Source organism: Pseudomonas sp. 51_B (assembly GCF_017491595.1).
In the GTDB taxonomy this organism is placed as follows: Bacteria; Pseudomonadota; Gammaproteobacteria; order Pseudomonadales; family Pseudomonadaceae; genus Aquipseudomonas; species Aquipseudomonas promysalinigenes.
In genome coordinates, this window is the sequence record NZ_JAFGYW010000001.1 from 338,655 (window position 1) to 453,997 (window position 115,343).

Below are 115,343 nucleotides of genomic sequence, written 5' to 3' on the forward strand. Positions count from 1 at the left end.
GGTCATCTTGAAGAAGTCTTTGTAAGCAAAGCCCAACTCGACATTCGCCGTCACCAGCTCAGGGCCCGGGCGCTTGGCCTGCAGGTCGAACCACATGCCTTCATTGGGCTGAATCTGGATCTTCAGGTAATTGGGTTTCGGCCGCTCAAGCTCCGACTCTCGGAACTGCGCGTAGGGCGCCGGTTTGAAACAGATGGCGATCTCGGTGTCACGCACGCTCATGCGTTTGCCAGTGCGCAGGTAAAACGGCACCCCTGCCCAGCGCCAGTTGTCGATCATCACCTTCAGCGCTACATAGGTTTCGGTCTGGCTGTCTTCGCTGACATTGCTTTCCTGGCGGTAGCCTGGCAGACGTTTGCGACCCTGCTTACCTTCGGTGTATTGACCACGCACGGAGTGCTTGAGCGCCATCTTGGTCGACCAAGGGCGAATAGCGCCGATCACCTTGGCCTTCTCACTGCGCACCGCATCGGCGCCAAAGGCCGCTGGCGGCTCCATGGCGACCATCGCCAGCAGTTGGAACAGGTGGTTGGGCACCATGTCGCGCAACGCGCCAGTGTTGTCGTAGAAGGCCCCTCGGGTTTCCACCCCGACCGTCTCGGCAGCGGTAATCTGCACATGGTCGATGTAATGGTTGTTCCAGAACGACTCGAACAAGCCATTGGAAAAGCGGCTGACCAGGATGTTCTGTACGGTTTCCTTTCCCAGGAAATGGTCGATGCGGTAAATCTGCCGCTCGCTCATGACCTTCAACAAACGGGCGTTGAGCGCCTCGGCACTGGCCAGATCGGTACCGAAAGGCTTTTCCACCACAAGCCTGCGAAAACCACCGCCGGCCTCGTCGAGCAAGCCGGCCTGGCTCAAATGCTCGGCAACATCGGGGAAGAAACGCGGCGAGGTGGCCAGGTAGAAAATCGCATTGCCATGGCTGGTCTTGTCGATGCGCTTGGCCAGCGCGGTATAAGTGGCAGGGTCGAGAAAGTCGCCCGTCTGGTAGTCCAGGCGTTTGGCAAGCCGCGCCCAAAGCTTTTCATCCAGGCATTTCACACTGCCCTCGCCTTGCTCGCGCGCTCGCATGAAATCATGCAGGCGCTCGGCGAATTCCTCACCGGTAGCAGGGTTGTGGTCGACGCCAACGATCTTCAGGTTACGGTCCAGCAAACCATCGCGGCTGAGGTTGTAAAGCGCCGGCATCAGCAAGCGTTTTACCAAGTCGCCATTGGCGCCAAATAGGAACAATGTGCAAGGTGGAGCGGCGGGGACGTTCTGTTTGCTCATCAGTCTTTTTTCTCGACGTGACCACCAAAGCCCAAACGCATGGCCGACAAGACCTTGTCGCCATAGGTACCCTGTTGCTGACGCGAGCGGAAGCGGGCGAACAGTGCGCTGGACAGCACAGGCACAGGCACCGCCTGCTCTACGGCCGCGTCGATCGTCCAACGGCCTTCGCCACTGTCGGAAACCGAGCCACTGAACTGCGACAGCTGAGGGTCCGCCACCAGGGCATCGGCGGTGAGGTCGAGCAGCCAGGAGGTCACGACACTGCCGCGGCGCCACACTTCAGCGATTTCGGCCAGATTCAGGTCAAAGCGCTGAGTCTCAGGCAATTGATCCCCGCCCTTGCTGCGCAACAGGTCGAAACCTTCGGCATACGCTTGCATAAGGCCGTATTCGATGCCGTTGTGCACCATCTTCACGTAATGCCCGGCGCCCGGAGGGCCGGCGTGAATGTAACCGTATTCGGCACGGGCGTGCTCACCGCTGCGGCCATGGGTGCGCGGGATATCACCAACCCCCGGCGCCAGGGCTTTGAACAAGGGTTCAAGCCGCTCGAACACGTCCTTTTCACCGCCGATCATCATGCAGTAACCACGGTCCAGGCCCCACACGCCACCGGAAGTGCCGACATCCAGGTAGTGCAGGCCGCGCTTGGCGAGCTCTTCGGCGCGGCGCATGTCGTCTTTGTAGAAGGTATTGCCACCATCGATGATCGAGTCCCCTGGTTCAAGCAGCTCGGCCAACTGGGCGATTGTCTGCTCGGTAGGTTCGCCAGCCGGCAACATCACCCAAATCGCACGCGGCGCCTTCAGCTTTTGCACCAGCGCGCCAAGGTCATGGGCACCCTGGGCGCCTTCGCCTTCCAGCCCGACCACGGCGTCACGGTTGCGGTCATGCACCACGGTGCGGTGGCCGGCGCGCATCAGCCGCCTCGCGATGTTGCCGCCCATGCGGCCCAGCCCGATGATTCCCAATTGCATGAGCCGATGCTCCCCTGTCGAAATGATTGATGAACGCAGTTCAACGTTTCAGGTTAGTCCAGCGCCTCGCTTAAGGGTTCAGCGACGAACGGCGCGACAACCATAAACAAAAAAGTTCCCATTGACGGTGAAAGAATTCAGAATGCGCGCCGCGCAAAGCGACTACGCTTTAAATTGTCACCAGCCAAAACCGCGAGGTGTGCTCATGGGTACCTTGATGCCTGCCACTCCAACCCAGACCCTCTATGTCTCCGTGCGCCGTGATGAACTGCGCAAATTGAAGGACGAGCGTGACCAATTGCGTGAGCAGGTCGCTCAGTTGAACAAGTTGCTGGCGCAAACGCACAGTGCCGAGCGCGCCTGATTCTTCTCATTAAGAGTGGGAGCTACAAGGCTCCCACACCGCACTGACGTTCCTGCCGGAAAGATCTCCGCGCAAGGAAACCGTATCCGATGGCTCAGCCTTTGAGCACTCAATAGGGTGCATGGCCTTGCAGCACCATCCCGGTGCCTGCCTGCCATGGGTTGATCATGAAAATCGCACACCTTTACCTGCCCCTGGCCCTCTGCGGCCTGGCTACCCTGCCGCTACACGCCAGCGCTCAAAGCTGCCAATACGCCACCGAGCAACAAGCCCTGAACCTGTTCGAGCAATGGAACGATAGCCTCAAGAGCGCGGACCCACACCAGGTCGCACGGCTGTATCAGGACAATGCCTTGCTACTGCCGACGGTATCGAAAAAGCCTCGCCTAACCGAACAAGAACGCGTGGAGTACTTCAGCCATTTTCTGGCAGACAAGCCTAGCGGCAGGCTCGACACCCATCACTTCGACGCCGCCTGCAACATCGCAACCTTGAACGGCCTTTATACCTTCGACTTCGCAGCTACCGGCAAGCAGGTTGCGGCACGCTACAGCTTCACCTACCGCTGGGATGGCCAACGATGGTTGATTAGCCACCACCACTCCTCCCTACTGCCGTCGAGCTGAGCTTCATATCGAGGCGCTCTCAAAGGCGGCTCGCCTCAAAACAGTGCAGCACCCCCTTCCAGGTGCTGCATCTTGTGGCTCTGAACCGTCCTGCGGTGCGCCCTATTCCCTCCTGGAAACACCCGTTGACACTCGCCAACGTTTGCGTCTAGTACGCGCTATTGCAAAAGTGACCAATGGGTCGGATTTTTATCTCCAGCTCTCCTACACTCAAATTCCGGCCCGTCATTTGCTCATAGGAAGAGCGATGCAAAAAAGTCGAACTTTTGGAATCGGTGGCAGGTCAGCAAATAAGTAGGCCAAACACACAGGCTTTCCCGTGTACGGCCGACCTACCCCTAACAGTCCAATCGCCGTTGGCCGGAATGCCGATCGCGTTGTGCCTGTGCGCACGACTTCGGGGCATGGATAGCGTTACGCAATTACAGAAACAGAGAGAACCAGCACGAGATATCAAAACGGGTGCCAGCACCCGGTCACATAGGGACGGAAAGAAGTATGATCAGTGCCGCTGTCGAGCCTCACGTAGATTCATTCAAGTCGGACAACCGCGATCCGCTCACCCCGGATTTCGCCAAAACAGGCACGACACCAGGCGCCCAGCGCCAGCACAACCCCAACAAGCGCAAGATTCTGTTCGTCACCTCGGAAATTGCCGACCTGGTCAAGACCGGCGGGTTGGGCGATGTCTCCGCAGCATTGCCCCGCGCCCTGGCGCACCTGCACGATGTGCGTGTGCTGATCCCTGGCTACCCGCAGGTCATGGAAAGCGACAACCCAATCCATATCGTGGGCCAACTTGGTGGCCACGCTGCACTTCCGCCCTGCAAGATCGGCCGCATGGACATGGTCGACGGGCTAGTGATCTACGTGCTGATCTGCCCTGAGCTGTACGAACGCGATGGCACCCCCTATGGCGCCAACAATGGCCGTGACTGGCCTGACAACCATATCCGTTTTGCCCGCCTGGGCCTGGCTGCAGCCGAGATCGCCGCTGGCGAAGGCATGATTCACTGGAAGCCCGAGGTGGTGCACGCCCACGACTGGCCTGCTGGCCTGGCACCGGCTTACATGCACTGGCGTGGCTTGAACACGCCGACCCTGTTCACTATTCACAACCTCGCCTACCAGGGCGTCTATAGCCGTGGCTGCAGCCCTGAGCTGGCAATCCCTGAGCATGCGATGCAACAGGAAGGCATGGAGTTCTACGGCAAGCTGTCGTTCCTCAAGGCGGGCCTGGCTTACTCCAGCCATATCACCACTGTCAGCGCCACCTACGCTCAGGAAATCACCACGCCGGAATTTGGTTGCGGCCTGGATGGTTTTCTTGCCAGCAAGGCGCATCAGGGCCTGTTGGGCGGTATTCCCAACGGCATCGACGAAAGCTGGGACTCGGCTACCGACAAACACCTGGAGCACAATTTCAGCCTCAACGACTGGGAAGGTAAGGCGCGCAACAGCGACGCCGTGCGCCGCTTGTTCGGCCTAGACCCTAGCGAGGGGCCACTGTTCGCCGTGGTTTCGCGGCTGGTCTACCAGAAAGGCCTGGACCTCACTTTGGGCGTTGCCGACTACATCGTCGAGCAAGGGGGGCAAATCGCGATCATCGGCCGTGGCGAGCCTGAGGAAGAGCAAGCCATGCGTGAATTGGCTCTGCGCCATCCTGGGCGCATTGGCGTGCGCATCGGCTTCAACGAAACCGATGCCCGGCGCATGTTCGCCGGCAGTGATTTCCTGCTGATGCCATCGCGTTACGAACCTTGCGGCCTGAGCCAGATGTACGCGCAGCGTTTCGGCTCGCTGCCTGTGGCACGCAAGACCGGCGGCCTGGCCGACACCATCGAAAACGGCGTCACTGGCTTTTTGTTCGATAAGTCGACTGTCGATAGCTACCGTGAGGCTCTGAGCCGGGCCTTCTATGTATTCGGCAAGAAAGACTTGCTCAATGCCATGCGCTGCCTGTCGATGACCCAGCCCTTCAACTGGTGTCAGGCTGTGGAGCCCTATGCACGGCTCTATGAGGATCTGGTCAAGCAGGCACAGCTGAGCCACTACTGAGCGGGGTTCGAAGATGCAAAGGCATGGCGCACAAATGTTGGACGCCACGTCGGCGCGCTTCGCCCTATGGGCGCCGGATGCGCGCAACGTGAGCTTGGAAATTGAACAGCAGCCGGCCATTGAGCTGCTGGCTGAAAAAGATGGCTGGTTCACCGCAGTTGCCCCCTGCAAGGCTGGGGACCGCTATCGCTATAGCATTGATGGCCGTTTGCAAGTGGCCGACCCTGCGTCGCGCTATCAGCCTGAGGGCGTACACGGGCCCAGCCAGGTAGTGGACGTGAGTACCTACGACTGGCAGCACCCCTGGCAGGGTCGCCCTTGGCATGAAGCAGTGATCCAGGAGTTGCACGTGGGCGTGCTCGATGGCTTCGCTGGCGTCGCTCTGCAATTGCCGAGGCTGGCTCAGCTGGGTATTACCGCTATCGAGCTGATGCCGCTGGGCCAATTCCCTGGCGAACGTAACTGGGGCTACGACGGCGTACTGCCCTATGCCCCGCAGCACAACTACGGTAGCCCCGAGCAGCTTTGCCGCCTGGTGGACCAGGCCCACGGCCATGGGCTGATGGTCATGGTGGATGTGGTGTACAACCACTTCGGCCCAGATGGCAATTATCTGCACGAATACGCCAGCCCATTCTTCCGCGAGGATCGCCAGACCCCTTGGGGCGCTGCGATTGATTTTCGCCGGCCAGAGGTGCGCGAATACTTTATCCAGAACGCCCTGATGTGGCTATGCGACTACCGCTGTGACGGCTTGCGCTTGGATGCGGTGCACGCAATCGACCAGCCCGACTTCTTGGTCGAACTGGCCCAGCGGGTACGCGCTGCGGTTGCGCCCGGCCGGCATGTCTGGCTGGTGCTGGAGAACGAGCATAATCAGGCATCGCTACTGCAGCAGGGCTTCGACGCTCAATGGAACGACGATGGCCACAATGCCTTGCACGTGCTGCTGACCGGTGAAACCGAAGGCTACTATGCCGACTACCAGGATCAACCCATCGCAAAGCTGGCGCGCTGCCTGTCCGAAGGCTTCGTGTTCCAAGGCCAGGCCAACCGTCACGGCAACCCTCGCGGTGAGCCCAGCGGGCATCTTGAGCCTTCTTCGTTCGTGCTGTTCCTGCAGAACCATGACCAGATAGGCAATCGCGCACTGGGCGAACGCTTGACTCGCCTCTGCCCTCCCGCTGCGCTACGAGCCGCCACCGGCTTGTTACTGCTATGCCCAATGATCCCGTTGCTGTTCATGGGTGATGACGATGGCAGTTGCCGGCCGTTCCTGTTCTTCACCGATTTCCATGATGAGCTGGCTGACGCGGTGCGCGAGGGCCGGCGTGGCGAGTTTGCCCACTTCAAGGCCTTTGCCGACCCTGAGCAGCGCGAACACATTCCAGACCCTAACGCCAAACAGACTTTCGAAGCCTCGCGGCCGCTACCCAAGGAGGTCATCGCTGGTTGGCATGGCCTGTATGAGCAGTTGCTGGGGCTGCGACGGCGCCATGTGGTTCCACACTTGCCTGGCAGTCGGGCGCTGGGCGCCGTGGTGCTGGGCGACCACGCCCTCACCGCCCGCTGGCGGCTGGGAGATGGCAGCACCCTGCGGATCGACCTGAACCTGGCGGCTAGCCCTCAGGCAGTGGAACTACCCGCAAGAGCTTGGCGCCTGTTCGACAGTAGCGACAGTACCCACCCCGACACCGCCATGGCCGCCCACAGTTGTGTGGTGAGCCTGTTACCCCCCGGTCAGGAGCCCTCATGAGCGAAACTGCTTTACACCGATTGGCCGCTCAGGTCGGGCTAGCCCGCGACTGGATCGACGCCAATGACCGGCCGCAGCAGGTCAGCGACGACGTATTGCGCAAAGTCCTCGATGGCTTGGGTCACCCCGCCGGTGACGAAGCGGCCATTGCGGCCAGCCTGCGGGAGGTGCAAGCCGCCGATGATGGCGAGCATCTCCCGCCGCTGCTCACTGTCGAGCAGGGTCAACCACTGCCTTTGCAGCGCTATTTCCCACCAGGCAGCGCTGTGCGCTGCACCCTGGAAAGCAACCGCCTACAAGATTTGACCCTGGATGCCCAAGGCAACCTTCCCGGTGGCCTGCCAGTCGGCTACCACCAGTTGCAGATCGACGACCGGCATTTCACCCTCGCGGTGGCGCCGCCGCGCTGCTACAGCTTGGCCGATGCTGTGGCTGAGCCACCTGCACGCCTCTGGGGCCTGTCCGTGCAGCTTTATAGCCTGCGCCGCCCAGGCGACGGCGGGTTCGGCGATTGCCTGGCGTTGGAGCAATTGGCACGCAGTGCTGCCGAGCGCGGCGCAGACGCCCTGGCCATCAGCCCGATCCATGCGCTGTCGATGATCGATCAGCAGCACTACAGCCCCTATTCACCGTCCAGCCGCCTGCTGCTCAACACGCTGTACGCCAGCCCAGCCGCCTTATTGGGGGAGCGTGCGGTACGCATGGCGATCGAGGCATGTGGTTTGGAGCAAGTGCTCGAAGACTTGGAACAACAGCCTTTGGTCGACTGGCCACGTGCTGCCAGCGCCCGCCTGCGTCTACTCGAAGCCCTGTACCAGGATTTCAGCCAAGGCGACCACCCGCTGCGCCAGGACTTCGACAGCTTCCGTGATACTCGCGGCCAGGCCCTGGAACATCACTGCCGCTTCGAAGTGCTACAGGCACTGGCCGTCGAGCGCGGCCATGGCGCGGACTGGCGAGATTGGCCTAGCACTTGGCAGGACCCGTACCACCCGGAAGTCGAAGCCATCGCCAATGCCTACCCTGCCAAGCTCGAGTTCCAGGCGTTTTGCCAGTGGCTGACCGAACGCAGCTTGCAACGCGCCCAGCACGCTGCACGCAGCAGCGGGATGGCCGTCGGCCTGATAGCTGATCTGGCAGTTGGCGCTGACGGGGCCGGCAGCCAGGCCTGGAGCCGTCAGGACGAATTGCTGGCTAACCTTACGGTCGGCGCGCCGCCCGACATTCTTAACCGCGCAGGGCAAGCCTGGGGTATCTGCGCCTTCTCCCCAGAAGGGTTAAAACGCAACGGCTACCGCGCGTTCATCGAAATGCTGCGAGCCAACCTAGCGCATGCCGGCGGCTTGCGCATCGACCATGTGATGGGCCTGCGTCGGCTGTGGCTGATCCCACAGGGCAGCACACCCGACCAAGGGGCTTATCTCAATTACCCGGTCGAGGACCTACTGCGCCTGCTGGCCCTCGAATCGGTACGCCATCAGGCAATCATCCTAGGCGAAGACCTGGGCACCGTGCCGCCAGGGTTGCCTGAGCAACTGGCAGCCAAAGCGGTGCTGGGCATGCGTGTGCTGCCGTTCGAGCAAACCAAGCCTGGGCATTTCAAACCCATTCTCGACTGGCCGGATGACGCGCTTGCCACCACCGGCACCCATGACTTGGCGCCTTTGGCCGGCTGGCTACAAAGCCGCGACATCGACTGGTACCAACGCCTGCAACTGATCGATGCCGCCACCGAGTTGCAATGGCGGCATGATCGGCGCACGGAATGCGATGGCCTACGCCGCACGCTGCAAGCCAACTACGGTGCCATGGCCGACGATGACGCGCTGATCGATGGCGCCATCCGTTACGTTGGCCATACCCGCGCCCCACTGGTGCTGATCCCGCTCGAAGACCTGCTCGGCAGCGACGAACAACCCAACCTGCCCGGTACCACCAGCGGCCACCCCAACTGGCGTCGGCGCTTCGCCGCCCCAGTGCGTGAGCTGCTGGATAACGAAGACGCCGCACGGCGCCTTGAACTGCTGGCCCAAGCCCGCGAACAAGCCTGGGAACGTGACCGATGAAGCCGTTGACCGCAACTGTACGCCTGCAATTTCACAGCGACTTCACCCTTGATGACGCCGTGCCACTGGTGCCGTATTTTGCCCAACTGGGCATCAGCCACCTTTACGCCTCACCCATCCTCAAAGCCCGCGCAGGGTCGCGCCACGGTTACGACGTGGTCGACCCCACCTGCGTCAACCCTGAGCTCGGTGGCGAGGCGGCACTGCAACGGCTGGTAGCCGCGCTGCGCCAGCACGGCATGGGGCTGATCCTCGACACCGTATCCAACCACATGGCCGTAGGCGGCGCCGACAACCCCTGGTGGCAAAGCTTGCTGGCCTGGGGCAGACGCAGCCCTTATGCGGAATTCTTCGACATCCAGTGGCACTCCAGTGACCCGCTGCTGGCCGGGCAGTTGCTGTTGCCATTCCTTGGCAGCGACTATGGCGCAGCATTGAAGAACGGTGAGATCCCTCTGCAGTACGAGCCGCAGGCAGGCTTGTTGCAGATCGCCCACCACGAGCACCGTTTCCCGATTTGCCCGCAGGACTACGGCTGGATTCTCGCCCAGAGCCCAGCGCCTGAGCTGCAAGCCTTGGCCGAACACTTCACTGCGCTGGGCGAAGCGCCCGACCCGTTGGCAGCGGCCCTACCCCTGCATGCCGAGCTCACCCGCCTGGTGGGTGAAGGCGCTGACCTCGACGCGGCATTGCAGGCCTTCGACAGCCGCACCGAAGAAGGTTTCAAGCGCCTGCACCTGTTGCTTGAGCGCCAGACTTACCGTTTGGCCAGCTGGCGCACGGCCGGCGATGACATCAACTGGCGGCGCTTTTTCGACATCAACGAACTTGGCGGCCTGCGGGTGGAACGCGCCGTGGTGTTCGAGGCTACCCACGCCAAGCTGTTCGAGCTGATCGAGCGAGGGCTGGTCGACGGCCTGCGCATCGATCATATCGACGGCCTGGCCGATCCACGCGGTTACTGCCGCAAACTGCGCCGCCGGGTCGACAGCCTGCTGGCTAAGCGCCCTGTGCAGACAGCGCTTGACCACTTTCCAATCTTCGTGGAGAAAATCCTCTGCGCCGGCGAGCACCTGCATCGGGACTGGCTCACCGATGGCACCACCGGCTACGAGTTCATGAACCAGGTGTCGCTGCTGCAACACGACCCGGCCGGCGAAGCGCCGTTGACCGAGCTGTGGGCAACGGTCAGCGAGCGCCCCGACTTCCCCGAAGAGGTTCGCCTGGCGCGGCACTTGGTGCTCAATGCCAGCCTAGCGGGCGATTGCGAGTCGGTGGTCAATGCGCTGTTGCAGGTTGCCCGTAACGACCTGATGACTCGCGACCTTACACTGGGTGCGATCCGCCGCGCGTTACAGGCACTGGTGGCCCACTATCCGGTTTACCGGACCTACATCAACGCCTGCGGGCGCCCGGCCGAGGATGAACGGTTCTTCCAGCAAGCACTGAGCAACGCCCGCCAGGACTTGGCCGAAGCCGACTGGCCACTGCTCGACCAGCTAGCACAATGGCTAGGTGGCCATCGCTGGCGGGAACTGCCGCCAGGTCGGCCACGTAAGCAGTTGCGCCACGCCTGTGTACGCTTCCAGCAGCTCACCGCCCCCAGCGCTGCCAAAGCCGTGGAAGATACCGCGTTCTACCGTTCGGCGCGGTTGTTGTCACGCAACGATGTGGGCTTCGAGGCCGAGCGTTTCAGCGCAGGCCTTGAGCACTTCCACAATGAAGCCCAACGCCGCCTGCGCGACTTCCCGGACAACCTGCTGGCCACCGCCACCCACGACCACAAGCGCGGCGAAGACACTCGCGCACGCCTGGCGGTGCTGAGTGAGCGCGGCCCATGGTTCGCCAGCCGTATGGAGCACTGGCGCGAGCTGGCAGCACCACTGCGTGAGCAACTGCAAGATGGTGTGGCGCCCAGCCCAGGTGACGAGATGCTGTTGCTGCAGGCGCTCCTAGGTAGCTGGCCACTGGACTTGGACATCGGCAATGACACGGCGCTGCGCCAGTACGCCGACCGCATCCGTCAATGGCAGCAAAAAGCCCTGCGTGAAGCCAAGCTGCGCAGCAGCTGGAGCGCACCGAACGAAGCCTACGAGGCGGTTTGCGCAGCGTATGTCGACGCTATCTTGCTGGATCAGGAAAACCAGCAGCTGCGCAAGTCGCTAGCCGATGCGGCGCAAGCGATCGCCTGCCCCGGCGCCCTCAACAGCCTGGTCCAGACCCTGCTGCGCATGACCGTGCCAGGTGTACCGGACCTGTACCAAGGCAATGAGTACTGGGATTTCAGCCTGGTCGACCCCGACAACCGCCGCCCGGTGGACTACCCCAGCAGGCGCCGCACGCTGGACGATGCCTGCCCAACTGGCGAATTGCTGGCGAACTGGCATGACGGGCGCATCAAGCAGGCACTGATCGCGCGAGTACTCGATTGCCGCAAGGCCCATGCCGAACTGTTTCGTCGGGGTGCTTACCTGCCGCTCACCGTGCAGGGCCGGCATGCCGACAAGGTCATCGCTTTTGCCCGCCTGGGCGAAGGCGAACGCGCAATCATCGTTGCCCCACGTCTGGCCAGCGGCCTGTTAGGGGCGGCCAACTCACCCTTGATCCCTGCACAGAACTGGGAAGATACCCGGGTGATCTTGCCGTTTGACCCGTCATCTGCCAACTCGACTGGACTTTTTGCCACGGCTGCGGTCAGCCCTTCTAGGGAGCTGTTAGTGAGTGCATTACTGGCGGAGTTTCCGATCACTTTGCTGATACAACAATCTTGAGCATCAGGAGCGTCATGATGAGCGTCGATGAAAAACGAATCCGCGAGTTCGCTTACCAGATCTGGGAATCGGAAGGTAAGCCAGCCGGCCAGGAAGACCGCCACTGGGATATGGCTCGCAAGCTGGCCGAAGCCGAGGCGCTCGCGCCCAAGGCGGCGCCGCGCAAGCGCGCCCCTGCCAAGCCCAAGCAAACTCAGGAACCGAAAGCGGCAGCCCTGCCTGGCACTGTAAAACCAGCCCCCGCCAAGAAGCCTAAAGCGCCTAAAAAACCCGCTGCAGGTTAAGGCGGTGCTGCACATCGCCGACTAGCCTGCCCCACCGAGCCGTGCCACGCCTTAGGCGAGCAGTGGTCTTTGGTAGAGCGGGTTGATCGGCGATCACGCCCAAACAGTTCCCCTGAATTTCATCCTACCAAGGCCATTTCGAGGTTAGCCATGAGCCCGCGCACGCCCAAGAAAACCCGCTCCGTTGCCCCGTCGCGCATTCGCGAAGGCCAGCCATTCCCCCTAGGCGCCACCTGGGACGGCCTGGGAGTCAACTTCGCCCTGTTCTCAGCCAATGCCACGAAGGTCGAACTCTGCCTGTTCGACTCAACGGGCGAAAATGAACTCGAGCGCATCGAGCTGCCTGAGTACACCGACGAGATTTACCACGGCTACCTACCCGACGCCCACCCCGGCTTGGTCTACGGCTACCGTGTGTATGGCCCTTATGAACCAGAGAACGGCCATCGCTTCAACCACAACAAACTGTTGATCGACCCTTATGCCAAACAACTGGTGGGCAACCTGGAATGGTCCGAAGCATTGTTCGGCTATACCATCGGCCACCCCGATGGCGACCTGTCCTTCGACGAACGTGACAGCGCCCCCTTTGTGCCCAAGTGTAAAGTCATCGACCCTGCCTTCACCTGGGGCCGCGACCAACGCGTGCAAGTGCCATGGGAACAGACCATCATCTATGAGGCCCACACCCGCGGCATCAGCATGCGCCACCCGGCAGTGCCCGAGGAGCTTCGTGGCACCTTCGCCGGCCTTGCCAACGACGAACTGCTCAAGCACATCAAGGACCTGGGCGTTTCGAGCATCGAATTGCTGCCGATCCACGCCTTCGTCAACGACCAGCATTTGCTGGACAAGGGCCTGAACAACTACTGGGGCTACAACAGCATCGCGTTTTTCGCACCGCATCCGCGCTACCTGGCCAGTGGCAAGATCGCCGAATTCAAGGAAATGGTCGCGCACCTGCATGATGCAGGCCTTGAGGTGATCCTCGACGTGGTCTACAACCACACCGCCGAAGGCAACGAACAAGGCCCTACCCTGTCGATGCGGGGCATCGACAACGCCTCCTACTACCGGCTGATGCCCGACAACAAGCGCTATTACATCAACGATTCGGGTACCGGCAACACCCTGGACCTCAGCCACCCTTGCGTGCTGCAACTGGTGACCGACTCGCTGCGTTACTGGGCGGGGGAAATGCACGTCGATGGCTTCCGCTTCGACCTGGCGACCATCCTGGGCCGCTACCACGACGGTTACAGCGAGCGCCACGGCTTCCTCGTCGCCTGCCGTCAGGACCCCATGCTTAGCCAGGTCAAACTGATCGCCGAGCCCTGGGACTGCGGCCCCGGTGGCTATCAGGTGGGCAACTTCGCACCCGGCTGGGCCGAGTGGAACGACCGCTTCCGCGATACTGTGCGGGCCTTCTGGAAGGGCGATGAGGGCCAACTGGCCGACTTCGCCGGGCGCATGACCGCCTCGGGTGACATGTTCAACAATCGCGGGCGCCGCCCATATTCGTCGGTCAACTTCATCACCGCTCACGATGGCTTCACCTTGCGCGATTTGGTTTCTTACAACAACAAGCACAACGAGGACAACGACGAAAACAACCAGGACGGCACCGACAACAACCTGTCGTGGAACTGCGGCGCCGAGGGCCCGACAGAAGACCCAGCGATCAACGACTTGCGTATGCGCCAGATGCGCAATTTCTTCGCGACCCTGCTGCTGGCCCAGGGCACCCCAATGATCGTTGCCGGTGACGAGTTCAGCCGTACCCAGCACGGCAACAACAATGCCTATTGCCAGGACAGCGAAATCGGCTGGATCAACTGGGACCTGGACGAAGATGGCAAGGCATTGCTGGCCTTCGTCAAGCGCCTGACCCGCCTGCGCCTGACCTACCCGGTGCTGCGACGTTCGCGTTTTCTGGTCGGCGACTACAACGAGGCGATCGGCGTCAAGGACGTTACCTGGCTTGCCCCAGATGGCAACGAAATGAGCGTCGAACAATGGGAAGACCCCCATGGCCGCTGCATGGGCATGCTGATCGATGGGCGTGCGCAGGTCAGTGGCATTGCGCGGCCGGGCTCGGAGGCCACCATGCTTCTGATCGTCAATGCCCATCACGATGTGGTGCCGTTCAAATTGCCTGCGGTCCCTGACGGCGACTACTGGAGCTGCCTGATCGACACTGACCGGCCTGAGCTGCGCAAGCCTGAGCAACTGGCCTTCGACAGCACCTTCGACGTCACGGGGCGCTCGTTCCTGTTGCTGGTGTTGAAGCACCAGGAAGACTGAACCCACCTAGGGCCTGCTCGGTCCCAACCTGTATCCGTTGCATTGAGGAGTGAACATGCACCTCGAAGCCGGCAGCACAGGTTTCATCAACACCCGTCAGGCCGCCGCGGTGCGGCGCCTGCGGGTGCTTACGGTGAACACCCACAAGGGGTTCACCGCTTTCAACCGTCGGTTCATCCTGCCAGAGCTGCGCGAGGCAGTACGCAGTACTGAGGCCGATATCGTCTTCCTCCAGGAAGTGCTTGGCAGTCATGATCGCCATGCCGCGCGCTACCCTGGTTGGCCGCAGACCTCGCAGTACGAATTTCTCGCCGACAGCATGTGGAGCGATTTCGCTTACGGCCGCAATGCGGTTTACCCCGATGGCCACCACGGCAACGCGCTCTTGTCCAAATACCCAATCATCGAACATCGCAACCTCGACGTATCGATTACCGGCCCCGAGCGTCGTGGCTTGCTGCACTGCGTCCTCGATGTGCCGGGGGACCAAGCTGTTCATGCCATTTGCGTGCACTTGTCGTTACTCGAGAGCCACCGCCAGCAACAACTGCAACTGCTACGCCAGCTGCTCGATGAGCTGCCTGCCGATGAGCCGGTCATCATTGCCGGTGACTTCAACGACTGGCAGCAGCGCGGTAATCGTATCCTTTGCCAACATCCAGGTTTACACGAAGCGTTCGAGCGCCATCACGGCCTGTTGGCTCGCACCTACCCAGCTCGCCTGCCACTCTTGCGCCTGGACCGCATCTACCTGCGCAATGCCGATAGCCATGCTCCCCAGATACTGAGCCACAAGCCTTGGACGCACCTCTCCGACCATTTGCCGTTGGTAGTGGAAGTACGGCTCTAACAATGATTCGGCATAGCCATAGGGTGGCAAAATAACGACCGTCGCTATGGCGGAACGATAAACTCCAAGAATCAACGCCTTAACTCGCTTAACAGCGCTTGGACGCCCCCTTCACGTTTTCTTGACGCGAGCATCAGCCTCTCCTTAGCTGAACATTGTCGTCAATCGTCGCGCCGGGCCTCTAGCGCGCACCTTTGTGTGCGCTCGCGTTACTGGTGTGCTGGTTTGGGTCGCCCTCTGTTTTGGTCGTACAGCTCGTGACAACAGGCCAGGTCCTTGAGCTTTACAACGAGAACCAAAGGAGATCCGCCATGAAAAGAACCTCGAACCCCTCGCGTTTCGAACCTATTTTCTACGCGGTTTCCACGTCGATGCTTCTGGCAACCCCGGTGGAAACTTTCGCATTCGATCTGTTGGATGACCCGCTTTCACCCAACTACCTGCAACAAATGACGCAGCCGAAGTTGTCGCTCGACCCGGTCAGCGCCAGCGGCTTGAGCCTGGGTACCCTAAGCGCCTTCAGCGAGCAGATAAGCGACCGTCACAGCCTGCCCGCCCCTGACCTTGCAGCCCGCCAGTGGCAGCAGTTCTTGCCAGGCACCGCGACCCCGCCCGGCGCGCGAGCACCAGAACAGCTGGAAGCGCCCAGTCAGCAACTGATGATTGGCCCAGACCTGTTCGTGCGTGAAACCGCCGCAGGCAACGTGCACCGCGCGGGGATTTTCGTCGGTCACAATAATCTGCAAAGCAGCCTCAGCGGGGTGCGGCCTTTGTTAGGGGATAAACAGCGCAAGGCAGTCAATCTCAGCGGCGAGAGCCTGGGCGTGTACTGGAGCATGAGCCACGCCCAAGGCTGGCATCTGGATGCCGTGGCCATGGGCTCGCGCATCGAAGTCATGGGCCGCGGCGACGGCGGGCAGCGCCTGAATGACAGCGGCCACGCGATGACAGTGTCTCTGCAGGGCGGTTACCCCATCGGGCTAGGCGGCGGCTGGGTGATCGAGCCGCAGGCGCAATTGATCAACCAACGGTTCTTCCCCGGCAATCAGGCGCAAGAGGACTCCCTGCGAACTTTCGACAGCCAACCCAGCTGGCGTGGCCGTGTCGGTGCCAAGCTGTCCGGGCGCTACGAAGTCAACAACATGCCGATCGAGCCCTATGTGCGAACCAACGTCTGGTATGACTTCAGCGACACGGGTGACGTGAAGCTGGACCAGGTAGACAAGATTTCCAGTTCCCGCTACTCGACTACCGTGGAACTGGGCCTGGGCCTGGTGGCACGGGTCACACCTTCGGTCGCACTCTTTGTCAGTGCCGACTACAGCAGTGATGTGGACGACAACGACCTCAATGGGCTGATTGGCAGCCTTGGTGTGAGAATGCGCTGGTAGCGACTGGGGCCGCCAGGCGGCCCCGGCCACTTCAAGCAGGCTTCATCACCAGTACCCCAAGCGGTGGCAGGTTCAGCGTCAAGGACAATGGCTGCCCGTGGCTTGCCACTGCCTCGCTTTGCACAGCGCCGAGGTTGCCGACGTTGGAGCCGGCATAAAGCTCGGCATCGCTGTTGAGCAGCTCTTGCCAACGCTCACCGAACGGCACGCCTATCCGGTAACCTTCGCGCGGCACCGGGGTGAAGTTGGCCACCACCAGCAGCGGCTCGCCTTGGCTGCTCCAGCGCAACCAGGCGTACACGCTGTTTTGCGCATCATCACCGATCAGCCACTGGAAGCCCTGGGGCTGGCAGTCCTGTTCGTGCAGCGCCGGCACTTCACGGTACAGGCGGTTGAGGTCACCCACCAAACGTTGCACACCTTGGTGCTCGGGATACTGCAGCAAGTACCAGTCCAGCTGATGGTCGTGATTCCACTCGCGCCATTGGCCGAACTCGCAGCCCATGAACAGCAGTTTCTTGCCTGGGTGAGTCCACATGAACGTCAAGTAGGCACGCAAGTTGGCAAACTTCTGCCAACGATCGCCGGGCATCTTGTCGATCAACGAATGTTTGCCGTGCACCACTTCATCGTGGGAAATCGGCAGGATGAAGTGCTCGGAGTAGGCGTAGATCAGGCCGAAACTCAACTCACTGTGATGATGGGCACGGTGTATGGGGTCATTCTGGATGTAGTGCAACGTGTCGTGCATCCAGCCCATGTTCCACTTGTAAGTGAACCCCAGGCCACCCTGCTCGGTCGGTTGGCTGACGCCAGGCCAGGCGGTTGATTCCTCAGCGATGATCAGCGCACCTGGCGCCTCGTGGGCGGCAATGCCGTTGAGGTGACGGATGAAGTCGATGGCCTCGAGGTTTTCTCGCCCACCGTAGCGGTTCGGCACCCACTCACCCGCTTTGCGCGAATAATCGCGGTAAAGCATCGACGCCACGGCGTCCACGCGCAGGCCGTCGATATGGAAGTGCTTAAGCCAGTGCAGCGCCGAAGCCACCATGAAACCGCGCACCTCGTTGCGCCCCAGGTTATAGATCAGCGTGTTCCAGTCCTGGTGGTAGCCTTCAAAGGGGTTATCGTATTCGTACAGAGCAGTGCCGTCGAAGCGCGCCAAGCCATGCTCGTCGGTTGGGAAATGCGCCGGCACCCAGTCAAGTATCACGCCAATGCCGCCCTGGTGGCAGGCATCGATGAACGCAGCGAAATCTTCGGCGCTGCCATAGCGCGACGTGGGTGCGAACATCGACAAAGGCTGGTAGCCCCAGGAACCGCCGAAGGGGTGCTCCATGATCGGTAGCAGCTCGATATGGGTGAAGCCTAATTGCTGCACGTAGGGCACCAGCCGGTCGGCCAGTTCACGCCAATTGTAGTAACGCGATACCTCACCCAGCTCGTCCAGCTCGCACTGCCAGGAGCCTGGGTGCAGTTCATAGATAGACAGCGGCGCGCTGTAGGCATGGCGCTGGGCGCGCTGGTGCATCCAGTCTTGGTCACCCCAGGCGTGGCCCAGAGCGCCGGCCACTTTCGAGGCGGTGCTCGGTGGCAGCTCGGTAGCGCGAGCCAGTGGGTCAGCCTTCAGCGGCAAGATTCCGTCTTTGCCCAGCACTTCGAACTTATAGGTTTCACCCACGCCCAGGCGCGGAATGAACAACTCCCATACCCCAGCACCATGACGCAGACGCATGGGGTGCCGGCGCCCGTCCCAATTGTTGAAGTCACCCACCACCGAGACTCGGCGGGCATTGGGCGCCCAGACCGAGAAGCAAACCCCATCGACGCCCTCGACCTGCATCGGTTGAGCGCCGAAGCGCCCAGACAGGTCACGGTGGTTGCCTTCAGCGAACAGGTGAAGATCGATCTCGCCCAATTGCGGGCCGAAGCTGTAAGGGTCTTCGGTGACTTGCTCACCGCCCGCCCAGTTGATCTGCAACAGGTAGGGCTGTGCCTCATCGAGGTGCGCGGTAAACAGGCCAGGCAAACTACCCTGCGCCATTTGCACCAGCACACGCCCATCATGGCGCGCCAGCACGCGCGCATTCAGCGCACCTGGCAGAAAAGCGCGGATCCACAAGCCGCTGTGTCCATCGCCATGGGGGCCTAGCACTGCAAAAGGATCGGCGTGCTCGGCGCGGGCCAGGGCATCCAGGTCCCGTTGCCGAAGGCCGCCGTTTTCACGCGTGGTTGCATTCATCTATGACTCTCCCCAAGTGCTGATCAGTCCATGCAGGCCATGCAAAGGCACGGCCAGCCAGCTTGGACGGTTTTCGGCTTCGTATGTAATTTCGTAGGCAGCTTTTTCCAGGCAGAACAGTTCCAGTGCGGCGCGCTCACCTTCGGCCTGCTGCCAAGCGTGAGGCATTGCGGCGGTAGCCAAGCCATAGGCCTGGATGAATGCATGACGCGACTGGTGCAGATACTGCCGGGCGATACGTTGCCGGGCTTGGCGTGCGGGGCCGCTGAGGTCCACGCTAGACGCGCTGCGCAAGATCATCGCAGCAGCATAGTCGAAAGAGCGCAACACGCCGCTGACATCTTTGTACGGGCTGTGTTTGGCGCGGCGCTCGTCCAATGGACGCGAAGGCTCGCCTTCGAAGTCGATCAGGTAGGCGTCGCCCTGCACCACCAGCACCTGGCCCAGGTGCAGGTCGCCGTGAACGCGCATCAACAGGCCGCCCTGGGCTTGCTCGGCGAGCCTGGCGATATGCTGGCCAAGGCCCTCACGCTGGTGTTGCAAGTCATCGACCAAGGCCTGGCTATCGCTGTCCAGATGGCCACGGTGCTGGGCCAGCAGGTCCAGCGCATGATTGAGCTCGGCAGTGATCTGGCTGGTCCAGCGTTGGGTGTCGTCGGCGTCGCTTGGCCGCGGCGCGAAGGCCTGATCGTTGCTTGGCGCGGCTAGCAGCAGGTGCATTTCGCCAAGGCGCTGACCCAGCAACGCGGCAAAGCCATTGAGCTCGGCCAGGGCGTCGGTATGGGCCTGGGCCTCACCGCGTGTCGGTTCCATCTCATCGCGGATGGCCCGCTCCAGGGTGTTCTGGGTCCAGGCCCAGGCGTCGCCCTGGTTACTCAGATAACCCTGAGCGATCATCAAAAGGTGCGGGGTGTCCTGCTCGTCGACGCGGCTGACCCAGGCCAGCAACGGCGAGATATTGGCAAAGCCTGCGGCGGTTAGGTAAGCACTCATCTCAAGTTCCGGGTGAACGCCTGGGTTCACCCGGCGGATCAGCTTGAGCACCACGCGATCACCAATCACTACCGAGCTGTTGGACTGCTCGGCGCTCAGGTAGCGCACTGCACTCTGCTCATTGAGTTGCAGGCTTGCCAACTGTTCGGTGCAGGCGAAACGCAGCTCGCCCTGGCCGTTGCCGCACGGTAGCTGCACGCCGTCCTGGCAGGCGCGCAGTACGGCGCGAATGAACGGTTCGAGCACGAAGGCATCGGTGATCAGGCCTACCTGGCTGCCTCGGCGCACTCTGGACAATGCCAGCTGTTGCGGCAGCGCGCTGTTGATCTGCTCCTCAGGCAACAAGCCAAAGGGCAACTGGTAATCAGTGGCAACGCCTGCACTGAGCACCTCGATTTCGCTCAGCAGCACGGGCGTGGTCGCGGTGCCGAAACGGACGCCATAACGCAAGCGTACTTGATCGATTGGGCTCTCTTTACCGGCGAACCAGCGGCGCTTGGGCAGGTATTGCGGCAGTATGGTGGTGTGCAGGGTGTCGCTGGCAGGCGACTCCAACAGTTCTTCCATGCGTTTACGCAGCACTAATGTAGTCAATTCCGGTAACCCCTCAGTGGCTTGAACGTGCCAACTGGGCATGCTGTCGTGGGAAGCCAGCAGGAACCAGTAGAAGGCATAGGGCGGTAAAGTCAGCAGGAACGGCAATTGGCCAATCGGCGGGAAGGCGCTGCCACCGAGCATCTCCACGGGGACTTTGTCAGCGTATTGCGACAACTCAAGCTCAGCGGCCTGGGCGGCGCGGGAAACGTTAGCGACGCAGAGAATCACCTCGCTGTTGCCCTCGGCATCGGTGTACTCGCGCAGGTAGGCCAAAATCCGCCGGTTGCTTGGGGTGAGCATGCGCAGGCTGCCGCGGCCGAAAGCCTTCTGCTGCTTGCGCACGGCCAGCAGCCGACGGTTCCAGTTCAGTATCGAGTGCGGGTCATGGGATTGAGCCTCGACGTTGACGGTCTGGTAACCGTACAGTGGGTCCATGATCGGCGGCATCACCAGGCGCTGCGGGTCGGCCCGGGAGAAGCCGCCGTTGCGGTCGGGTGACCACTGCATCGGGGTGCGCACGCCATCACGATCACCCAGATAGATGTTGTCACCCATGCCCAATTCGTCACCGTAGTACAGCGTGGGTGTGCCCGGCATCGACAACAGCAAGCTGGTCAGCAGTTCGATGCGCCGGCGGTCGCGCTGCAGCAACGGCGCCAGTCGCCGGCGGATGCCCAGGTTGATGCGGGCGCGACGGTCTTGGGCGTAGTAGTTCCACAAGTAGTCACGCTCGCGGTCGGTGACCATCTCCAAGGTCAGCTCATCGTGGTTGCGCAGAAAGATCGCCCACTGACACTTGGCGGGAATTTCCGGCGTCTGGCGCAGGATATCGGTGATCGGGAAGCGATCCTCCATGGCCAGAGCCATGTACATACGCGGCATCAGCGGAAAATGGAAAGCCATATGGCATTCATCGCCATCGCCTTCGCCAAAATAGGGTCGGGTATCTTCAGGCCACTGGTTGGCTTCCGCTAACAGCATGCGGTCTGGGTAATTGGCATCGATCTCGGCGCGGATCGCCTTCAGTACCCGGTGGGTTTCCGGGAGGTTTTCGTTGTTGGTGCCATCACGCTCGATCAGATACGGGATCGCATCCAGGCGCAAACCGTCCACGCCGATATCCAGCCAAAAGCGCATCACCCCGATTACCGCTTTGAGCACCTGGGGGTTGTCGAAATTCAGGTCGGGCTGGTGCGAGTAAAAGCGGTGCCAGAAGTACTGCCCGGCGACCGGGTCCCAGGTCCAGTTGGATTTCTCGGTATCAAGGAAGATGATGCGCGTGCCGTCATATTTCTGATCATCATCCGACCACACGTAAAAGTCCCGCGCCTTGCTGCCACGTTTTGCATGCCGGGCGCGCTGGAACCAGGGGTGCTGATCACTGGTGTGATTGATCACCAGCTCGGTGATCACCCGCAGCCCGCGCTTGTGAGCCTCGGCAATGAAGCGCCGGGCGTCGGCCATGCTGCCGTAATCTGGGTGCACGGCCTTGTACTCGGCGATATCGTAACCGTCGTCGCGCCGCGGCGAGGGATAGAACGGCAATAGCCAAAGCGTGTTCACACCCAGCTCGGCGATGTAATCGAGCTTGCTGATCAGGCCGGCGAAGTCACCGATCCCGTCGTTGTTCGAATCGAAGAACGACTTGATATGCAGCTGGTAGATCACCGCGTCCTTGTACCACAGCGGGTCATCGATGAAAGCTGCCGGGCGCGAACGCTTGGCCATGGGTGACTCCTTTCAAAGCTGGGTTGAGCTTGCGCGATCTTAGGTAGCAGCGGGTTCCGCCGCGAAGCGTGGAAGCGGGTGTGCGGCACCGACCTGATTGGGTTTGCAGGCCCACCCGCCTCTGCAAGGCGCGATATGCAATGGTCAACTGGCCTTTTCGATGCGCCAGATACCGAACGGCTGATGCCAAGGCTCGATGCGCATCCATTGGGTTTTGCCATGCCAGGTCCAGCGATGGCCGTTCATCAAGTCCTCACCCAGGGTTTGGGCATCATCGTCCAGCCCCAGTTCCCACAATGGCAGCTCGAAATGCGCCTCTTGTGCGTTGTGCGGATCCAGGCTGATCGCTACGAGAATAAAATTGTCGCGCTCGGGCGTACGCTTGGCGAAGTACAGGATGTTGTCATTCCAGCAGTTGAAGAAGGCCACGCCCAAGTGCGTCTGCAGCGCACGGTTTTGCCGGCGAATGCGGTTGAGCTGGGCGATTTCGGCAACGATGTTGCCGGGCTGGTTGAAATCGCGCGGGCGGATTTGATACTTCTCCGAATCCAGGTACTCCTCCTTGCCCGGCAACGCTGCGCTCTCGCACAGTTCGAAGCCCGAATACATACCCCACAACCCTGAGCCCATGGTTGCCAGCGCAGCGCGAATGAGGAACCCGGCGCGGCCTGAGGTATGAAGGAAATAGGGGTTGATATCTGGCGTATTGACGAAGAAGTTCGGCCGGTAGCAGTGGCACCATGGCGGCTGGTTGAGTTCTTCGAAGTACTCGCGCAACTCCTGCTTGGTATTGCGCCAGGTGAAGTAGGTGTAGCTCTGGGCATAACCGACCTTGCCCAGCCGGGCCATCATGGCAGGCTTGGTGAAGGCTTCGGCCAGGAATATGACCTCCGGATACTGGCTACGCACATTGGCGATCAGCCATTGCCAGAACGGCAAAGGCTTGGTGTGCGGGTTGTCCACGCGGAACGTCTTGACGCCCTCCTCGACCCAACCGACCACCACGTCACGCAGGGCCAGCCACAGCGACGGCACGGCGTCGGCAGCATAGAAGTCGACATTGACGATGTCCTGGTACTTCTTCGGCGGGTTCTCAGCGTAGCGAATGGTGCCATCAGGCCGCCAGCTGAACCAGCCGGGGTGCTGCTTGAGCCAGGGATGGTCTTGAGAGCACTGAATGGCGAAGTCCAGCGCGATTTCCAGGCCGTGTTCAGCGGCGGCGGCGACCAGCCGGCGGAAGTCCTCACGGCTTCCCAGTTGCGGGTGAATCGCCTCGTGGCCACCATCAGGGCTACCGATGGCGTAAGGGCTGCCGGGGTCACCAGGCTCAGCGCGCAAAGCGTTGTTGCGGCCCTTGCGGTGCTGAGTGCCGATCGGGTGAATCGGCGGGAAGTACAGCACATCGAAGCCCATGTCTCGGATCATCGGCAAGCGGGCGTGCACATCGTTGAACGTGCCGTGCCGTTCGGGGCTGTCGGTGATCGACCGAGGGAACAGTTCGTACCAGCTGGCGAACAACGCCGCCGGTCGGTCGACATCCAGCGGGAATTCACGGCTGCAAGTCAGATAGCTGCGGTGCTCGGCCAAGGCCATGAGCCTGGCAGTATCGGGATGCAGCAGCCTGGCGACCTGCCCGTCGGTATCCAGCGAAGCCAACTGCGCTTGCACAGCACCGATTTCTTCGCGCAACGAGCCTTGGCTGAGTTCCACACCCTTGCCCAGCATCAAGCGCCCCTCTTCCAGCTCCAACGAAACCTCGACCCCGGCGTGGTACTTCTTCTCCAGGTCATGGCAGTAGGTGGCGAAGGGGTCGATCCAAGTTTCGATGCTGAACAGATGCGGCCCGATTTGCGTAGGCGTGAACTCAGCCAGCCACAGGTCGTTGCCCTGCGACTGCATAGGCAAACAATGCCAGCGGCGGCTACTGGCTTCACGCCAGTTGAGCATCACCGCCAAGCGGTCATGGCCATCGCTGTAGACCTTGCTGCTGACAGTCACTGGCTGGCCACTGACTGCCTTGGCGGCGAAGGCGCCGCCATCAAGCACCGGTTCAGTACCCTCGATCACGATGCGCGGCGCGAGCAGCGCCTGGGACAGGCTGATGGCCTGGTCCGGGTGATCGTTCGCCATGGGTACGCTTTCAAAGGGCTCGTTGAGTGACATCGACCTTGCTCCCTCAGGCTGTTGGCGGTAAGGGTTCAGAGCCAGGCACAGGCAGGGGGTTCAAAAAAATTGAGCGAACGGCAACTGTCAGCGGTCAGAGCCTGCAGCACCTCTTCACTCACCCATGCGAGGTCAGGCCATGAACATTCCCACGCCACCGGAAACACCAGATCCCAACATCGACGACCCAACCCTGCCCCAGCACGTGCCCGAAGAAGAGCCGGATGAGCAGCCGGTCAAGCCTACGGTGCCGCCAACGGTGGGCGACCCGCCGAATGAAGAACCTGCGGTGAAAGCCTCAGAATAGACAACCTCAGCCTATTTGCATGACTGACCGGCCCCGATTCGGGGGCCGGCATCAGACCATTCGGTTCACAGCATCCACCTAGCATTTTTGCCAGTTGTGAGAGTGGGCGTTACCCTCGAAGAATGTGCTTCATGGTTCTTGCACCTTGGAGCGCTAGACAATGTCCACCAAGCCTTCCGTTGACGCCACGCAATCAGCCAATTTCCCCGTACCCTACCTGATCAGCAACCTACCCGACGGCAGCCTGCCAGACATGCAGGATTTTGGCCTGGAACGGGTGGGCAGTGTCGAGGGTGGCTGGTACAGCCTGTGCCCGATCAAGGCCGGGCGTGCGCTGACCAAAGATGAAATGCTCAGCGCCTGCCTGGTACACCGGCGCACCGGCGAACTGATACGGGTCGACTACAGCGCCAAAGCTGGCAAGTTGGACGCCGCCAAGTGGCTGGGAGACTTCGCCGCGCACGTAGCCGCATCCGGCAAGCCCATCACCGCCGGCGGCTGGACCGACGAAAACGAATTCTCCAGCAGCCACGCTGCGCCGCGCCTGTGGTGCCAGGCTGATTATCGGGCCTTCAGTACCGCCCCTTTTGTTGGCAACTGCGTGCAGGTACTGGCATGCAACGACGCTTTCTCGCTGAGCAAAGGCCAGACCCTGAGCCTGCAAGTGCGCGACCTCAAAACCCAGGCGCTGCACGAACAACACCTGTTCACCGCCGAAGCGGACAGCGGCTGGAGCAAAGCTTTGTGCCAGCAGATCAACCGTGACAGCGCCCTGATACGTGCCGGTGTCTTTGACGCCAAAGCCTGCACGGTGACACCAGGTGCTACCGGCAATGCCTTCTGGGGGCCGCAGCATGCTGAACTGAGCGTTACCCTGACCGAAGTGCACTGGTGGGCCAGCGATCCGCTCGATGCCAGCGCCACGCCCAGCGGCGCGGCACTTCAGGCGTGGGTCTACGATGCATTTTCCCACCGCCTGCTCGGCCAACATATCTGGCTGCCGAGCAAAGCCCAGCGCGCCAGTGGCAAATGGCTCGAACCCTGGGCCAAGGCGCTGGCCGGCTCGGAAGTAGCGCCGTACATGCGCATTGACCCAGTCACCGCGCTGCTTGAACAGCGCGGCGACGGCCTGCGCATCTTCGCCACGCTACCGGGTCAGGAGCATAGGGTTGAAGGCCCACTGCTCAAAGCCGCCTTCAACACACCGGCAGATGCCGTGCTGGTGACCGTGCGCCATCCCGGTAACCAAGCGTTGCTACACCACGCGCTGTTCAGGCCACAGGACTGCGAGGCAGCGCCGAAGAACCAGACTACCTGGGTTGAGGCATTGGCCGGTTTCATTCAAGGGCAAAAATGGCCTGAGTTGGAAGTTAAGGACAACAAGCAGGTATGGGTATTGAAGGATGCGGAGTTGCAGGTCGCATTGGCAAATGTTGGTGATGGCAATGGGTGGAGCGTCGAGGATTATGGAGTGGAGCTGCTCAGCGCTGATGAATGGCCTCGCATCGGTGAACCTGCCATTGAACTAGAAATCGATGAAACACGCGGGCTTGAAGGGTTAATGATTTCCGTACCTACTAGCGTCGAGTTGGCATTCCGTCTAAGCGACAAAGCACGTGATAAAGGTTACCGGGTAATGGCGTGCCTGGCACGGGATGGGTGGTTTGAAAATCTCAAGGGAATGTATGGCTCCACCCTAACTACAGGGGCCGGAGTGCCAGCCTTCAAAGCCGCAGAGTTCTCAAAACTTACAACCCCGCAAGGTCTAGCCAGCGCTGCCCTGGCTGCTGCACGCTACAGTGTTGAAGCTGAACAGATAAGTAACATCAGAAAGTTCATAACATACTGTGAACGCTCCGCTCATGCAGAAAGACTTGCTGAAAGCAGGAAAAATATTGAGTCGGTGCTGAAAAGCTATCTAACCGACCCCGCTGAACGCTCATTACATACACACCTGGAAAACATAAGCCAGAACACTTCCTCGGATTTTTCACATTTCCTTAGGAGCCGCCCACACAAACCATACGACCCTAAGCCCATCTCAAACGCCCTCAAATACTCAATTTCCTCACAACTTCTCCTGAAGCATTCTAAGGTCAAGAATGCGTCTCAAGCAGGCCAAAAAACCGCACATGAGACTCATTTAAAAGTTACGGATAATTGCATTTACGAAACCCTTTACGACGACTTAATCCATTCCATTACGAAATCAGCTGATGACACAGTCACCAAAGATTTGAATCGTGATGGATCCGCAAACCACAACGCAATTTCACCCGCAACTTCTGCTGTAGATCACTCAACTACCGAGCGCTTCCGAGGCATTCTAGAAAAGACTATCAACTCTAACCTTTCGACAGATTTCAGCGCTATCGACAATATCACGAACAACTTACTCAAGGCCCTTTACCAAGCCTCCGAGAAAGCCATCCAAACGCTTAAGCCCGATGTAGACATAATGGGTCTCATGGACAAAACCTTGGAGAGCTTGGAAGCTAATTACTTCGCATCATTGGCCGAGGCTGGTGACGGGCCATACGCTGGATACCTCGAGCTCATCAAGCAAGCGCGTAGGGACCAAGGTAAGCCTCTACTCGAAAGGCGGATATGGCCACTTTCCGTCACCACCGACACTATCGTCTGGCAAGGTCCAATACCTAGGCAGCAATTTGCCATTTATCTGTATTGCCCAGAATCAGAGCGCGGTAAAGAATCCCTGACTGTGGGCCACATCGGTGAAGTGCAACCCACTAAATTATGGCCACGACCCACGCCTGTGAGCTTTACGCCCCCACCCAAACTCAAGGAGTGGACACAAATAACTTACCTATGCGAGGACTATGCCAATACAAACGGCTCCGAAGTATTCGACACTACCGGCCACAGTGAATCAGGCGTCGACCCGCGCACAGGCCTGTTCCATGCCCACTACCCGGTGGCGAGCCTGCAAGGCTTGCAAGGCCAAGGGCCGGTATGTGAACTGACCTTGCACTATTCAGCCATGCGCGCCAACGAGGCCGGACTGGGTGACGGTTGGGCCTGGCGCTTCTCCAGCGTGCAGGTGCGCGACAGGCTGCTGACCCTGGCCGATGGTGTCCAGGTCAAGTTCACCGACGCGCAATGGGCCGAACTGGGCAAGGGTCAAGCGCTCAAGCTGCCCGCATGCGTAGTGCGCAGCAACGCCGATTACAGTGAGTTCATCATCGATCTGCCATCCGGCCGGCAGGAAGTGTTGAAAAAGCCCGCCGCCCAAGGCAGCGACGAGGAAGAACCGAACAAAGCGTTTCAGGACCTCGTGCTGAAAACGCTGAAAGCTATCCGCACCAAGTCCAAGCCTGATTTCCCAGCGAAGCCTGACAGTTGGCAGCAATGGACGTTGATGTGCCTGCCTCATCTGTACTACAGCTCCGCAGCCCTGGACTACGACGAAGCAGTCCAGGCCTGGCAGGGAGACAACAATATCAAGGAGCTCGACCGACGCATCGCCGACTACGAGAAACCCTTCGTTCAGCTACTGCCCACGATCATCGAGTCGCCCTATGGTGAGAAACTCGCACTGGAATGGAAGCGTCAGAAAGGCCAGTTTCTGCTGGTAGCGGTCAACAGTGGCAACGAAGCATTATTCAAAGCGCAATACATCAAACCGCAAGAGAAGACGGGCTCTGAGGTCCGGATGCAGGTCTGGCCCAGCAGCCAGGCTGAGAAGTATGAGGTCAACCTCGAACTCGAAGGCTACTTGCTGCGTAAACTCACACGTAAGCAGAACGACAACGTGCTGCAACAGGTGGACTGCGACTACGACGACGACCCCACTCTGGACCGCGTACTGTGTAGCTTGAGGGAACTGGATGGGTCAATCGAATGCGTGAAATACCAACCCTGGCAAGCAACCAATGGGAACAGAAATCGTCGCCCTGGGCTGCCGCGAGTAATGCTGCATGCTTTGATACCAGGCGATGCCCAGCAGAATCAGGTAGCCACCTACAAGTATGACGGGGACTTCCTGGCGACCGACCACCGCATTGTCAGCGTCGAATACGAGTGCGGCCCGCACAGCGCGCGCGAGCGACACCTGCTGGTGCATGGCCGCGTCAAACATGAAAGACGTGTCGAGCGCTTCGAATTCCTGCGCGCAGTGGCTTCGGAGAAGGATCACTGGCTGTCCTTCACCACCCGCCCTGACCAAAAGAACAACGACAAGCTTCGGCTGACCAAAGGCTACCGTTATACCGGGGCGGGTGATGAATTTGCCGAGCTGCTCTTCGCCTTGAAGGCCGGCGACAAGGATGACGAACCGACGGTTAAAGACGGGGCGGTACTGGTAGAGCGCCAGCACGAGCTGCTTCAGTGGTTCTTCGACAAATCCGATGATGAAGAGCGCCCAAAACTGGCGGCCAGCATCTCTTGGCTACTGGCCAATACCCCACGTGAGGAGCGCGACGGGCTGGGGCGCTCTGTAGAGGTGGCGACCCAGGAAGAGGACCTTGCCGGTAATGTGCTGCGCCTGCATAAAAGCGACGAACACATTCTGTACCGCTGCTACTACAGCCAGGCTGGCGACAATACGATCAAGCTCAACTCGCTCACTGGGCTGGAAGCGCTACCAACCCTCAACTGCCCATTCATCCCGGACTACGCCACGGCGCCGGTCATGGCGGAATACCAGTGCGACCCCTTCGGCAACGCAAAAGGGCTACGCCTATTTGGCTACCGCAAGGTAAAGCGCGGTACCCGCGACCTGCTGGAGCTGGCACAAGTGGTGGTGATCGAAGGGGTCGAAGGCCAAGTCAAAGGCGACAGGCTCGACAGCGACACCAAGTGGGCGCTGACCGATGCCGGGGCTACCCTCGTTTGGCGCCAGCGCACCACCGAAATTAGCGAGGTCAGCCCTAAGACAGCCCAAAGCAAGGTCATGCAGTGGTCGGTCACAGATACCCAAGTCACCCATCACGGCAAAGAGCGCTTCGAGCTTAAAAACCTGCAAGCCTTCGAGGACAATCCGACTACCCCTGGCATTACCGTGCGCGTCAGCAGCACCACCTCGGCAGGTACCGAACTGCTCAGTACCGAGCTACGCTCACGCCATGCCAGGCGCCGCCTGGAACGAATGGAGCAAGGTGAGGAGGTGCACTGGCAGTACGACGCGCTGGGCCGTGTGATTGAAGAATCACGCTACCTGATCAAGGACGGTGCTACAGCCAAAGGCAAAGACCAGCAAGCCGACGAGTCGACCAGCACGCGCTATTCGGCTGACGGCAAAGTCGCCACGCATACCCATAAAAACCAGGACATCAGCCGCAGCTATATCGACGGCCTCCAACGCACCTGGCGACGCGAGTGGTGCAAGCATGGCACCCAGCACTTCATTGCGCTTGAGCACTATGACTTTCACGGTCAGGACTCCGGGGAACTGCTGGCCAGTTGTAGCTGGGACTATCTGCCCGGCGGCCAGGCTGTGGTCGAGATGACCCCAGGAGTGCTGGGTACAGGACCGCGAGCCTGGATCCGCGAACAAGGAGGCCTGGATGGGCCGGGGATGCTCAGTGCACTGCAAGCCCAGAGCAACACCGACATCGCATCAGGCAGCCTTGGGCGCGAATCGCTGGCGACCCAGGATATCAAGACCCAGCACCTGGTCGAACATGGCCTGGACGGGCAATGTCTGTTCCAACGCAGCTCCGAGTTCGCTCATCGCAGGGACGGGACCTTCGAACAAGTGGAGCACCTGACCGATAGTGCTGGCCGTACGCAGCTGCAATTGCTCAGGCACTACGACCGGTCAGGCCATGTCATCCGATACGAACGTAGCCTGGGCACGCAAACTGCTACCTACAGCCTTAAGCGCGACGCAATGGGCAGGGTCACGCAGCTTACCCGCCCCGACAAGTCCACCATCGCCTACAGCTATCACGGCCTGAGCAACCACGCCACCGAACTGAAAGTGGACGGCGTGGTAGTGGCTACGCAGAAAGTCACTGCCATCAGCACGCTCACTTCGCGCACCGTGGGCAAACGCACTTACGGTTTCAGCGATACTAGCGTGACGCTGCCTGATAAAAGCACCCTCATCACCCTTCAGAACGCCGGCGGTTCATGGCTCATGGCGCAGGGCCATACCCTCTCCAGCCTCACCGTCAACGATGACACACTGACCCTCGACTCGGCCGCCAGCGACAGCAATACCGCCAGTGACTGGAAACAGACCTACCGCGACGCCAACCTGCCTGGACGCCAGCATGTCGAGCAGACATCGCCCCGTTCCAAGCGCCAGGGCTGCCGCTGGCAGAGCCTGCGTGGACTGACGCTGGCATCGCTGCGCGCTGACGGCCACTGGCAACGTGTGTTCACCGACCGCCAAGGGCTGTTGCTGCGCACGTGCCAGGACCATGAAGAGGTCATACACCGCTACGACCCACAGGGCCGCCTGCAGTCGCGTAGCGCCCTGGCACTCAAAGCCGGCGGCCGCTGGCAAGTACTGAGTGAATACGATGGCTTTGGCCAGGAAATGACCCGGCGCTTCCTGCGCAATGGTAGCGAATGCTTCAAGCAATGCCTGACTTGGCGCGGCGATGGTCGCTTGGCTAGCAAGACCAGTTACGAGCAAGGCAAGCAGCTGCGTGCGGAGCATTTCGAGTACGACGCGCTTGATCGCCTGCAAAAATACGAATGCAAAACCAGCGCCGCCAAGCATTGCCCGCTCAATGCACGGGGCATGGCGGTCAAAGCCCAGGCGTTCACTTGGGATGCCTTGAACAACCTGACGCAATGCATCACCACCACCTTTGACGGCAAAACCCAAACCGAAAACCTGGCCTACAGCAAAACCGACCCCACCCAGCTTGTGGGAATCAACTGCGACGATGCCCCTCAAAACTTGGCATGGAACGCCAACGGTTTTCTGACCGACGCCGCTGGCCAGCATCACTACAGTTACAACGCCGCCGGCCAGATCCTCAAGGTCAGCGACGAAGCCGGCAAGCTACTAGCGCGCTATGAATACGACGGCAGCCAGCGTCTGGCGGCGCAGTACCTGGAAAGCGACCAGAGCACCCGCGAGCTGCGCTATGAAGGCGACGAGCTTATTGGCCAATTGCGTTACGACAAGGCTGGCGAGGCTTGCCAGCACACAAGCTTGACCTGCGGCCTGGCTCAGTACGATGAAAACGAGGTGCGTTGGTTGATCGATGACCCACAGGTGGGGGTCGCCGGGCAGGTCCGGGACGGTAAGCTGGAGCTGGCGCCCTTGTTGCCCTTCGGCGAGGGCAAGGCGCTCGAGGGTGTCGTCAACGGTTACAACGGTATGCGCCGTGATCCGCTCACCGGTCACTATCACGCCGGCAATGGTTACCGCAGCTACGACCCGACACTGCGCCGCTACGCCCAGCCCGACTGGCTCAGCCCGTTCGGCGAAGGGGGCATCAATGACTATGCCCATTGCCCGGACCCGGTCAACCTGCACGACCCCAGCGGCGCGATCATGATCAGCCGGTGGGACCAGCAGGCGCAGAACGCCAGCTACGAAAGAGCGCTGACCGACACGCAGAAAATGCCGGTCGGCAACCGTTGGCGTGGCCTGGCATTCTCGGCATTGCTGGCGGTGGTGGGCGCAGTGCTGACCGTCGTCACCGGGGGCATGGCGGCGATTGTGCTGGGCTTCGTCACGGTGATGAGCATACTGTCGTTCGCTTTCGAAGTGGCGGCAGTATTCACGGCCGATTCGAACCCTCGGTTGTCACGGGCATTTAGCATCGCTTCGGTCACCACCGGGGTGTTGAGCACCATGGGCTTCTCAGGGTTGTTCAAGCTCGGCCTTAGCGGGCTCAAACTTTTGGCAAAGGGTGCCACGCTGGTGGGCAAAGGCGCCAAAGTGGTGTGGAATGCGGCCAAGACATTTGCCCGAACCGGGCTCAAAGGGCTCAAAGGCGCCTGGCGTGCAGCCCGTGGGGCCGGCCGGCTGAGTGCGTTGGCCGATGATGCGTTGGGCGGCCTGGGTTCCCCTGGCAAGCTGGGCAGCCTTCGCCGACGGCTGATGTATCACCTGACTGAAAGCGTCGTAATAGGTGAAAACACCCCGATCAACTTCGCCCGGTCGGGACTGATCGGGAAAGTTGGCAGTTACATGCAAAGCAAGGGGATGCTCGCACCGATCATGCAAACGCGGATGCACCGCGCGGCCGCCTATACCGCCGATGCTGCTGGCAACCTGCTCGACAGCAATATCTTGCTTGGCACGATCAACTCGAGCATAGACCTAGAAAACCAGCGCCAGGCGCTGGAGGACGCAGAGCAACCCGAGCGGCAGGCGAGTAACGCCGTCAGTGTAAGGCGTTCGGGTAGCACTGCAGCTGGGCAGGTACCTCGCTTGCCATCCCTGCGCACGGTACGGCACAGGCTGCTACCTGCAACCCAGAGTGCAAGTTTCTGGTAGGAGGCCTGACAGCTGAATGCGGTTAACGCACCAACATGCGCTTGCATTGTTGATGGGCAAGCGCGCACCTAAGCGATGACAACGAGGATGCAACCATGAGCGATAAAATAGGCAGGACCGGCAAAGTGCGTGACATGGATGAAGTCGATAAATTCGGCCACATCGACGTGAAATATGAGAAGAAGTTGGTATACCTTCCCCCGGAAGAGGCTGGCGACCTGGAGGACGGTGATGAGGTGGTGTTCGACATCGAGGTGGTTAATGGCAAACCCCACGCCGTCAATGTCAAACGTAAGTAACCTCCGGCGTCAAAGGCCGTGCCCCGCTGCAGAGTGCGGGGCACCGGCCACTCAGCGGCCAACACCAGGCGCCCTGCTCTACGTTCCAGCTACCCATTGCGCAATGCTGATCTCGCGGATACGAAACTTCTGCACCTTGCCGGTCACGGTCATCGGGAACGCGTCGACAAAGCAGAAATGCCGTGGCGTCTTGAAATGCGCTATCCGCCCGTCGCACCACTGCTGCAGCTCATCCGCCGTAGCGCTATGGCCTGGGTGCAGGCGGATCCACGCCACCACTTGCTCACCGTATTTGCTGCAGGGTATACCCACGACCTGGGCCTCGGCCACCGCCGGGTGGGTGTGCAGAAATTCCTCCAACTCCCGTGGATAGATATTCTCGCCTCCACGGATGATCATGTCCTTGTTACGCCCAACGATACGCACATAACCCTGCTCATCCATCGTTGCAAGGTCGCCAGAATGCATCCAGCCCTGCGGGTCAATGGCATCAGCGGTGGCCTGGGGGTTGCCCCAGTAGCCAAGCATCACACTGTAGCCACGGGTACACAATTCGCCCATCTGGCCTCGGGGGACGATGCAACCCTCGCCGTCCACCAGCTTGGTCTCAAGCTTAGGCTGAGTACGCCCCACGGTTGTCACGCGCACTTCCAGCTCGTCATCGGGGCCGGTCTGAAGGGACACTGGGCTGGTTTCGGTCATGCCGTAAGCGATTTGCACTTGCGCCATGTGCAACTGGTCAATCACCCGGCGCATCACCTCGATTGGGCAGGTAGCGCCGGCCATGATGCCGCTGCGTAACGTCGACAGGTCCAGCTGCAGGCGCGACGGGTGGTCGAGCATGGCGATGAACATGGTCGGCACGCCATACAGAATGCTCGCACGCTCCTCGGCCACTGCACGTAATGCCAGCTCAGCGTCGAAGGCGTCGCTTGGGTAGATCATGGTGCTGCCATGGGTGATGCAACCCAGGTTGGCCATGACCATGCCGAAACAGTGGTACAGCGGCACCGGGATTACCATGCGATCAAGCGCGCTCAGTCCCAGGCTTTCGCCGACCATAAAGCCATTGTTGAGGATGTTGTAATGGCTGAGGGTAGCGCCCTTGGGTGCGCCGGTGGTACCGGAGGTGTACTGAATATTCACCGGCTGGTCGAACTTCACACTGTGCTGGCGGGCCGCATAGGCTTGCAGTGAGGTCTGCCCTGCCCGCTCGGCAAGGGTTTGCCAGGGCAAGAAGCCGCTTGGCGGGTTAGCCGCCAGGCTGACCACACCACGCAGCTGCGGCAAGCACTGGCTGGTCAAATTACCCATCCCGGCGCTGGCCAGCTCCGGCACCAACTGCTGCACCATGGCGTGGTAATCGCAGGTCTTGAAGGCATCGGCACATACCAGCCAGCAGCAGCCGGACTGACGGAGCACGTACTCCAGTTCACCCACACGGTACGCCGGGTTGATGTTCACCAGAATCGCACCGACTTTGGCGCTGGCGATTTGCAGGATGCACCACTGAGCGCAGTTGGGTGCCCAGATGCCAACCCGCTCGCCCTCACGCACGCCCAAGGTCATGAGCGCGCGGGCATGCAGGTCGACTTGTTCGGCCAGTTGCCGCCAGCTGTAGCGCAGGTTCTGGTGCCGCACTACCAGTGCTTCACCGTCGCCGCAGCGGGCTACGGTCGCGTCGAAAGCCTGGCCGATGGTCATCGTTAGCAGCGGTTGGTCCTGGCGGCCGCGGGTATAGCTTGGTTGACTCATGGGTGTCCCTTCTTGTGATTGTTTTAGGCACGACGGGCGACAACTACTCTGGCCTAGATTTACGTTTACGTAAAGGTGATGAGTCGATTGACAGCGCACCAATGCAGGCTTACGTTAACGTAAAGGTTATGCACAAGACCGCACGACCCAGCACACCCACTGCGGGAGTGGGCTTACCCAAATGCGTCAGTACGAGCGACCCCACTGCCTGAACGATCGCTCGCGCAGTGCCAACCCACTCCCACTGGGACGAAGTCATGGCCGTGAGCTACGGTGTTACTCCTATTTCAAGAACAAGAAGGTGCCATTGAATGCATTACCCCAGCCTGAACTTCGCCCTTGGCGAAACCATCGACATGCTCCGTGACCAAGTGCGCACCTTCGTCGCCGCCGAATTGGCGCCACGTGCAGCGCAAATCGACCATGACAACCTGTTCCCCGCCGACATGTGGCGCAAGTTCGGCGACATGGGCTTGCTGGGGATTACCGTTAGCGAAGAATACGGCGGCGCAGGCCTGGGCTACCTGGCCCATGTGGTTGCCATGGAGGAGATCAGTCGCGCTTCGGCCTCGGTGGCACTGTCTTACGGCGCCCACTCCAACCTCTGCGTGAACCAGATCAACCGCAACGGCACCCACGAACAGAAACTCAAGTACCTGCCCAAGCTGATCAGCGGCGAGCACATCGGTGCCTTGGCCATGAGCGAGCCCAATGCCGGCTCCGACGTTGTGTCGATGAAACTGCGCGCCGAGCAGCACGGCGATCACTATGTGCTTAACGGCAGCAAGACTTGGATCACCAACGGCCCAGACGCCAACACCTACGTGATTTACGCCAAGACCGATCTGGACAAGGGCGCTCATGGCATCACCGCGTTCATCGTCGAGCGTGATTGGAAAGGCTTTAGCCGCAGCAATAAATTCGACAAGCTGGGCATGCGCGGCTCCAACACCTGCGAGCTGTTTTTCGACGGCGTTGAAGTGCCGGCCGAAAATATCCTTGGGCAACTCAACGGCGGCGTGAAGGTGTTGATGAGCGGCCTGGACTACGAGCGCGTGGTGCTCTCCGGCGGCCCGACCGGCATCATGCAAAGCTGTATGGACCTGGTGGTGCCCTATGTTCACGATCGCAAACAATTCGGCCAGAGCATCGGCGAGTTCCAGTTGATCCAGGGCAAGCTTGCCGACATGTACACCCAACTCAACGCCAGCCGCGCCTACCTGTATGCCGTGGCACAGGCCTGCGACCGTGGCGAAACCACCCGCAAGGACGCCGCCGGGGTGATTCTTTATACCGCCGAGCGCGCCACGCAGATGGCCCTGGAAGCGATCCAGATTCTCGGCGGCAATGGCTACATCAACGAATTCCCAGCTGGCCGCCTGCTGCGCGATGCCAAGCTGTACGAGATCGGCGCCGGCACCAGCGAAATTCGCCGAATGTTGATCGGTCGCGAATTGTTCAACGAAACCCGCTGAGAACAAGGAACGGGCGCATATGGCTATCTTGCATACCCAGATCAATCCGCGTTCGGCAGAGTTCGCCAATAACAGCGCGGCCATGCTCGAACAGGTCAGACACCTTCGCGGCCTGCTCGCCCAAGTGGCCCAGGGAGGTGGGCCGAGCGCTCAGCAGCGGCACACCTCGCGTGGCAAGCTGCTACCACGTGAGCGCATCGACCGGCTGCTGGATGCAGGCTCGCCATTTCTGGAGATCGGCCAGTTGGCCGCCCACCAAGTGTATGGCGAGGACGTACCGGCAGCCGGCTTGATCGCCGGCATCGGGCGCATCGAGGGTGTTGAATGCATGATCGTGGCCAACGATGCCACGGTCAAAGGCGGCTCTTACTACCCGCTGACGGTGAAAAAACACCTGCGCGCACAAACCATCGCCCTGCAGAACCGGCTACCGTGCATCTACCTGGTGGACTCCGGCGGCGCCAACCTGCCACGCCAGGACGAGGTGTTCCCCGACCGCGAGCATTTCGGGCGAATCTTCTTCAACCAGGCCAACATGAGCGCGCTGGGTATCCCGCAGATCGCCGTGGTGATGGGCTCCTGCACCGCGGGCGGTGCCTATGTGCCAGCCATGGCCGATGAAGCGATCATGGTCCGCCAGCAGGCGACCATTTTCCTGGCCGGGCCGCCGCTGGTCAAAGCCGCCACCGGTGAAGTGGTGAGCGCCGAAGAGCTTGGCGGCGCCGACGTGCATTGCCGGACCAGCGGCGTAGCCGACCATTACGCCGACGACGACGAACACGCCCTGGCAATTGCCAGGCGCAGCGTGGACAATCTCAACTGGCACAAGCTTGGCAAGTTGCAGTGCCAGGTGCCGGCTGAACCGCTGTATAGCGCCGAGGAGCTTTACGGCGTGATCCCGGCAGATGCCAAACAGCCCTTCGACGTGCGCGAAGTGATTGCAAGGCTGGTGGACGCGTCGCTGTTCGATGAATTCAAGGCGCTGTTCGGCACCACCCTGGTGTGCGGCTTTGCTCACCTGCAGGGTTACCCAGTAGCCATCCTGGCCAACAACGGCATTCTGTTTGCCGAGGCTGCGCAAAAAGGCGCGCACTTCATCGAGCTGGCCTGCCAGCGCGGGGTACCGCTGCTGTTTCTGCAGAACATCACAGGCTTCATGGTGGGCAAAAAGTACGAGGAAGGCGGCATCGCCAAGCATGGCGCCAAGCTGGTCACCGCCGTGGCCTGCGCTCAGGTGCCGAAATTCACGGTGATCATCGGCGGCAGCTTCGGCGCTGGCAACTACGGGATGTGCGGCCGCGCCTACGACCCGCGCTTGCTGTGGATGTGGCCCAACGCGCGGATCGGCGTGATGGGTGCCGAGCAGGCTGCCGGGGTGCTGGCGCAAGTCAAGCGCGAGCAGAGCGAACGCAGCGGTCAGGCTTTCAGCGCCGAGGATGAAGCCAGGCTCAAGCAGCCGATTCTCGACCAGTACGAACGCCAGGGCCATCCTTACTATTCCAGCGCTCGCCTATGGGATGACGGCGTGATCGACCCCGCACAGACCCGAGACATTCTTGGCCTTGCATTGTCAGCCGCGCTGAACGCCCCGATCGAACAGAGCCGCTTCGGCATTTTCCGGATGTGACCGATGAATGACTTCAGCACCCTCGAAGTGATCCGCGACCCGCGCGGCTTCGCCACCCTGTGGCTGAGCCGCGAGGACAAGAACAATGCCTTCAATGCGCAGATGATCCGTGAGCTGATCGTTGCCCTTGACCAACTGGCGGACGACGCCAGCCTGCGCTTCCTGCTGCTGCGCGGCCGGGGCCGGCACTTCAGCGCTGGCGCCGACCTTGCGTGGATGCAGCAGTCGGCGCAGTTGGACTTCAACACCAACCTGGATGATGCCCGCGAACTGGGCGAGTTGATGTATGCCCTGCACCGCCTCAAGGCACCGACCCTGGCGGTGGTTCACGGCGCAGCCTTTGGTGGCGCAGTGGGGCTTATCAGCTGCTGTGACATGGCCATCGGCGCTGAAGACGCTCAGCTTTGCCTCTCGGAGGTACGTATCGGCCTGGCTCCGGCAGTGATCAGCCCATTCGTGGTCAAAGCCATCGGTGAACGCGCGGCCCGCCGCTACGCATTGACCGCCGACCGTTTCAGCGGCGCGCGCGCGCGCGAACTGGGCTTGCTGGCCGAGGTATACCCCGCCACCGAGCTTGAGGCGCAGGTACAAGCCTGGGTGAACAATCTGCTGCAAAACAGCCCGCAAGCGCTGCGCGCCACCAAGGACTTGCTGTGCAAAGTCGACGACGGTGAACTCAGCCCAGCGCTGCGCCGTTATTGCGAAAACACCATCGCCCGCATCCGCGTCAGCGCCGAAGGCCAGGAAGGCCTGCGCGCCTTCCTGGAAAAACGCCGCCCTGCCTGGCAAACCGATGACAACAAGGAGCCACGCCCATGAGCCGCCCTACGCTGACCACCCTGCTGGTCGCCAACCGCGGCGAAATCGCCTGCCGGGTAATGCGCACCGCCAAAGCCATGGGCTTGACCACTGTCGCAGTGCACAGCGCCACCGACCGTGACGCCCGCCACAGCCGTGAAGCCGACGTGCGAATCGACCTGGGCGGCAGCAAAGCTGCCGACAGTTACTTGGTGATCGACAAGATCATTGCCGCAGCCAAGGCCAGCGGCGCTCAGGCGATCCACCCAGGCTATGGCTTTCTCTCCGAAAACGCAGGTTTCGCCCGCGCCATCGAAGCCGCTGGGCTGATCTTCCTCGGCCCACCGGCCAGCGCCATCGATGCCATGGGTAGCAAATCAGCCGCTAAGGCACTGATGGAAGATGCAGGTGTGCCGTTGGTGCCTGGCTATCACGGCCAGGACCAAGACCTGGAAACCTTCCGCCTCGCCGCCGAGCGCATTGGCTACCCGGTGTTGCTCAAAGCCAGCGCAGGCGGCGGTGGCAAAGGCATGAAAGTGGTCGAGGAGCAAAGCCAGCTGGCTGACGCACTGGCCTCGGCTCAGCGTGAGGCGCAGTCATCATTTGGCGATGCGCGCATGCTGGTGGAAAAGTACGTACTCAAGCCACGCCACGTGGAAATTCAGGTGTTCGCCGACCAGCATGGCAACTGCCTGTACCTGAACGAACGTGACTGCTCGATTCAGCGCCGCCACCAGAAAGTGGTCGAAGAGGCCCCCGCGCCAGGGCTGCCCGCCGAGCTGCGCCGAGCCATGGGCGAAGCCGCGGTGCGTGCGGCCAAGGCCATCGGGTATGTCGGAGCCGGTACCGTCGAGTTTCTGCTCGACGCCCGCGGCGAATTCTTCTTCATGGAAATGAACACCCGGCTGCAGGTCGAACACCCAGTCACCGAAGCCATCACCGGGCTTGACCTGGTGGCCTGGCAGATCCGCGTGGCCTGTGGCGAACCGCTGCCAATCACCCAGGAGCAGGTGGCGCTGAACGGCCATGCCATAGAAGTGCGCTTATATGCCGAAGACCCGGCCAATGAGTTTCTACCAGCCACCGGTAGGCTGACGCTGTACCGCGAATCGGCACCCGGAGACGGCCGTCGGGTCGATAGCGGGGTCAGCGAAGGGGATGAGGTATCACCGTTCTACGACCCCATGCTCGGCAAGCTGATTGCCTGGGGCCAAGACCGAGAGCAGGCACGCCTGCGGCTGCTGGCGATGCTCGACGAATTCGCTATTGGCGGCGTAAAAACCAACATAGCCTTCCTGCGGCGGATTCTCGCGCACCCGGCCTTCGCCGCCGCCGAGCTTGATACTGGGTTTATTCCTCGCCATCAGCAGGTGTTGCTTCCCGCTGCGCAGGCGTTGCCTGCGGCATTCTGGGAGGCAGCGGCACAGGCATGGTTACAAGGCCACGCGCCACACCAGCGAGCGGACGATAGCGGCTCGCCCTGGGCACGGCGCAACGGGCTGCGGCTCGGTTTGCCTGCGCGCAGCAGCCTGCATTTGGTGAGTGGGGGCGATGACCAAGCGGTTGCGCTTGAGCACAGTGCCGCTCCTACATGGCAACTGGACGGCGAACAGCTTTGTCATGACGACAACGGGGTGCGCCGTCGCTACCTGGCGATCCGCCGCGAGGGTACGTTGTTCCTGCGGTGGGATGGCGAAATGCATGCCGTGCAGTCGTTCGACCCGATCGCCGCAGCAGAGGCCAGCCACAGCAACCAAGGCGGCTTGGCTGCGCCCATGAACGGCAGCATCGTGCGAGTACTGGTGGCACTAGGCCAAGCGGTAGAGGCTGGATGCCCACTGGTGGTGCTCGAAGCGATGAAGATGGAACACAGCGTCCGAGCGCCCCATGCCGGGACAGTCAAAACGTTGTTTTGCCAGGAAGGTGAGATGGTCAGCGAAGGCACCGTGCTGGTCGAACTGGCCGAGTGAAATAACCAAAGGGCCGCTGCGCGGCCTTTTGAGTCTAGAATGCCCCGTGTGCCCGCACGACAACGCCGAGGAATTCACAGCCCTCTTCACACACGTGCGTCGGATAGCTGGGGTTGAGCGCTTTCAGATACTGCTGCCCGCCCTCCTCGGCCAGTTCACGTAAAAATGCCTTTCTGCCGGGCTGGCGGGCAATCACCAGCCGCCCGGTCTCCGCCTCCAGCCCAGGATCGACCAGAATCCGCATACCCTGGGGCACGCTGCGGCCAGTGGCCGAACTCATGGCATCGTTTTCCACGGTCAGCCAGAAGGCTTTGCCCTGGGCCAGGTAGTCGGTCTGCTCGAACACGCAAGGGGCGGTACCCTCGGCAGCACCCAGCTCATCCCAGGCCACAACGGGGTAGCGGAAGCACACGATGTATTGCATGAGATCGAGATCAGTATCACTATCGTCAACATCGTACAGGCCACGCTCCTCGCCAACCGCGCCGTGGATACGCAGTTGCAGGCTGACGCTGTAGTGGGGCATGCCGATCTCGACGAAGGTGCGGTTCATCGACTCGATCTTTGGCTGTCGCCGCTTGTTCACCCAATGCCCTACGCTGCCTTGAGATACGCCAACGCGCTCGGCAAGCTGCTCTTGAGTGAGCCCTAGCTCCTCCATCCGGTGACGGACGAGGGCAATCCATTTATCCATATTCATCGCTGGCACGATACGGACTGCCTCCAAGCGCTCAATACACATTCAGTATTATTTACGAAAACCCGCGAAAATACCGTAGGTATTATCATCGACCTGAACCCTTTCCCCATTGGCGCTAGCAGGTATCAGGATGAAACCACCGAAAGACGACGTAACAGATTTGGACAGCGAAGCGGCACGCCGCGCCCTGGATTACTACCTCAACCCGAACCCCACGCGTCCGAGTGCGCAGAACCGCATATGGACCTTGCACGAGGGCGTCACTGCCGAGCAGGCGCAGGACCACGCCATAGAGCTGCTGCGCTGCGCTGCGGCCACTGCCCATGAAACCGCCACCCACCAGGATGGCAGCACCCGCGAACTCACTTTCGCGCTGATGCACATGATTGATATGGCCAGGGCCCTGCTGGAACATCAGCGCGCCCTGCAGAATGGGCTCTAGCAAGGCAACAAGGTGTGAGTGTGATGGCCGCGGCCCGGCGAAAGGCCCCATTCGCCAGGCCAAGGAAGCGCACCGGAAAAATTTTCACCGGATAAACGAAAATTAATTTGACTGGCAAATGATAACGATTATTATTGCACTCAGCTGATCGCGAGATCTGCTGGATAACCAGGAGCTTAGGTCGCTCCAGATTATCTCCTCATCAGGCTAATCACGGTTTTTGACCCGGCTTTTTGCCGGGTCTTTTTTTTGGCTCTTCAGGCTAATGAAGATCTTTGATGCCGGGGATGATAGCAAAAGTGTTTCAGGGCGTGAACGTCCATTACAAATCTTTGCGAAATCAGCACTTGAGAATCAATATCATCCAGCCTACGCTATTTCCGCATCACGGAGGATGCCCCCGCCCGCCTGCACGGAGCTGCCCATGAATCGTTTGCCATTACCGATCGAGCCCCAGGCCTGCGCCCATGATCAGGCTGGCGAATATCAGCGGCTTTACGCCCTCAAACGTCTGCCCAGGCGCGTGCAGCAAGTGTTTCTGCTCAACCGACTTGATCAGTTGGATTACGCCACGATCGCCAAGCGCCTTGACCTGCCTGTGCTCAGTATCGAACGCAACATGCACCTAGCCCTGCAGGCCGTGCAGCCAGGCGCAGATGCCAACGCCCGGGTAGCCGGGCAATGGTACGTGCGGCTGCAGAGCCCTGATGTGACTGCCTGCGAGCGCATCGATTTTCGCCGCTGGCTGGATGCGGCACCCGAGCACCTGCAAGCCTTTCATGAAACCGAATTGCGCTGGCGCAGCCTGCTGGCACCGGCGCGAGCGTTGGGGCTCGATGGCTGGTATCGCCATGGGCGGACGGCGATTTCTTTAGGTGGGTGTTCGTTGGCGATGGGCATCGGTGTGGCGGCGCTGATGCTATTAGGGTTTTGGGCCTGAGCCAGTGTGTCGCCCCGCACAAGCTCTATTCCTCGCGTTCCACAGCCAATAGTGATCACAGTCAACCCCGCAGCACACACCTCTGACCTTCAGGCGGTGTACAGTACCCTCACAACAAGTCTTGAGGAGCCGCACATGACCGTGACGCTGTCCCCCCTGCAAATCGACTGCGATTTCGATTCCGGCAATATCCAGGTGATTGATGCCAGCAACCCGGCCCAAGTACACCTGGCCATCCGCCCTGACACCAACAGCGGGCATTTCCAATGGTTCCACTTCAAGGTCAGCGGCCTGACGCCGGGGCAGGCCCATCGCTTCAGCCTGGACAACGCCGGCCAGTCGTCCTACCAGAACGCCTGGAGCGGCTACAACGCTGTGGCCTCCTACGACCAGCAGCGCTGGTTCCGGGTGCCAAGCCAGTTCGATGGCAAGGCGCTGGCGTTCGAGATCAAGGCTGAGCAGGAGCAGATCTGGTTCGCGTATTTCGAGCCCTACCCCCGCGCCCGCCACAACCAGTTGATCGAACGTGCCCAGCAGATTGCAGGCGTGGAGCTGCTTGCCCATGGGCGCAGCGTGCAAGGCAGGGATATTCCCCTGTTGCGCGCCGGCGATGGCGCACCTGGCAAACGCAAGCTCTGGCTGATCGCTCAACAACATCCGGGCGAACATATGGCCGAGTGGTTCATGGAAGGCGTTATCGACCAGTTGCAGGCCAATGACTCGACGGTTCAGAAGCTACTGGAAAAGGCCGACTTGTACCTGATCCCGAACATGAACCCCGATGGCGCTTTCCTCGGCCACCTGCGCACGAACTTCAAGGGCAAGGACTTGAACCGGGCTTGGCAGGATGCCAGTGTCGAACTCAGCCCAGAGGTATTCTTCGCCCAGGCGCAAATGAAGCAGTACGGAGTGGATGCGTTCATCGATGTGCATGGCGACGAGGAAATCCCCCATGTGTTCGTGGCGGCATGCGAAGGCAACCCGGGCTACTCGCCGCGACTGGCCAAGCTCGAAGAGCAGTTCCGCACGACATTGTGCAGCGTGACCCAGGACTTCCAGACCGCACATGGCTACAGCCGTGACGAGCCCGGCCAGGCGAATACCTCTCTGGCGTGCAATGCCGTAGGCATGGCCCATGACTGTCTGTCACTGACCCTGGAGATGCCTTTCAAGGATCACGATGACGCACCGGACCCGGTGGCCGGTTGGTCGGGTGCACGGTCCAAGCGATTGGCGGGTGCGGTGCTTGAGACATTGGCGAGCATGGTGGACGGACTACGCTGATACGCTCAGAGCCACGCTCAGGTTACGAGGACACCGGGCGTGGCGTAATCGAGAATGCTCACCGCAACTGTAGGATCCGCTGCATGGGTACTTGCAACTCACGCCCTCAAAGGTTGTAGCTGATTTCTTTTTTTAAGCCGCGAGCAAATTCGCCCCTGTTTCAGAAGCAGGTTTTCCCCTATCGGTAAGCAAACCTTCTTTTCGAATAGGAATGTTTGCATGCCGCCTAAGTTGAAATTTCATCAGCCCGCACTTCAATCCCTCAGCGAGCAGGATCGACAACTGTTCGAGCAATATGGCAGCGGCGTTGTAGCCGAAATCCCTTACCAGAACGTTCATCACGGCTTCGCCGACATGGCCAGGTCACAGCCCCACATTTGTGCCGCCCGGCACGGCGGGCAAATGATCACCTACGGGGAGCTCGACGCCAAAGCGAATGCGTTGGCCAGCCACCTGATTGGCCTTGGGGTCCAGCAGGGGGATGCGGTAGGCCTGTTTCTGAGGCGGTCGATCGACATGCTGGTGGGGCTGCTCGGCATCCTCAAATGCGGCGCGGCCTACGTGCCAGTGGACATAGGCACCACGCCGCCGCGGCTTGTCGAACAGGTGATCGAGGCAGCCCAGGTTCGCCTTGTTCTGACCCAGGCTTGCCCCCTCGCGCTGATACCCGAGGGGGTTGAGTGTCAAGTCATCGAGACGGCGTGCCAAACCTCAGCTCCAGCGATACGCGCGCCAATGGTGTCGGGCCAGGCAACCTGCTTCATCCTATTCACCTCCGGCACCACAGGCATCCCAAATGGTGTCAAAGTCAGCCACGCGAATGTCTGCAACTTGCTATTCAGCGCCCCAGGAAACCTCGGGATAGCACCCGGCGACCGCGTTGGCCAGATCCTGCATATCGGCTTTGATATGGCGGCTTGGGAAATCCTCGGCTGCCTCTGTCACGGTGGCACGTTGCTGATTCGCGAAGCGGACATTGCTGCGACGGCGCAGCACTGCAGCATCCTGATCGCCACCCCCTCCATTCTGGCGCGTCTGGATCCGGCCCGTTGCCCCCATATCAAGACCGTCGCCGTAGCGGGCGAGCCTTGCCCGCCTTCACTGGCGGAGCGCTGGGCGGCCTACTGCAGCTTCCACAACAGCTGCGGCCCCACCGAAACCACGATCGTCAACACCATGGTCCGCTACCGCGCTGCAAGCATGTTGACTATTGGCAAGCCAACGCCGAACAACTCGGTCTACATTCTGGACGAGCACGGGGTTCCTTGTGCGATCGGCGACGTCGGCGAGATGTGGGCAGGCGGAGCTGGCGTCAGCCAGGGATACGTCAACAATGCCCTGCTGACGGAACAACGCTATCGTCCTGACCCTTTTTTGGGCGGCACCATGTTCCGCACCCGCGATCTGGGACGCTGGACTGCCACGGGTGAACTCGAACACTTGGGCCGCTGCGATGACCAAGTCAAAGTGCGCGGGTTTCGCGTTGAGCTAGATGCCGTTGCTGCGGCGCTCGAGAGCCTACCTGGCTGCAATCGCGCAGCGGCCTTGAAACTCGATGACCGTCAACTGGTGGCGTTCGCTAGCCCCATGTGTTTGGACATTGAGCAAGCATTGCTGCGTTGCCGCGAGCGCCTGCCCTACTACGCCGTGCCCACGCGCCTGACCTTGCTCGAAGAGCTTCCGCTCACGGGTCGCGGCAAGATCGACCGCGCCGTACTGCGTGAGCTGCTGGCTGCGGCGCAGGTGGCACCATGAATGCGCCCGTATCGAACGATTCATTCTCCAGAGCACCGAGCCGCTGGCGCCAACTGGTTAGTCACCCCGATCTTGCCCACTACCAACGCTTGTTCGCACTGGTGCTTGCCTGCAACTTCGCCGTGTTTTGCGCGCTGCACTGGGCTTGGCCGGTGCCCTCGGCAACGTTGCAGCATCTGCTGGACCTGAGCTTGGCGAATCTGGCGTTGGCGATCGTGATTCGTCAACAGCGGGTCATCAACCTGCTTTTTGGGTTGGTGCTGCGTGCACCATTGCATTGGCCGTTGTGGCTGCGCCGCAACCTGGCAAAGGTCTACCATTTTGGCGGTTTGCATAGCGCTGCGGCAGTGGCAGCCACAGCCTGGTTCACCCTTTATGCCTGGGGGCTGAGCAGCCAAGCCTGGTATGGCGAGCCAGTGTCTCTGGTACTGCTGAGCAGCACCGCTGCCCTGGTGGTGCTGACCGCGTCATTATGCGTCATGGCCCTGCCGCAAATTCGCAGCCGCTGGCATGATCGCTTCGAACAGGTTCACCGGCTTGGTGGCTGGAGCGCGTTGCTTCTGCTGTGGGTTCAAAGCCTGGTCAGTTACCGACAAGGGGTGCCCGACGCGCATTGGAGCCTGTGGCTGCAAACACCGACAGCTTGGTTACTCTGCCTGCTGACTGCTTGCATCATCGCCCCCTGGTTGCAATTGCGCAAAGTACCGGTGAGGTTCGACAAACCGAGTAGCCACGCGCTCGTGGCTCATTTCGATCATGGTGTAACGCCGTTTGCCGGATCCTCTACCAGCATCAGCCATCACCCACTCGGGCAGTGGCATGCCTTCGCCAATATACCCACGCCCGGACGCAGTGGCTTTCGCCTGGTCATTTCACGCGCGGGCGACTGGACAGGGCGGTTGATCGACAGCCCTCCCTCGCACGTGTGGGTAAAAGGGGTGCCCACAGCTGGAGTCGCGCGAGTCGAAAGGCTGTTCAGCTCGGTGCTATATGTGGCAACGGGTAGCGGTATTGGGCCGGTCTTGCCACATTTGCTCGCAGGCCAAGTACCCTGTCGCCTGCTGTGGGTCACGCGCAACCCTGTGGCCACGTATGGACAGGAGCTGGTCGATGAAGTGCTCTGGGCACAACCCCATGCGCAGATCTGGGACAGCGACCAGCACGGCAAACCCGACTTACTGGCCCTGACCCTCGCAACCTTGCACAACCACCCTGCGCAAGCCGTGATATGCATTGCCAACCAGGCCATAACCCGCAATCTGGTACAGCAGTTGGAGCTCAAGGGTATACCTGCCTACGGCGCCATATGGGACTCATGAGCCTAGAACGCAACGTCCAGGATCACGTTGTCCAGGTAGCTGCCCGCAGGCGGTGTGGCCTGGTCGGTGTAGACCCTGGCGTTGTAGTTGAAAACCTGGCTGCCCGTGCCGGTACCGTTTCCAGGGTTGACATCGGCATCGCTGCTTGAACGCCGGGCGGTGCCCAGCGAGCCCCAGCGCACCGCCCCGGCACTTTTGAAGATGTCGTAGGCCAGGAAGTTGCCCGCCGCGGACTTCATCCGCCGTCGCCCGCCCGAGGTATTTTCACCATCGTTCAAACCGACCGTGTAAGCACTGCCCCTGGTGCAGGACAGGCTCAGGCTCTGGCTTACGTTTGCGAACCCGGCGACCACTGGGGCACTGGCGAAGTTGATGGCAGGGGTAGTGATCTGGCAGTCATTGGTAACGGTCAGGCTGACGGTCATCGTTTGGGTACCATTGCCGATATCGCGGCCCAGGCAAACCCCCAGGGCACCGATGCCGGAGCAGTAGTTCCAGCTCCAAGCGACGGTCAGGGTTTCCTGATAGACCCCGGCCGCTACGTTACTGCCGATCTGTGTCTTCATGTACAGCGGCACCGCCTTGGGGGTGGTCCCGTTCAACAACCCAAGCAGGTCGAGGATGCCGTTACGGGCGAAGTCGAACGCCACCCCGCGGGTGATCGGGTAGCTGGTGCTGTTGTCAGCGTACAGCGTGTAGGGAATGACATCGCCGGTCGGGCCGACCAGCCCATTGGTGGCCGAGGTGATGGTGGCATAGAAGTGGTCCCCGGAACTGAGCAAGGTGAGCAAGGAGCCGGTGCACTGCAACCCGGAGTTTGTACTCGAGGCATTCTGTACCGTAGTGCGCACCAGGGTCGAGTTGACGGAGCCGAACGCCGCAGGCGTGGCGGCCACCGAGGCGCACAGCGCCCACGCCGAACCCATGGGAAGCAGCACGAGCAAACTGCACAACAGGCGCTTCATCTGCACACCAGCGGACCAATCAGCGGTATCGACCCGGCCGATTCCGGTAGGTCGAATTCCACCTGGCACGGCCCGCCGCCCTGCACTGTCACCTGCAGGCGGTTATGTGGCGACAAGTTTTCCAGGTACACCAGGCCATCCCAGCCGACTACCGCCTGACTGCCACTTTCCTGATGGCTGACCTTGCTGCCCAGTTTGAGCGGTTGCTGGTTGCCGTCGACCAGTTCGATGCTCGCTGCAAGCACTTGCCTGAGCGGGAACTCCAGCAGGTAGCCGCTGCCACGGCGCACCGCTACCCGCTGCTCGACCTCTGGGGCAAGTACATCGGGAGGCAAGCCCATCGGGTCGATTTCATATTTGCCGCGGTAGTAGCCACTGCTGTAAGGCACCAGTAGATGACCGTTGCGATCCGTGCGGCCTATATCCTGATTTTCGTACCTCACTGGCACATCGGCGTAACCGTTGGTGCTGACCACCACGAAGGCGTCATCGATTCGATTGGCTGCGAAAACCCCAGCGTCCATCCACACCAGCGAGCCGCTGGCATCGGCCCAGCGGGTCATCTCCCCGCTGCTGCCATACACCCCGGCCTGCAGCTGCACCGACTGCAGGCGCCAAGTAACATCGGCTTGGCGATAGGCATCGCGATCACCGCCTGCATAGCCAAGGTTGTAGCCAACGCCCCCACCGACGGGTACTGCGCGGCTATAGTTGACCCTTTGCGTGCGCTGCCCTTGCTTGCTGCGCTCCATGCTAACGGCCAGTGTGCTGCCAAAGTCGAACGGGATCACCAGTTGCGCCTGCACCGCCCACTGGCTGTCAGTCACTTCGCGGTTGGCCGACAGGTAAAGGCTGCTGTTGCCCCACAGTGGCTTGCTCCAACTCAGGTTGATGAGCCGGGTGCGAGTGCCGTCACCGGCACGCACGTCGAAATACCCGGCACCGACGCTGCCAAAGCGATCCAGGTTCACACTCAGGGTTGCTTGCTCGCTGCTCTGGCTCAGCAGCATATAGGGCGTGTCTACCCGGGTCAGGTCGGCATAGTCTCCATGGCGTTGCAAACGCTGGTAGTTGAAGCCCAAGCGCTGGCTGTTGTATTGGTATCCAACGGCGACCTGATGGCCTTTCTCGCCTTCGAACTGGCTTTGCGCCAAAGCCGCGTTAAGCACGCCGAACGTGCCCAGGCGCATGTTGCCGCCCACGCCCCCAAGCACCAGCGAATCGGCGGCCTCTGCATGGGTTTCCAAGGTGAACGTGTCGCTCAGGCCATGGCGCAGGCTGGCCGAAGCCACCCCGCCGCCATAGCCGAAATCCTTCACGCCATAGTCACGCCGCAAGCTACCGGCAGCCAGCGAAAAATCAGAAAGCCCCTTTTGCAGGAGGCTGCTGGTGACGTAAAAAGGCAAGGTGGTGGACACCTGCCGACCCAGGGCATCGGTGGTCACCACCACCGCCTCGCCTGCGCCGTTGATGAATGGCACGTTGGTCAGGGTATAAGGGCCAGGCTGCAATTCGGTGGTGCTGGACTTGTAGCCGTTGATGAACAGATCCAGCGAAGTCGGCACTGCCGCTTCACCGGCAAATGCCGGTAATGGGTAGGTAACCAGGTCGGGACGCGCGCCAAAGTCTCGAGACACCTGCAGGCCACCGACCCGCACCGAGCTGCTCCAAGGCAATGCCCCGGTGACCAAGTCGCCCGCGTCCACGGTGAGCAGGCGCTGCTCGTCGGTGAAGCGCCAGGTGGTGTCGTAACGCAGGTAGCCTTGGCGGCTGTTGGCCCGCTGCGCGCCATCGAACGACTGGCGCCATCGGCCGGTAGTCGACAAAGTGCCCCAGCTATCGAAAAGGCGAAGCTCATTCCACGCCGCCAGGTCGGTGCCACCGTCGTCGGTGTCGTTCAGGTACAGGTCATAGTTGAACAAAGCCCCAAAGCTGCTGCGCGCTTCACTGGCTGGATACAGCCCGCGCTCGCCCACTTGCTGGTCAGGAAGCCAGGCGGGCGGCACCTGTAAAAGCAGCCGTTGGTTCTGGCTATCGTAATCGGTATGCAGCCCCGGCACAGCGTCAAGCGCCACCTCGCCCTGGGGATCACCCGGCAGCGCGACGCCTGCGCTGCGCAGCACTTCGCTTTGCAGGTAAAGGCGCCCGGCACGTTGCTCCACCGCAACCAGCTCAGCCCTGGGCATCTGGTTCACCAACAGGTCCAGGTACAGCGTCGCATCGCTGACCACCGCCGTTTCGCTGGGCGGGGGCGGCAGGTCCTCGGCCGCCGCCAGCCAGGGGCCGAACAAGGCCAACCCCATGCACCAACGGCGCGAAGCCCGCAACAGGCTGCTCACACATGGACTCCGCCCATTGCCAGGTCCTCCATGGCCCTTGCCTTTCATACAGCAGTCGACTCATTGCCCTTGCCGAATCGCTTCGGCCGCTGCCTGGCCGTTCACCCTCCCCTTGATCGCGCCGCCAGGCGTCGCCGCCAACGGCGCAGGCCAACGCATACTGGCGCCTGGCAACACATAGCCGAGCAGGCCTTCGGCTATGGGCTTGGCTTGGCTGCCTTGCTGCAACACCACATCGGTCAAACGCGCATGCACGGGGCCGGTGTTGCGCAGTTCAACGTAAGGCTTGCCTTGAACCGTGACCGGGCGCCAGCTCAGCTGTGGCTTGCCGACGCCGTCAGCGTTGCGCTTGCCGTCTGGGTCGGCCTTGCCCCATAGCCCTTCGCCGTATACGAACAGCGGCACTGAGTACCGCATCTGCAGGCGAATAGCTGCCGTGGTACCTTGGCCGGTAGTGTCAGCCGGCAAGGGCGTGGGGATTTCGTCAATGATGATGCGATAGGACTGCTCTTGGCCCACCGGGGACGTACCCGTGCGGGTTAGGCGAATCAGTTGCTTCTGCCCTGGCGCAATGGTGGCCACTGGTGGGCTGCCGATAATCTCGCGCTGGGCCTGATACTGATCCTGATACTCACCCTGGCGCCAGGCGAACACCCGCACCTGCAAGCTGGCAGGCGCCGAACCACGGTTTTCCAGCCACAATGCCCCGGCTTTCTGGTCAGCTTCCAGTACCGGGTCGATCGGCCAGATCAACACCGATGTAGCGGCCCTGATCGGCAGGCTCGCCAAGAGTGTCAGGCCCAACACACCTTGCGCCCACTTTGCCCACACCCCCATATAGCTCTCCTTGGCTTGTTGTTCCAGGCCCCTGCAGCTTCACCAGGTGACCGTGACTTGCACGACATCGGTGTAGGTCCCAGCCGGTAAATTGCCCGGCAACTGGGTGCGGCCATACACCGGCAACTTGATGGCAGCCGCGTCGGCGTAATTCACCGTCACGCTCTGGCCGATACCCAAAGCCTGGCTGTAGGCCGCGTCCCGATACAACTGATAGGCAAGCACCTGTGTGCCGCCGCTGCGCTTTAGGTTGCGCGTGCCGCTGGCAGTGTTCAGGCCGCCATCGAGGCTCATGCTCATAGCCACCCCCGGCGTGCATTGGAACGTTACGGTGGTCCCGCCCATCGAGGTACTGAGGATGCCGGTGGACAACGCCGATTGCGTGCCATAGTCGAGCACCCCGTAGCTGGTCACTGCGCCCACCACCAAGCAGCCAGCCACGATTTGCGCACTCACCTGAAAGCTACTGGTAGTAGCTGCATCCAGCGGCGCGGTCGACAACAGGCCAGCGCCGATCAGGCACCCGCCGAGCCACCTGCCCATGGTTCAGAACGACAACTCGACAGCAACTGTGTCGGTATAGGTACCGGCCGGCAAACCGGCTTTGCCCCGGGCCTGGCCGTACAGGTTGACGGTTTGCGCAACGCCGGTACTGGTTGGCAGGGCAATGGTGCCGTCAATGGCCAACAGCGTGGTGCGCCCAGCGTCGGTATAGAAGTCATAAGGCACGTAGTTGCCGGCACCGTCGGCCAACGCACGGGTGCCCCCAGTGGACTGACCATCATGTGCTCCGGCGCGGACTTTGATCACCGGCACTGTGCCAGCTGAGCAGAGGATGCTCATCGCTGCGCCGCCGCCACCCAATACCTGGCCGTTGACCGTCGAAAACAGGGCATCGGCAGTGCCGAAATTCAGGGTGCCGAAGTTCAACCCCGTGGTGCCTGTACTGCCGTTGACCTGGCACGCCGCGGTCAGCGTCAGCGTGGAACTGATGGTGCCAGTCACGGTGGCGGCTTGGGCGTGAACTGTCGCAACCAGGCCGAAGCAGGCGAGCATGCAGCGGGTGAAAGTCGTTCGCATCGGAGTCTCCTTGCGTCGTCTACCAGTCCAGGGTCACTCTCAGGGTGTCGCGGTACAGCCCGGCCGGGAGTGCGCGGGGTTGTGCCACCACTACGCCGAAAATCGGTATGGGAATCTGCTCGGTACTGCTGATGGTGAAGGCGCGGGCCTCGCCGATGCCGTAGCGACTATTGCCACCTGGGTCTGTGGCCAGCTGATAGGGAATGGTTTCGCGACCGTTGCTGAGCCGGCGCACGCCATCGTCGCCATTGAGGCCGCCATTGATCCGCACGTTGAATGCCCGCACCTCGGGCGTGCAGCTGATCTGCAGGCTGCCTTCGGCACCCGCTTCGTCAACCCGGCTGCGTAGTGGCGTATCCCAATTCGGGCCGCGTTCACCAAAATCCATCAGGCCAGGGTTACTCAATGTGGCTGGCGGCTGATCGCCGCTATTGACCTGGCAGGCGGCGCTGATTACCAAGCGCGCTTGGATGAACCCAGTGGCGGTGCCATGCGCCACACCGCTAGGTAGCAACAGCGGGCCAAGACCCAAAAGCAGAAGCGAAGTGCGGTTCATGACATGACATCCCTGTACATTGGCCTCGCTACCAAGTGACGGTAACTTTGAGTAGGTCGGTGTACTGCCCGGCGCGGGGTACCCATGCCAGGTTTTCGATCCGCGCGTATAGCGGCAACTCGACGGTACCCGTATCTGGCACCCGTGCTGCATTGGGCTCATCGACGCTCACAGGCTCACGCCAGGCGGCATCGCGAAACAACCGGTAAGGGATCGGCTTGGCCTGCGCGTCTTCGCTGGCGAGAAAGCGCAACTCACCAGCACCACCATGCTGGCCACCGTCGACACGTACCTGATAGAGCGTGTCGGGGTTGCACTCCAGCCGTGGCGGGCGCTGGGTAAGCAATGCACCGCTGAGCGGGGCGTTCTTGCCGTCCAGGCGCGATGCGCCCCCCAAGTCGATCAACCCCAGGGCCTGAGCGCCCGCATCGCGCTGCTGGGCAACCAGCATGCAGCCACGCTGCACCAGTACCCGCACCTCTACTTGGAAATCCGCCGCCATGGCACTACTGCTCAACAGCAGGCCAAACAGCGCGGCTATCAAGCGTTCCGTCACTGGATTGTTCCTGTTTCCATATCGTGTAATTGAGCGTAGCAGCAGGAGACTAAACAGTGGTGGCTAGACGCCACTCTTTGCGACTAAGCCCAAAGCGCTATCCCGCCACCAAGAAATTTTGTGCCCCGCCGAACCCCTGATCTTTCAGTCCATCCAATAAGCATGAAGCGGTAAAGCGCCGCATATTCTGTTACCGTGCTCTGTGGCCAATACTTGGCTGATACCGCATGCGTCATGCATGGAAGAAACATCACAGGAGCGTCCATTGATGACTGCAGACACTGCCCTCGCCGCTGCTGTCGAGCGCTGCGCACAAGAACCGATCCAGGTGCCCGGCAGCATCCAGCCCCACGGCTTTCTTCTGGTGCTGGACGAGCAAGACCTGCGAGTGCTCCAAGCCAGCGAGAACGCCGAACAATGGCTAGGCGTTCCGGCGCAGGAGTTGATCGGTCATCGCTTCGCCGATGTCATCAGTGACAGTTTCGATCTACGCTCCCATCTTCAGCGCTTATCCATCGATGAGCCCTTTCCGTTTCATATCGGTGATGTGTCCCTGCGCCATGGGGCTCCTTGCAATGAAGCGCTACGCCTGCTCGCCCACCGCCATGACCAAGTACTGATCGCCGAGTTCGAACCTTTCCGCCAGCCTGCCGGCCTGGCCGACCAGAGCGACTACTACCCTCTGGTCCGTGGATTCGTCAGCAGCCTGCACAATGCAGACAGCCTCGAGCAATTGCTGCATGAGTGTGTCGTACAGGTCAAACGCATAACCGGCTTTGGTCGGGTCAAGGCCTACCGTTTCGACGCCGAGGGCAATGGCCAGGTACTGGCGGAACTGGCTGACGAGGGTTATCCGCAGTACCTGGGCCTGCACTTCCCTGCTGCCGACATCCCCCGCCAGGCCCGGGAGCTGTATCGGGTAAGCCGCATCCGCGTGATCGAGGATGCCAATTACCAAGCTTCAGCACTGCTACCAGCCCTCAACCCGCGCACTGGCAAGGCCCTGGACATGAGCTTTGCCGCGCTGCGTAGCGTTTCGCCCGTGCACCTGCAGTACATGCGCAACATGGGCACGCTTGCATCAATGTCGCTTTCGATCGTGGTGGATGGCCAGCTCTGGGGACTCATTTCCTGCCATCACGCGCAGCCACGGGCAGTGGAATTTCGCACTCGCACCGCCTGCGAACTGTTGGCCAGCGTGTTATCGCTGCAGATCGAAACACGCGAATCTCACGCCAATACCAGCCGGTTACTGGAGCTGCGTCAGCACATCGTAAGCATGATCTCATCGATGGCCGATCACGACAGTGTCAGTGATGGCTTGCGTGAACTACCCGAGGTACTGCTGGAGTTCGCCGGAGCCAACGGCGCCGCCGTGATCAGCGCCGAACGTTGCGACCTGATCGGCCAAACACCGCCGGCAGCGCAAGTCAACGCCCTGGTGCACTGGCTGGGCCAACGCGACGGCCTAACCGTTTTTCATACCGACAACGTGCGCCGCGACATCGATGAGCTCCCAGAGCTTGCAGCCCACGCCGGGGGCGTACTGGCGGTGGCCATCTCGCAGATCCATTCGCATTACCTTGTCTGGTTCCGCCCCGAGCAGGTGCGCACAGTTCAATGGGCCGGGCGTCCGGACAAGCAAATTGGCCCACAAGGCGCACTGAATCCGCGGCATAGTTTTGAGCGCTGGCAGGAGCAGATCAGTGGTTATTCCCAGCCGTGGTCCCCACAAATACTGGAAGGCGTGCTCGAACTGCGCACCTCGGTTCTGGGCATCGTTCTGCGCAAAGCCGAGGAGATGGCGCAACTGGCCAATGAGCTACGCCGCTCGAACAAGGAACTTGAAGCCTTTTCCTACAGCGTGTCCCACGACCTACGCGCGCCATTACGGCATATCGCCGGCTATACCGAATTGCTTGGCGAAATCGAAGGCCAGCATTTGAGTGAACGTGGCACCCGTTTTCTCAAGCACATCGAAGAGGCTGCGCATTTTGCTGGCAGCCTGGTCGACAACCTGCTCAACTTTTCCCAGATGGGTCGCTCTGCCCTGCGCCTGGCGGATGTCGACCTCAATGCCCTGGTCGACACCATTCGCCAGGAGCTTGCGCCTGATTACGAAGGCCGCGAGATCATCTGGGACATAGCACCGCTGCCCAAGGTAATCGCCGACCCGGCCTTCATCAACCTGGCGTTGCATAACCTGATCGCCAATGCGATCAAATATACCCGCGGCCGTGAGCCTGCACACATCGAGATGCGTGCCTACCAGCACGCTAGCGAAACCGAGATCAGCATCCGAGACAATGGTGTAGGATTCGATATGGCCTACGCCAACAAACTGTTCGGGGTGTTCCAACGTTTGCACCGTATGGAAGACTTCGAAGGCACCGGAATCGGCCTGGCCAGTGTGCGGCGGATCATCGAGCGTCATGATGGGCGAGTCTGGGCCGTAGGCCAGGTCGACCAGGGCGCTAGCTTCCACTTCACACTGCCCCGTCACCCGGCAACTACCTGAGGCACTTTATTAACATGCTCAAGCCCATCCTGCTGGTCGAAGACAACCCCCGGGACCTGGAGCTGACGCTCCTGGCCCTGGAGCGCAGCCAGTTGGCCAACGAGGTCATCGTCCTGCGTGACGGTGCCGATGCCCTCGATTACCTGTTACGCCGCAATGCCTACGTCGACCGCGACGACGGCAACCCCGCAGTGCTGCTGCTGGACCTGAAACTGCCGAAAATCGATGGCCTGGAAGTACTCAAAGCCGTACGCAACACGCCTGAACTACGCAGTATCCCGACGGTAATGCTGACTTCTTCGAGAGAAGAGCCGGACCTGCTGCGTGCCTACGAGCTTGGCGTCAACGCCTACGTGGTCAAACCAGTGGAGTTCAAAGAGTTCGTCGCGGCGATTTCCGACCTGGGCATATTCTGGGCGGTGCTCAATGAGCCGCCACCCGGCTCGCTGCGCCTTAACCGCCGTGGCAGCCACTGAGGCGCGCTTACAGATGTTGTCCAAACCGCTGAAATTGTTGATGGTCGAAGACAGCTCGATGGATGCCGAGTTGACCCTAATGCGCCTGGAGCGCAGCGGACTGCAGGTGCAGTCGCAACTGGTGTTCGACCACATTGGCGTCGAGCAAGCCCTGCATCAGGCCAGCTTCGACCTGATCCTGTGCGACTGCGTGCTGCCCGGCTCCTCCGGCACCGATGTGTTGGCCATAGCCCAACGCTTGGCCCCTGACACCCCGTTCATCTTTCTTTCGGGCATCTACGGGGAAGAACATGCGGTGGAGATGATCCGCCTGGGCGCTACCGATTATGTCTTGAAGAAAAACTTGCCGCTGCTGCCAAAGGCCGTGCGTCGGGCCCTCACCGAAGTGCATGAACGCCAGCGCCGGCGCTACGCCGAAGAAGCCTTGGCCGATGTCGAAGCCCGCGCGCGCATCGCCATCGATGCCGCTGGCATGGGCACGTGGGATTTGCGTCCACAACAAGGGTTGCTGGTCTGGGATAATCGCTGCAAGGCTCTGTTCGGTTTGCCGCCCGAAACCGAAATGGACCTGGATGTGTTCTATGCCGGTATCTACCACGAAGACCTGCCTAAAGTGCGTGAAGCCGTGGAGCAGGCCATGCGCCCGGACAGCGACGGGCTATACCGTGTCGAGTTCCGTACCGCCGAACCCAACGGTATGGAGCCGCGCTGGCTGCTCAGCAGCGGCCAGGCCCAGTTTTACGACGGGCAGTGCACGCGGTTTTCTGGGGTGCTGCAGGACATTCACACTCAGCGCCAGGCAACCCAGGCGCTCAAGCAGCTCAACGAAATGCTGGGCGAACGCGTCGAGCGCCGTACCCGAGAACGGGACCGCGCCTGGGAGTTGTCCCAGGATCTGCTTGCCGTGCTCAACAAAGACCTGACGCCTGTAGCGCTCAACCCAGCCTGGGAAGCCAGCCTGGGCTTTTCTCGCGAGCGCCTGAGCCAGGCCTCGCTGCTGCACCTGCTGCCAGACGCAGACCAGCAAGCATTGCTCAGCGAGCTGGGTGCTCTTGCGCACGGGCGCACCAGTGCGCGGTTCGTTGGTCGCATTCAGCACGCCGGAGGCCAGTTGCGTTGGCTGTCCTGGGTGGTGGTGCCGGAAGACACCTTGCTCTACGTGGTGGCTCGCGATATTACCAGCGAGCGAGAAAGCGCTTTGGGCCTTGCGCAAGCCAACACACGCCTGCGCGAGCAGATCACCGAGCGTGAACGCATCGAGGCGGCGCTGCAGCAGATGCAACGGCTTGAGGCTGTCGGTCAGCTGACCGCAGGTGTGGCCCACGACTTCAACAATCTGCTCACGGTCATTCTCACTGGAGCCAGCTTCCTTGAACGCGATCTGGCCAAGGCGGATGTCGACAAGGCTCGCAGCCGCCTGACGCATATCCGCGAAGCCGGCGAGCGCGGCGCCAAGCTGACGTCGCAACTGCTCGCCTTTTCCCGTCGCCAGCGCCTGGAACCGGTGCCGTTGAACCTCAATCGTACTTTGACCGGCCTGGAAGAACTGTTGAGCCGCACCTTGGGTGGCAACATCCTAGTACGCCTGGACCTTGATCACAGCCTATGGCACGCGCTGACCGACCCCACCCAGACCGAGATGATCATTCTCAACCTGGCGATCAACGCACGTGACGCCATGCCCGAAGGTGGCCAATTGACCCTGTCGACTCGCAACACGCGAGTCAAGGCTCGTCCTCACCGTCCCGAAGACCCGGAACCGGGCGAGTATGTGATGCTGAGCATTCGCGATACAGGCTGTGGCATGAGCGAGGAGGTGTTGGCCAAGGTGTTCGAGCCTTTCTTCACCACCAAGGATATCGGCAAAGGCTCTGGGCTTGGGTTAGCTCAGGTATTTGGCTTTGCCAAGCAATCCGGGGGCGGAGTGCGCATTGATACCGAGCCAGGCCATGGTACCCAAGTTGCTGTTTATCTACCGGCAGTGAAGCACGAAGTCGATGCAGACCCTGCCCCGCAAGCCATCAGCCAACCGATCGATGACAGCGGACGGGACCGCACGGTGTTGCTGGTAGACGACGATCACTTGGTGCGCGACATGCTCGGTGACGTGTTACGCCAGTATGGCTACGAGGTCCGCCAGGCGCACAGTGGGGAACAGGCGTTGGCCCTGTTGGACGACGATATCGACCTGCTGCTGACCGACTTTGCCATGCCCGAATTCAACGGCGGACAATTGGCTCTGGCGGCGCGCCAACGACACCCGCAGTTGCCGGTGGTATTTCTGACTGGGTATGCAGAGCTCGAAGGACTTGAGCTGCCTGGCAGTCTGGTGCTGCAGAAGCCGGTGCAGGCGGATGAGCTTGCCAGGGTACTCAGCGACGTGCTGCGCCTGAACCCGTAGCTTTGCGATAAAAACTGGCTGGCTTGCTGGGGGGCGACTGCGCCCCAGCTGCCAACGGTGCCGAACAGCGCAAACGCAGAAACTCAGCGCCGATAGTCATCTGCACTGAATTGAATAGGGTACTGGATTAGAGAAAATGGCAGGGGCGGCTGGATTCGAACCAACGCATGGCAGGATCAAAACCTGCTGCCTTACCGCTTGGCGACGCCCCTGTATCGGATGCAGCTGATGCTGCTCTGACCATTCCAACTTAATGACAACTGGCTTGTTGCCGTGGAATGCGCGCACTTTAACAACAAAGCGCATGCCTGTGAAGCCCCCGGTTGAAAAAAAATGCTTTAAAACAGCAAGTTAGTGCTTTTACCGATTCCAATGCACATTCAGGCTACCATCCGTCGCTTTTTTTACTGCCCTGCTTCAACACATTCGTTTTGCCTCCTTCCAATCCATTAAGCGAACTGCATTGACCAAGGAGGCCCTCATGCCTGTTTCACACGATCTCTATCAAGACCTGCACTACCCACGAGAAATCGTCCAGCAAAGGCGCCAGGCCGACAAAGACCTGGACCGCTTGCTCGACGAGTATGTGGACATCGATAACCAAGTATTGGCAGCCGAAGCGATCTCCGCTGGCAATTTCGTCGATGAAGATCTACGTCGGTTGAAGGAGCGCCGCCTGGCCTTGAAATACATGATCGAGCGCCAGCTAGAGCGCAAGGCCTGAGCGACTTCTGCGGTAGCGCCAGCGCCGGCCCACGGCGCTGGCCTGTGTTTGCTGCGCCGATTGATCTCCCCCGTCGATCACTGCACGCCATTTTATCTATTGGTCAAAAATGCTGCCCTGGGGCAAGCTGCACGCTGCCCGGTCTTTGCCCAAGGAGCTTCGCTTTTGTCTGCCTGGATCCCTTCCCCGCTGCGCCAGCTCGGCCAGCGTTTGCGCGGTGCGTCGTCCAACCCCGGTGAACTGCTCAGCTGGTTCGAGCAGAAGGCGCGCAGCCGTGGCTACCAGCTCAGTGACGGTCAGCGCATGGTTATCGACAGCATGGCCAGGCAGCTTGCGCAGCTGCAAAACGGCAAGCCGCGCAGCCTTTATCTGTACGGCGCGGTGGGCCGCGGCAAGAGCTGGCTGCTCGATGGTTTTTTCGAGGCAGTGCCGGTGACAAACAAGCGTCGTCTGCATTTCCACGACTTCTTCGCTCGCCTGCACCAAGGCATGCACCAGCACCGCCAACTGGGCGATGCGCTGGGCGCAACCTTGGACCAATTGCTGGGCGACTGCCAGGTGCTGTGCTTCGACGAATTCCATGTGCATGACATCGGCGATGCAATGCTGCTGACCCGGCTGTTCAACGCGCTGTTCGCCCGCGGCATTTTCGTCTTGTTAACGTCCAACTACGCCCCTGAAGGTCTGCTACCCAATCCGCTGTACCACGAGCGGTTCCTGCCGGTGATCCGCCTGATCAACAGTTCGATGCAAGTGCTTGAGGTCGGTGGCGACATCGATTTGCGCAGCCTGCCGGCCAACCGCGAACAGCAACGTTTCACCCAAGGGCATTTTGTGTGGCCGGGCGATGGGATGCAGCGCAAAGCGTTGAACCTACCAGAGGCTCAACCATTGCTGCTGGAAGTGAATAAGCGCCCTTTGCGCGCTCTGGCCGTCGAGGGCCGCAGGGTGATGCTGGCTTTTGATGATGTATGCGAAAAAGCCACGGCGGTCATCGATTATCTGGTAATGGCCGCGCAGTACGATGAGTGGATCATCGATGGGCTGGATGACCTGGCGCAATGCTCACTGGCGGCGCAGCAGCGCTTCGTCAACCTGGTGGATGTGCTGTATGACCAAGATCGGCAGCTTACGGTCATTGGTAAGCGGCCCCTGACGCAGAGCCTGGAGGGTCCATTAGCCGATCTCATGCGCACGCGCAGCCGGTTGGGGCAGTTGAAACAGCTGGGCCCTGCGTGATTGTCGGCGACCCTAGCGGATAACTGGGTAACTGTCTGTTCTACCAGCAGACACCACTACTGCTCCTTTCCATCAGAAGACGCGCAGCGTAAGCCGACCATGGTGTTGACGAAACTCACCGCTGTGGTCATGCGGTCATTTGAATGGTAGACCTGATCAGAGCTTCAATGACGCAAATGCCGTGGTTTTCCACCGAGGCGCGCTCGATCGACCACTCGGTTTAGCTGAATTTGCTCATGGTGGTGTTAGTGGCTTTCGTTCAAGCCTTTTTCTTAACGGGTGAAGTGCCTGTAGCCATTTTGCGGCTCTAGCACAATGGCCAGGTCGATACTGACTTTGGCGACCGAGAGTGGCTGCTGACACCGAGTTACCCGCGCAGTCAGAGCATGCTGGTCACCGAACATGCATATCAGCAGGTTATCGAGATCAGGGGCTCGACATTCATCGCTCGCTATCCGCTCTAGGGCCAGCCCTGGATACTCGGCCCGCTCACCGAGCGAGCCGAGTATCCAGGGACGACGAGGCCCAGGCTTCATCCGGCCCTGGGCAGGTCTGCCAGCACGGTCTCGATCTCCATCAACACGGCCGGGTCATCGAGTGTCGAAGGAGGAACATACGCCTGCCCATCGGCGATCTTGCGCAACACCGCCCGCAGGATCTTGCCCGAGCGCGTCTTGGGCAAGCGTTTGACCAGCCGTACTCGATTGAAGCACGCCAGCGCGCCAATCTGCTCTCGTACACTGCCCACCAACTCGGCCAACAGCTGCGCCTGGGTGATGCGCTCACCATCCTTGAGTACCACCAGCGCAAGCGGCACTTGGCCCTTGATCTCATCATGCACCCCGATGACCGCGCACTCGGCCACTGCCGGGTGGCGAGCGACCAAGTCCTCCATCTCCCCCGTTGACAGCCGGTGGCCAGACACGTTGATCACGTCATCGGTGCGCCCCATGATGTAGACAAAGCCGTCCTCGTCCAGGTAACCGCCGTCACCGGTATGGTAATAACCTGGGTAGGTCTGCAGATAAGCCTGCAGGTAACGCTCGTGGTCGCCCCACAGTGTTTGGCTGCAACCAGGCGGCAGTGGCAGGGTTATGACGATGGCCCCGTGTTGATCAGCGCCAAGTGTATGCCCTTCGTCATCCAGCACCCGCACGTGGTAGCCAGGCACCGCTCGATTGCTCGAACCTGGCCGCGCTGCGCTGCCCTCGAGCCCCACGCAAGGTGCAGTCACCGGCCAGCCGGTTTCAGTCTGCCACCAATGATCATGCACCGCCTTGCCGGTGACCTGCTCCAGCCACTGGTGGGTGCTGGAGTCGAGCTTCTCACCCGCCAGGAACAGCTGGCGCAGCGAGCCCAGATCATGCTTGCGGATCAGTTCGCCCTCCGGGTCTTCTTTGCGGATTGCCCGCATGGCGGTCGGTGCGCAGAACAAGGCATTGACCTTGTACTGTTCAACCACCCGCCAGTACGCCGAAGCATCCGGCGTGCGAATCGGCTTGCCCTCGTAGAACACCGTGGTACAGCCGCTCATCAACGGCCCATAGACGATCAACGAATGCCCGACCACCCAGCCGACATCGGAAATACCCCACCACACATCACCCGCTTGCATGCCGTAGATATGACGCATCGCGTAGCAGAGCGCCACTGCGTTGCCACCGTTTTCCCGGACGATACCCTTGGGTTTGCCAGTGGTGCCTGAGGTATACATGATGTAGAGCGGATCGCCGGCATCCAGAGGTACCGGGGCCACGGATTCGGCAGTGGCCAATGCCTGCTGCCAGTCCAGATCACGTTCCGATTGCAGTTGCGCCAAGGCCTGTGGCCTCTGCAACACCAGCACCTTGCGAGGTTGATGGCGTGCCAACTGCAACGCGCGGTCCACCAGCGGTTTGTATTCCACCACCCGATCGAACTCTAGCCCGCAGGAGGCAGTGAGCAACAGCGCTGGGCGCGCATCGTCGATGCGCAGGGCCAGTTCATTGGCGGCAAAGCCACCGAATACCACCGAATGTACCGCGCCGATCCGCGCGCAGGCCAGCATGGCCATGGCCGCTTGGGGCACCATCGGCATGTAGATGATCACGCCATCGCCCTTGCCCACGCCCAACTGCTGTAACAGCCCAGCCAGGCGCGCCACTTCATCGCGCAGGTGGTTGTAGGTATAGGTCTGCTGTACGCCCGTGACGGGCGAATCGTAGATCAGCGCCAGTTGCTCGCCGCGGCCCAGTTCAATTTGCCGGTCCAGGGCCAGGTAGCAGCTGTTCAAGCGGCCGTCGGCAAACCAGCGATGGGTGCCATCTGGGTTGCCTTGCAAAATCAGCGAGGGGGCGCGGTACCAGGCCAATGATTGAGCCTGTTCGGCCCAGAAGGCGGCTGGGTCGTTAATGGACTGGGCATAGCTGTGCTGGTAGGTCATCGTGGTGGAACCCGGTACTTGTTGTTATTGAGGGGCGAACAACGAGTATGGCCCGCTCCACCGAGGCTGCCATGGGACTAAAGTCACAACCGACCTGCAAATTTGCAGACAGGCCTAAATTGCCCTGAATCAGTGCAAAGCTTCTAGAATAGCCCCCCCACCAACGCAGAGCCGACCATGGACATCGACCAGGCCCGTACGTTTCTTGAAGTGGTGCGTTGCGGCAGCCTGGTCGCCGCCGCCCAACGCCTGTGCGTATCACAGACCGCTATCACCGCCCGCGTGCAACGCCTGGAGCAGCAACTGGGCTGTCAGCTGTTCGTGCGCAGTCGAAATGGCGCTAGCTTGACCCACGATGGTGAAGCCTTCGTCAGTTACGCCAACCAGCTGGTACAGACCTGGGAAGCGGCGCGGCGCGACCTACCGCTGCCTGAAGGCCGCCAGCAAGTACTGCATATTGGCGCGCAGGTGAGCCTGGGCAACCCGATGCTGCTCGACTGGGTCGGCGCCCTGTTCCGCGAAATGCCAAGCCATGCTATCCGCAGCGAAATCAGTGACGAGGACGCTTTGCTGCGCAAGGTCGACATGGGCCTGCTGGACGCAGCCCTGGTGTACCAGCCGATCTACGGTCCAGGGCTGCAGGTTGAGCAGTTGATGGAAGAAAAGCTGATTCGCGTGCGCAGGGTCCAGCGACCTGAGCCATACATCTACATCGACTGGGGTGAAGCCTTCCGCCGCCAGCACGATGCCGCATTGCCGGACTGCGCGCGCTCGACGCTGAGCTTCAACCTCGGGCCTCTGGCTTTGCAGTTCATCCTCGACCACGGGGGTAGCGGGTATTTCCGTACGCGTGTAGTACAGGCCTATTTGGATAAAGGCGTATTCGAGCGTGTGCCGCAAGCGCCGGAATTCACTTACCCAACCTACCTGGTCTACCCGCGCAAGCGCGACAGCGAAGCGCTGCAACAGGCCATCGCGGTGCTGCGCGGGCTGATAGCGGCTGACTCCAGCGACTGGTCACAACGCTGGGACCCGCTGGTGTGAACCGCTGCCAGCGGCGCTTAGCAACTGGCGGGCAAGGCCGGCGACCAGATCGGTCTGGGTGACGACCCCTACCAACCGGCCATCATCGAGCACCGGCAGGCAGTGCAGGCCTTGCTCGCACAACAGCGGTAGCAGGCGCTCCAGCGGGTGCTGGGGGCTGACACTGACCACATGCCGACTCATCACCTGCTCCAGGCGCACCGCTTTGCGGCCGAACAGGCCGCGCCAACTGAGCTGGCCGCGCTGCATGGCCGGGCCGATAAGGTCGCTGAGGCTGACGATACCCACCAGCTCGCCCTGGTCGAGTACCGGCAGAGTGTTCAGATGGTGGCTACACAGCAGCTTCCAGGCCTGTTCCAGAGTGGTCTGCGGCGAAGCGAACTGCACATCGCGCGACATTACGGCACTGGCAGTGATACCGCCTAGAGTGCGCTGCAGGGCGCAGTGCTCGGTGGCGATGATGATGCGCTGTAGCTCATCGCGAGTGACGTCGACGAACTCCCCTAGCTCCATCAGCGCCTGATCCAGGTCAGCGCTGCTGACGCCAACGCGCTCGCGCGGCAGCGGGTCGTGGGTATGGTGCAGATCGATGCGCGGCAATGCTGCTTTGGGGTAGCGCACCCCGGTCAGGCGGTTGTAGATCACCGCGACGCACACCAGCATCAGTGCATTGAGCAAGACCGGCTCTAGCAGGTGGTCACCCATGGCCGTCAAGCCCGGATCGGCCAGCACCGCGCTTACCGCCACCGCACCACCCGGCGGGTGCAGGCAGCGCAATAAGCACATCACGAGCATCGAAATGCCCAGCGCCGTGGCGGCCACCCACAGCTCCCCGCCCCAGCCCTGACGCATGGCAAGGCCGACAGCCCCAGCCAGGGCATAACTGCCAAGCACCGGCCAGGGTTGGGCCAGCGGCCCGGAATGCACGGCAAACACCAGCACCGCAGAGGCCGCCAACGGGCCCAGTAGGTGCAGGGCAATGCCTGGCCCGTAGGCCAGGCTGGTCAACCCGCCAGCAACGAACAAGCCAAGCAATGCGCCGACACCGGCGCGCAAGGCTTGCTTAGGTGAGATGTTCAGGGGCGCAGGCAGCAGCCGCTGCAGAAGACTGTCGTATCGCATGGCAGGCATTCGAAGGCTCAAAATCTTTGAGTGTTGCAGTGAAAAGAAAGCCCAGTCGAGGGCAACTGGGCTGGCAGCGCCTAGGCAGCTGCGTAAGGGCTCCGTCCGTGGAGAGATGGAAACCGCAGGTTTCGTCAGGTGATTGTGCCGCGCGGCACACCGTTGAGCTAATTCAAAAAAATGCGGGGTAACTGCAATTTTTCTGAATCTTCACCGCAGACACTTCAATAATTACGCGGCAGTTCGATCTGTATGCGCAGGCCACCCAATGGGCTTTGCAACAGCTCCAGCCGGCCATTCCAGGCATCGACAATGTCGCGCACTATGCCCAGCCCCAAGCCATGCCCATCGACCTGCTCATCCAACCGCGATCCCCGCTCCAATACCTGCAGGCGCTGGCCCTCAGGGATGCCAGGGCCATCATCATCGACCCACAGTTGATACCCAGCAGGCGTTGCAGCAATTTCCAGACGCACTTCGCTGTCGGCCCACTTGCAGGCGTTGTCGAGTAAGTTGCCCAGCAGCTCGAGAACGTCTTCGCGGTCCCATGGCAATTGCAGAGCTGGGGGAACCTCGCGGTGTAACTGCAAGACCTCGCCATGAATCATGCACAAGGTCGCGAACAGGCCGGGTAACTCGGCATCGCAGTCAAACTGAGACCCTGGTAATGCATCCCCTGCCAAGCGCGCACGGTTGAGCTCGCGGGCCAGCCGCTGCTGGATCTGCTGCAACTGTTCACGCAATTGCGCTTGCACCTGCGGCAGGTCCTTCAGGCGTTCGCTGGAGGCGAGGCTGAGCAGCACTGCCAAGGGGGTCTTCAGGGCATGCCCCAGGTTGCCCAAAGCATTGCGCGAGCGGCGTAGGCTGTTTTCGGTGTGACTGAGCAAGTGGTTGATCTGGCCGACCAGGGGCGCCAGTTCGCTGGGCACCTGAGCGTCGAGCTGAGACCGCTGGCCCTGCTGCAACTGGGCAATCTGCTGGCGCGCTCGCTCCAGTGGGCGCAGCGAATGGGTCACGGTGATGCGCTGCAACACCAGTACGATGAGCAGCGCGATCAGGCCCATGCCCAGGCCGATTTGCTGCAAACGGCGAAAGCCTTGGCGCACGGGTGAATAGTCTTGCGCGACGCTGATCGAAATATCCTGGCCCAGGCGCCGGTAATCCGCGCGCAGGGCCAGCAATTGCTGGCCTTCCGGCCCTAGCTCGTGGGTATCGGAAAGCCCCGGCTCAGCGGGTTTGGGCATATCCAGGTCCCATAAAGAACGCGAGCGCCAAGTGCCCTTGTCAAAATCGATACGGAAGTAGTAGCCGGAAAAAGGCCGTTGATAGGCCGCTGAGATACGCCGCTCATCCAACTGCAGGCCCGTGGGCCCACGCACCAGCGCCACCAGCAGGTTTTCGCTTTCCTTGCGCAGGCCGTTTTCCAGGTAACGCTGCAAACCTGCCTCGAACAACCAAAGCGTCAGTTGCGCGAGCACCAGGCCAACAATCACCAGTACGGCAATAAGCCCCAGGCTAAGACGTGCCTGGATGGACTTCACTCGCCGCTCCCGGCATAGATATAACCCTGGCCGCGGCGAGTCTCGATGACGCTTCGTCCCAGCTTGCGCCGCAGGTGATTGACATGCACCTCCAGCACATTGGAATCGCGCTCCGTCTCGCCATCATAAAGATGCTCGGCAAGATGGCTTTTGGACAGGATTTGCTGCGGGTGCAGCATGAAGTAGCGCAATAGGCGAAATTCGGCAGCCGTGAGCTGAATATCGACCCCGTCGCGGCTCACGCACTGGCGGCCCTCATCCAGATGCAGACCTGCCGCTTCCAGGGTTGGCCGGTTGGCCAGGCCGCGGGCGCGACGCAGCAGCGCCTGAATGCGCAGTTGCAGCTCTTCGGGATGAAAGGGCTTGCTCAGATAGTCATCGGCCCCAGCCTTGAGGCCTTCGATCCGTTCAGCCCACGATCCGCGCGCCGTGAGAATCAGCACCGGTGTTGCCAACCCGCCGGCACGCCATTGTTCCAGTACGTCCAGACCCGGCAAACCAGGCAAGCCCAGATCCAGAATGATCAAGTCATAGGGTTCGCTCTGGCCTTGATACACCGCATCCCGCCCATCGGCCAACCAGTCCACGGCATAGCCTTGGCGCTGCAAGCTGGTAGTCAGCTCGTCGGCCAGGGGTACATTGTCTTCGACAAGCAGCAGGCGCATGTCAGTCGTCTTCCTCGTCTTTGAGCAGAGCACCAGTGCTGGCGTCCAGCTTGATTTCGCGCACCACGCCTTCCTGGGTGAGCAATTCGACCTCATATTCGTAGCGGCCGTGCTCCTCTTCCAGTTCGGCCTCCAGCAGACGTGCCCCGGGGTAACGCCCCAGGGCGGTCGTAAGCAACTGCTCAAGTGGCAGAATGACGCCCTTCTGACGCAGTTTCAGGGCCTGGTCCTGGTCCAGATCGTGGGCAACGGCCAGCGAGCAAACGGCCAGCAACGAAAACAGCACGTATCGCGCCGGCCGAGTGATGCAGGCCATTAGCTGTCTCGCTGATCCTTCAGCACCTCACCGGTTTTGGCGTCCAGGTCAACGTCCCACTCCACGTTCTGCGCATCGCGCAGTTCGACCTTGTAGATGTAGCGGCCATATTCGTTTTCCAGCTCCGAATCGGTGACGGTGGCACCTGGATGCTTGGCCACGGCAGCAGCCTTGAGTTCGTCCAGCGACTTGATGGTCTTGGCGTTGACCAGTTTCACCACTTCGTCAGGCTGCACGTCCTGAGCAAAAGCGGCGTTGGCACCCAGTGCAAGGGCGGCGGCAGTGAACAAGGCAGTCAAAGTTTTCATGATGGCTCTCCTGAGCGAGGTTCAAGTTGTCTACGGGGTTAAGATTAACCAGCGGTCCTTAATTCAACCTGAAAACAGCTGGCGCCATGATAGCGCAGCTACGGCTGCATCAAGGCCCTATAATGACCGGCTCGCTAGCTGTGGAGTTCGACATGAGCGCCATTCACATCAAATACCCAGCCCTGACTTTCAAGGCTGGCCAGCGCGCCTTGCGGCAGATTCGCGAGCGCGGTTTGCAGCCTGGCGATGTCGGGGTATTGCCTGGCGCGGCGGGTGGCCCCAAGCCGTTAGGCATTCAGGGGCTGGACCTGGCCCTGTTCGGCGAGTGGCTACCTTCGGCGCCGCGCCAACGCGCTCTGATCGGCGCCTCGATCGGCTCCTGGCGCTTCGCCAGCGCCTGCCTCGACGACCCCGTGGCCGGCATCCGCCGTTTGGGCGAGCTGTACACCGAACAGGACTTTGCCAAGGGCGTGACCCCGGCGCAGATCAGCCGCAGTTGCCAGCGCATGCTCGATGACTTGCTGCAAGGCCGCGACGGGCAGATCCTCGCCAACCCGCTGTACCGCTTGAACATCCTGGTGGTCAAGAGCCATGGCCAACTCGCCCACGACCACCGCGCCCGCCTAGGCATGGGCCTGGGCTCGGTAATTGCCAGCAACCTACTGGGCCGTGCGCGGCTGGCCCGACACTTCGAACGCGTGATCCTGCACGATGCTCGCAGCGCCCCGCCGCTCGACGCCCTCACCGATTTCCCCTCGCGCTGCCTGCCACTGGACCTTGCCAACCTGCGCCACGCACTACTGGCCTCAGGTTCCATCCCGATGGTGATGGAAGGTGTGCGTGATATCCCCGGTGCAGGGGCTGGCACATACCGCGACGGTGGCTTGCTCGATTATCACCTCGACTTGCCCTACCGCGGTGACGACCTGGTGCTGTATCCGCACTTCACCGACAAAGTGGTGCCTGGCTGGTTCGACAAGGCGCTGCCTTGGCGCAAGGGCGACGCCACACGTTTGCAGAACGTACTGTTGCTGACCCCATCGCCGCAGTATTTGGCTGCCTTGCCTTTCGGCAAGCTGCCCGACCGTAATGACTTCAAGCGCTTCATGGGCGATGCGCCGAGCCGCAAGCGCTACTGGTACAAGGCCATCGCCGAAAGCCAGCGGCTGGGCGACGAATTGCTGGAATTGATCGCCACCGGGCGGTTGCCCGAACGCCTGCAAGCCTTGTAGCGGCCATGCTGGTAGACTGCGCGCATTATTGATTCACACAGAGTTATGACAGCGTGGAAATCTTCAAGGAATTTACGTTCGAATCGGCCCACCGCCTGCCCCACGTTCCAGCAGGGCACAAGTGCGGCCGCCTGCACGGCCACTCGTTCAAGGTCGGCCTGCACCTGACCGGCCCGCTCGACCCGCATACCGGGTGGATCCGTGACTTTGCCGAGGTGAAGGCGATCTTCAAGCCGATCTACGACCAGCTTGACCATAACTACCTGAACGATATTCCGGGCCTTGAGAACCCCACCAGCGAAGTGATCGCCAAGTGGATCTGGGACCAGGTCAAACCCCTGATGCCAGAGCTCTCAAAGGTGCGCATCCACGAAACCTGCACCAGTGGCTGCGAGTACACCGGCGACTGATACGCTGCTGCGGGCAGGGGCTCAGCCCTGCCCGTCGCCCACCCCGTCGCGCAGGAACCTCGGCGCAATGTAGCGCTGGTAATGGGCCTCGGAGAGCAGGAAGAATTCGCGGTCGATGGCATCGCGCAGTTGTGGCAGCTCCCAGTCGCGGAACTCCGGCAGCAGCGCCATGCCGTAAGCCTCCAGGTCGCGAATCATCCGTGCCCCGCGCGCGATCAACTGATACGCCCAGCAGTACTCCGACTGCTGCTCGACGAAGCGGATCGAACGCTGCTGCAATTGCTGGCGCAGCAGGCCCTTGTCGAACACCTCCAGCTTGGCCATCATCACCTGCACCAACAGTTGCTCCAGGCGCAGCCAGACAGCGCGCTTTTGCGTGTCGTCGTAGCCGTTCCAGTGGATCACTTCATGGTGAAACCGCTTGCAGCCACGGCATACCGTGTCCCCGTACACGGTGGAACAGAGGCCGACGCAAGGGGTCTTGATGGACTGGTTGGACATTTGAAACAACGGCTTGGCGGTGGAACACCGAGGCATGTTAGCCCTTTGTCTAACCACGGTCACCCGTTAAAGTCACGTTCGCCGCCTTACCTTCTGCGACAATTTGCCGTAGAATCACCCCGCCTTTTCAAGGCAACAATGTCCGTTGGAAGCTGTTTTCAAAGCGTCACGAGCACAGTCCATCCGGTAGAACGGCGTTGGCCCGGGCCATGCACCCCTCGCATGCCCGCGCCAGCCCTCATCAGCTCCCGTTCTGCAGGCGTAAAACTTTGAAAGCAGCTTCTGTAAGGATTCTTTGCGACCCTGGTTGGGCGGCCCAAAAGGCCGTGGCAGCGCATGGGTGCATCGAATGCTGGATGAGCGTCCCGGACTCCCTTTAGGGACCACTGATGAGGGTAATAACTGTGCTTGAAGCCTACCGCAAACACATCGAAGAGCGTGCCGCCCTGGGTATCGTGCCCCAGCCGCTGAACGCCGAACAAACTGCAGGCCTGGTCGAGCTGCTGAAGAACCCGCCGGCCGGCGAAGAAGCCTTCCTCGTAGACCTGATCACCAACCGCGTTCCACCAGGGGTGGACGAAGCTGCCTACGTCAAGGCTGCATTCCTCTCTGCCGTCGCCAAGGGTGAAGCCAAGTCGCCGCTGATCGACCGCAAGCACGCCACTGAACTGCTGGGTACCATGCAGGGCGGCTACAACATCGAAACGCTGGTCGCGCTGCTGGACGACGCCGAACTGGGCGCCGTCGCGGCCGAACAGCTCAAGCACACCCTGCTGATGTTCGACGCCTTCCACGATGTGGCCGAAAAGGCCAAGGCCGGCAACACTCACGCCAAGGCCGTGCTGGAATCCTGGGCTGCCGGCGAGTGGTTCACCTCGCGCCCGGCCATCGCCGACAAATACACCCTGACCGTGTTCAAGGTACCTGGCGAAACCAATACCGACGACCTGTCCCCTGCCCCGGACGCCTGGTCGCGCCCTGACATCCCACTGCACGCTCTGGCCATGCTGAAAATGGCCCGTGACGGCATCGAGCCTTCCCAGCCAGGCTCCGTGGGCCCGCTGGCCCAGATCGAAGCCGTGAAAGCCAAAGGCTTCCCGGTTGCCTATGTGGGTGACGTGGTCGGTACCGGCTCTTCGCGTAAGTCCGCCACCAACTCGGTGCTGTGGTTCTTCGGCGACGACATCCCGTACGTGCCGAACAAGCGCGCCGGTGGCTTCTGCTTCGGCACCAAGATCGCCCCGATCTTCTACAACACCATGGAAGACGCAGGCGCCCTGCCGATCGAGTTCGACTGCACCAACCTGGCCATGGGCGACGTCATCGACGTTTACCCTTACAAAGGCGAAGTGCGCCGCCACGGCAGCGATGAGCTGGTCACCGAGTTCACGCTCAAAACCGAAGTGCTGCTGGATGAAGTCCGCGCTGGTGGCCGTATTCCGCTGATCGTCGGCCGTGGCCTCACCGAGAAAGCCCGTGCAGAACTGGGCCAAGGCCCGTCGGACCTGTTCAAGAAGCCAGAACAGCCTGCCGATACCGGCAAGGGCTTCACCCTGGCACAGAAGATGGTCGGTCGTGCCTGCGGCCTGCCAGAAGGCCAGGGCGTGCGACCAGGTGCCTATTGCGAACCGAAGATGACCACTGTCGGCTCCCAGGACACCACTGGCCCGATGACCCGCGACGAGCTCAAAGACCTGGCGTGCCTGGGCTTCTCCGCTGACCTGGTGATGCAGTCGTTCTGCCACACCGCGGCGTATCCGAAGCCGATCGACGTCACCACCCACCACACCCTGCCAGACTTCATCCGCACCCGTGGCGGCGTGTCGCTGCGCCCAGGTGACGGCATCATTCACAGCTGGCTGAACCGCATGCTGATGCCTGACACCGTGGGTACCGGTGGCGACTCGCACACCCGCTTCCCGATCGGCATCTCGTTCCCGGCAGGTTCCGGCCTGGTGGCGTTCGCCGCCGCCACCGGGGTCATGCCACTGGACATGCCAGAGTCGATCCTGGTGCGCTTCAAGGGCAAACTGCAGCCAGGCATCACCCTGCGTGACCTGGTTCACGCCATCCCTTACTACGCCATCCAGCAGGGCCTGCTGACCGTCGAGAAGAAAGGCAAGAAAAACGCCTTCTCCGGCCGCATCCTGGAAATCGAAGGCCTGGACGAACTGACCGTCGAACAAGCCTTCGAGCTGTCCGACGCTTCGGCTGAGCGCTCCGCTGCCGGCTGCACCATCAAACTGCCAGAGAAGGCCATCGCCGAGTACCTGCAGTCGAACATCACCCTGCTGCGCTGGATGATCGGCGAAGGCTACGGCGATGCCCGCACCCTTGAGCGTCGCGCTCAGGCCATGGAAGCCTGGCTGGCCAAGCCAGAGCTGCTGTCGGCAGATGCCGATGCCGAATACGCCGAGATCATCGAAATCGACCTGGCCGACGTCAAGGAGCCTGTGCTCTGCGCGCCGAACGACCCGGACGATGCCCGTCTGCTGTCTTCGGTACAGGGCGAGAAGATCGACGAAGTGTTCATCGGCTCGTGCATGACCAACATCGGCCACTTCCGCGCTGCCGGCAAGCTGCTGGAGAAGGTCAAGGGCGGTATCCCCACTCGTCTGTGGCTGGCCCCGCCAACCAAGATGGACGCTCACCAGCTGACCGAAGAAGGCTACTACGGTATCTACGGCAAGGCCGGTGCGCGCATGGAAATGCCAGGCTGCTCGCTGTGCATGGGTAACCAGGCACGTGTGCAGACCGGTTCGACCGTGGTATCCACCTCGACCCGTAACTTCCCGAACCGTCTGGGTGACGCTACCAACGTGTACCTGGCCTCGGCCGAGCTGGCGGCGGTCGCCTCGATCATCGGCAAACTGCCTACCGTCGAAGAGTACATGCAGTACGCCAAAGACATCGACAGCATGGCTGCCGACGTGTACCGCTACCTGAGCTTCGACCAGATCGCCGAGTTCCGCGAAGCAGCAGCCAACGCCAAGATCCCGGTGGTCCAGGCATAAGCTGAGCAATACGCTGTAAAAGAAAACCCCGGCGCAATGCCGGGGTTTTTTCGTTTAGCCTGCCCGTTTCGCGGGTCACCCGCGTAAGCACCAGCATTGCTGACGCTTGGCAAGGGCAGGTCGCGGCTTACCCGCGATCCCTTAGAAGCTATCGCCAGGCACGCGAACCCAGCCCTCCATCAACACCCGAGCACTGCGGCTCATGATCGCCTTGGTCACCGTCCACTGGCCATCTACCTGGCGCGCTTGGGCCCCCACCCGCAAGGTGCCGGACGGGTGGCCGAAACGCACGGCGCTGCGCTCGCCGCCGCCTGCAGCGAGGTTGACCAGCGTACCTGGAATGGCGGCGGCAGTACCGATGGCAACCGCTGCGGTGCCCATCATCGCGTGGTGCAGCTTACCCATGGACAACGCCCGCACTAGCAAGTCGATGTCACCGGCCTCAACCGCCTTGCCACTGGAGGCTATGTAGGCGGCAGGGGGCGCGACGAAGGCCACCTTCGGGGTGTGCTGCCGCCCCGCTGCCTGGTCAATGTGCTCGATCAGGCCCATGCGCACTGCGCCATAAGCGCGGATGGTCTCGAAACGCTGCAGCGCTTGAGGGTCGCCGTTGATCGCATCCTGCAATTCCGTACCGGTGTAACCGATGTCGGCGGCATTGACGAACACGGTTGGGATACCGGCATTGATCAGGGTTGCCTTGAAGGTACCGACGCCGGGCACCTCCAGATCGTCCACAAGGTTGCCGGTAGGAAACATCGCACCAGCGTCACCCTCCTCGTCGGCGGCCGGGTCAAGAAACTCGAGCTGCACTTCGGCCGCCGGAAAGGTCACCCCGTCGAGCTCGAAATCACCGGTTTCCTGCACTTGGCCTTCGGTGATCGGCACATGGGCGATGATGGTCTTGCCGATGTTGGCCTGCCAGATACGCACAGTGGCCAGACCATTGCGCGGAACACACGCAGGGTCGACCAGCCCATTGCTGATGGCGAACGAGCCCACCGCCGCCGAGAGGTTGCCACAGTTGCCGCTCCAGTCGACAAAGGCCTTGTCGATAGCGACCTGGCCGAACAGATAGTCGACGTCATGGCCAGGCTTGATGCTCTTGGACAGGATCACCGTCTTGCTGGTACTGGAGGTGGCGCCGCCCATGCCATCGATCTGCTTGGCATAAGGGTCGGGGCTGCCGATCACCCGCAACAGCAGCGCGTCGCGGGCCGGGCCTGGGACCTGAGCCACCTCAGGAAGGTCTTGCAGACGGAAGAATACGCCCTTGCTGGTACCGCCACGAATGTAAGTAGCAGGAATCTTCACTTGCGCTGGATGTGCCATATTCATGTCCTGTTCAAGCGGTCGCTTCGAGGAAGTCCTGGGCAAAGCGCTGAAGCACCCCGCCGGCTTCGTAGATCGACACTTCCTCAGCGGTGTCCAGGCGGCAGGTCACCGGCACCTCGACCCGCTCACCATCACGCCGCGTCACCACCAGGGTCAGCGTCGCCCGCGGCGTGCGCTGGCCGAGCACGTCGTAGGTTTCACTACCATCTAATCCAAGGGTCTTACGGTCGGTGCCCGGTTGGAATTCCAGCGGCAATACGCCCATGCCCACCAGGTTGGTACGGTGAATGCGTTCGAAGCCCTCGGCGACGATGGCTTCGACACCGGCCAGGCGCACGCCCTTGGCCGCCCAGTCACGGGACGAACCTTGGCCATAATCGCCGCCGGCGACGATGATCAACGGCTGCTTGCGCTGCATGTAGGTTTCGATGGCCTCCCACATACGCGTCACCTTGCCTTCCGGCTCGATGCGCGCCAGTGAACCTTGCCTGACGCTGCCGTCGTCGTTGCGCACCATCTCATTGAACAGCTTGGGGTTGGCGAAGGTTGCCCGCTGGGCGGTCAGATGGTCGCCACGATGCGTGGCGTAGGAGTTGAAGTCTTCCTCTGGCAAGCCCATCTTCGCCAGGTATTCACCCGCGGCGCTGTCGAGCAGAATGGCGTTGGATGGCGACAGGTGATCGGTGGTGATGTTGTCCGGCAGTACCGCCAGGGGGCGCATGCCGCGCAGGGTGCGCTCACCGGCCAGCGCACCTTCCCAATAGGGCGGGCGACGGATGTAGGTGCTCATAGGGCGCCACTGGTAAAGCGGGGCCACTTTCGGCCCGCGGTCCTCCTCGATGGCGAACATCGGAATGTAGACCTTGCGAAATTGCTCGGGCTTGACCGCCGCGCGCACAACGGCGTCGATTTCTTCGTCGCTGGGCCATATATCCTTGAGGCGGATTGGCTTGCCGTCGACCACCCCCAACACATCCTTTTCGATGTCGAAGCGAATGGTGCCGGCAATCGCGTAGGCCACTACCAGAGGGGGCGAAGCCAGGAACGCCTGCTTGGCATACGGGTGGATACGCCCATCGAAGTTGCGGTTACCCGACAGCACAGCAGTGGCGTACAGGTCGCGGTCGATGATCTCCTGCTGGATCAGCGGGTCCAGCGCCCCGGACATCCCGTTGCAGGTGGTGCAGGCAAAGGCGACGATCCCAAACCCTAGCTGCTCCAGCTCGCGCTCCAACCCCGCCTCCTCCAGATACAGCTGCACGGCCTTGGAGCCCGGGGCCAGGGACGATTTGACCCAAGGCTTGCGAGTGAGCCCGAGCCTGTTGGCGTTTCGCGCCAGCAGGCCTGCGGCAATCACGTTGCGCGGGTTGCTGGTGTTGGTGCAACTGGTAATGGCGGCGATGATCACTGCGCCGTCTGGCATTTGCCCAGGCACTTGCTCCCAGGCACCCGCGATGCCTTTGGCCGCCAGGTCACTAGTAGCAACACGAGCATGGGGGTTGGACGGGCCGGCCATGTTGCGGACCACGCTCGACAGGTCGAAGCTCAACGTGCGTTCGTACTGCGCGCAGGTCAGGCTGTCAACCCATAGGCCGGCGACCTTGGCGTAGGTTTCCACCAACTGTACCTGCTGGTCATCGCGACCGGTCAGCTTGAGGTAGTCGATGGTTTGCTGATCGATGGCGAACATCGCGGCCGTAGCGCCGTACTCAGGTGCCATGTTGGAGATGGTGGCGCGGTCGCCCAAGGTCAGGGCTCGCGCACCCTCGCCATGGAATTCTAGGTAAGCACCGACGACTTTCTGTTTACGCAGGAATTCGGTCAAAGCCAGCACCAGGTCAGTGGCCGTGATGCTAGGCGCCAGCCTGCCGGTCAGCTCGACGCCAACGATTTCCGGCAGGCGCATCCACGAGGCACGGCCGAGCATGACGTTTTCCGCTTCCAGGCCGCCCACACCGATGGCGATTACCCCCAAGGCATCGACATGCGGAGTGTGGCTGTCGGTGCCGACACAGGTATCGGGGTAGGCAACGCCCCCTTCACTGTGGATCACCGGCGACATCTTCTCCAGGTTGATCTGGTGCATGATGCCGTTACCGGGCTGGATCACGTCGACGTTCTTGAAGGCTTTCTTGGTCCAGTTGATGAAATGGAAGCGGTCTTCGTTGCGCCGGTCTTCAATGGCGCGGTTCTTTTCGAACGCTTCTGGAACATACCCGCCGCACTCGACCGCCAAGGAGTGGTCGACGATCAATTGCACCGGTACTACCGGGTTGACCTTGGCCGGGTCACCGCCTCTATCGGCGATGGCATCGCGCAGGCCCGCGAGGTCGACCAAGGCAGTCTGGCCAAGGATGTCATGGCACACCACCCGGGCTGGGAACCAAGGGAAGTCCAGATCGCGCTTGCGCTCGATCAGTTGGCCCAAGGAGGCATCGAGGGTGGCCGGGTCGCAGCGACGCACCAGGTTTTCGGCAAGTACGCGGGAGGTGTAGGGCAGGCTGTCGTAAGCACCGGGCTTGATGGCCTCGACGGCAGCGCGGGCATCGAAGTAGTCCAGGGCTGTGCCTGGCAGGTTCTTGCGGTATGCAGTGTTCATCATTCGGGCTCGGTCACAGGGTTCGCAAGGCTCGCCCGCCTCCACTGGGGAAACGGGTCGGCTCTCTTTGTCTATTTCAGCGCTGTTCGATCGGCACGAACTGGCGCTGCTCGACGCCGACGTACTCGGCGCTTGGGCGAATGATGCGGTTGTTGGCGCGCTGCTCGAACACATGAGCGGCCCAACCCGTCAAACGCGAGCAGACGAAGATCGGGGTGAACAGCTTCGTTGGAATGCCCATGAAGTGGTACGCCGAAGCATGGTAGAAGTCGGCATTGGGGAACAGGCGCTTCTGCTCCCACATGGTCTTGTCGATGGCCTCGGATACCGGGTAGAGCACCTTGTCACCCACTTCGTCGGCCAGCTGTTTCGCCCAGCCCTTGATCACCTCATTACGCGGGTCGGATTCTTTGTAGATCGCATGACCGAAGCCCATGATCTTGTCCTTGCGCTCCAGCATGCGCAGCAGTTCAGCCGTTGCCTCTTGCGGGCTCTGGAAGCGCTCGATCAGCTCCATTGCCGCTTCGTTGGCGCCCCCGTGCAGCGGGCCGCGCAAAGCGCCGATGGCGGCGGTGATGCAGGAGTAGAGATCGGACAAGGTCGAGGCACATACACGGGCGGTGAAGGTGGAGGCGTTGAACTCGTGCTCGGCGTACAGAATCAGCGAAACGTTCATGACCTTGACGTGCAGCTCGCTCGGTTGCTTGCCGTGCAGCAGGTGCAGGAAATGGCCACCCAGCGTGTCTTCATCGCTGTTGCAATCGATACGCACGCCGTGATGGCTGAAGCGATACCAGTAGCACATCACCGCAGGGAACACAGCCAGCAGGCGGTCGGTCTTCTCGCGCTGAGCTTCGAAGGTCAGTTCGGGCTCCAAGGTGCCCAGCATCGAGCAACCGGTGCGCATCACATCCATCGGGTGTGCATCACGCGGGATGCGCTCCAGCACTTCCTTGAGCGCTTGCGGCAGGTCACGCAGGCCCTTGAGCTTGTGCTTGTAGTCGGCAAGTTCCGCCTGGCTCGGCAGTTCGCCGTACAGCAGCAGGTAGGCGACTTCCTCGAACTCGGCAGTGGCGGCCAGGTCACGCACGTCATAGCCACGGTAGGTCAGGCCGGCACCGGCCTGACCCACGGTCGACAAGGCGGTCTGACCGGCCACCTGACCACGCAGGCCAGCACCACTGAGTACTTTTGCTTCGGCCATGGTGTTTCTCCTTTCTTGAATTTGTTATGGAAATCTTGGCTGATTGGGCAGGTGCTGCTCAGCCCTTTTTCTGGGCGAACAACGCATCGAGGCTCTGTTCGAAGGCGTGATAACCGATGGCATCGTAGAGCTCCATGCGGGTTTGCATGGTGTCGATCACGTTCTTCTGGGTGCCATCGCGGCGCAGCGCGGTGTAAACGTTTTCGGCGGCCTTGTTCATGGCGCGGAATGCCGACAGCGGGTAGAGCACCAGCGATACATCGACCGAGGCCAGTTCCTCGGTGGTGTAAAGCGGTGTAGCGCCAAATTCGGTGATGTTGGCCAGAATCGGCGCCTTCACTCGGTCGGCGAACGTCTTGTACATCGAAAGCTCAGTGATGGCCTCTGGGAAGATCATATCGGCCCCGGCTTCGACGCAAGCAGCGGCGCGGTCCAACGCAGCGTTCAGGCCTTCCACTGCCAAGGCATCGGTTCGCGCCATGATCACAAAGCTGTCGTCGCTTCGCGCATCCACCGCCGCCTTGATACGGTCGACCATCTCCTGCTGTGAGACGATTTCCTTGTTCGGCCGGTGACCGCAACGCTTGGCGCCAACCTGGTCTTCGATATGAATGGCCGCCGCGCCGAACTTGCACATCGACCGAACGGTGCGGGCAACGTTGAAGGCCGAAGCGCCGAAACCGGTGTCGACATCCACCAGCAAGGGCAGATCGCACACGTCGGTGATACGGCGTACATCGGTCAGCACGTCATCCAGCCCACTGATACCCAAGTCTGGTAGGCCGAGCGAGCCTGCGGCAACCCCGCCTCCGGACAGATAGATGGCCTTGAAACCGGCACGTTTGGCCAGCAACGCATGGTTGGCATTGATTGCACCGACCACCTGCAGGGGGTGCTCGGCGGCAACGGCGTCGCGAAAACGCTGACCGGGGGTGCTCTTCACAGTCATTTCTCACCTCGTGGGCTATTGTCGTTGGCGTCCAGGTAGTGACGCTCGATATTGCGCTTGGACGCACCGATGTGGCGGCGCATCAGGAGTTCGGCCAGCTCGCCGTCGCGGCCTTCGATGGCATCGAGGATGCGGTGATGTTCGGCAAAAGCCTGGTGGGGGCGGTTGGGCGTGGCGGAAAACTGGATGCGGTACATGCGCACCAGTTGGTACAACTCACCGCAGAGCATCTTTACCAACGTCTGGTTGCCACTGCCGTGAATGATCCGGTAGTGGAAGTCGTAGTCGCCTTCTTGCTGGTAATAGCCTAGCCCAGCCTGAAAGGCAGCATCGCGCTCGTGGGTATCGAGCACCCGGCGTAGCTCGTCGATGTCAGCCTGGCTCATGCGCTCGGCCGCCAGGCGGCAAGCCATGCCCTCGAGGGACTCGCGGATTTCGTACAGCTCGATCAGCTCGGCGTGGCTTAGCGACACTACCCGCGCGCCCACATGGGGTACACGCACCAGCAGGCGCTGGCCCTCCAGACGGTGTATCGCTTCACGCAGCGGGCCGCGGCTGATGCCATAGGTACGGGCCAGCTCAGGTTCGGAAATTTTACTGCCAGGGGCGATGTCGCCTTTGACAATAGCCGCCTGGATGCGCCGAAAGACGTTCTCCGACAAGGTTTCCGTTTCGTCCGAGTCAGCCGGAATAGGGGTGGATAGGTCCAGCATATTGTCGACACCTTTCGAATCGCCTGAGCAGAAACTAGCGAATTAGTGGCGGAGAGTCAAAGCACAAAAGAATATTGTCGACAATCGTCTAATGCAGAACTTACCCATCCATAGCGTTGTCAGATCGCGGCACGCTGGCGTCAAGACGCCGGCATGGTAGAATGCCGCGCCTTCAATGGAGCATGGATAGTGCGCTTGTCATCAATTCATGTTGTTGACAGATGAACGAGGAAGCTTGCGCAGCCGTCGCCAGTCCCCTCTGCCCCGAACTCTGCACAGCTCAACACCGCGCCAGGATTATGAGACTCACACCCGTATTATTGTTGTTATGCCTCACCTTGCTGCCGGCCTATGGCCAGGCCGCGGGCAAAACCGTTTATGGTTTGAACGAATACGCACGGCTCGGCGATCTGGACTTGGAAGTAGCCGCCAAGCTCGACACCGGAGCCAAGACCGCGTCGCTCAGCGCCCGCGACATCAAGCGCTTCAAGCGCAATGGTGAGAGCTGGGTACGCTTCTATCTGGCCATCGATGCCGCCCACTCGCATCCCATCGAGCGCCCCTTGGCGCGTGTCAGCAAGATCAAACGCCGGGCCGGCGACTATGATGCAGAATCCGGCAAGGCGTACACGGCTCGCCCAGTGATCGAACTTGAAATTTGCATGGGCCAGGCCCGGCGCACCATCGAAGTCAACCTCACCGACCGTAGCGCTTTCCAGTTCCCGCTGCTGATCGGCTCCGAGGCGCTCAAGCACTTCGACGCCCTGGTCGACCCAAGCCTTAAATACGCGGCCGGCAAACCTGCCTGTGCCAAAGACGCTCCCAAAGCAGAGTAATTCCGATGCGCTCTCTTACCCTCCATCTGAAAGTCCTGATCACCGTACTGGTGTTGCTCGGCGTTGCGGTCACGGCCTATCAGATATTCGTGCTCGGCATTCCAGTGACCGAAGACGAAACTGACGACTTGTGGAACATCGACGCCAAGGTTGAGTTCGTCGCCAGCGCCAAAGACCCGGTCAAGATCCAGATGTTCGTACCGCCTTTGAACCGTGACTATGTCAGCCTCAATGAGAGCTTCATCTCCAACAACTACGGCGTGAGCATCAATCGCGTCGACGGCAACCGCAAGGTGACTTGGTCGGCGCGGCGTGTCAGTGGCAATCAGACGCTGTACTACCGCTTGGTGCTGACCAAGCGCTACAGCAGCGAAAAAGCCACCATCAAAGGGCCTACTTTCCGCGACAGCCTGGCCATCGATGGCCCGGAAAAGATCGCCGCCGAAGCCTTGATGGCCCCGATCCGCCAGCATTCGGCCGACGTCGAAACCTTCGTCAGCGAAACCATCAAGCGTGTCAACAACCTCAACGACGACAACGTCAAGCTGCTACTTGGCGGCGACACCTCGCCGATGAAAAAGGCCCAGGTCATCGACTTACTGCTGTCGATCGCCCATGTGCCGATGGAAAAAGTCCACACCATCCGCCTGATCGCCGATACACCGCAAACGCCTGAGCTGTGGCTGCGCAGCTTCAATGGTAACGACTGGCTGTACTTCAACCCGGATACCGGCGAGCAGGGCCTGCCGTCCGACCGCCTGCTGTGGTGGACCGGTGACGACAACCTGATCACCGTCGATGGCGGCAAGAAAGCCAACGTCACCTTCACCATGAACAACAGCGAGATGAATGCCATCCGCCTGGCCAAGCTGACCGACGAGAACACCGACGCGGACTTCCTGGAATACTCTCTGTACGGCCTACCGCTGCAGACTCAGCAAACCTTCATGATCATGGTGATGATCCCGATTGGCGTACTGGTCATTCTGATCTTGCGCAACCTGATCGGCATCCAGACCCTGGGGACCTTCACGCCGGTGCTGATCGCGCTGGCCTTCCGCGAAACCCAGCTGGGCTTCGGCATCGTGCTGTTCACGGTCATCACGGCGCTGGGCTTGTCGCTGCGCTCTTACCTGGAACACCTGAAGCTGCAGATGCTACCGCGCCTTTCGGTGGTACTGACGTTCGTGGTGGTACTGATCGCTGCCATCAGCCTGTTCAGCCATAAGCTGGGCCTTGAGCGCGGCCTGTCGGTGGCGCTGTTCCCGATGGTGATTTTGACCATGACCATCGAACGCCTGTCGATCACCTGGGAAGAACGCGGCGCTGGCCATGCCATGAAAGTGGCGATCGGCACCCTGTTTGCAGCGTCCCTGGCACACCTGCTGATGATGGTGCCGGAGCTGGTGTACTTCGTCTTCACCTTCCCCGCTGTGCTGCTGATTCTGGTGGGCTTCATGCTGGCGATGGGTCGCTACCGCGGCTACCGCCTGACCGAGCTCGTGCGTTTCAAGGCATTCCTGAACAAGGCTGACCACTGATGTTTGGCTTGATCAAGACATGGAAAGCCCTGGAGGCCCGGGGCATCATGGGTATCAACCGGCGTAACGCGGACTATGTACTGAAGTACAACAAGCGCAGCCTCTACCCGATTGTCGACGACAAGATCATCACCAAGGAGCGGGCCCTGGCTGCCGGCATCCACGTGCCGGAAATGTACGGCATCATCGAAACCGAGAAGCAGATCGACAAGCTTCACGAGATCATTGGTGGGCGCAGCGATTTCGTCATCAAGCCGGCGCAAGGTGCTGGCGGCGACGGCATTCTGGTGATTGCCGACCGCTTCGAGGACCGCTACCGCACCGTCTCGGGCAGGATCATCAGCCATGAAGAAATCGAACACCAGGTATCGAGCATCCTCACCGGCCTTTACTCGCTGGGCGGCCATCGTGACCGCGCGCTGATCGAGTACCGGGTAACGCCCGACCAGATCTTCAAGAGCATCAGCTACGAAGGCGTGCCGGACATCCGCATTATCGTGCTGATGGGTTACCCGGTCATGGCCATGCTGCGGCTACCCACGCGCCAGTCCGGCGGTAAGGCCAACCTGCATCAGGGCGCCATCGGCGTCGGCGTGGACCTGGCCACTGGCGTGACCCTGCGAGGCACCTGGCTGAACAACATCATCAGCAAGCACCCGGACACCACCAACGCGGTGGACGGCGTACAACTGCCGAACTGGGATGGGTTCATGAAACTGGCCGCTGGCTGCTATGAACTGTGCGGGTTGGGCTATATCGGTGTGGACATGGTTTTGGACCAAGACAAAGGGCCGCTGATTCTCGAGCTCAACGCACGCCCTGGCCTGAACATACAAATCGCCAACGACACTGGCCTGACTCAACGCACCCATGCGATCGAAGCGCACATCGAAGCACTGGCCAAAGACGGTATCGTCGAGACGCCCGATGAGCGGGTGCGGGTGGCGCAGAACCTGTTCGGGCACGTGCATCCGCGGTAAGTCGGGGCCGCAAAGCGGCCCTTGCTCAAACAGGCTGTTTTATGTCGCCCCAAAGCTAGGCGCGTTCCCTACACAGGTCTACAATCGCCGCCTCGCTTTTGTCATCGCCGCCCACACTGATGCCGACCTGTACGCTTCACCCCCTACCCTACCAGCCCGACCCGGCCGCCTACTTCGCCCCCTTGCGCGAGGCCCCCGGCGCGGTACTGCTTGACAGTGCGCGCCCCGGTGCCGAGCGTGGCCGTTTCGACCTGCTAAGCGCCTGGCCCGTACAGCAGCTGCAAGCTCAACCCAGCGAGCATGGCCGCGAGTTTCTCGAGCGTTTGCGCAACAGCCTTGCCCAGCTAGGCGATGCTACGTTGCCCGAAGGCCTCGAGCTACCCTTCGCAGGCGGCTTGATCGGCTACCTGAGCTATGACTTCGGTCGCCGGCTGGAGCACCTGCCCAGCCTCGCGGCCGACGACCTTGAGCTGCCCGACGCGCAACTGGGCCTGTACGCCTGGGCCATGGTCAGCGATCACCAGATGGGCACCAGTCAACTGGTGTTCCACCCAAGCCTGGCCAAAGCTGAACGGGAACGGCTGATCTGCCTGTTCGAAGCTGCAGCTCCGGCGCCTGGCGGTGACTTCCGCTTGCTCGCCGCCATGCAAGGCGACCTGCAACCTGCCCAATACAAGGCGGCCTTCGACCAGGTGCAACGCTACATACAGGCCGGCGACTGCTACCAGATCAACCTCACCCAACGTTTTCGCGCCCCCTGCCAAGGCGACCCCTGGCGCGCTTATCAGGCGCTGCGCAAGGCTTGCCCGACACCATTTTCCGGCTATCAGCAACTGGCTGACGGCAGCGCCCTGCTGAGTTTTTCACCCGAGCGTTTCATCCGCGTCAGCCAACGCCAGGTGGAAACCCGCCCCATCAAGGGCACACGGCCCCGCTCGGCCGACCCCGCCGAGGACGCACGCAATGCCCAGGAGCTGCGCCAAAGCCCAAAAGACCGCTCAGAGAACCTGATGATCGTCGACCTGTTGCGCAACGATTTGGGGCGTACCTGCGAGATCGGCTCAGTAAAGGTGCCAGAGCTGTTCAGCCTGGAAAGCTACCCCAACGTGCACCACTTGGTCAGCAGCATCACTGGCCAGCTGGCCTGCGACAAAGACGCCCTGGACCTGATTGGCGACAGCTTCCCCGGCGGCTCGATAACCGGCGCACCGAAGATCCGCGCCATGCAGATCATCGACGAGCTGGAGCCCACCCGCCGTGCGCTGTACTGTGGCTCGTTGCTGTATGTGGACGTACGGGGTGAGATGGACAGCTCCATCGCCATCCGTAGCCTGCTGATCAAGGATGGCCAGGCCAGTTGCTGGGGCGGCGGCGCGGTGGTGGCCGATTCCGACTGGCAGGCCGAATACGAAGAGTCTATCGCTAAGGTGCGGGTACTGATGCAGACGCTACAAAGCCTCTGAGGCCAAGGGCCAGGCGTCTGGCACGTCATTTTTTGTTACCATCACCCCACTACGAGCGCACAGCGCCACAGCCAAGATGGAAACCGCCTGATGAGCCAACCTTTCGACGTCGCCGCCCTGGCCGCGACCTATGCCAACAAGTCCCCGCAAGACATCCTCAAGCTCGCTTTCGAGCACTTTGGTGATGACCTATGGATTTCCTTCAGCGGCGCCGAGGATGTGGTGCTGGTCGACATGGCCTGGAAGCTGAACAAACAAGTCAAGGTCTTCAGCCTGGACACGGGCCGCCTGCACCCTGAAACCTACCGCTTCATCGACCAAGTGCGCGAGCATTACAACCTACCGATCGAAATCCTGAGCCCGGATCGCGCCAAGCTCGATCCGTTCGTGAAAGAAAAAGGTCTGTTCAGCTTCTACAAGGACGGCCACGGCGAGTGCTGTGGTATCCGCAAGATCGAACCCTTGCGGCGCAAGCTCGCGACCGTCAGCGCCTGGGCCACCGGCCAGCGCCGCGATCAGAGCCCAGGCACCCGTAGCCAGGTGGCTGCTCTGGAAGTCGACAGCGCCTTCTCCACGCCCGAGCGCACCCTGTACAAATTCAACCCTCTGGCGCAGATGACCAGTGAAGAGGTATGGGGCTACATCCGCATGCTGGAGCTGCCCTACAACAGCCTGCACGAACGTGGGTTCATCAGCATCGGCTGCGAGCCTTGCACGCGCGCGGTTCTGCCAAACCAGCACGAACGCGAAGGCCGCTGGTGGTGGGAAGAGTCAACTCAAAAAGAGTGTGGGCTGCACGCAGGCAATTTGATCAGCAAGGCATAGACGGCAAAGGCCAGCGGGCTCGCTTGAAGCCTGAGAAGCCACCGCGGGAGCAACTGCCTCATGGCCTTGCGCTGGCTTCTTCGCGCCTAAAACCGCCCACACGCAATCAAGATCAGCTGCGCTGAGAGCCTCCAATCAGTGCACGGGCAACTCGACGCCATCGAATAGCTCTTCGAGCTCCTGCTTGTTGTGGCACTGAATGGCCTTGGCCATCACTTCGCGGGTCAGGTGCGGAGCGAACTTCTCGATGAAGTCGCACATGAAGCCGCGCAGGAAGGTGCCACGACGGAAGCCGATCTTAGTGATGCTGGCCTCGAACAGCTCGCTGGCGTCCAGCGCAACCAGATCGTTGTCCAGCTTGGTATCCACTGCCATTTTCGCAACGATGCCCACACCCAGCCCCAAGCGCACATAGGTCTTGATCACGTCGGCGTCGGCGGCGGTGAACACCACTTTGGGCGTCAGGCCGCGATGATTGAAGGCTTCATCGAGCTTCGAGCGGCCGGTAAAGCCGAACACGTAAGTCACGATCGGGTACTCTGCGACCGCTTCCAGCGTCAACTTGGGCAGCTTGGTGAGCGGATGGCCCTGGGGTACCACCACGCAACGGTTCCACTTGTAACATGGCATCATGATCAAGTCGCCGAACAGCTCCAGCGCTTCGGTCGCGATGGCGAAATCGACAGTGCCGTCAGCTGCCATTTCCGCAATTTGCATGGGGGAGCCCTGATGCATGTGCAGGGCCACCTCCGGGTACTGCTTGATGAAGTTGCTAATGATAGGCGGCAGCGCGTAGCGGGCCTGAGTATGGGTGGTAGCGATGGACAGCGTGCCCTTCTTCTCGTTGGAGAATTCCTGGGCGATCTGCTTGATGCTCTCGACCTTGCGCAGGATCTCGCCAGCGGTATTGATGATGCGCTCACCGGCCGGAGTAACGCGGGTCAGGTGCTTGCCGCTGCGCGCGAAGACTTCTACGCCCAGCTCATCCTCGAGTAGGCGGATTTGCTTGCTGATGCCCGGCTGCGAAGTGTAGAGGCTTTGCGCCGTCGCGGAGACGTTGAGGTCGTGATGCGCCACTTCCCAGATGTAGCGCAGTTGTTGAAGCTTCATAGGTTTCCCTCGAATCGGCGGTAGGTCAGCAGCAGCGAGCAGTGACGAGATATAACTATATTAGTGGTTATCGAAATAAAACTAGAACTATTTTGTTACACGCGCCACGGAATCATCCGACCGTTTGCTTCACAATTTCCTACGCCCAAGGTGTTGGGATAACGGCACCATGTAGGCCGGTACTGGTGATAACTGGAGCAGGCGCACCGCCGTGCGACCGATCGGCACATCCACACCGGCCCCGGCACTGTGGCTGCCGAAGATCAGCAAATCGACGCTCAGTCGCTGCGCCTGCTCGAGAATGACCTGCGCCGGGTCACCCTGACGCACGCGCACTGTCTTGATCAACGCCAAATCTGCGTCCTCGCCCAATTCGTCACGAAAGTTTTCAAGGACCCGCTGTTCGATGTTAGCCATCACCGTGTTGACACCCTCGCTGTGCAATGCATCGAGCGTCTGTTCATCAAGGTAGCTTTGCAGCAAGGATTCGGCGAACTGGCCCATGGGCTCCACCGCGTGAATCACATAAAGCTCTGCACCGAAGGCGCGAGCCAAGGTCAGGGCGTGCTGCATGACAAAAGGGGCGTAGACACCGAGGTCAGTGGCGTACAGCATGGAGCGGATCATTCGACCTCCTCGACTGCCGTTGCGGCAGAGCAAGATTCAGCTTAGCAGCGCCCCGGCCCTGCGCTCTGCCATCCTGCGTGGTGGCGCTGCGGCCTGCTGCGCATCAGCACGAACGATTGGCCCGATCGATGAAGGTCAGGGCCCGGTGAAGCATCTGAATGCGCGCAAGGCTGCACCCAGCCGCCTGCGCGCGAGCCAAAGGCTCGGCATAGATTGCATCCAGCTCCAGCGGGCGGCGCTGAACATGATCGTGGTACATGCTCGGCCAGTAATCGGGCATCCGCTCGGTCATCAGCAGCAATTGCTCGGCATAACCTTCTGGAAGCTCATACCCGCACGCCGCCGCCCCCTGCACCACTTCAGCCATCAATGACTTGATCAATTCGCGACTGTCGGCATCGGCCATCAGCTGCTGAGTGCTGGCGCCGAGCAACACCGAAAGGCCGTTATAGGGCACGTTCCATACCAGCTTTTGCCAACGTGCTTGGCCCAGGTCAGCCATGGCCTGAGAATCGATGCCCGCCGCCCGGAACAGCCCGGCGCCGGCTTCGACTATCGCCGCGCCGCCATCATTGGCCGGCCCGCTGTGATAACCAAGGTTGACAGCACCCAACGCCTGGTGACGAATAATCCCCGGGGCTTGGCGATTGACGCAGATGAAACATAGGCCACCCAATAAGTGCAAATTGCCAGGCAGGCTGGCCCTCAATAGGTCTTCAACTCCCAAGCCATTCTGCAGCACCACCACCCTGGCATCGGCAGCGGCTGCCTGTTCGATCAGCGCCGCGAGCCCGGCACCACTGGTAGCCTTGGCACCGACCAACAGCCAATCACAGGGTGGCATGTCGGCAGCGCGAGCATAGGCCTTGACTGGCATGTGCAAGCTGCCAAGCTCGGCGTGTTCGAGCTTGAGGCCCTGCTCGCGCACCACCTCATATTCGCTGCGCAACAAGAAATGCACATCGAACCCGGCACGGGCAAGCATCAGACCATAGAAGCCACCAATGGCACCGCTGCCAATGATACCGATACGAAGGTTGCGAGCAGCCATGTGATTCTCCAGGACGGGTTGATGCGCTTTTTTACACCTTCTCAGGTCGCCTGGCACACACAAGCACGGCTTGCCCTGCCAAATCCCATTGTCGCGCCCTCTGTAACGCGCTAAGGTTCGGCTCCCCGCTGCGAACATTATTGCTGCTGGGCCGCACGGGGATTGCTGGCGGCCGGCACCCGTGACCTGACGAGTAACACGATGGCTGATTTACCGATCGACGACCTTAACGTTGCCTCCAACGAGACCTTGATCACCCCCGATCAGCTCAAGAAGGAAATCCCCCTCAGCGCCAAGGCTTTGCAGACCGTGACTGCGGGCCGCGAAGTGGTGCGCAACATACTCGACGGCAAGGACCATCGCCTGTTTGTGGTGGTCGGCCCCTGCTCCATCCATGACATCAAGGCCGCCCATGAATACGCCGAGCGCCTGAAGGTGTTGGCCGAGGAGCTGTCCGATACGCTGTACCTGGTCATGCGGGTGTATTTTGAAAAGCCGCGCACCACTGTGGGCTGGAAGGGCCTGATCAACGACCCTTACCTGGATGACTCGTTCAAGATCCAGGACGGGTTGCATATCGGCCGCCAGCTGCTGCTGGACCTAGCCGAAATGGGCCTGCCGACCGCAACGGAAGCGCTCGACCCCATCTCCCCGCAGTATCTGCAGGACCTGATCAGCTGGTCGGCTATCGGCGCTCGCACCACAGAATCGCAGACTCACCGCGAAATGGCCTCCGGGCTGTCCTCGGCCGTCGGTTTCAAAAACGGTACCGATGGTGGCCTGACAGTCGCCATCAACGCCCTGCAGTCGGTGTCCAAGCCGCACCGTTTCCTTGGCATCAACCAGGAAGGTGGCGTCTCTATCGTCACCACCAAGGGCAATCCGTATGGCCATGTGGTACTGCGCGGCGGTAATGGCAAACCAAACTACGACTCGGTCAGCGTCGCCCTCTGCGAACAGGATTTGGCCAAGGCCAAGATCAAGGCCAACATCATGGTCGACTGCAGCCACGCCAACTCCAACAAGGACCCGGCTCTGCAGCCGCTGGTGATGGAAAACGTCGCCAATCAGATTCTCGAAGGCAACCAGTCGATCATCGGCCTGATGGTCGAGAGCCATCTGAACTGGGGCTGCCAGTCGATCCCGAAAAACCTCGACGAACTGCAGTACGGTGTGTCGGTAACCGATGCGTGCATCGATTGGGCAGCCACTGAAAAGACCCTGCGCAGCATGCGCGCCAAGCTCAAGGATGTGCTTCCTCAGCGCAACCGCGGCTAAAAAAAGCGGGGCCAGACATGGCCCCGCTTTTTCGTTGTGTCATGCCTTGCTCGAATGGCGCTGCTGACGTTCCATGTAACGCTCAACGTATGAGCAGGAAGGGATCACCGTGTAACCCATCTGGTCGGCGTACTCGAGAGCCTTCTCGGTCAGCGCAGCTGCAATACCCCGACCGCGCAAGGCATTGGGCACGAATGTGCGGTAGATATCCAGCGTCTGCTTGCCTAGGTCCATGTACGTCAGGTAGGCACGATGACCGTCCACATTGGTTTCGAACTGATGACCGGCCTGGTCATGGTGGATGGTCAACGTTTCACTCATCACTACTCCTCGCAGGCCTTTCTGGCAGACCTTAACCTTAACCGCGTTGGCTTGTCCGGCGGAGGAACCTCAGCGCCACCCTCTAGGGCCTTTGACCCGACGCATTTACTAATGGTTCGTCCGAGCTGGCCACTCCAAATAGTAGGCACCATAAGCGCAAATGCTCAAGGTGGTTCGCTTTAAAAGTAGCAGAGGTTTGCTCTGAACCTCCGCGTAACAGAACCCGCAATAGCTGCCGGATGATGTTCTGCTTAAGACGCCTGGTGACACTGTAAGTCACCACTAGTTCAACAAAAAAGTTCCATCTCTACAGCCGGTTGCAGCCCCGATAGGTTTTTTTCACAATCAGCTCGAAAACCTTGACGGCGTCACCCTAGGCAACATTTTTTTTGCTGTTCTTGCGTTCGGTCAGTTTACTTACTACAAGTAATGGGTACTATGTACGCCGGCCAGTTTCTCTTTTCCGAGAGATGGCTATTTAATAGAAAGTCCTTGAAGGGGAACACGATGAACAACGTTCTGAAATTCTCTGCTCTGGCTCTGGCCGCAGTTCTGGCTACCGGTTGCAGCAGCGTATCCAAAGAAACCGAAGCTCGTCTGACTGCGACTGAAGACGCAGCAGCTCGCGCCCAAGCCCGTGCTGACGAAGCCTACCGTAAGGCTGACGACGCTATGGCTGCCGCTCAGAAGGCTCAGCAGACCGCTGACGAAGCCAACGAGCGCGCTCTGCGTATGCTGGACAAAGCCAGCCGCAAGTAATAATCCTTACGGATTGTTCAGAAGCCGACCCACTTGTGGGTCGGCTTTTTTGTTGCCTGATCGCCAGCAAGAAACCTAAAGACCCGACCAGGCCTTACACCTGAACGGGTCGCGAACGTAGAGCGTATCACTGCAACTCAGGAGGGATGCTCGAGACCATAGGCGCCCCACCCTGATTGTTGACCGGAACGGCAATTTCCACTGGCATGCCATCTTCTGCGGCAACCACGTCACGCACCATGTCCCAATTCATACGCAGGTTGTTGGCCAAGTCTTCACGCTTGAGCAAGGCATTGATAACGGCCGTGTGCTTGTCGACCACAGATGGGTTGCCCTTATCATCCAATGGCGTGTGCGCTTCGAGATAAACCTTGCCGGCACTGATGCCGAACTTGTAGGGCTCGTTGATAATGCGCACTGGCGTACCCACCGGCACCATTTTCGACAGTTCCAGTACGTTATTGTTGAACATGCGGAAGCAGCCATGGCTGGTACGCATGCCGATACCAAACTTCTTGTTCGAACCATGGATCAGGTAGCCCGGTACACCTAGGGTGAACTTGAAGGGCCCTAGCGGGTTGTCAGGGCCGGCAGGCACCACGGTGGGCAGAATGTCGCCATCAGCGGCATGCTCGGCACGAATCGAGGCCGGAGGCGTCCAGGTCGGATTCGGAGTCTTTGCGATGATCTTGGTCAACGCGATTGGCGAGCCCCAGCCTTCGCGACCGATACCCAGCGGATAGGTATGCACCACGTTCTGCCCTTTCGGGAAGTAGTACATACGATACTCGGCCAGATTGATGACGATGCCTTCACGCGGCCCAGGCGGCAGGATGAAGCGGGTAGGCAGAATGATCTCGGTGCCTGCGCCAGGCAGCCATGGGTCGACACCCGGATTGGCGGCGATCATCTCGAGGTAGCCAAGGTCGTTGGCGGTCCCGATGTCCGCAAATGTATCCTCGTACTTGGCCTTGATGGTCTGGACTTGGCCAACGACGTCTTCACCCGGTGGTGGCAGTGGCAGTTCCAGCGCAACAGCGGGGACCGCTACCAGCAGGGCGGCCAGGGACAGGCAACGGGTGACGGCGGGAAAGCGCGGCAACATCCGGTAAATCCTTCGAAAGGTAATCAAGAGGCACGATTGTACACCCGCCTCGCTGCAAGCGGGAGGCGCTGGCGCCTTGCAAGCGTTTCGAATGATGAAAGGTGTGGTCAGTGACGCCTAGCCGTTCAACTCACAACTCTGGCCACACCGGCCGCATGCCACGGCGCTGGGCATCGAGGATGGCCCGGCAAAGATCGCAAAGACGCCCGTCACGGTAAATGCTGCGAGGCACCCCAGACCACCGTGGTTGGGCAGGAAGCAAGCCACCGCACAAGGTGCGGTCGACCGGCACTCCAAGCTCGAGCTGACGAGCCACGAGGTGAACACGAACTTCCTGGCAAGCGAACAGGTCAAGCTGCTCATCTGGCTCGATCAGTTGATAGGCGAACAGGGACCAGGCAGGACGCGGCATCGGGGGCTCTCGAAACAGGGGGCGCAACATTAGCCGAAAGCCGCCCCCGTTTAAAGCGTCACAGCAAGGGTTTTATCACCGGCCAGGCATTTTCCAGCAAGCGCTGCTGGGCCACTTGCGCCGGATGGATGCCGTCTGCCTGCATCATGCCCGGCACACCGCCCACCCCTTCGAGGAAGAATGGCACCAGGGCCACCTGCTCTTGCGTTGCCAGTTGCTGATACACGTTGGCAAACGCGGTGTTGTAACGCACGCCGTAGTTTGGGGGCAGGCGCATACCCAGCAACACCACCTTGGCACCCGCCTGACGGGCACTTTCGATCATTGAGGCAAGATTTTGTTGCAATTGCTCTGGAGGCTGCCCACGCAAGCCATCGTTGCCACCCAGCTCTAGCACCACGAGGTTAGGCTTGTGGGCTGCAAGCAGCGCCGGCAGCCGCGCCTGACCACCTGCGCTGGTGTCGCCACTGATCGAGGCATTGATCACCTGATCGTCGAAACCTTCAGCCTTGAGCCGGGTCTGCAACAAAGAGACCCAACCCTGGCGGATATCCAGGCCAGCGCCGGCGCTTATACTGTCGCCGACGACCAGCAATGTTCCCGCCGCCGCGCTTTGGCCCAGGCAATACAGAGCCAAGCCGGCACTCAACCACCACATTCGCATTGGATTCTCCATGGGCCCCAGTATTCTCGTTGCTCAGAACCTTAGCAAAGTGGTACCCAGCGCGGAAGGTGATCTGACCATTCTGCATGCCTTGTCCCTGACCCTTGCCAAGGGTGACAGCCTGGCCATTGTCGGCGCCTCGGGTTCGGGCAAATCGACTTTGCTCGGCCTGCTGGCCGGCCTGGACCGGCCCAGTGCCGGGCAGGTGATCCTGGCTGGGCAAGACCTCGGCCCCCTGGACGAGGACCAGCGCGCCAGGGTGCGGGCCGAGCATGTAGGCTTCGTTTTCCAGTCGTTCCAATTGCTAGACAGCCTCAACGCTTTGGAGAATGTGATGCTGCCCTTGGAGCTTGACGGCCGGCGCGATGCCCGCGACCACGCGCGCACCTTGCTGGAGCGGGTGGGCCTTGGTCAGCGCCTGACCCACACTCCACGGCAACTTTCCGGCGGCGAACAGCAACGGGTCGCCATCGCCCGTGCGTTTGCAGCACAACCGGCCGTGCTGTTCGCCGACGAGCCCACGGGCAACCTCGACAGCCATACGGGAGAGCGCATCAGCGATCTATTGTTCGAATTGAACAAGGAACGCGGCACCACACTGGTACTGGTCACCCATGACGAGCGCCTGGCCAGGCGTTGCCGACGCCAGATACGCCTGGAGGCGGGCCACTTGGTAACGCCGGTGGAGGCCTGATGAAGCATATGCCCTTACCCCGTCTGTGTGGCCTGGCCTTTCGCCAGCTGTTGCGCGACGTCCGCGCCAGCGAGGTCCGGGTGCTGTTTTTCGCCCTGGTGGTAGCAGTCGCCGCCAGTACCGCCATCGGCTATTTCGGCGCTCGCCTCAATGGCGCGATGCAATTGCGCGCCAGCGAGTTTCTTGGCGCCGACCTGGTACTGCAAGGCAGTGCTCCTGCCAATGACGTGCAGCTCAGCGCTGGGCAGGCATTGGGCTTGCGCCACGCCCAGGTCGTGGAATTCACCAGTGTGGTAGGTGGCGATGCCGGTATTCAGCTTTCGAGTATCAAGGCAGCCGACGGCGCCTATCCACTGCGCGGCCAGCTGCGCAGCGCTGGCGCCCCATACGCCGAGGAGTCAGCAGGCGGCGGCCCAGCACCCGGTGAAGCCTGGGTCGAGCCACGTCTGCTGGCGGCGCTGGGGCTCAAGATCGGCGACAGCATTGACGTCGGTATGAAAACTTTAAGCATCAGCCGGGTCCTGACCTACGAACCGGATCGTGCCAACAACTTCTACAGCCTCACGCCGCGGCTGATGATGAACCTGGCAGACTTGCAGGCCACTGGGGTTATTCAGCCTGGCAGCCGGGTTACCTATCGCGAACTCTGGCGCGGTGATGCACAAGCGCTTGCGCAATACCGCCAGGTGGTGGAGCCAAACCTGGCGGCCAGCCAGCGCTTGCTCGACACACGCGACGGCAACCGGCAAATCGGCGGAGCTTTGGGCAAGGCCGAGCGGTACCTGAACATGGCCAGCCTGGTTGCCGTGCTGCTGGCGGGCGTTGCAGTGGCGCTTTCAGCCAGCCGCTATGCAGCGCGCCGCCTGGACGCCAGCGCCTTGTTGCGCTGCTTGGGGCTGTCGCGGCATCAGGCACTGGGGCTGTATTGCCTGCAGTTGGCGATTCTTGGCCTGATAGCCGCATTAGCCGGTGCTGTCCTGGGCTGGCTTGCGCAACTGGGCTTATTCCGCCTGTTGCACGGCCTGCTGCCCAGCGTAGTGCCAGCAGGGGGCGCACTTCCGGCCGTGGCGGGCATCGCCACCGGCCTTGTAGCCCTGGCCGGTTTTGCCTTACCGCCACTGGCGGCGCTCGGGCAGGTGCCACCTCTGCGGGTACTGCGCCGTGACCTGCTCCCGGTCCCACCCAGCAGTTGGTTAGTGTATGGTGCAGCGCTGCTCGCCTTGGGGTTGATCATGTGGCGTCTTAGCCTTGATCTGCTGCTAACCTTCGCCCTGCTAGGGGGCGGTCTGATCGCGGCGTTGCTGCTTGGGGGCCTGCTCTTGCTTGGCTTGCGAAGCCTGCGCAGGGCGCTTGGCGGAGCACCGCTGACCTGGCGTCTGGGCTTAGGCCAGTTGCTACGCCACCCCACCGCAGCCGCCGGGCAAGCTCTGGCCTTTGGCCTGATCCTGCTGGCCATGGCGCTCGTTGCGCTGCTGCGGGCAGAACTGCTCGACACCTGGCAGGCGCAGTTGCCCAAAGACGCGCCCAATTACTTTGCCCTGAATATCCTGCCCGCCGACCGTGAACCCTTCGCCCAACACCTGCGTGAGGTCAACGCCAGTTCGGCGCCGCTGTATCCGGTGACGCCAGGCAGGCTCATTCTGATCAACGATCAACCCGTGCAACAGATCGTCAGCAAGGAGTCCGCGGGCGAGCGGGCGGTACAACGCGATCTCAGCCTGACTTGGGCGGCCGACCTGCCCGCAGGCAATAGCTTGAGCGCGGGCAACTGGTGGGGAGCACTGCCGGTGGGTGATGAAATCCCTGGGGTATCGGTCGAGGCCGAGCTGGCCAACAGCCTCAAGCTGAAACTGGACGACCTGCTGACCTTCGATATAGGCGGCGAACAACGCCTGGCACGGGTCACTAGCCTTCGTAGCGTCCATTGGGACAGCTTTCAGCCAAACTTCTACATGATTTTCCAGCCTGGCACCCTGCAGGGCCTGCCCACTACTTACCTGACCAGCTTCTACCTGGCCGCCGGCCATGATCTGGACGTTGTCGCACTGTCCCGGGCCTTCCCGGCCGTGACCATACTGCAAGTCGACGCCCTTCTGGAGCAGCTGCGCAGCATCTTGGCCCAGGTGACCCTGGCCGTCGAATATGTATTGCTGTTCGTGCTCGCAGCAGGGCTTGCAGTCCTGTTCGCGGGTTTGCAGGCAACCCTGGATGAGCGGATTCGCCAGGGCGCCCTACTCCGCGCCTTGGGGGCTTCGCGGCCGTTACTGGTCAGGGCTCGGCGCATTGAGTTCGGCGTGCTGGGTGCCGCCAGTGGCACGTTAGCGGCGCTCGGCTGCGAACTGATCACGCTGGTGCTGTACCGTTATGCGTTCGACCTGCAATGGAGCCCGCACCTGTGGCTGCTGGCGCTGCCATTGCTTGGGGCAATATTGGTGGGCGGAGCAGGCACGCTTGGAACACGCAGGGCGCTCAATGCCAGCCCCCTGGCAGTGCTGCGTGAAACTTGAAAACTCTAGACTGCTGCAAACCTGAGGCGCACGCCCTGGCCTCAGGCGCGCTCATGAGGACTGAACTGATTGCCGATAGCGGATGTTATTGACATACCACGTGGCTGGGCCGGTCGGCGTATTCACTACCACCTCATCGCCCTCCTCCTTCTTGAGCAACGCGCGGGCCATGGGCGAGTCGATCGAAATATAGTCGTTGCGACCATAAATCTCGTCGTACCCCACGATACGAAAACTCATGGCCTCGCCATCATCATTCTCGATCTCGACCCAGGCGCCGAAAAATACCTTGCCCTCCTGCTCAGGCGAGTAAGCGACAACCTTGACATCTTCCAGCCGCTTGCGCAGATAACGGACCCGACGATCGATCTCGCGCAGCAGCTTCTTGTTGTACTGGTAGTCGGCGTTCTCGCTGCGATCCCCCAACGATGCAGCCCATGCGACCTTCTGGGTGATTTCAGGCCGATACACCCGCCACAGATGATCCAGCTCCTGTTTCAGGGCCGCGTGGCCTTCTGTAGTGATGATATTGGTGCTCAACGGCGCGCTCCTCAGCGTCGGGTGATCAGTCCTTGGCGGGCAATGCGAGTCAGCTGGCCAATAATATGGGCGGCCTCTTCGCGGGCGGGCGCTTGGATCACAGCGAGATCGAAGCGGTCACTGCCGAACTGCTCAAGCCGGCACGCATCATCGGTGAACTGAATCAGAAACGCCCGGGCTTGCCCTTTACGACGAGACAAGCCTTCCAGATGGCGCAGAAGGGTGGGCTGATGCTGGCCACCGAGCAGAATGCGCGGTGTACGAGTAGCCTGATGGGCAGGCAAAGGGCTCAGACAGACACTGGTACGTGGGCAACTCATGGAGATTCTCTCCGCCTCGCAAATCCCGCTGGGCAGCGGTGGGAGGCGTCACCGAACCAGCGCTTTAGCGGTATTTCGGAAGAGCCGGGGGCCGATCCTGCGCCCCGCAAGTAGCTGTTTAAATCGGCGCAGGCGGTATGCTAGAGCGACTAGCCGCCGGCTGCAAGCCCCATGGTGAAACAGAACAGACCTGTCAGCGGCTGACCACGCGCTCAAGCGCTCTACGTTCGCGGTTAAACGCCAGGAAATACTTGTTGACACTATTGACGAAGTTGACCGGTCCCATGCCCACCTGCTCCATGGCGATGCGCTCGGTCTGGAAAAACCACTGGTTGCCATTGAGGCCCCGTTTGCGAGCTTCGGCACGCATGGCCTGAACCCGCTCCGGGCCAAGATTGTAGGCTGCCAGTACGAACGCCATGCGCTCGCGTTCGTTGATGTGCGGGCTGGAGAAGAACTTTCTGCGGATCAACGCCAGGTAGCGAGCACTGGCCTGGACATTGCCATCCACCGTGCCTGTGTTGCTGACTCCCACCCGTTGCGCCGCCGACGGGGTGATCTGCATCAACCCATGCGCCCCACCGCTGCCACGCGCTGCTGGGTTGAGCGTGGATTCCTTGAAGGCGAGCGCGGCCAAGTTCAGCCAGTCGATTTGCTGGGCCTGGCCGTGCTTCTGCAGCACCGGACGCAGTGCACTGAGCCGTTGACGGTCTTTGTGCGCCAAGGGGTTATGAACGCGGTATTGGCGCCGGTAGATCCGCTCGAAGGCGGCATCCTGGTTTTCCGGAGCACGATAGCCCTGAAGAAAACGGTCCACTGTAGCCAGCAGCATCGTCGCATCACGCCGCACATACCAGCGCATGGCTTGCGCCTGGCCCAACTGCACCCGGTTATCCAGGCGCAGCTTTGGCATGACTCTGGCCCACCGCCGGGCGATCGGGCCCTCCACTACGGTCAGGGGATAGATACCGGCCTGGACCATTTCCAGAACATCTTCCACCGCCAATGTGGAATCGACCCACTCAATCCTGATCGGCGCCCGTTTCCGCAGCGCCAGTTGTTGATTGAGCTGCTGAATCACCGCACCTGCAGCGCTGGCACTGGTCAACGCCACAGTACGCCCGGACAACTGCTCGGCGCGAGTGTAGCTGCGCTGGCCCTTGCGCCCGACCAGCAGCAGCGGCACTTGATCGACCACGGGCGCACTGCGGTTCACCCCGCCTGTCACTGCAGGGTCGAGCAATTCGCCAGGTGCAGCCAGGTCGCCCTCGCCGCGCTGCAGGGCTCCTAGCAGTTGTTCCTTGGCTCGCGGGATGATTTTCAAGCGGATCTGCTGGCCATCACCGGCCCGAGCATTGAGAAAATGCTCCAACCCGCGTAGACGGTAATACTCGATACCCACCGGCTCGCCCTTGACCTCCCCAGAACTGTTGCGGCTCTGGTTGACGAGCACCCGCAACACCTTAGTGGCACGAATCTGCTGCAGGTCACGGGCCGGGTTAACCGGCACGCTCTGCTGCGGCCCTGGGAGCCGCGCGTAGACCGGGCCTGCAGTGGTCAACCCAAGCCCTAGCATCAGCAGCAGGATCAGCAGCGAGCGCAACATGCAGATCTTGTCCGAGGTCGATGGGCGATAGCCATGGTGGGATACGTAATCATAAGAAATGACCGTAAAAGACCCTCGCAAATGCCTGAAGTTCTGAGTTTTTTACCGAATATCATGCTTTTTGCTATGCTGGCCGCCCCGCGGCACGAGGTAGCACCATGCAATTGATCGATATCGGCGTCAACCTGACCAACAGCAGTTTCCACGACCAGCAGGCGGCCGTCGTCGAGCGCGCCATCGAAGCCGGCGTGATGCAGATGGTGCTCACTGGCACCAGCCTGCAGGTCAGCGAGCAGGCGCTGCAGCTTTGCCAGGAGCTTGACGGCGACGCCCAGCACTTGTTCGCCACCGCCGGGGTACATCCGCACGACGCCCAGTCCTGGGACGGCAACAGCGAGCGCCGATTACGCCAGCTTTTAGGGGAGGCACGCGTGCGTGCCGTCGGCGAATGCGGGCTGGATTTCAATCGTGATTTCTCTCCCCGCCCTCTGCAGGAAAAGGCTCTAGAAGCCCAGTTGGCGCTAGCGGCCGAACTGCGCTTGCCAGTATTTCTGCACGAGCGTGATGCCAGCGACCGCCTGCTGGCCATTCTCAAGGATTATCGGGACCATCTGCCCGCTGCAGTGGTGCACTGCTTTACTGGCGAACGTGAGGCGTTGTTCGCTTACTTGGACATGGACCTGCACATCGGCATCACCGGTTGGATCTGTGACGAGCGCCGCGGCACTCACCTGCATGCATTGGTGGGCAACATTGCCCAAGGGCGCCTGATGCTGGAAAGCGATGCACCTTACCTGTTGCCACGCAGCCTGCGGCCTAAACCGAAAAACGGTCGCAACGAGCCGGCGTTCCTGCCAGAGGTGTTACGAGAGGTGGCGTTGCATCGCAACGAGAGCCTGGAACACTGCGCCAGCCACACCAGCGCGACGGCCAAAGCTTTCTTCAAGCTTCCTTGATGCAGGTCATGACCTGATCCGATGTTGACGGGCACAATACTGGCACCTTGCCAATATTGTTCCCGCTCAACTCAGAGAAGACCTACCCATGGGTGCCTGGCTTAGCAATATTTCCCTGAAATACAAATTCTGGGCCGTCAACGCAGTGGCCTTCGTTACCACCTTGTTGCTGGTACTGTATGCCGTGCACCTGGAGCAGCGCTCACGCGCCGACGCTGCCCAGGCTCAGGCGCAAGCGCAAGCGCAATTGCTGGCCGCCTGGCCTGCCGGTCAATCCCTGCCCCCCCTGGCCAACATGATCTCCTGGCAACCAGGCCAAACGCCTACCTATGGCGGCGAACCCCTCCAACCACTGGCCAATGGTCAAGGCTGGGTAACATTGCCGGCAGCTTGGGTGCTCGGCGACAACCCAGTGCGCGGCGCTCAGGTGCTGCGCCGTGGCGACCAGCAACTGGCCGTGCTGGCCGCAGCACCCAGCCTGCGCCAAGTGTTTCTCGAGCGTTTCAGCAACTACGCGATCTGCGTGCTCATTTTGATGCTGGCGATGCTTGCCGCCTCGCAGTTGTTGATCCGTTTCCTGCTCAGTCAGCTCAACACGCTCAAGGACGTGATGCTACACGTTGAAAAAACCGGAGATCTGTCAGCCCGTGTGCCACTGGCCAGCGGCGATGAGGTGGGCCAGATGGCAGGCGCGTTCAACGCCATGCAATGCACTTACCACCGCGTGGTCAGCACCGTCGCCCACACCGCCGCCCAGTTGGACTCCGGCGCTGCTCGCCTGGCCGCGAGCATGAGTGAGGTGCGCCACGGCATGCTGGGCCAGCAGAGCGAAACCGACCAGGCCGCCACGGCGATCAACGAAATGTCGGCCACCGTACACCATATTGCCCAGCATGCAGGCGCTACGCGCGATTTGTCGCAGACAGCCGACACCCTAGCCGGTGGCGGCAAGGAAGTGGTGAGCCGGGTACAGGATTCGATCTCCGGGCTCTCCAGCGGAGTCCAGCAAACCGCCGAAATGATCCGCCAGCTTGCCGACGACAGCCAGAAGATCAACAGCGTGGTCGGCGTCATTCACAGTATCGCCGAACAGACCAACCTACTGGCCCTCAATGCTGCTATCGAAGCCGCCCGGGCAGGTGACCTGGGCCGGGGCTTTGCCGTGGTTGCCGACGAGGTGCGCAACCTGGCCAAGCGTGTGCAAACGTCCACGGATGAAATCACCCTTATGGTCACCGACCTTCAAGCTGGCACCCGCGACGCGGTGGAGTTCATGCAGGAGAGCTCATACAAGGCCGACGACTGTGTTCGCCAGGCGCAGGAGGCCGGTGCTGCGCTGGCCGAGATCACCAGCGCGGTGGCACAGATGCGCGAAAGCAACACGCAGATTGCCGTCGCCGCCGAGCAGCAAAGCCAAGTGGCCGAGGAAATGAACCGCGCGGTGGTGAGCATCCGTGACGTGACCGAAGACACCGTGCAGCAGACGGTGGACTCGGCAACCACCAGCACCGAGTTAGCGACCCTGGCCAGTGAACTGAACAGGGCCATCGGCCAGCTGAAGCTATAGTCGCCATAGCCAGCTTCGATTGGCCCCGCTTGCTGGGTCGCACTAAGCTTTGGGCATGACCGTGAGGAACTGCCCATGAGCAAACGACTCCCCAATCTGCACGCCTGGCAATGGCGTGGCTACCATCACAATCACCGGCACCCGGCCAACCTGGTCTTGCACTTGATTGCCGTGCCGCTGTTCATACTGGGTGCGCTGCTTGTGCTGTCCGGCCTGTTCGCTCTCGACCTGGGGCAAATCGCCGTCGGGGTCATCGCTCTCATCGCGGGCTTGGGGCTGCAGCGCCACGGGCACCGCCTGGAAACCGAACAACCCGAGCCGTTCGCCAACCGTAAAGATGCGGTGCAGCGGTTACTCACCGAGCAGTTCATTACATTCCCACGTTTCGTGCTTAGCGGCGCTTGGTGGAAGGCTTGGCGGGAGCGGCACAAGCACAGGCGTTGAAGGTCAGGCAAATACCGTGACTGTCTGGCGGCTCAAGGCCAGCAATTGGCCTTGGGCTGTCCAAAGGGATGCCGCGGCATGCCCATAGCCATCGCGCGCATGCTCGGTTTCAACGTGGTAACGACACCAGTCAAGTGTGGAAAGCTCAGGTGTCGGTTGGATGAACTCTATGGTCCACGTCAAAGTGCTACCCGCAGCCGGTTGCTTCAACAGTGGCAAAACACTCGGTGGCCAAGCATCGACCAAAGCCAGCAAATGCGCTTCGTTGATCTGTTCTGGGGGCACATCGCGCAAGCGTACCCAACCGCCCATTTGCCGTGAGGCGTTGCCACTGAACGGCAAGCCGCCAATCGCCCAGCGCAAGGCTAGATGGCGCATGAATTCTGGGGTTACACCCTTGATATAGGGCAGCTCTGGGGCCGACTCTTCCAGTGGCTTCATTGCAATGGCAGGTGCAGCAGGTACGTCGACTACCGAAGCCCGGCCAGCACCGAAATTGCCCTGCACCAGCGTCACAACCTGGCCGTTCTGCACTGCACGGCCCAGCAGCGTACTAACCGCCTTACCCTCGCGCAGCACCTCGACCTCGAAACGAATGGGCACGTCGGGGGCCGCTGGGCCGACGAAACTGATGGCCAACGAGCGCACTGGGCGCCCATCGGTGATCATCACGCGCATGCGCTCGTACACCAACGCTGCCATCAGACCACCGAACACGGCACGCCCCTGGGCCCATTCAGGCGCAATACTGAGCGCATCGGAGGTGTCCCGCACCGCATCGAGCAGTTGATTGAAGTTCATCGGCCGGCTCCTGGCTATTGCGTATGGTCCGCCAATACTAGCCAGCAAACTTCGACCAATCAGCCCGTATATCGGTCATTTGCCGGGCTTAAAGCGCTTGAGCGCCGATTGCAGGGCGCCCAGCGTCACATCGGCCCTGCGCTCAGCCTCGTGCAACTCTTGCTCCCAGTCACTGGCGCACGGCGCCAAATCAGCGTGCTCATTGGCCTGCAACAGCCATTGCAAGCGGTCATGCCAGTCGCCAAGGTCGCCCTGGGCCTTCTTCAACAGGCGCCGAAGTGGCTTACCGGCGTGATTGAGCTGCGGATAAGCCTCATCGCCATAGCGCGCGCGCTTGATCAGCAGCCGTACCCGATGGCGATCGTGCTCTGGGTCGCGCAGCGCCTTGAGCAGCTTGCGCCATTGCCTGACCAAGCGCTTGTCGATACGTTTCTCCAGCGACTTGGCCAACCCTTCGCGATCTGCCGCACGCAGAAACAACGGAAACGCATCGATGATCGCCAGCACCCGAGTCAACTGCGCGCTGGCAGCCACGTTGGCAAACGTTACAGAGCGGCCTTCCAGGCGACGTTGCCCTGCCTGGGCAAAGCCGCGCCGGCCAAGCTCGGCAGCCAACACTTCGCGATCGCGCAGCGGTGTGGTCAATTCACCCAGCGATTTGGCCGCCGCCTCCAGCTGCTCTACGCCTGGCAGCCCCCGCAGGGGCCGCAACAGACTGCGCAGGCGTCGCAGCGTGGTGCGCAGGTCATGCAGCGCCTCGCTGTCGGTATCGGCAGCCAGACGCTCACGACAGGCCAGCAAACGCACCTGCAAGGCCAGCACCTGAGCAATGACATGATCGAGCATGGCGGACATAGAGCGCTCCCTGATCAGCGCCCGGCGCGCGACTCACGAATATAGAACCGCGCCTTTTCGGCTTTGTTGGTGCAGTTTTCATAGCCCTCGAATTGTTGCTGGGTCTTGGCCCCAGTCAGCAATGACAGCGCCTTGGAATAGCTCACCGCACCGGCAAAGCCCTCTGCCTTGGCCAGGTCCAGTTCCTTCCATGCGGCATCGAGTTGGGTCGCGCAGCTGTCACGGTAGGCCGTCTTACCTGCGCAGCCCGCCAGGGCCAGGGCGATCAGAGGAAGGCAGATCCAGGCTTTCATCGGTATAACCTCGAAGATCAAAAGAGTGGTTTTTCGACGCCTGTGCAACTGAAAAGTGCCCGGCTCGCTATGCTCTGTGTAGCGTAGTTCAGCGCACAGTGGATTGATGCATAGACGGCGATCAGTGCATTGTAGGACCATGCTTGCACAAGCTGGGGAAAGCTCATGAGCAAACGCGTGGCGTTGGTACTGGGATCGGGGGGCGCTCGTGGTTATGCCCACATTGGCGTTATCGAAGAAATCGAACGGCGTGGCTACGACATCGCCTGCATCGCCGGCTGCTCGATGGGCGCAGTCATTGGTGGGATCTACGCCGCTGGCAAACTCGACGAATACCGTAACTGGATCGAAAGCCTGGACTACCTGGACGTGCTGCGCCTTGTCGATGTCAGCTTCCGCCTCGGGGCCATCCGCGGGGACAAGGTATTCGGGCAAATCCGCAAAATCGTCGGCGACATCAACATCGAGCAGCTGCGCATTCCCTACACGGCCGTAGCAGCCGACCTGACCAACCAACAGGAAATCTGGTTCCAGGAAGGTTGCCTGCATCAGGCCATGCGGGCTTCGGCGGCGATTCCCAGCCTGTTTACCCCAGTGATGCAGGGTAACCGCATGCTGGTCGACGGCGGCATCCTCAACCCCCTGCCAATCGTGCCGGTGGTCTCCAGCCACTGCGACCTGATCATTGCGGTCAACCTCAACGCCACCAACCAGAAGCAGTACCAATTGCCGGTGATCGAGCGGCCGCCAGCGTTCAAGATGCGCTTCGATGCGCTGCTCAGTTCATTAGGGTCACGCCTGCCGTTTCGCCGCAAACCTGCCGAAGAACTGATCCGCATCGAGAAGGAAATCGTCGCCGAAGGGCTGGCACCGCCCAACCCGTGGCTTGCCGATAGCGGCGCCCCGCAAGCACAGCAGCCTGCTGCGGCGCCGGAGCGCGAAGGTGCACCCAAGTCGGCGACCGGATCGTTCATCATCGACAACGTCGGACCTGCGTCGTTGCTTGACCTGATCAACCAGAGTTTCGAAGTGATGCAGACGTCACTGGCGCAGTACAAGATCGCCGGTTACCCGCCAGACGTGCTGATCAACGTGCCGAAACGGGTATGCCGTTTCTTCGAGTTCTACAAAGCGCCGGAATTGATCGCTCTGGGGCGGGAGATCGCGCGGGACACGCTGGATAACTACGAAGGCCAGAAACGCTAGCGGCTAGGCGGCGTTGGTCTATGCGTGACTGAACCTCTTCTTGCACCAATGAAACAGGCCGCTCGATGCGGCCTGTTTCATGATGCAAACACCACTCAGTAGCGGGTGATGTCGGCAGCGCTTTCGAGCTGCTTGCGGTAGGCCGCGAAGTCCTGCTGGCCAGCACGGGATGCGAGGTAACGGCGGATCTGCTGCTTCTCGTCATCGCTGGCGGCAGCGCCCTCGTTCACGCCTTTGAGCTGCAACACCACCAGGCTACCGTCGGCCAGGACCACATTGCCGTACACCGGCTTATCCTTGGCCTGCGGCTTGGCCAGGCGGAACAGTGCCTGCAGCTCGGCCGGATCGATACCGTCCTGGCTGCGGGTGACTGCCTCGTAGGTTTTCCACTGCTCGCCATCGTGGGCACCGGCGGCGGTGATCGAACCGTCGCGCAGACCTGCAATCAGCTTGTCGGCCTTGGCCTTGAGTTCGGCAGTTGCCTTCTCCTTGGCCAGATGCTCGCGAATGTTCTTGGCCACAGCGTCCAGCGGTAGCTGCTCTGGCTTGCGGTGCTCTTTGACCCGCAGCACCACGGTGGTTTCCGGGTCGAGCTCGATGGCGGTGCTGTTGGCACCTTCATCCATGACCTCCTCGGAGAACGCTGCCTGGATCACGCCACGGTTGGCAGTGATGCCCTCGCCGCCTTCACGACCGAACGGGGCCGAGGTGTGTACCTTCAGATTAAGGTCCTGGGCAGGCTGGGCCAGGTCGGACGCCTCGTACGCAGCATCCTGCAGCTGCTTGCTGGCATCGACGTAGCGCTGCTCGACCAGCGGTGTCTTCAGGTCGCGAGTCAGTTTGTCCTTGAGGCTGGCGAAGCTCGGCACCTCTGGCGCCTGCTTGCCAAGGAGCTTGATCAGGTGATACCCAAACTCGGTTCGCACCGGAGCCGATACCTGGCCGTCTTTGAGCTTGTACAGCGCGTCCTCGAACGCCGGGTCGTACACCCCTGGGCCGGCAAAGCCAAGGTCGCCACCATTACTGGCGGAGCCAGGGTCCTGGGAGAACTCCTTGGCCAGCTTGGCGAAGTCTTCGCCCTTGGCCAGGCGTTGCTCGATTTCATCGGCGCGGGCTTTGGCCTGGGCATCGCTGACCTTGTCGTTGACCTCGATGAGGATATGCGCGGCACGGCGCTGCTCGGCGAGGTTGGCGATTTCCTTCTCGTACTGCGCCTTGAGCTCTTCGTCGGTGACTTTGACCTGGTCGAAGAACGCCGACTTCTTCAGCTCGACGTAGTCGATCACGACCTGATCTGGCGTCATGAACTCTTTGGCGTGCTGGTCGTAGTGCGCCTTGACTTCTTCGTCGCTGACCTTGACCGCGGCCGGGTTGGCCTTGAAGGTCAGGGAGGCGAAGTCCCGGGTCTGGTTCTCCAGGCGGGCGAAGGCATCGACCTGCTGATCAGTGACGAAGCTGCTACCGGCAATACCGGTGCGCAGCTGGCCGATCAACATCTCTTCACCGAGCATTTCGCGGAACTGCATACGGCCATAGCCCATCTGGCGGATGACCTGGTCGAAGCGATCGGCACTGAACTTGCCATCAACTTGGAATTCCGGTGTCTGCAGGATGACTTGATCAAGCGCGGCATCCGAGAAGGCGAACTTGGCGTCTTCGGCACCCTGCAGCAGCAGTTTGCGATCGATGAGGCCCTTGAGGGCCGAGTCGCGCAGCAGCTTATCGTCCAGCAGTGCTGGGTCAAAGTCTTTGCCCAGCTGTTGCATCAGCTGGCGGCGCTGCATGTCAGTGGCCTGGCTCAGCTCGTTCTGGCTGATGGTTGAGCCGTTCACCTTGGCCGCATCCTGGCTGTGGGTGGCGGCTTTGAAAATGGCTTCGAAGCCGGTCAACGCCATCAATACGACGATCAGGCCGATGATGGTTTTGGCAATCCAACCTTGTGAATTGTCCCTGATATTTTGCAGCATGCGTCCCCCAGAAACGGCTGTACCACTGCGACGACAACCGCGGAGCGTGGGTAGAATCCTGATAAAAGAAAGGCGCATCCGAGGATGCGCCTTTTCTTAGCAAACGTGTCAGGCGGGAACGTTTGCGACCCGCCATCAGCGTGATCGGACCTGGCCAAGCCGGGCCCGGCTGAAAGAGACGACTTAGTTGACGGCGTCTTTCAGGCCCTTGCCTGCCTTGAAGCCTGGAACCTTGGCAGCGGCGATCTCGATAGCCTTACCGGTTTGCGGGTTACGGCCGGTGCGCGCAGCACGCTCTTTGACCGAGAAGGTACCGAAGCCAACCAGAACGACGTCGTCGCCGTCTTTCAGGGCGCCAGTCACGGAGTCGATCACAGCGTCCAGCGCTTTGCCGGCGGCGGCTTTGGAAATGTCTGCCGATGCAGCGATAGCGTCAATCAGTTCCGACTTGTTCACTCGAAGTCCCCTTATGTCTCTATTGAGTATGTTTCTAAGTATGTATTGAAAAGCTTATGAAACGTGCGCTGGGTGGCCTGTTGACAATAGCGTGCCGCTTTATAGCAAGGCCCCGAAAATACTGTCAAGGAAAGCCCCCCCGTTAAAAACTACTAATGCGTGCTGATTCTTTCCTTCGCATCGCCGTCGCGCTTGTCATCTTTGGCGACAATCTCCGGAGCCACATCTGGCAAGGGCTCCGGGGCGTATTGCAGCGCAATTTGCAGGACTTCGTCAATCCATTTGACCGGTTTGATCTGAAGATCCTGTTTGATATTTTCCGGAATTTCCTTCAGATCGCGAACGTTCTCCTCGGGAATGATCACCGTCTTGATCCCGCCGCGGTGAGCAGCCAGCAGTTTTTCCTTCAACCCGCCAATGGCCAGTACCTGACCACGCAGGGTGATCTCACCGGTCATGGCCACGTCGGCACGCACAGGAATTTGCGTCAGTGCAGAAACCAGAGCGGTGCACATCCCGATGCCTGCGCTCGGGCCATCCTTGGGCGTAGCACCTTCAGGCATGTGAATGTGCACGTCATGCTTCTCGTGAAAGTCCGCAGCAATCCCCAGGCTGCGGGCACGGCTACGCACGACGGTCTGCGCGGCGGTGATCGATTCGACCATCACATCGCCCAGTGAGCCAGTTTTGATCAACTGGCCCTTGCCTGGAATCACTACCGACTCGATGGTCAGCAGTTCGCCACCCACCTGCGTCCAGGCAAGGCCGGTAACCTGGCCAATCTGGTCCTGCTGCTCAGCCAGGCCATAGCGGAACTTGCGCACGCCGAGCAAGTGCTCGAGCTGATCGCTGGTCACCTTGACCTTGACCTGCTTCTGCCCGGTATGTTCCTTGACCACTTTGCGGCAGACCTTGGCGATCTGACGTTCAAGGCCCCGCACACCGGCTTCGCGGGTGTAGTAACGGATGATGTCGCGAATTGCCGAGACGTCGATGCTCAGCTCTTCGGCCTTCAGACCATTGGCCTTGACTTGCTTGGGCGTCAGGTACTTGACCGCGATGTTGATCTTCTCATCCTCCGTGTAGCCCGGCAGGCGGATGATTTCCATACGGTCGAGCAGCGCCGGCGGGATGTTCATCGAGTTGGAGGTGCACAGGAACATCACGTCCGAGAGGTCGTAATCGACTTCCAGATAGTGGTCGTTGAAGTTGTGGTTCTGCTCGGGGTCAAGCACTTCCAGCAGCGCCGATGCCGGGTCGCCACGCATGTCGCTGCCCATTTTGTCGATCTCGTCGAGCAGGAACAGCGGGTTGCGTACGCCCACTTTGGTCATCTTCTGAATCAGACGGCCAGGCATGGAGCCGATGTAAGTTCGCCGGTGGCCACGAATTTCGGCCTCGTCCCGCACGCCACCCAAGGCCATGCGCACGAACTTGCGATTGGTTGCGGCAGCGATCGACTCGGCCAGCGATGTCTTACCGACACCGGGCGGGCCGACCAGGCACAACACAGGACCGCGAATCTTCTTCACTCGCTTTTGCACGGCGAGGTATTCGAGGATACGTTCCTTGACCTCTTCCAGGCCGTAGTGGTCGGCGTCGAGGATCTCTTCGGCCTTGCTCAAGTCAAGGCGCACCTTGCTTTGGGCCTTCCAAGGCACCTGAACGAGCCAGTCCAGGTACGACCGGACGACGGTCGCCTCGGCCGACATCGGAGACATCTGCTTGAGCTTGTTGAGCTCGGCCTGGGCCTTGGCCAAGGCATCCTTGGGCAAGCCTGCGGATTCGATGCGCTTTTTCAGCTCTTCGACTTCGTTGTGGCCTTCATCGCCATCGCCAAGCTCCTTCTGAATGGCCTTCATCTGCTCATTCAGATAGTACTCGCGCTGGCTGCGCTCCATTTGTTTCTTGACCCGGCCACGGATGCGTTTTTCGACCTGCAACAGATCAATTTCGGCATCCAGCAGAGCCAACACATGCTCGACACGGGTCGGCAGGTCGACAATCTCGAGAATTTCCTGCTTCTGCTCGATCTTGAGCGCCATGTGCGCAGCCATGGTGTCGACCAGACGACCAGGCTCTTCGATGCTATTGAGCGACGACAGCACTTCTGCTGGGACTTTCTTGCCCAGTTGCACGTATTGCTCGAACTGCGACAGCAACGTGCGCACGAAGACTTCCGACTCGCGCTCGGCGGCATCGGCTTCATCGATCAGGGAAACTTCGGCACGAATGTGCCCTTCTACCTCGTTGAACCGCTCAACTGTACCGCGCTGCTCGCCTTCGACCAGCACCTTGACGGTACCATCGGGCAGTTTGAGCAGTTGCAATACGGTCGCGACGGTACCGACTCGATACAGAGCGTCTTCGCCTGGATCGTCATCAGCCGGGTTCTTCTGGGCCAACAGCAGTATCTGTTTTTCGCCCGTCATCGCGGCTTCGAGGGCTTCGATAGACTTCTCACGCCCCACGAACAGTGGGATAACCATGTGCGGATAGACGACAACATCGCGCAATGGCAAAAGAGGCAAGTCGAGGGTGGTCTTCATGATTTCGCCTCTACAGCGGCCTTATGGCCGGAAACCGGTGGAAATGATGCTTGGACCTAATGTGGGGGCAGGCTTGGGAAATTACAAGCGCTAGGGCAGGAAAAGCAGAAAGGGGCCCGTAGGCCCCTTTCACGTTTGCTGCCAGCACACGGCGTTGACCTGGACTCAGGCGTCCGGTGCGGCCTTGGCTTGCGGCTCGCTGCTCTCGTAGATCATCAGCGGTTGGGAGGTGCCTTCGATGACGCTCTCGTCGATCACTACCTTGCTGACATCCTTCTGCGAAGGAATTTCGTACATGGTGTCGAGCAACACGCCTTCGAGGATCGAACGCAGGCCACGAGCGCCAGTTTTACGCTCCAGAGCCCTGCGCGCGACGGCCTTAAGCGCGTCGGTGCGGAACTCGAGGTCCACGCTCTCCATCTCGAACAGCTTGGCATACTGCTTGGTCAGTGCGTTCTTCGGCTCGGTCAGGATCTGCATCAGTGCCGCCTCATCCAACTCGTCGAGGGTCGCCAGCACCGGCAGGCGGCCGACGAACTCGGGGATAAGGCCAAACTTGACTAGGTCGTCCGGCTCGACTTCGCGCAGCGATTCACCGACTTTCTTGCCCTCTTCCTTGCTGCGTACTTCGGCGCCAAAACCGATACCACCTTTGGTGGAGCGATTCTGAATAACCTTTTCCAGGCCAGAGAAGGCGCCACCGCAGATGAACAGGATGTTGCGAGTATCAACTTGCAAAAATTCCTGTTGCGGATGCTTGCGGCCGCCCTGAGGCGGAACCGAAGCGACAGTGCCTTCGATCAGCTTCAGCAGCGCCTGCTGCACGCCCTCACCCGAGACGTCACGGGTGATGGACGGGTTGTCCGACTTGCGCGAGATCTTGTCGATCTCGTCGATGTAGACGATGCCCATTTGGGCTTTTTCTACGTCGTAGTCGCACTTTTGCAGCAGTTTCTGAATAATGTTCTCAACGTCCTCACCCACATAACCGGCTTCGGTCAGGGTGGTGGCGTCGGCAATGGTGAACGGTACGTTCAACAGGCGTGCAAGGGTTTCGGCGAGCAGGGTCTTGCCCGAGCCGGTAGGCCCGATCAGCAGGATGTTGCTCTTGCCAAGTTCGACTTCGTCGCCCTTTTTGTCACGCTGGTTCAGGCGCTTGTAGTGGTTGTACACCGCTACCGACAGCACCTTCTTAGCGCGTTCCTGACCAATCACATACTGGTCGAGGATACCGCTGATTTCTTTCGGCGAAGGCAATTTGTGCGCGCTGCTCTCGGCCTGGGCTTCCTGCACCTCCTCACGGATGATGTCGTTGCACAGGTCGACGCACTCGTCGCAGATAAATACCGAGGGCCCGGCAATCAGTTTGCGCACTTCGTGCTGGCTTTTGCCGCAGAAGGAGCAATAAAGCAATTTGCCGCTGTCCTCGCCGTTACGGGTGTCAGTCATTCGATCGATCCAATCCGGTAGGCTTGCAACACAAGATGAAGGCAATTGCGGGCTTTTTCAAGTCCGCAGGTGGGCGCTCTATGCACCCACCTGCTCTGGCGCCTGGGATCAGGACGCCAGCTGCCGCTTGTCGTAAACCGAGTCGATCAAGCCGTACTCGGCCGCGCGCGAGGCGCTCATGAAATTGTCACGCTCGGTATCACGCTTGATGGTCTCCAGATCCTGGCCAGTGTGATAGGCCAGCAGCTCGTTCAGGCGTGCCTTGATATTGAGGATTTCCTGGGCGTGAATCTCGATATCGGTGGCCTGGCCCTGGAACCCGCCCAGCGGCTGGTGAATCATCACGCGCGAGTTGGGCAGGCAGTGACGCTTGCCTTTGGCACCTGCGGCCAAGAGGAATGCACCCATGCTGCAGGCCTGGCCGATGCAGATGGTCGAGACGTCTGGCTTGATGAATTGCATGGTGTCGTAGATTGACATGCCTGCAGTCACCGAACCACCCGGCGAGTTGATGTAAAGATGGATATCCTTGTCAGGGTTTTCCGCTTCGAGGAACAGCATCTGCGCCACCACCAGGTTGGCCATGTAATCCTCTACCGGGCCAACCAGGAAGATCACTCGCTCCTTCAACAGGCGCGAGTAGATGTCATAGGCACGTTCGCCACGGGCGGACTGCTCGATAACCATCGGGACCAGGCCGCCTGCGGCCTGGATGTCAGAGCTCTGCTGAATATAAGAATTGCGGGACATGTCCTGCGCTCACTCCCAAATAGTCATGGCTTGATAACGCACAAGCCAGCTCGAAGGCTGGCTTGTGGGGGTTTCCTACGAGAGAAGCCTGTTACTCAGCGGCGGCAGGAGCCTGTGCTGGCTTAACAGCATCTTCGTACGAGACCGACTTGTCGGTCACAGTCGCTTTCTGCAGAACAGTATCTACAACTTGTTCTTCCAGCACAACCGAACGAACTTCGTTCATTTGCTGGTCGTTCTTGTAGTACCAGGAGATGACCTGCTCAGGCTCTTGGTAAGCCGAAGCCATTTCTTCGATCATTTCGCGAACCTTGCCTTCGTCAGGCTTGAGCTCGAACTGCTTGACCACTTCAGCGACGATCAGGCCCAGCACCACACGGCGCTTGGCTTGCTCTTCGAACAGTTCGGCTGGCAGTTGCTCAGGTTTGATGTTGCCACCAAACTGCTGAACAGCCTGCACGCGCAGACGGTTGACTTCGTTTTCCAGCAGCGCCTTCGGCACTTCGATCGGGTTGGCGGCCAGCAGACCGTCCATGACCTGGTTCTTGACCTTGGTCTTGATGGCCTGGCGCAGTTCACGCTCCATGTTCTTGCGAACTTCCGTGCGGAAGCCTTCCAGGGTCGACTCTTTGATACCGAACTGGGCGAAGAATTCTTCGTTCAGCTCTGGCAGCACAGGGGCCGACACGCTGTTCACGGTGATGGTGAACTCGGCAGCCTTACCTGCCAGATCAAGGTTCTGGTAGTCCTCAGGGAAGGTCACGTTGACAACGCGCTCTTCGCCCGCCTTGGCGCCTACCAGACCATCTTCGAAGCCAGGGATCATGCGGCCGGAACCCAGCACCAGCTGAGTACCCTTGGCCGAACCACCGGCGAACTCTTCACCGTCGATCTTGCCAACGAAGTCGATGTTGACCTGGTCGTCATTTTGCGCAGCGCGCTCAACGGCCTCGAAGCGGGTATTCTGCTTGCGCAGCACTTCCAGCATGTTGTCGAGGTCGGCATCGGCCACTTCGGCGCTCAAGCGCTCAACGTTGATCGAGTCGAAGCCGGCAACGGTGAACTCTGGGAACACTTCGAAGATGGCAACGAACTCCAGATCCTTGCCCTTCTCGAACGATTTAGGCTCAACAGCTGGAGCGCCAGCCGGGTTCAGCTTTTGTTCAACGATGGCCTCGTAGAAGGAAGCCTGGACTAGGTCACCGAAAGCCTCTTGACGGGCATCGGCTTCAAAACGCTGACGGATCACGCTCATCGGCACCTTGCCTGGGCGGAAGCCCGCGACTTTGGCGCGCTTGGCAGTCTGTTGCAGACGCTTGTTGACTTCGTTCTCGACGCGCTCGGCCGGAACGGCGATGGTCATGCGGCGCTCGAGAGCGGAAGTGTTTTCAACAGAAACTTGCATGGATATTCCTCGTTGCACAGACGTTAGCCGGCGATAGCCCGACTCCAGAATCAAGGGCAAACATTCTAGTGAGTCACGCACCAGAAGTCACCCCACCCGGGACGACGGGAAACCTCGCCGGTCGATTGACTTACATGGCCCACACAATGAAGTGCCAAGCCTCTTTATATAGAGGGCGGCGCAACGCCCGCTGGCGTCACGCAGCCGAAATATCTTGTGATACAACAGCCGGTATATTAACGACGACCCCCTATTCGGGGTCGATCTCGTTGAACTGACAATACGCTTCCCATTCCATGCCCAAGGCTTCAGCCACCTCCCGATGAGTCTCCAGGCGCATGGCCTGCAACTGCTCGGGGCTTTCGGCGATCAACTGCAACGCCAGCTCCCAAGGCTGAACCCCTTGCTCATCAGCGGCATCCTCGAATGCCCACTCAATCTGCTGGGCCTGCTCACGTGCATCCAGCTCGCGAATTTCCTCGAGCAGTTGCGGATTAGCCTCAGCGAAGCGCTGCAGTGCCAGGGCCTGGCGGGCTTCTTTTGCAATCATTGGTCATTCCTCTGCCAGCCAAATCCGGGCCGGCGTTTCAACCGGCTGAAATCTAACAGCTTTTATTGGGGTGCCACCAGAGGATTGCAAGGGGCAGTTCTTGATGATGGCCGCGCAGCTCACCATTGAAGCCTTGGCGACAGCGGGAACCAGCACCGCACGGCATCCGCTCGACCTTGCAGGCACTACCTTGCTCGATGCATGTACACGACAGAAACAACAAAGGCGCCCGATCTCACGATCAAGGCGCCTTCGAAAAAATATGGGGTGGACGATGGGAATCGAACCCACGACAACTGGAATCACAATCCAGCGCTCTACCAACTGAGCTACGCCCACCATGTTGCGGTGCTGCAATGTTGCGGTGCTGCTTTAAAGAAGCATGGTGCGGACGAAGAGACTCGAACTCTTACAGCTTGCGCCGCTGGAACCTAAATCCAGTGTGTCTACCAATTTCACCACGTCCGCGTAACGCTTAAAACAAAGGCGCCAGATCGTTCAATCAAAGCGCCCTCGTCGAATATGGGGTGGACGATGGGAATCGAACCCACGACAACTGGAATCACAATCCAGCGCTCTACCAACTGAGCTACGCCCACCATATTGCCTTACTTGCTTGCCTAAGCTGCCTAAATGGCGCACCCGGCAGGACTCGAACCTGCGACCATCCGCTTAGAAGGCGGATGCTCTATCCAGCTGAGCTACGGGCGCTTAAGCTTAAAGCCTAACCGAACGAGGCCTTAACAGGTAACTGCTAAATCGCTCATTCTGCCCGACTTCGCCAACCAGTGCTAGGCTGTGCCCGACAAGTGCGGCGAATCTTATAGGCGAGCCTCAGGG

General features: G+C 60.7%; 90 protein-coding genes and 5 tRNA genes (1 of these 95 only partly in view). 44 read left to right on the forward strand and 51 right to left on the reverse strand.

Annotation, left to right across the window (positions count from 1 at the left end):
- Both zwf and gnd read right to left on the reverse strand, forming a co-directional pair.
- Positions 1–1,278, reverse strand: the 5' portion of a protein-coding gene (zwf, locus tag J5M56_RS01595) for a glucose-6-phosphate dehydrogenase (protein ID WP_060479378.1). It extends 225 nt beyond the left edge of the window; 1,278 of the gene's 1,503 nt are visible here — the first part of the coding sequence; it begins with the start codon at positions 1,276–1,278; the stop codon falls past the left edge of the window.
- Complete coding sequence (gnd, locus tag J5M56_RS01600; protein ID WP_060479379.1) at positions 1,278–2,258, reverse strand: phosphogluconate dehydrogenase (NAD(+)-dependent, decarboxylating); 981 nt, start codon at positions 2,256–2,258, stop codon at positions 1,278–1,280. Before gnd ends, zwf begins: the two co-directional genes overlap by 1 nt.
- A 205-nt stretch (positions 2,259–2,463) precedes the next feature.
- Between gnd and J5M56_RS01605 the strand changes: the two genes are divergently transcribed.
- From J5M56_RS01605 to J5M56_RS01650, 10 genes are all read left to right on the forward strand, one after another.
- Positions 2,464–2,622, forward strand: a complete 159-nt coding sequence (locus J5M56_RS01605; protein WP_186476854.1) for a DUF6026 family protein — start codon at positions 2,464–2,466, stop codon at positions 2,620–2,622.
- 167 nt (positions 2,623–2,789) lie between these two features.
- Entirely contained in the window at positions 2,790–3,248 is a 459-nt protein-coding gene (locus J5M56_RS01610) for an SgcJ/EcaC family oxidoreductase (protein WP_186476853.1), read from the forward strand.
- Between the two features lie 498 nt (positions 3,249–3,746).
- Complete coding sequence (gene glgA, locus J5M56_RS01615) at positions 3,747–5,306, forward strand: glycogen synthase GlgA (protein WP_207869268.1); 1,560 nt, start codon at positions 3,747–3,749, stop codon at positions 5,304–5,306.
- Between the two features lie 13 nt (positions 5,307–5,319).
- Positions 5,320–7,062, forward strand: coding sequence for a malto-oligosyltrehalose trehalohydrolase (gene treZ / locus J5M56_RS01620; RefSeq protein ID WP_207869270.1), 1,743 nt, complete (start codon positions 5,320–5,322; stop codon positions 7,060–7,062).
- Positions 7,059–9,128: a 4-alpha-glucanotransferase gene (gene malQ / locus J5M56_RS01625; protein ID WP_207869271.1), complete on the forward strand. Its 2,070-nt coding sequence runs from the start codon at positions 7,059–7,061 to the stop codon at positions 9,126–9,128. The genes treZ and malQ overlap by 4 nt, the downstream gene beginning before the upstream one ends.
- Positions 9,125–11,899 carry a malto-oligosyltrehalose synthase gene (locus J5M56_RS01630; RefSeq protein WP_207869273.1) on the forward strand — a complete coding sequence of 925 codons (2,775 nt, stop codon included), beginning with the start codon at positions 9,125–9,127 and terminating at the stop codon, positions 11,897–11,899. Before malQ ends, J5M56_RS01630 begins: the two co-directional genes overlap by 4 nt.
- Before the next feature lie 14 nt (positions 11,900–11,913).
- Positions 11,914–12,183, forward strand: coding sequence for a DUF2934 domain-containing protein (locus J5M56_RS01635; protein WP_186476849.1), 270 nt, complete (start codon positions 11,914–11,916; stop codon positions 12,181–12,183).
- A 150-nt stretch (positions 12,184–12,333) separates the two neighbouring features.
- Positions 12,334–14,487 carry a glycogen debranching protein GlgX gene (gene glgX / locus J5M56_RS01640; RefSeq protein ID WP_207869275.1) on the forward strand — a complete coding sequence of 718 codons (2,154 nt, stop codon included), beginning with the start codon at positions 12,334–12,336 and terminating at the stop codon, positions 14,485–14,487.
- A gap of 55 nt (positions 14,488–14,542) precedes the next feature.
- Positions 14,543–15,337, forward strand: a complete 795-nt coding sequence (locus J5M56_RS01645; protein WP_207869277.1) for an endonuclease/exonuclease/phosphatase family protein — start codon at positions 14,543–14,545, stop codon at positions 15,335–15,337.
- A gap of 311 nt (positions 15,338–15,648) precedes the next feature.
- Complete coding sequence (locus J5M56_RS01650; protein ID WP_207869279.1) at positions 15,649–16,728, forward strand: autotransporter outer membrane beta-barrel domain-containing protein; 1,080 nt, start codon at positions 15,649–15,651, stop codon at positions 16,726–16,728.
- A gap of 31 nt (positions 16,729–16,759) precedes the next feature.
- On the opposite strand, the gene glgB is transcribed toward J5M56_RS01650, so the two are convergent.
- The 3 genes from glgB to J5M56_RS01665 all read right to left on the reverse strand — a co-directional run bounded on the left by glgB (position 16,760) and on the right by J5M56_RS01665 (position 24,451).
- Complete coding sequence (gene glgB, locus J5M56_RS01655; protein ID WP_207869282.1) at positions 16,760–18,970, reverse strand: 1,4-alpha-glucan branching protein GlgB; 2,211 nt, start codon at positions 18,968–18,970, stop codon at positions 16,760–16,762.
- Positions 18,971–22,288, reverse strand: coding sequence for a maltose alpha-D-glucosyltransferase (treS, locus tag J5M56_RS01660; protein WP_207869285.1), 3,318 nt, complete (start codon positions 22,286–22,288; stop codon positions 18,971–18,973).
- 144 nt (positions 22,289–22,432) lie between these two features.
- On the reverse strand, positions 22,433–24,451 hold the full coding sequence (locus J5M56_RS01665) for an alpha-1,4-glucan--maltose-1-phosphate maltosyltransferase (RefSeq protein ID WP_207869287.1): 2,019 nt from the start codon (positions 24,449–24,451) through the stop codon (positions 22,433–22,435).
- Positions 24,452–24,590: 139 nt separating this feature from the next.
- Here J5M56_RS01665 and J5M56_RS01670 point away from each other — a divergent pair, with 139 nt between their 5' ends.
- The 3 genes from J5M56_RS01670 (at position 24,591) to J5M56_RS01680 (ending at position 33,485) form a co-directional block, all read left to right on the forward strand.
- Complete coding sequence (locus J5M56_RS01670; protein WP_207869289.1) at positions 24,591–24,758, forward strand: hypothetical protein; 168 nt, start codon at positions 24,591–24,593, stop codon at positions 24,756–24,758.
- Positions 24,759–24,918: 160 nt separating this feature from the next.
- The gene (locus tag J5M56_RS01675) at positions 24,919–33,186 is read left to right on the forward strand and encodes an RHS repeat-associated core domain-containing protein (RefSeq protein ID WP_207869291.1); all 8,268 of its coding nucleotides are present in this window, start codon (positions 24,919–24,921) and stop codon (positions 33,184–33,186) included.
- Between the two features lie 95 nt (positions 33,187–33,281).
- Complete coding sequence (locus tag J5M56_RS01680; RefSeq protein WP_207869294.1) at positions 33,282–33,485, forward strand: cold shock domain-containing protein; 204 nt, start codon at positions 33,282–33,284, stop codon at positions 33,483–33,485.
- A 78-nt stretch (positions 33,486–33,563) separates the two neighbouring features.
- Here J5M56_RS01680 and J5M56_RS01685 read toward each other — a convergent pair whose 3' ends face one another.
- The gene (locus J5M56_RS01685; protein WP_207869296.1) at positions 33,564–35,240 is read right to left on the reverse strand and encodes an AMP-binding protein; all 1,677 of its coding nucleotides are present in this window, start codon (positions 35,238–35,240) and stop codon (positions 33,564–33,566) included.
- 311 nt (positions 35,241–35,551) lie between these two features.
- On the opposite strand from J5M56_RS01685, the gene J5M56_RS01690 reads away from it, so the two are divergent.
- The 4 genes from J5M56_RS01690 to J5M56_RS01705 are packed head-to-tail and all read left to right on the forward strand — an operon-like array spanning position 35,552 to position 41,110.
- Positions 35,552–36,715, forward strand: coding sequence for an isovaleryl-CoA dehydrogenase (locus tag J5M56_RS01690; RefSeq protein WP_207869298.1), 1,164 nt, complete (start codon positions 35,552–35,554; stop codon positions 36,713–36,715).
- A gap of 19 nt (positions 36,716–36,734) precedes the next feature.
- The gene (locus tag J5M56_RS01695) at positions 36,735–38,342 is read left to right on the forward strand and encodes a carboxyl transferase domain-containing protein (protein WP_207869300.1); all 1,608 of its coding nucleotides are present in this window, start codon (positions 36,735–36,737) and stop codon (positions 38,340–38,342) included.
- A gap of 3 nt (positions 38,343–38,345) precedes the next feature.
- The gene (locus J5M56_RS01700; protein WP_207869302.1) at positions 38,346–39,161 is read left to right on the forward strand and encodes a gamma-carboxygeranoyl-CoA hydratase; all 816 of its coding nucleotides are present in this window, start codon (positions 38,346–38,348) and stop codon (positions 39,159–39,161) included.
- On the forward strand, positions 39,158–41,110 hold the full coding sequence (locus J5M56_RS01705; protein WP_207869304.1) for an acetyl/propionyl/methylcrotonyl-CoA carboxylase subunit alpha: 1,953 nt from the start codon (positions 39,158–39,160) through the stop codon (positions 41,108–41,110). The genes J5M56_RS01700 and J5M56_RS01705 overlap by 4 nt, the downstream gene beginning before the upstream one ends.
- A gap of 34 nt (positions 41,111–41,144) precedes the next feature.
- Here the strand turns inward: J5M56_RS01705 and J5M56_RS01710 are convergent, their stop codons facing one another.
- A complete protein-coding gene (locus J5M56_RS01710; RefSeq protein WP_207869306.1) occupies positions 41,145–41,852 on the reverse strand; it encodes a LexA family transcriptional regulator in 708 nt (235 codons plus the stop codon).
- A gap of 88 nt (positions 41,853–41,940) precedes the next feature.
- On the opposite strand from J5M56_RS01710, the gene J5M56_RS01715 reads away from it, so the two are divergent.
- From J5M56_RS01715 to J5M56_RS01735, 5 genes are all read left to right on the forward strand, one after another.
- Positions 41,941–42,252 carry a hypothetical protein gene (locus J5M56_RS01715; RefSeq protein WP_186476833.1) on the forward strand — a complete coding sequence of 104 codons (312 nt, stop codon included), beginning with the start codon at positions 41,941–41,943 and terminating at the stop codon, positions 42,250–42,252.
- 424 nt (positions 42,253–42,676) lie between these two features.
- On the forward strand, positions 42,677–43,192 hold the full coding sequence (locus J5M56_RS01720) for a DUF4880 domain-containing protein (RefSeq protein WP_186476832.1): 516 nt from the start codon (positions 42,677–42,679) through the stop codon (positions 43,190–43,192).
- Positions 43,193–43,327: 135 nt separating this feature from the next.
- Positions 43,328–44,476, forward strand: coding sequence for a carboxypeptidase family protein (locus tag J5M56_RS01725; protein ID WP_186476831.1), 1,149 nt, complete (start codon positions 43,328–43,330; stop codon positions 44,474–44,476).
- 219 nt (positions 44,477–44,695) lie between these two features.
- Positions 44,696–46,231, forward strand: coding sequence for an amino acid adenylation domain-containing protein (locus tag J5M56_RS01730; protein ID WP_207869308.1), 1,536 nt, complete (start codon positions 44,696–44,698; stop codon positions 46,229–46,231).
- Positions 46,228–47,550 carry a hypothetical protein gene (locus tag J5M56_RS01735; RefSeq protein ID WP_207869310.1) on the forward strand — a complete coding sequence of 441 codons (1,323 nt, stop codon included), beginning with the start codon at positions 46,228–46,230 and terminating at the stop codon, positions 47,548–47,550. The genes J5M56_RS01730 and J5M56_RS01735 overlap by 4 nt, the downstream gene beginning before the upstream one ends.
- Positions 47,551–47,552: 2 nt before the next feature.
- Here the strand turns inward: J5M56_RS01735 and J5M56_RS01740 are convergent, their stop codons facing one another.
- From J5M56_RS01740 to J5M56_RS01770, 7 genes are all read right to left on the reverse strand, one after another.
- Positions 47,553–48,515, reverse strand: a complete 963-nt coding sequence (locus tag J5M56_RS01740; RefSeq protein WP_207869312.1) for a spore coat U domain-containing protein — start codon at positions 48,513–48,515, stop codon at positions 47,553–47,555.
- Positions 48,512–50,818, reverse strand: a complete 2,307-nt coding sequence (locus J5M56_RS01745) for a fimbria/pilus outer membrane usher protein (protein WP_243430455.1) — start codon at positions 50,816–50,818, stop codon at positions 48,512–48,514. Before J5M56_RS01745 ends, J5M56_RS01740 begins: the two co-directional genes overlap by 4 nt.
- A 96-nt stretch (positions 50,819–50,914) precedes the next feature.
- Positions 50,915–51,691, reverse strand: coding sequence for a molecular chaperone (locus tag J5M56_RS01750; RefSeq protein WP_186476826.1), 777 nt, complete (start codon positions 51,689–51,691; stop codon positions 50,915–50,917).
- A gap of 39 nt (positions 51,692–51,730) precedes the next feature.
- Positions 51,731–52,234: a spore coat U domain-containing protein gene (locus J5M56_RS01755; protein WP_207869316.1), complete on the reverse strand. Its 504-nt coding sequence runs from the start codon at positions 52,232–52,234 to the stop codon at positions 51,731–51,733.
- A 3-nt stretch (positions 52,235–52,237) separates the two neighbouring features.
- The gene (locus J5M56_RS01760) at positions 52,238–52,771 is read right to left on the reverse strand and encodes a spore coat protein U domain-containing protein (RefSeq protein ID WP_186476824.1); all 534 of its coding nucleotides are present in this window, start codon (positions 52,769–52,771) and stop codon (positions 52,238–52,240) included.
- A 19-nt stretch (positions 52,772–52,790) separates the two neighbouring features.
- The gene (locus J5M56_RS01765; protein ID WP_060476809.1) at positions 52,791–53,327 is read right to left on the reverse strand and encodes a spore coat U domain-containing protein; all 537 of its coding nucleotides are present in this window, start codon (positions 53,325–53,327) and stop codon (positions 52,791–52,793) included.
- A gap of 28 nt (positions 53,328–53,355) precedes the next feature.
- Positions 53,356–53,883 carry a spore coat U domain-containing protein gene (locus J5M56_RS01770; protein ID WP_207869318.1) on the reverse strand — a complete coding sequence of 176 codons (528 nt, stop codon included), beginning with the start codon at positions 53,881–53,883 and terminating at the stop codon, positions 53,356–53,358.
- A gap of 268 nt (positions 53,884–54,151) precedes the next feature.
- Here J5M56_RS01770 and J5M56_RS01775 point away from each other — a divergent pair, with 268 nt between their 5' ends.
- The 3 genes from J5M56_RS01775 to J5M56_RS01785 are packed head-to-tail and all read left to right on the forward strand — an operon-like array spanning position 54,152 to position 59,278.
- Entirely contained in the window at positions 54,152–56,401 is a 2,250-nt protein-coding gene (locus J5M56_RS01775) for an ATP-binding protein (protein WP_207869321.1), read from the forward strand.
- A 14-nt stretch (positions 56,402–56,415) separates the two neighbouring features.
- On the forward strand, positions 56,416–56,877 hold the full coding sequence (locus J5M56_RS01780) for a response regulator (RefSeq protein WP_186476821.1): 462 nt from the start codon (positions 56,416–56,418) through the stop codon (positions 56,875–56,877).
- A gap of 13 nt (positions 56,878–56,890) precedes the next feature.
- Positions 56,891–59,278, forward strand: coding sequence for a hybrid sensor histidine kinase/response regulator (locus tag J5M56_RS01785; protein ID WP_207869323.1), 2,388 nt, complete (start codon positions 56,891–56,893; stop codon positions 59,276–59,278).
- A 137-nt stretch (positions 59,279–59,415) separates the two neighbouring features.
- On the opposite strand, the gene J5M56_RS01790 is transcribed toward J5M56_RS01785, so the two are convergent.
- Positions 59,416–59,490: transfer RNA gene (locus J5M56_RS01790), tRNA-Gln, on the reverse strand.
- A gap of 269 nt (positions 59,491–59,759) precedes the next feature.
- Here J5M56_RS01790 and J5M56_RS01795 point away from each other — a divergent pair.
- A complete protein-coding gene (locus J5M56_RS01795) occupies positions 59,760–60,002 on the forward strand; it encodes a DUF465 domain-containing protein (protein WP_060476806.1) in 243 nt (80 codons plus the stop codon).
- A gap of 165 nt (positions 60,003–60,167) precedes the next feature.
- Positions 60,168–61,241 carry a cell division protein ZapE gene (zapE, locus tag J5M56_RS01800; protein ID WP_186476819.1) on the forward strand — a complete coding sequence of 358 codons (1,074 nt, stop codon included), beginning with the start codon at positions 60,168–60,170 and terminating at the stop codon, positions 61,239–61,241.
- Positions 61,242–61,773: 532 nt separating this feature from the next.
- Here the strand turns inward: zapE and J5M56_RS01805 are convergent.
- A complete protein-coding gene (locus J5M56_RS01805) occupies positions 61,774–63,663 on the reverse strand; it encodes a propionyl-CoA synthetase (RefSeq protein WP_207869325.1) in 1,890 nt (629 codons plus the stop codon).
- 177 nt (positions 63,664–63,840) lie between these two features.
- Between J5M56_RS01805 and J5M56_RS01810 the strand changes: the two genes are divergently transcribed.
- The gene (locus tag J5M56_RS01810; protein WP_207869326.1) at positions 63,841–64,707 is read left to right on the forward strand and encodes a LysR family transcriptional regulator; all 867 of its coding nucleotides are present in this window, start codon (positions 63,841–63,843) and stop codon (positions 64,705–64,707) included.
- Here J5M56_RS01810 and J5M56_RS01815 read toward each other — a convergent pair.
- From J5M56_RS01815 to J5M56_RS01835, 5 genes are all read right to left on the reverse strand, one after another.
- The gene (locus J5M56_RS01815; protein WP_207869328.1) at positions 64,681–65,838 is read right to left on the reverse strand and encodes an HPP family protein; all 1,158 of its coding nucleotides are present in this window, start codon (positions 65,836–65,838) and stop codon (positions 64,681–64,683) included. The genes J5M56_RS01810 and J5M56_RS01815 overlap by 27 nt on opposite strands.
- A gap of 215 nt (positions 65,839–66,053) precedes the next feature.
- Positions 66,054–67,370: a sensor histidine kinase gene (locus J5M56_RS01820; RefSeq protein WP_207869330.1), complete on the reverse strand. Its 1,317-nt coding sequence runs from the start codon at positions 67,368–67,370 to the stop codon at positions 66,054–66,056.
- Entirely contained in the window at positions 67,367–68,035 is a 669-nt protein-coding gene (locus tag J5M56_RS01825) for a response regulator transcription factor (RefSeq protein ID WP_060476799.1), read from the reverse strand. The genes J5M56_RS01820 and J5M56_RS01825 overlap by 4 nt, the downstream gene beginning before the upstream one ends.
- A gap of 1 nt (position 68,036) precedes the next feature.
- Positions 68,037–68,351 (reverse strand): PepSY domain-containing protein, encoded by a 315-nt coding sequence (locus J5M56_RS01830; protein ID WP_060476798.1) that lies wholly within the window; start codon positions 68,349–68,351, stop codon positions 68,037–68,039.
- The gene (locus tag J5M56_RS01835) at positions 68,351–68,659 is read right to left on the reverse strand and encodes a PepSY domain-containing protein (protein WP_186476813.1); all 309 of its coding nucleotides are present in this window, start codon (positions 68,657–68,659) and stop codon (positions 68,351–68,353) included. Before J5M56_RS01835 ends, J5M56_RS01830 begins: the two co-directional genes overlap by 1 nt.
- A 152-nt stretch (positions 68,660–68,811) precedes the next feature.
- Between J5M56_RS01835 and J5M56_RS01840 the strand changes: the two genes are divergently transcribed.
- Together J5M56_RS01840 and queD are read left to right on the forward strand one after the other, a co-directional pair.
- Entirely contained in the window at positions 68,812–69,891 is a 1,080-nt protein-coding gene (locus tag J5M56_RS01840) for a patatin-like phospholipase family protein (RefSeq protein WP_207869333.1), read from the forward strand.
- Between the two features lie 53 nt (positions 69,892–69,944).
- Complete coding sequence (gene queD / locus J5M56_RS01845; protein WP_060476796.1) at positions 69,945–70,301, forward strand: 6-carboxytetrahydropterin synthase QueD; 357 nt, start codon at positions 69,945–69,947, stop codon at positions 70,299–70,301.
- A gap of 21 nt (positions 70,302–70,322) precedes the next feature.
- Here queD and J5M56_RS01850 read toward each other — a convergent pair whose 3' ends face one another.
- Entirely contained in the window at positions 70,323–70,802 is a 480-nt protein-coding gene (locus J5M56_RS01850) for a DUF1289 domain-containing protein (RefSeq protein ID WP_186476909.1), read from the reverse strand.
- A 404-nt stretch (positions 70,803–71,206) separates the two neighbouring features.
- Here J5M56_RS01850 and acnB point away from each other — a divergent pair, with 404 nt between their 5' ends.
- Positions 71,207–73,816 carry a bifunctional aconitate hydratase 2/2-methylisocitrate dehydratase gene (gene acnB, locus J5M56_RS01855; protein WP_186476908.1) on the forward strand — a complete coding sequence of 870 codons (2,610 nt, stop codon included), beginning with the start codon at positions 71,207–71,209 and terminating at the stop codon, positions 73,814–73,816.
- A gap of 141 nt (positions 73,817–73,957) precedes the next feature.
- Here the strand turns inward: acnB and prpF are convergent, their stop codons facing one another.
- The 5 genes from prpF to J5M56_RS01880 all read right to left on the reverse strand — a co-directional run bounded on the left by prpF (position 73,958) and on the right by J5M56_RS01880 (position 80,616).
- Positions 73,958–75,148 (reverse strand): 2-methylaconitate cis-trans isomerase PrpF, encoded by a 1,191-nt coding sequence (prpF, locus tag J5M56_RS01860; RefSeq protein WP_186476812.1) that lies wholly within the window; start codon positions 75,146–75,148, stop codon positions 73,958–73,960.
- 13 nt (positions 75,149–75,161) lie between these two features.
- Entirely contained in the window at positions 75,162–77,750 is a 2,589-nt protein-coding gene (gene acnD, locus J5M56_RS01865) for a Fe/S-dependent 2-methylisocitrate dehydratase AcnD (RefSeq protein WP_207869639.1), read from the reverse strand.
- Positions 77,751–77,826: 76 nt separating this feature from the next.
- Positions 77,827–78,954 (reverse strand): 2-methylcitrate synthase, encoded by a 1,128-nt coding sequence (prpC, locus tag J5M56_RS01870; RefSeq protein ID WP_060476792.1) that lies wholly within the window; start codon positions 78,952–78,954, stop codon positions 77,827–77,829.
- A 58-nt stretch (positions 78,955–79,012) separates the two neighbouring features.
- The gene (prpB, locus tag J5M56_RS01875) at positions 79,013–79,903 is read right to left on the reverse strand and encodes a methylisocitrate lyase (protein WP_060476791.1); all 891 of its coding nucleotides are present in this window, start codon (positions 79,901–79,903) and stop codon (positions 79,013–79,015) included.
- The gene (locus J5M56_RS01880) at positions 79,900–80,616 is read right to left on the reverse strand and encodes a GntR family transcriptional regulator (protein ID WP_060476790.1); all 717 of its coding nucleotides are present in this window, start codon (positions 80,614–80,616) and stop codon (positions 79,900–79,902) included. The genes prpB and J5M56_RS01880 overlap by 4 nt, the downstream gene beginning before the upstream one ends.
- A gap of 299 nt (positions 80,617–80,915) precedes the next feature.
- Between J5M56_RS01880 and J5M56_RS01885 the strand changes: the two genes are divergently transcribed.
- The 5 genes from J5M56_RS01885 (at position 80,916) to J5M56_RS01905 (ending at position 86,261) form a co-directional block, all read left to right on the forward strand.
- Positions 80,916–81,452 carry an ATP-dependent zinc protease gene (locus tag J5M56_RS01885; RefSeq protein ID WP_186476810.1) on the forward strand — a complete coding sequence of 179 codons (537 nt, stop codon included), beginning with the start codon at positions 80,916–80,918 and terminating at the stop codon, positions 81,450–81,452.
- A 5-nt stretch (positions 81,453–81,457) separates the two neighbouring features.
- Entirely contained in the window at positions 81,458–82,993 is a 1,536-nt protein-coding gene (locus tag J5M56_RS01890) for an inactive transglutaminase family protein (RefSeq protein WP_060476788.1), read from the forward strand.
- The gene (locus J5M56_RS01895) at positions 82,993–83,973 is read left to right on the forward strand and encodes an alpha-L-glutamate ligase-like protein (protein ID WP_060476787.1); all 981 of its coding nucleotides are present in this window, start codon (positions 82,993–82,995) and stop codon (positions 83,971–83,973) included. Before J5M56_RS01890 ends, J5M56_RS01895 begins: the two co-directional genes overlap by 1 nt.
- A 119-nt stretch (positions 83,974–84,092) precedes the next feature.
- A complete protein-coding gene (gene pabB, locus J5M56_RS01900) occupies positions 84,093–85,436 on the forward strand; it encodes an aminodeoxychorismate synthase component I (RefSeq protein WP_207869335.1) in 1,344 nt (447 codons plus the stop codon).
- 90 nt (positions 85,437–85,526) lie between these two features.
- On the forward strand, positions 85,527–86,261 hold the full coding sequence (locus tag J5M56_RS01905; protein ID WP_207869337.1) for a phosphoadenylyl-sulfate reductase: 735 nt from the start codon (positions 85,527–85,529) through the stop codon (positions 86,259–86,261).
- A 135-nt stretch (positions 86,262–86,396) separates the two neighbouring features.
- On the opposite strand, the gene cysB is transcribed toward J5M56_RS01905, so the two are convergent.
- The 3 genes from cysB to J5M56_RS01920 form a co-directional block, all read right to left on the reverse strand.
- On the reverse strand, positions 86,397–87,371 hold the full coding sequence (gene cysB, locus J5M56_RS01910) for an HTH-type transcriptional regulator CysB (RefSeq protein ID WP_060476784.1): 975 nt from the start codon (positions 87,369–87,371) through the stop codon (positions 86,397–86,399).
- Between the two features lie 129 nt (positions 87,372–87,500).
- A complete protein-coding gene (locus J5M56_RS01915) occupies positions 87,501–87,998 on the reverse strand; it encodes a universal stress protein (protein ID WP_207869339.1) in 498 nt (165 codons plus the stop codon).
- Positions 87,999–88,101: 103 nt separating this feature from the next.
- The gene (locus J5M56_RS01920) at positions 88,102–89,049 is read right to left on the reverse strand and encodes a putative 2-dehydropantoate 2-reductase (RefSeq protein ID WP_186476807.1); all 948 of its coding nucleotides are present in this window, start codon (positions 89,047–89,049) and stop codon (positions 88,102–88,104) included.
- 201 nt (positions 89,050–89,250) lie between these two features.
- Between J5M56_RS01920 and J5M56_RS01925 the strand changes: the two genes are divergently transcribed.
- Complete coding sequence (locus J5M56_RS01925; protein ID WP_060476781.1) at positions 89,251–90,327, forward strand: 3-deoxy-7-phosphoheptulonate synthase; 1,077 nt, start codon at positions 89,251–89,253, stop codon at positions 90,325–90,327.
- A 39-nt stretch (positions 90,328–90,366) separates the two neighbouring features.
- On the opposite strand, the gene J5M56_RS01930 is transcribed toward J5M56_RS01925, so the two are convergent.
- Positions 90,367–90,648 (reverse strand): GNAT family N-acetyltransferase, encoded by a 282-nt coding sequence (locus tag J5M56_RS01930; protein ID WP_027919638.1) that lies wholly within the window; start codon positions 90,646–90,648, stop codon positions 90,367–90,369.
- A 507-nt stretch (positions 90,649–91,155) separates the two neighbouring features.
- Here J5M56_RS01930 and J5M56_RS01935 point away from each other — a divergent pair.
- Complete coding sequence (locus J5M56_RS01935) at positions 91,156–91,407, forward strand: Lpp/OprI family alanine-zipper lipoprotein (RefSeq protein ID WP_003250288.1); 252 nt, start codon at positions 91,156–91,158, stop codon at positions 91,405–91,407.
- Positions 91,408–91,534: 127 nt separating this feature from the next.
- On the opposite strand, the gene J5M56_RS01940 is transcribed toward J5M56_RS01935, so the two are convergent.
- The 3 genes from J5M56_RS01940 to J5M56_RS01950 form a co-directional block, all read right to left on the reverse strand.
- Positions 91,535–92,512, reverse strand: coding sequence for a L,D-transpeptidase family protein (locus tag J5M56_RS01940; protein WP_207869341.1), 978 nt, complete (start codon positions 92,510–92,512; stop codon positions 91,535–91,537).
- A gap of 130 nt (positions 92,513–92,642) precedes the next feature.
- Entirely contained in the window at positions 92,643–92,924 is a 282-nt protein-coding gene (locus J5M56_RS01945) for a hypothetical protein (protein ID WP_060476779.1), read from the reverse strand.
- A 58-nt stretch (positions 92,925–92,982) separates the two neighbouring features.
- Entirely contained in the window at positions 92,983–93,588 is a 606-nt protein-coding gene (locus J5M56_RS01950) for an arylesterase (RefSeq protein ID WP_060476778.1), read from the reverse strand.
- Between the two features lie 10 nt (positions 93,589–93,598).
- Here J5M56_RS01950 and J5M56_RS01955 point away from each other — a divergent pair, with 10 nt between their 5' ends.
- Together J5M56_RS01955 and J5M56_RS01960 are read left to right on the forward strand one after the other, a co-directional pair.
- Positions 93,599–94,282: an ABC transporter ATP-binding protein gene (locus J5M56_RS01955; RefSeq protein WP_207869343.1), complete on the forward strand. Its 684-nt coding sequence runs from the start codon at positions 93,599–93,601 to the stop codon at positions 94,280–94,282.
- Positions 94,282–96,789 (forward strand): FtsX-like permease family protein, encoded by a 2,508-nt coding sequence (locus tag J5M56_RS01960; protein WP_207869345.1) that lies wholly within the window; start codon positions 94,282–94,284, stop codon positions 96,787–96,789. The genes J5M56_RS01955 and J5M56_RS01960 overlap by 1 nt, the downstream gene beginning before the upstream one ends.
- 51 nt (positions 96,790–96,840) lie before the next feature.
- Here J5M56_RS01960 and greB read toward each other — a convergent pair whose 3' ends face one another.
- The 3 genes from greB to J5M56_RS01975 form a co-directional block, all read right to left on the reverse strand.
- Positions 96,841–97,329 (reverse strand): transcription elongation factor GreB, encoded by a 489-nt coding sequence (gene greB / locus J5M56_RS01965; RefSeq protein WP_207869347.1) that lies wholly within the window; start codon positions 97,327–97,329, stop codon positions 96,841–96,843.
- An 11-nt stretch (positions 97,330–97,340) separates the two neighbouring features.
- The gene (locus J5M56_RS01970) at positions 97,341–97,649 is read right to left on the reverse strand and encodes a hypothetical protein (protein WP_207869349.1); all 309 of its coding nucleotides are present in this window, start codon (positions 97,647–97,649) and stop codon (positions 97,341–97,343) included.
- 193 nt (positions 97,650–97,842) lie between these two features.
- On the reverse strand, positions 97,843–99,255 hold the full coding sequence (locus J5M56_RS01975; protein WP_186476769.1) for a transglycosylase SLT domain-containing protein: 1,413 nt from the start codon (positions 99,253–99,255) through the stop codon (positions 97,843–97,845).
- 158 nt (positions 99,256–99,413) lie between these two features.
- Here J5M56_RS01975 and J5M56_RS01980 point away from each other — a divergent pair, with 158 nt between their 5' ends.
- The 3 genes from J5M56_RS01980 to J5M56_RS01990 all read left to right on the forward strand — a co-directional run bounded on the left by J5M56_RS01980 (position 99,414) and on the right by J5M56_RS01990 (position 102,222).
- A complete protein-coding gene (locus J5M56_RS01980) occupies positions 99,414–100,211 on the forward strand; it encodes a TatD family hydrolase (RefSeq protein ID WP_207869352.1) in 798 nt (265 codons plus the stop codon).
- An 88-nt stretch (positions 100,212–100,299) separates the two neighbouring features.
- Positions 100,300–101,778, forward strand: a complete 1,479-nt coding sequence (locus J5M56_RS01985; RefSeq protein ID WP_207869354.1) for a methyl-accepting chemotaxis protein — start codon at positions 100,300–100,302, stop codon at positions 101,776–101,778.
- Between the two features lie 75 nt (positions 101,779–101,853).
- Complete coding sequence (locus J5M56_RS01990; RefSeq protein ID WP_060476770.1) at positions 101,854–102,222, forward strand: Mpo1-like protein; 369 nt, start codon at positions 101,854–101,856, stop codon at positions 102,220–102,222.
- Positions 102,223–102,225: 3 nt separating this feature from the next.
- Here J5M56_RS01990 and J5M56_RS01995 read toward each other — a convergent pair whose 3' ends face one another.
- The 3 genes from J5M56_RS01995 to J5M56_RS02005 form a co-directional block, all read right to left on the reverse strand.
- Positions 102,226–103,023, reverse strand: coding sequence for a thioesterase family protein (locus tag J5M56_RS01995; protein WP_060476769.1), 798 nt, complete (start codon positions 103,021–103,023; stop codon positions 102,226–102,228).
- Between the two features lie 75 nt (positions 103,024–103,098).
- A complete protein-coding gene (locus tag J5M56_RS02000; RefSeq protein ID WP_207869356.1) occupies positions 103,099–103,878 on the reverse strand; it encodes a CHAD domain-containing protein in 780 nt (259 codons plus the stop codon).
- Positions 103,879–103,892: 14 nt separating this feature from the next.
- Positions 103,893–104,171, reverse strand: coding sequence for a hypothetical protein (locus J5M56_RS02005; RefSeq protein ID WP_060476767.1), 279 nt, complete (start codon positions 104,169–104,171; stop codon positions 103,893–103,895).
- A 165-nt stretch (positions 104,172–104,336) separates the two neighbouring features.
- On the opposite strand from J5M56_RS02005, the gene J5M56_RS02010 reads away from it, so the two are divergent.
- The gene (locus J5M56_RS02010; RefSeq protein WP_060476766.1) at positions 104,337–105,377 is read left to right on the forward strand and encodes a patatin-like phospholipase family protein; all 1,041 of its coding nucleotides are present in this window, start codon (positions 104,337–104,339) and stop codon (positions 105,375–105,377) included.
- A gap of 95 nt (positions 105,378–105,472) precedes the next feature.
- Here the strand turns inward: J5M56_RS02010 and J5M56_RS02015 are convergent, their stop codons facing one another.
- The 11 genes from J5M56_RS02015 to J5M56_RS02065 all read right to left on the reverse strand — a co-directional run bounded on the left by J5M56_RS02015 (position 105,473) and on the right by J5M56_RS02065 (position 115,214).
- On the reverse strand, positions 105,473–107,344 hold the full coding sequence (locus J5M56_RS02015; RefSeq protein WP_207869359.1) for a SurA N-terminal domain-containing protein: 1,872 nt from the start codon (positions 107,342–107,344) through the stop codon (positions 105,473–105,475).
- A gap of 183 nt (positions 107,345–107,527) precedes the next feature.
- The gene (gene hupB / locus J5M56_RS02020; RefSeq protein ID WP_060476764.1) at positions 107,528–107,800 is read right to left on the reverse strand and encodes a nucleoid-associated protein HU-beta; all 273 of its coding nucleotides are present in this window, start codon (positions 107,798–107,800) and stop codon (positions 107,528–107,530) included.
- 152 nt (positions 107,801–107,952) lie between these two features.
- The gene (gene lon / locus J5M56_RS02025) at positions 107,953–110,349 is read right to left on the reverse strand and encodes an endopeptidase La (protein WP_060476763.1); all 2,397 of its coding nucleotides are present in this window, start codon (positions 110,347–110,349) and stop codon (positions 107,953–107,955) included.
- 165 nt (positions 110,350–110,514) lie between these two features.
- Positions 110,515–111,798 (reverse strand): ATP-dependent Clp protease ATP-binding subunit ClpX, encoded by a 1,284-nt coding sequence (gene clpX / locus J5M56_RS02030; RefSeq protein WP_186476764.1) that lies wholly within the window; start codon positions 111,796–111,798, stop codon positions 110,515–110,517.
- Between the two features lie 108 nt (positions 111,799–111,906).
- Complete coding sequence (gene clpP, locus J5M56_RS02035; RefSeq protein WP_009683825.1) at positions 111,907–112,548, reverse strand: ATP-dependent Clp endopeptidase proteolytic subunit ClpP; 642 nt, start codon at positions 112,546–112,548, stop codon at positions 111,907–111,909.
- 91 nt (positions 112,549–112,639) lie between these two features.
- On the reverse strand, positions 112,640–113,953 hold the full coding sequence (gene tig, locus J5M56_RS02040; protein WP_060476761.1) for a trigger factor: 1,314 nt from the start codon (positions 113,951–113,953) through the stop codon (positions 112,640–112,642).
- 250 nt (positions 113,954–114,203) lie between these two features.
- The gene (locus tag J5M56_RS02045) at positions 114,204–114,503 is read right to left on the reverse strand and encodes a DUF6388 family protein (RefSeq protein WP_186476763.1); all 300 of its coding nucleotides are present in this window, start codon (positions 114,501–114,503) and stop codon (positions 114,204–114,206) included.
- A 263-nt stretch (positions 114,504–114,766) separates the two neighbouring features.
- Positions 114,767–114,842 (reverse strand) — tRNA-His (locus J5M56_RS02050).
- A 44-nt stretch (positions 114,843–114,886) separates the two neighbouring features.
- Positions 114,887–114,971, reverse strand: a tRNA-Leu gene (locus tag J5M56_RS02055).
- Between the two features lie 55 nt (positions 114,972–115,026).
- Positions 115,027–115,102, reverse strand: a tRNA-His gene (locus J5M56_RS02060).
- A gap of 35 nt (positions 115,103–115,137) precedes the next feature.
- Positions 115,138–115,214: transfer RNA gene (locus tag J5M56_RS02065), tRNA-Arg, on the reverse strand.
- Positions 115,215–115,343 lie beyond the last annotated feature (129 nt).

Excerpts from the sequence above, each read along its gene's own strand:
- prpF (WP_186476812.1), bottom strand. The coding sequence starts at position 75,148 with ATGGCACATCCAGCGCAAGTGAAGATTCCTGCTACTTACATTCGTGGC.
- J5M56_RS02000 (WP_207869356.1), bottom strand. The coding sequence starts at position 103,878 with ATGTCCGCCATGCTCGATCATGTCATTGCTCAGGTGCTGGCCTTGCAG.
- J5M56_RS01895 (WP_060476787.1), top strand. The coding sequence starts at position 82,993 with ATGTTTGGCTTGATCAAGACATGGAAAGCCCTGGAGGCCCGGGGCATC.
- J5M56_RS01705 (WP_207869304.1), top strand. The coding sequence starts at position 39,158 with ATGAGCCGCCCTACGCTGACCACCCTGCTGGTCGCCAACCGCGGCGAA.
- prpB (WP_060476791.1), bottom strand. The coding sequence starts at position 79,903 with ATGACTGTGAAGAGCACCCCCGGTCAGCGTTTTCGCGACGCCGTTGCC.
- J5M56_RS01955 (WP_207869343.1), top strand. The coding sequence starts at position 93,599 with ATGGGCCCCAGTATTCTCGTTGCTCAGAACCTTAGCAAAGTGGTACCC.
- J5M56_RS02010 (WP_060476766.1), top strand. The coding sequence starts at position 104,337 with ATGAGCAAACGCGTGGCGTTGGTACTGGGATCGGGGGGCGCTCGTGGT.
- J5M56_RS01980 (WP_207869352.1), top strand. The coding sequence starts at position 99,414 with ATGCAATTGATCGATATCGGCGTCAACCTGACCAACAGCAGTTTCCAC.
- J5M56_RS01975 (WP_186476769.1), bottom strand. The coding sequence starts at position 99,255 with ATGTTGCGCTCGCTGCTGATCCTGCTGCTGATGCTAGGGCTTGGGTTG.
- J5M56_RS01775 (WP_207869321.1), top strand. The coding sequence starts at position 54,152 with ATGACTGCAGACACTGCCCTCGCCGCTGCTGTCGAGCGCTGCGCACAA.
- J5M56_RS01945 (WP_060476779.1), bottom strand. The coding sequence starts at position 92,924 with ATGCCGCGTCCTGCCTGGTCCCTGTTCGCCTATCAACTGATCGAGCCA.
- tig (WP_060476761.1), bottom strand. The coding sequence starts at position 113,953 with ATGCAAGTTTCTGTTGAAAACACTTCCGCTCTCGAGCGCCGCATGACC.
- J5M56_RS02045 (WP_186476763.1), bottom strand. The coding sequence starts at position 114,503 with ATGATTGCAAAAGAAGCCCGCCAGGCCCTGGCACTGCAGCGCTTCGCT.
- J5M56_RS01750 (WP_186476826.1), bottom strand. The coding sequence starts at position 51,691 with ATGGGGGTGTGGGCAAAGTGGGCGCAAGGTGTGTTGGGCCTGACACTC.
- J5M56_RS01700 (WP_207869302.1), top strand. The coding sequence starts at position 38,346 with ATGAATGACTTCAGCACCCTCGAAGTGATCCGCGACCCGCGCGGCTTC.
- J5M56_RS01780 (WP_186476821.1), top strand. The coding sequence starts at position 56,416 with ATGCTCAAGCCCATCCTGCTGGTCGAAGACAACCCCCGGGACCTGGAG.
- J5M56_RS01950 (WP_060476778.1), bottom strand. The coding sequence starts at position 93,588 with ATGCGAATGTGGTGGTTGAGTGCCGGCTTGGCTCTGTATTGCCTGGGC.
- J5M56_RS01960 (WP_207869345.1), top strand. The coding sequence starts at position 94,282 with ATGAAGCATATGCCCTTACCCCGTCTGTGTGGCCTGGCCTTTCGCCAG.
- J5M56_RS01735 (WP_207869310.1), top strand. The coding sequence starts at position 46,228 with ATGAATGCGCCCGTATCGAACGATTCATTCTCCAGAGCACCGAGCCGC.
- J5M56_RS01850 (WP_186476909.1), bottom strand. The coding sequence starts at position 70,802 with ATGTCCAACCAGTCCATCAAGACCCCTTGCGTCGGCCTCTGTTCCACC.
- J5M56_RS01630 (WP_207869273.1), top strand. The coding sequence starts at position 9,125 with ATGAAGCCGTTGACCGCAACTGTACGCCTGCAATTTCACAGCGACTTC.
- J5M56_RS01890 (WP_060476788.1), top strand. The coding sequence starts at position 81,458 with ATGCGCTCTCTTACCCTCCATCTGAAAGTCCTGATCACCGTACTGGTG.
- J5M56_RS01605 (WP_186476854.1), top strand. The coding sequence starts at position 2,464 with ATGGGTACCTTGATGCCTGCCACTCCAACCCAGACCCTCTATGTCTCC.
- J5M56_RS01785 (WP_207869323.1), top strand. The coding sequence starts at position 56,891 with ATGTTGTCCAAACCGCTGAAATTGTTGATGGTCGAAGACAGCTCGATG.
- glgA (WP_207869268.1), top strand. The coding sequence starts at position 3,747 with ATGATCAGTGCCGCTGTCGAGCCTCACGTAGATTCATTCAAGTCGGAC.
- J5M56_RS01745 (WP_243430455.1), bottom strand. The coding sequence starts at position 50,818 with ATGGGGTTGGCCTTGTTCGGCCCCTGGCTGGCGGCGGCCGAGGACCTG.
- J5M56_RS01905 (WP_207869337.1), top strand. The coding sequence starts at position 85,527 with ATGAGCCAACCTTTCGACGTCGCCGCCCTGGCCGCGACCTATGCCAAC.
- treZ (WP_207869270.1), top strand. The coding sequence starts at position 5,320 with ATGCAAAGGCATGGCGCACAAATGTTGGACGCCACGTCGGCGCGCTTC.
- J5M56_RS01830 (WP_060476798.1), bottom strand. The coding sequence starts at position 68,351 with ATGGCCTGCATCACTCGGCCGGCGCGATACGTGCTGTTTTCGTTGCTG.
- J5M56_RS01730 (WP_207869308.1), top strand. The coding sequence starts at position 44,696 with ATGCCGCCTAAGTTGAAATTTCATCAGCCCGCACTTCAATCCCTCAGC.
- J5M56_RS01710 (WP_207869306.1), bottom strand. The coding sequence starts at position 41,852 with ATGTGTATTGAGCGCTTGGAGGCAGTCCGTATCGTGCCAGCGATGAAT.
- J5M56_RS01675 (WP_207869291.1), top strand. The coding sequence starts at position 24,919 with ATGTCCACCAAGCCTTCCGTTGACGCCACGCAATCAGCCAATTTCCCC.
- J5M56_RS01940 (WP_207869341.1), bottom strand. The coding sequence starts at position 92,512 with ATGTTGCCGCGCTTTCCCGCCGTCACCCGTTGCCTGTCCCTGGCCGCC.
- glgX (WP_207869275.1), top strand. The coding sequence starts at position 12,334 with ATGAGCCCGCGCACGCCCAAGAAAACCCGCTCCGTTGCCCCGTCGCGC.
- J5M56_RS01970 (WP_207869349.1), bottom strand. The coding sequence starts at position 97,649 with ATGAGTTGCCCACGTACCAGTGTCTGTCTGAGCCCTTTGCCTGCCCAT.
- J5M56_RS01985 (WP_207869354.1), top strand. The coding sequence starts at position 100,300 with ATGGGTGCCTGGCTTAGCAATATTTCCCTGAAATACAAATTCTGGGCC.
- J5M56_RS01645 (WP_207869277.1), top strand. The coding sequence starts at position 14,543 with ATGCACCTCGAAGCCGGCAGCACAGGTTTCATCAACACCCGTCAGGCC.
- gnd (WP_060479379.1), bottom strand. The coding sequence starts at position 2,258 with ATGCAATTGGGAATCATCGGGCTGGGCCGCATGGGCGGCAACATCGCG.
- lon (WP_060476763.1), bottom strand. The coding sequence starts at position 110,349 with ATGAAGACCACCCTCGACTTGCCTCTTTTGCCATTGCGCGATGTTGTC.
- J5M56_RS01935 (WP_003250288.1), top strand. The coding sequence starts at position 91,156 with ATGAACAACGTTCTGAAATTCTCTGCTCTGGCTCTGGCCGCAGTTCTG.
- J5M56_RS01990 (WP_060476770.1), top strand. The coding sequence starts at position 101,854 with ATGAGCAAACGACTCCCCAATCTGCACGCCTGGCAATGGCGTGGCTAC.
- J5M56_RS01665 (WP_207869287.1), bottom strand. The coding sequence starts at position 24,451 with ATGTCACTCAACGAGCCCTTTGAAAGCGTACCCATGGCGAACGATCAC.
- J5M56_RS01695 (WP_207869300.1), top strand. The coding sequence starts at position 36,735 with ATGGCTATCTTGCATACCCAGATCAATCCGCGTTCGGCAGAGTTCGCC.
- J5M56_RS01690 (WP_207869298.1), top strand. The coding sequence starts at position 35,552 with ATGCATTACCCCAGCCTGAACTTCGCCCTTGGCGAAACCATCGACATG.
- clpP (WP_009683825.1), bottom strand. The coding sequence starts at position 112,548 with ATGTCCCGCAATTCTTATATTCAGCAGAGCTCTGACATCCAGGCCGCA.
- J5M56_RS01635 (WP_186476849.1), top strand. The coding sequence starts at position 11,914 with ATGATGAGCGTCGATGAAAAACGAATCCGCGAGTTCGCTTACCAGATC.
- J5M56_RS01930 (WP_027919638.1), bottom strand. The coding sequence starts at position 90,648 with ATGAGTGAAACGTTGACCATCCACCATGACCAGGCCGGTCATCAGTTC.
- J5M56_RS01610 (WP_186476853.1), top strand. The coding sequence starts at position 2,790 with ATGAAAATCGCACACCTTTACCTGCCCCTGGCCCTCTGCGGCCTGGCT.
- J5M56_RS01650 (WP_207869279.1), top strand. The coding sequence starts at position 15,649 with ATGAAAAGAACCTCGAACCCCTCGCGTTTCGAACCTATTTTCTACGCG.
- J5M56_RS01915 (WP_207869339.1), bottom strand. The coding sequence starts at position 87,998 with ATGATCCGCTCCATGCTGTACGCCACTGACCTCGGTGTCTACGCCCCT.
- J5M56_RS01805 (WP_207869325.1), bottom strand. The coding sequence starts at position 63,663 with ATGACCTACCAGCACAGCTATGCCCAGTCCATTAACGACCCAGCCGCC.
- J5M56_RS01835 (WP_186476813.1), bottom strand. The coding sequence starts at position 68,659 with ATGAAAACTTTGACTGCCTTGTTCACTGCCGCCGCCCTTGCACTGGGT.
- J5M56_RS01685 (WP_207869296.1), bottom strand. The coding sequence starts at position 35,240 with ATGAGTCAACCAAGCTATACCCGCGGCCGCCAGGACCAACCGCTGCTA.
- prpC (WP_060476792.1), bottom strand. The coding sequence starts at position 78,954 with ATGGCCGAAGCAAAAGTACTCAGTGGTGCTGGCCTGCGTGGTCAGGTG.
- J5M56_RS02005 (WP_060476767.1), bottom strand. The coding sequence starts at position 104,171 with ATGAAAGCCTGGATCTGCCTTCCTCTGATCGCCCTGGCCCTGGCGGGC.
- J5M56_RS01880 (WP_060476790.1), bottom strand. The coding sequence starts at position 80,616 with ATGCTGGACCTATCCACCCCTATTCCGGCTGACTCGGACGAAACGGAA.
- J5M56_RS01920 (WP_186476807.1), bottom strand. The coding sequence starts at position 89,049 with ATGGCTGCTCGCAACCTTCGTATCGGTATCATTGGCAGCGGTGCCATT.
- J5M56_RS01795 (WP_060476806.1), top strand. The coding sequence starts at position 59,760 with ATGCCTGTTTCACACGATCTCTATCAAGACCTGCACTACCCACGAGAA.
- J5M56_RS01810 (WP_207869326.1), top strand. The coding sequence starts at position 63,841 with ATGGACATCGACCAGGCCCGTACGTTTCTTGAAGTGGTGCGTTGCGGC.
- J5M56_RS01740 (WP_207869312.1), bottom strand. The coding sequence starts at position 48,515 with ATGAAGCGCCTGTTGTGCAGTTTGCTCGTGCTGCTTCCCATGGGTTCG.
- pabB (WP_207869335.1), top strand. The coding sequence starts at position 84,093 with ATGCCGACCTGTACGCTTCACCCCCTACCCTACCAGCCCGACCCGGCC.
- J5M56_RS01720 (WP_186476832.1), top strand. The coding sequence starts at position 42,677 with ATGAATCGTTTGCCATTACCGATCGAGCCCCAGGCCTGCGCCCATGAT.
- J5M56_RS01815 (WP_207869328.1), bottom strand. The coding sequence starts at position 65,838 with ATGCCTGCCATGCGATACGACAGTCTTCTGCAGCGGCTGCTGCCTGCG.
- J5M56_RS01755 (WP_207869316.1), bottom strand. The coding sequence starts at position 52,234 with ATGGGCAGGTGGCTCGGCGGGTGCCTGATCGGCGCTGGCCTGTTGTCG.
- J5M56_RS01825 (WP_060476799.1), bottom strand. The coding sequence starts at position 68,035 with ATGCGCCTGCTGCTTGTCGAAGACAATGTACCCCTGGCCGACGAGCTG.
- J5M56_RS01680 (WP_207869294.1), top strand. The coding sequence starts at position 33,282 with ATGAGCGATAAAATAGGCAGGACCGGCAAAGTGCGTGACATGGATGAA.
- cysB (WP_060476784.1), bottom strand. The coding sequence starts at position 87,371 with ATGAAGCTTCAACAACTGCGCTACATCTGGGAAGTGGCGCATCACGAC.
- clpX (WP_186476764.1), bottom strand. The coding sequence starts at position 111,798 with ATGACTGACACCCGTAACGGCGAGGACAGCGGCAAATTGCTTTATTGC.
- acnD (WP_207869639.1), bottom strand. The coding sequence starts at position 77,750 with ATGAACACTGCATACCGCAAGAACCTGCCAGGCACAGCCCTGGACTAC.
- J5M56_RS01885 (WP_186476810.1), top strand. The coding sequence starts at position 80,916 with ATGAGACTCACACCCGTATTATTGTTGTTATGCCTCACCTTGCTGCCG.
- J5M56_RS01995 (WP_060476769.1), bottom strand. The coding sequence starts at position 103,023 with ATGAACTTCAATCAACTGCTCGATGCGGTGCGGGACACCTCCGATGCG.
- J5M56_RS01925 (WP_060476781.1), top strand. The coding sequence starts at position 89,251 with ATGGCTGATTTACCGATCGACGACCTTAACGTTGCCTCCAACGAGACC.
- J5M56_RS02015 (WP_207869359.1), bottom strand. The coding sequence starts at position 107,344 with ATGCTGCAAAATATCAGGGACAATTCACAAGGTTGGATTGCCAAAACC.
- J5M56_RS01765 (WP_060476809.1), bottom strand. The coding sequence starts at position 53,327 with ATGAACCGCACTTCGCTTCTGCTTTTGGGTCTTGGCCCGCTGTTGCTA.
- J5M56_RS01760 (WP_186476824.1), bottom strand. The coding sequence starts at position 52,771 with ATGCGAACGACTTTCACCCGCTGCATGCTCGCCTGCTTCGGCCTGGTT.
- J5M56_RS01725 (WP_186476831.1), top strand. The coding sequence starts at position 43,328 with ATGACCGTGACGCTGTCCCCCCTGCAAATCGACTGCGATTTCGATTCC.
- J5M56_RS01670 (WP_207869289.1), top strand. The coding sequence starts at position 24,591 with ATGAACATTCCCACGCCACCGGAAACACCAGATCCCAACATCGACGAC.
- malQ (WP_207869271.1), top strand. The coding sequence starts at position 7,059 with ATGAGCGAAACTGCTTTACACCGATTGGCCGCTCAGGTCGGGCTAGCC.
- J5M56_RS01715 (WP_186476833.1), top strand. The coding sequence starts at position 41,941 with ATGAAACCACCGAAAGACGACGTAACAGATTTGGACAGCGAAGCGGCA.
- treS (WP_207869285.1), bottom strand. The coding sequence starts at position 22,288 with ATGGCCAAGCGTTCGCGCCCGGCAGCTTTCATCGATGACCCGCTGTGG.
- glgB (WP_207869282.1), bottom strand. The coding sequence starts at position 18,970 with ATGAATGCAACCACGCGTGAAAACGGCGGCCTTCGGCAACGGGACCTG.
- J5M56_RS01840 (WP_207869333.1), top strand. The coding sequence starts at position 68,812 with ATGAGCGCCATTCACATCAAATACCCAGCCCTGACTTTCAAGGCTGGC.